Source organism: Bradyrhizobium ivorense (genome assembly GCF_900696085.1).
In the GTDB taxonomy this organism is placed as follows: domain Bacteria; phylum Pseudomonadota; class Alphaproteobacteria; order Rhizobiales; family Xanthobacteraceae; genus Bradyrhizobium; species Bradyrhizobium ivorense.
The window spans coordinates 55,686-155,667 of the sequence record NZ_CAADFC020000007.1 but is presented as its reverse complement, the minus strand read 5'-3'; the positions used below and the strand labels follow the sequence as shown (position 1 = coordinate 155,667).

The following is a 99,982-nucleotide window of genomic DNA, read 5'->3' as shown; positions in this document are numbered from 1 at the left end:
CCCGATGATCGCCAGCACGGTGTTGGCCAAAGTGCCCGATGCGAAGCTGTTCCGCTCCGGCCGGGACTTTGCCGCCTGGATCGGGCTCACCGGCAAAGATCACGGCACCGGGGGCAAGCATCGCCCAGGCCGCATCTCCAAGCAGGGCGATCGCGTGCTGCGCGCGCTCTTCATCAACGGCGCCAGCGCCCATCTGCGGCAGCAGAAGGCGCGCGGCGTCAGCGATCCATGGCTGCGTGATTTGCTGGCGCGGCGGCCCTACAAGGTCGCCATGGTGGCCTTCGCCGCCAAGACCGCGCGCATCATCTGGGCCATGCTGGTCAAAGGAGAACCTTACCGCGACCGCGCGAGCGCGCCGGCTGCTGCCTAGTCGAGGGGCGACAGCCGCCGCGCTCGCGCTCATTCCTATCGGAAGGGCAATCAAGGTGTGATGGCAAATGGTCAGGAAACCGGGATCGAAACACTCCGCCACGTCATCGCGCGTCACAGCGCGCCGCAATGATTGGAATTCGATCAGCGATCTCCATCAGGGCCCGCGGTCAATGGCCGCATCTCGAGGCCGTATACATGACCGCTCCCCGATCCGCTTGCCGAAACATCAAGAAAGCCCTTGCCGACAGGGGGCCGTCCATACATGACGGGGAGGGAGTCCCTCAGGCGTCGGCGGCCTGTGCCCCATTCAGCCACTGCAAGATCTCCGCGTTGATCTCGCGCGGGTAGCAGTGGCTGAGGTCGTCGATCTCGCGATAGGTGACGTTGGCGCCGGCGGCGGCGAGCAGGCCCTGGGTCTGCCGCGCGGTCTGCACCGGGAACATCCAATCGAGCCGGCCGTGGGTGATGAAAACAGGCAGGCCGCGCAGCCGCTCGGCGTCGGCGATCTCCGCCATCAGCGGATGGAACGTCGCGGAAACCGGCGCAAGATGGGTGAAGCGCGACGCACCGTCGAGCCCACTGACATAGCTGAAGGTGCCGCCGTCGCTCATGCCGGTCAGCAGCATCCGCGTCTCGTCGATGTTCCAGCGCGCGCGCACCTGGTCGAGGATGCGATTGAGGTTCGGCGTGTCGCTGTCGCCGCCCATCAGCGCCCAGGTTTGTCCGGTCGCGGTCGGTGCGACCAGAATGGCGCCGCGGCTGCGGGCATCGCGCAGCCAGCTCCACAGGAAGCCGCGGCCGTTACCGCTGCCGCCATGCAGTGCCGTCACCAGCGGCCAGGCGCGGTCCGGCGTGTAGTATTCCGGCACGTACATCGAGAAGCCGCCGCGGCTGCCCGGCTCGTTGCCCTCATGGAAGACGCCGGTGTTGTCGTTCGGCACGGCGGCGAGTTTTGCCTGCAGCTCGGCATCCTCGCGCAGTTCAGGCGCGATAAAGAAGCCGCTCACCGGCGGCAACTCGGTCAGCGGGTAGAGCGCCTCCAGCGCCCGCGGCAGATAGCGCAGCGCGCGGAACACGCTGACGAGGTCGCCTTCGCCGTTCATCACGGCGCGCAGCCCCGCATAGCCCGCCAGCGCCGCGTCGATCGCGGCCTGCAGCGGCGCCCTGATGTGCGAGAATTGCTCCGGCCAATCGGCTAGCCGCGGCTTCACCGCGAGCAGGGCCTCGTCCGGCTCGCCCGCGATCTGCATGACGTTGCCGAACTCCGCCGGGTTGAGGTTGCGCGCGACGAACGACAGCGATTCCAGCGTCTGCAGCAGCGGCGGCAGCACGGCCACGATGTTGTCGACCACGGCCTCGCTCATCGTTTCTATCCTTGTTGATCGCTAGAGAATCGCAGCCGCAGCGCGAGCTGCGCCCCCTCTCCCGCTTGCGGGGAAGGCACAGGCGGCCTTCGGCCGCCGTACTTGAATAGGACGCCGATGCGAAGCATCGGCTATAGGTGGGGGTGTCGCCGCTCGCGAAAGCCTTTGCGTGGAGAAAGCCCCCACCCGCATTGCATCTCCGATGCAATGCGACCTCCCCCGCAAGCGGGAGAGGTGAAGAGAGCGTGATCCGCCTGAGCTTCATCGCATCGCTAATGCAGCCGCGGCGCCTTCAACAGCCGCATGCGGTCGATCGAGGTCAGCGTGACGTCGAAGGTGACGCCTTCGTGGTAGACGGTCAGCGGCACGTCGACGCCGGCCGAGCCGAGCGACCACAGCTTCTTGTAGAAGCCGGCCTGGTCCGTCACATTGTCGCCGGCGACCGCGAGGATCACGTCGCCGTTCTTCAATTCGGCGCGCGCTGCCGGTCCCTTGCTGGCGATGCCGACCACGACGATGCGGTTGTCGATCTCGGTCGTGTACATGCCGAGCCACGGCCGCGCCGGCTTGTTGACGCGGCCGAACTTGCGCAGGTCGGTGATGACGGGGCCGAGCAGATCGATCGGCACGATCATGTTGACATGCTCGGCGTGGCCCGCGCGCTCACGCTCGAGCTGCAGCGAGCCGATGCCGATCAGTTCGCCGCTGTCCGAGATCAGCCCGCAGCCGCCCCAGTTCGGATGCGACGGATGGGTGAAGATCGCTTCATCGAGCAGATATTCCCAGTAGCCGGCGAATTCCTGCTTCGCCGCGATCTGGCTCGCGACCGAACGGGTGCGGCCGCCGGCGCCGCCGACCACGACATTGTCGCCGACCCGCGCGGCCGCCGACGAGCCGATCGGCAGCGGCGCGATGTTGGGACGGCCGAGCGCCTGCACCAGGCCGAAGCCGGATTCGGAATCAAAGCCCATGGCGTGGCCCTCGACCACGCGGCCGTCGCCGAGATGCAGCCACACCGCTTCGGCCTCGGTGATCAGATAGCCGATCGTCAGCACCAGCCCGTCGTCGATCAAGACGCCGTTGCCGACGCGCTCGGTGCCGAGCGTCTCGGCGCTGAAGGCGTCGGGTGGAATGATCGAATGCAGCCCGACCACACTCATCAGCGCGCGATCGAGATCGAAGCGGTAATCTTCGGGGCGGGGCTGAAAGGCCGCTGGCACTTTCCATTCGGTCATCGAGGTCATGGAGGGTCTCCGCAGGATCGCAAAACGCGCGTATGCACACTAACGCCGTGCGACCCGAAAAGATCACGGTCCGGAACAGCGGACGCTTCTGTCATATATAACAGTGAATTGACCCGATTTCGAGATGGCACATCGCATGCCAGCCGCGGCCGGCGCGATCACCGTCAAGTCAACCGCGCCATTCCCGAAAATCGCGCCGGACTTTTTCCTCGGCGATTTCGGCGGCCTGATCCAGCCAGTTGCGCTGCTTGCGTTGCCGCCGCTTGAGATCGTCCTTCAAGCGGTCGATCCGGGACACGCCGGCGGCATGGATCGACGCGACATCGAACGCCATCGCCTTGATCAGCCTGCGCTGCAGCTTGCGCCCGGCCTCCTCGCCGAGCTCGATCTTGCGCGCATCGGCGGCGATGCGGCGCAGGATGAAGTTTTGCCGCACCTGCAGGAACGGATCCGGCGCGCGGTGCCGCCCGGTCGCGAGCGTCATGAAGTTCGATGGCGCACGGCCACCCTTGCCATGCGCCCAGCTCCACGCCGAGGGCACCAGCGCCTTCGCCTCGCGGACGATCTGGCCGCCGCGCCAATAGGCGATCGCGGCATAGCGCGGCCGTCCCAGGCTGCCGCCGCCCTTGTGCAGGATGCGGGCGAAGCGGATGCTGCCCCGCGCGACGTCGCGCGGCAGGCTGGCGCGCAGCGCAGCGGTGATCTGCGGCGGCGGCTTCGCGGTTGGAAACTTCGCGACCTCATCCCAGAAGTTCTCCGGCTTGCCTTCGCCGGGCTCGGCATAGGGTCTGAGCCAGGTCTGCCCCTCGAACAGCAGCGCCGGTTGCGGATCGTCGAGGCCCTCGCGATAGCCGTCGAGCAGCACCTCGGCCGCCTCGCGCGCGCTGATCGCAGGTCGCGGCGCGAGCCGCATGCTGGTGGCAAGCCGCACCAGATCGAGCACATAGGGCATCATTGCGGCTTCGTCGAAATCGTTGACGCCCCACACCAGCCGCCCGTCGGCGTCGCGCCAGGTGCCGAAATTCTCCAGATGCAAATCGCCGATCGCGAGCAGGCGAGGGGCATCCATCAGCTCCGGGCACCAGTCGCCGATCTTGCGCGCCCAGCGGAAATAGGTCGCGCGCAGGAAGATGAACGGAGACTTCTTCATCCTGCGGTGCTTGTACTTGATCTCGGATTTGACGACCTTGCACTGCCGGCCGAGCCAGGCCTCGAACGCCGCGTTGTCACTGCGAAACGACATGGGATTCTCGCTCGGGTTGTTGCGTGGGACAAGGGCACCCTATTTGGGGACGCATCGCAACGAAAATCCCGAAAATCGGCAATTTATTCAGATGCGCGCTACCTGCGAAAAATTCCTCCAAAATGTGAAATCCGCCCTTCCTCTCAAAGTTGTGCCGTGAGTAGAGTAAACCTCATTGGCGATTGCCGGGTCGTTCCGGCGTGCATTTGAGAAGAGACGGTAAGCCGTCTGCAGACCGTGATCTGCCCCGTTGCGTCCGATGCCTGACCGCGAGAGAGGCACAGATGGACTATCAACCGGAAAGTCCAACACCGTCCCCGAGCGAGACGAGCAAAGCTGACCCGAGCGCCGCGAAGCCAGAGGCTGCAAACGCATCCGCGCTGCCGCGCCATGCGTTGTGGTTTGCGGCTTCATACCTGCTGGCGTTCGCCGGCTTCTGGGGTGTCATCGGCGGCTGGTATTTCGGGCTGCCGGTCGGCGGCGAGATTCGTCAGGATTTGTTCACGGAACGCGGGTGGGCGCTGCGCGATTTGTTCACGACGATCCCGCATCCGGACTTTGCCGACCTGCCGTTCGTTCCGCAGCAAGCCGGCGACGGCTTCGAGGTTCGCGAGAAGTTTCGCAGCGCGTTGGGATGGAGCGAAGGCACCCTCGAGGTCAGGGTGCCGCAAGGGCCGGCGCGCGCCGCCAGCGCGCAATCCTTCTCGAAGGACAACGCCGTCGCAAATACGAAGCAGGCGCAGGTCGCAAATCAGGCCGCGCGCCCCCCTGTGTTCGCGCCGCTCTTGATTCCGTATTTCGAGACCCGGATCGCATCGGCCCGTACGGTGCTGCAACTCCGAAATCCGGATCCGGCCAGCGGGACCTGCCTCACATTTGTCAGGCAAGGTCAGAATACCGGTCCTTGCCTCGCGCTTCCGCATGACACGCCTGCGAACTCGACCACGACCTTAGCGTTTCCGACCGTCCAAATCACGCCCCTGGATTTGCAGCTGATCGATGGTGGTGTCTTCCCGGACCAGCCCGATCCGCAGCTGTTCCTTGCAAACTATGCCAGCGCGCCGCGGGTCGATCCACTATCATGGGTCTACTCCGCGACATTGGGAGCCGAAGCCGGAACTCCGCCGTCCGGCGGAAAGCAGGCAATCTGGGTTGGTGGTGAGCTCGGTGACATCTTCCGGATGACCGCCGACGCCAACGGAACGCTCGGCGTCACGCGGCTCAATGTCCCCGGAGCCGGCGCCATCAAGTTCGTGGCCTTCGTCTCGTCCGATCGCGGCTGGGCCTGGAGCGCGCAGGGGAGCGAGCGCGGGATTTCGTCGGACGCGGCGTTTCAAACCTTCAACGGCGGCGCCGGCTGGCAGTTGTTATCGTACCGCTGGCTGCCGGCGCCGTGGGTGTTCGTGGCCTTTGCCCTCGGCGCGTTCGCATTCGAGCGCGGCACCAGGGCGCGGCTCAAGCAGTTGCCGGTGGTGCCCCAGAAGCATATCGCCGACCACGGCGTGTCCGACGATCCGATCGGATTGAACGACGAGGATGCACTCGGTCTGCGGCCGATCGCGCGTTCGATGGCGAGATTCCTGCGCAACACCGAAACCAAGCCGACGGTCGCCATCGCGGTGACCGGACCATGGGGATCCGGCAAGACGTCGCTGATGAATCTGGTGCGCGAGGAACTCGGCGCGCGTGATGTCCGAACCGTATGGTTCAACGCCTGGCACAATCAGAAGGAGGACAATCTGCTTGCGGCGCTGCTCGAGGCCGTGCGCAGCCAGGCGGTGCCGCCGCTCTGGACGGTGCCCGGATTCATCTATCGGTTGCGCGTCGCCTGGAAGCGGATCGGTGCCGATCCCAATGCGACGGTCGCGCTGCTGGTCTTTGTGGGCGTCGCCCTGTGGATCGTGGCCACGCATCTGGAAATGGCGGCCAGCGTTCTCGGTCAGCTCGCGGACCGGATCGGGGCATTGCTGATGCCGGAGCCGCCTGCCGCCCGGATGGCCCCTGCGGCGGGCACGCCGGGGACGGCGTCCGCCGTCACGTCGATCGGCCTGTCGACCGGCGGAATCTCGGCCTTGATCTATGCCGGCAAGAAATTGTGGGAGCTGTTCAAGCCGCTCAAATCGATCCCGGCGGAATTGCTGTCGACGCTGGGCGGACAACCCAGCACCAAGGACATGGAGCAGCAGCTCTCGTTCCGCTATCGCTTTGCCTCCGAATTCGCGGTCTTCTGCGACACGCTGCGGCGCCCGCCGCATCCCGGGCTCGTCATCTTCATCGACGATCTCGATCGCTGCGCGCCAAAACAGACTGTCGACATCCTCGAGGCCATCAATTTCGTGACCAGCGCCGGCCGCTGCTTTGTCGTGCTCGGGCTGGACGAGAACAAGGTCAAGGCAGCGATCGCGGACTCCTACAAGGATATGACGCTGCAGCTCGACGACAGCGAGCCGTCGGGTGCGGCCGAACCGTCGCCGTCCGAATTGCGGCGCCGGCGGCTGCTGGCCCTCAATGAGTTTGCTTCGCATTATCTTGAAAAGCTGATTCACCTCGTCGTGCCCGTTCCGCGCAGCCGCGAGGACACCGTCGAGCTTCTGCTCGGCCTCAAGCGCGCCGACGCAGGACCGCCGCAGGTCGAGACCTGGCGCACGGTCGCGCGCACGATATCCGGGATGCTGAGCACGGCCCTCGTCGTTGCTCTCCTGATCGCATCGGCATGGCTCGGCGTCACCCTGGTGACGCGGTCATTGCCGACGGTGGCCGCATCCACCGCGGCGTCGAGCACCGTGCCGAGCGCCACCGTCAACGGCAATCCGTCGTCGCCTCCCGCCGTGCCGGATGCACCTGCGGCCACGACGCTGCGATCCCCGTTGACCGGCGCGCCGGTGAGCAGCCCGGAGCTCGCCAATGCCGGGCTCGGTGCACGTGGTGTGCTCGGGACGGTGCCGCCGGCCGCCATGGTTGCCGCATTCGCGCTGTTCCTGATCATCATCAGCATCCAGTTCCTGCCGCGGCTGCAGATCGAGCCTGTGGTCAGCGATAGTGCGGATTTTCAGGAGGCGTTGCGGATCTGGATCGACGGCATCACCAGGACGCGCGAAACCCCGCGCGCGATCAAGCGGTTTGTCAATCGGCTGCGGTTCATGGCGATGCGGCTGCGCGACCTGAGCACCGAAGCGGATCGGGCCGGGAAGACGCCGCCATTCACCGAGGCGGCGCTGGTCGCGATGGCGGTGACCGGTGACGTCGACGAAGAGCTGCTCGGGGCCGAGCTGGACGATCTGAGCGTCCGGATCATGGGAGGCGGCGAGCAGGCAGAGGACGCCAAGCTGGTTCAGGCTGCGCTCAGTGAGTTCCGCAGCAAGTTCGGCGATCCCTATGCCAATGCGGTGGCGCTGCCGACGTTCCGCCTGCTGGCCGGCCTCGTCGCGGAACGCCGAACCGATGCACCTGCCGGACAGGATACGACTGCGGCGACGCCACCGCCGGCATGAGGAGCGGCCGTGCTACTCCGCCCGCGCGGCTCGCGCCGGCATGATGCGGAAATTGCGGTCCTGCTTGATCCAGGCCGCGCGCTCGTCGCGCAGCAGGGTGCGGCGGACCTTTCCGGAATCGTCGCGCGGCGCGGTGCCGACGCGCTCAAAGCTTTCCGGATGCTTGTAGCGGCTCAGCCTGTCTTTGAGGAAATCGCCCATGCCGTCGGCGATCGCCTGCGCGTCCGCGCCGTCGTCGAGCTCGAGGATCGCGTGCACGCGCTGGCCGAACTCCGGATCGGGCAGTCCGACCACGACGCAGGAGCGCACGTCGGGATGTTCGCTCACGGCAGCCTCCACCTCGGCCGGATAGATGTTGGCGCCGCCGCGCAGCACCATGTCGGCGAGGCGGTCGCCGAGATAGAGATAGCCGTCGGCATCGAGCCGTCCGATATCGCCGAGCGATTCCCAGCCGTCCGGACGCCGTTTCGGCACAGCCCCGAGATAGTGATAGGTCGAGCCGGCGCCGTCATTGGGCAAAAAATAGATCTCGCCGGTCTCGCCCGGCGCGACGTCGTTGCCGTCCTCGCCGATGATGCGCAGCTTTGCGGTCTCGCCGATCTTGCCGACCGAGCCTTTGTGCGCCAGCCATTCGACGCCATTGATCACGCAGGCGCCCTGCCGCTCGGTGCCGCCATAGAGCTCCCAGATCCGTTCCGGCCCGAGCCATTCGATCCACTTCTCCTTCAGCCAGGGCGGCATCGGCGCCGCCATGTGAAACACGATTTTCAGGCTGGAGACGTCGTAGCGGCTGCGCACCTCCTCGGGCAGCGCCCAGATCCGGTGCATCATGGTCGGCACGAAATTCACCCATTGCACGCGATCACGCGCGATCAGCCTCAAGGTCTCCTCGGCGTCGAACTTCACCATGCCGGTGACCCGTCCGCCGCCGAACAGCGCGTAGTGGGACAGGATGAACGGTGCGTTGTGATACAGCGGTCCCGGATTGAGCAGCGCTGTGTCGCGCGCAATGCCGAGCGTCGCCTCGGCGGCGGTGTCGATCACGGCGGGGCCGTGGTCGAGGATCACCTTCGGCCGCCCGGTCGAGCCGCCGCTGGTCATCGCCTTCCAGTAGCGTGCGACCGGCGGATCGAGCGGTGCATCGGAAAATCCGTCCGGCACGAAGTTCGCCGGCAGCGAATTCGGCGCGTTCCAGTCGGCCTCGCCGCCGACCACCAGCGCGGGCTTGAGGATATCGAGCACGGCCGCCGCCTCGCCGCGCGGCAGCCGCCACGACAGCGAGGTCGGTGTCGCGCCGCACTTCCACACCGCAAAGCTGGTCTCGAAGAACGCATTGCTGTTGGGCAGCCCGATCGCGACGAAGTCGCCGGGCTTGACGCCCTTGGCCATGAAGGCGCGCGCCCGTGCATTGGCGCGGCGCTCGAGCTGCTCCCAGGTCAGGGTGTCCGCGCCGTGACTGACGGCGATCGCATCAGTGGGCTTGCGTTCGGCATACCAGCGCGGCACGTCGGCGAGGGGGATCAGCATGGGGCGTTTCCGTTGGGCGAGGCGCGTTGCGGCGCTCTTTGATGCAAGGCGCGCGGCCGATGCCGCGCCTTGCCAGTTCACCAAGAGAGCCGCTTCCGAGTCAAGCGCCGGGACCTCCGCGCAGCCGGTATCCCGCTGATGGGCTTGCGGAATCCCCATTCCCTAAAAGCCGCGTCAAGATTCCGGTAAAGTTCAAGCGATCGCGCTAAGCCGGGCTTTACGCGACCTCGCCAATGTGCCGGTCGTGGTTGTGCGCCGAACGGCATGGCGCGTCCATCGACGCACCCGGCGCGCAACGCCCTCAGGATCGACGACGATGACGAGCAATGGTGCACGGATCAAGGTCAGTCGCGAGCCGCGGCGCCAGCTCAACAACCGCGCGGCCTGGATCACGGTCGATGACGGCGCCACCGAGAGCGAATGCGCCGTCGTCGACGTCTCGCCCGGCGGCGCCAAGATCACGACGGCGGTGGAGTTCGACGTCAAGGACCGCCTCGCGCTGACGCTGCTCGCCGATCATTCCAAGCGCTACCCCTGCGAGGTGGTCTGGCGTCGCGGCAACACCTACGGGCTGAAGTTCGTGACGGCGGATGTGGTGGCCGAGACAGCGCCGGAGGCCGCGGATCCGGTCGGCGTGATCTAGCGCATCCAAGCATTCCAGCTTCACGAAAATTTCGTAGCCCGGATGAAGCGAAGCGAAATCCGGGAATGCTCTCACACGTTGCGCGACTACCTCCGGATTGTGCGGAGCCTGTCATCGCGCGCGCTCTTCCGGGCTACGCGCTAACGTCTTGCTACGCCGTTGCCGGTGCTGGATGTGCCGCCGATGGCGCCGGGGTCGGGCGGCAGCGCGGTGCCGCCTGTGCCGGACACCCCGACCCGCTGTCCGCTCGACGCGGGAAGCGCACTGCCGCCCACCGCGCCGGTCGGAGCGGCCCGGTCGCCGGGTCTCGGCGGCAGCGGGGTGCCGCCCGCGTTCTGCGCAAACGACTGGACCGGCGCGAGCACGAGGCACGCGGCAACGATCATGGCGAGCCTTTTCCTGAACATTCGGTAATCTCCGCATTGAGACGCGACAAAAGTCTTCGCAGCATCAACGTGGCGTTGCAGGTCGCGTTCCCCAACCGCCCTCACGTCGTTGTGGGATGCGCCGCGCGCATGCTCGCCATCAGTTGAAGCGGCGATGCCTGTCCTCGTGCGCGGGTGATGACACCGTTATTTGGCAGGCGGCGCGCAGCAAACTCCGTGTCGTCCCGGCGAAGCCCGGGACGACGCCTGGGAGAGGTTTGGGGGCAAAATCTATCCCCGTCATCCTGAGGTGCGAGCCTTGCAGCGCAATTGCGCTGCTGGGCGGGCCTCGAAGGATGAATCGGCCCGGCTGGTGGCCGTCGATCCTTCGAGGCTCGCAAGGGCTCGCACCTCAGGATGACGGGACTAACGGTAGCGCCACATACTCAATGTCGTCCTGGCATTCGCCAGGACGACGGCACGGTGCGCATCGCGCCGCCCCTACGGCGTCCACGCCATCTTCAGCACCGGGCGTCCCGAGGTCGGGTTGACGTCCTCGCCGGCATGCGCAAAGCCGTTGCGCTCGTAGAAGCGGATGGCGCGGGCGTTGTCCTTGTTGACCAGCAGCGTGACGCCGGCGGGCGACAGCCGTTTGGCCTCGTCGACCAGCGCGCCGGCGAGCGGCGAGCCCCAATGCGCGGGATCGACCACGAGCTGGTCGAGATAGCCGGTCTGGTCGATGGTGACGAAGCCGGTCAGCGCGCCGCTCTGTTCGGCGACGACGATCGCCGCCTGCGGCACCAGCTCGCTGCGCCAGCGGTCGCGCCACCATGCGACGCGCGCGTTGAAATCGATCGACGGATAGGCCTGCTGCCAGGTCTGCCGCCACAGCTCGATCGCCGCGTCCTCGTCGGCAGCACGATAAGGGCGGAGCGTGAAATCGGCTGCCACTTAGCGTTCCGTCAGCTTCAGCTCGATGCGGCGGTTGCGCTTGTAGGCCTCTTCGGTCTGCGCGGTGTCGAGCGGCTGGAATTCGGCAAAGCCGGCGGCGACCAGGCGCTGTGCCGGCACGCCGAGCGACACCAGATACTGCACCACCGAGATCGCGCGCGCCGAGGATAGCTCCCAGTTCGACTTGAACAGCGGGCTGTTGATCGGCCGCACGTCGGTGTGGCCGTCGACCCGCAGCACCCAGGCGATCTCGGTCGGGATCTTCTTGTCGAGATCGATCAGCGCGTTCGCCACGGTATCGAGCTCGGTCTTGCCCTCCGGCAACAGCGTCGCCTGACCGGTCTCGAAGAACACTTCGGACTGGAACACGAAGCGGTCGCCGACGATGCGGATATCCGGGCGGTTGCCGAGGATGGCGCGCAGCCGGCCGAAGAATTCCGAGCGGTAGCGCGACAATTCCTGCACCCGCTGCGCCAGCGCGACGTTGAGGCGCTGGCCGAGATCGGCGATCCGGCCCTGCGATTCCTTGTCGCGCTTCTCTGAGGCATCGAGCGCCTCTTCCAGCGCGGCGAGCTGGCGGCGCAGCGCGCTGATCTGCTGGTTCAAGACCTCGATCTGCGCCAGCGCCCGCGAGGTGACGCCTTTCTCGGACTCCAGCGCCTTGTTGAGCTCGCTGGCGCGGCCCTGCGCGTCACTGCCGGAGCTGGCGAGCCCCTCATAGAGCCCCTTCATGCGGTCGCGCTCGCTCTCGGCGGAGGCGAGGCCGGCGCGCAGCTGCGTCAGCTGGTCGTCGAGATTAAGCTTGCCGAGCTTCTCCAGCGACAGCAGATCATTGAGCTGCGCGATCTTGGCGGTGAGTTGCTCCAGCGCCTTGTCCTTGCCGGAAACTTCCTGGGACAGGAAGAACTGCACCACCAGGAACACCGAGAGCAGGAATACGATCGACAGCACCAGCGTCGACAGCGCGTCGACGAAGCCGGGCCAGTAGTTGAAGGCGGATTCACCGCGGCGCGAACGGGCGAGGGCCATTCAGGTTCCCTTGGTTTCCTGCGGCGCGTGGCAAACGGCCTCGATGTTGTGGCCGTCGGGATCGAGGACGAAGGCGCCGTAATAGTTTGCATGGTAGTGCGGCCGAATTCCGGGCGGTCCGTTGTCCCTGCCGCCGGCCTTGATGGCGTCCGCGTAGAACCGGTCGACGGTGGCGCGATCATTGGCCGTAAAGGCGATGTGGGCTCCGGTTTGCGACGCGTCACGGACCCCGATCCAGAAGAACGCCTTCGGCCGGATGCCGTAGCCGGCGAACGCCGTGCCCTCCGCATAGAGACGGCTGATGCCGAGCGCGCGCAGCGCCTCGTCATAAAAGGCCTTCGACCTTTCGACATCGGTGACGCCGATGGTGACGTGATCGAGCACGCTGGCCTCCGTGGCTCAACTCTTCTCGGGCTGGCGGGCGAGGCGCTCGAGCAGCCGCTTGATTTCGCGATTCTGCTCGCCCTGGCCGTCGGCCCATTCGCGGATCATCTGCTGCTCGGTGCGCATATGCGCCACCAGGCCCTGGATCGCCTCGGCGAGATTGGCCATCGCCGCGGTGGTGTTGCGGGTGCCGCCGCCTTCCTCCATCGAGGTGCGCAGCCGCTCGATCGCGCCCTGCAGGTCGGCGCCGCCGGCCCCGGCGCCTTCGCCGGAAATGCCGCGCACCGTGGTGGCGAGCCAGTCCTCGAGATCGGTGTAGAAGCGATTCTGCGCCTGGCTCGACTGCAGATCGAGGAACCCGAGGATCAGCGAGCCGGCGAGGCCGAACAGCGAGGACGAGAACGAGATGCCCATGCCGCCGAGCGGGGCGGCGAGGCCCTCCTTCAGGGTGTCGAACAGCGCCCCGGCATCGCCGCCGACCTTCAGCCCGTCGATCACCTTGCCGACCGAGCCGACCGTCTCGATCAGGCCCCAGAAGGTGCCGAGCAGGCCGAGGAACACCAGCAGCCCGGTCATGTAGCGCGAGATGTCGCGGGCCTCGTCGAGCCGGGTTGCGATCGAATCGAGCAGATGCCGCATGGTCTGCTGCGAGATCGACATCCGCCCGGAACGCTCGCCGCCGAGGATCGCCGCCATCGGGGCAAGCAGCGTCGGGCGGCGCGCGATCGCCAGCCCGGGGTCGGCGATGCGGAAATTGTTGACCCAGGCCACCTCGGGGTAGAGCCGGATCACCTGCCGGAACGTCAGGATGATGCCGATGAAGAGCACCGCGCCGATCAGGGCATTCAGCCCGGGATTGGCAAAAAACGCCGTGATGATCTGCTTGTAGAGCACGACCCCGATCAGGCCGCAGAGCACCAGGAAGACCAGCATCCGCACCAGGAAGATGCGGGGCGAGGACAATTTGCTCAGTTCGATCTCCATGTCGGAGCGGGAAGGGGGCATTGCCGGATCATCCGTTCGCGAAGGCCGCATCTGACAGCAATATGGCACAGCGGCAGAGGGAGGAAAGTGAGGAAAGGCGAATCCACCGCCCGAAGGACGAACCTTTGGTTGAGCCTGTCTGGTCTGCACCCGTTCGGTGCAGTTATCCGGGATTAACGGGCATCCCGGCGCAATCGTCCCGCGATCGGCGATCCGGACACCAGCCAACGAGGATGCGGTGATCGTAGTTGCATCATCGCGGCGCGGCGCCCGCGATTCGGGCGGCCGCCTCACAATGTTGCGCGACCCGTCAGCGAGACGACGCAAATTGCGCTTTCTCGCTCACGCATTGCTTAATGCCTTCCCACAGCCTGCAATGGAACCCGCTCACAATCCGGTGAGTCGTGAAAAGATGCGAAAATTCAGTGCGATAGGTTTGTGTGACAATGAGCCGCCGCGAAACGCATTGCGTCGCAGCAACGGGGTTTTATTTTCATGGCATCAACGCAGCGGTGTTCGTCGTGGCACCGCCGTTTGTTTGTTCACACCAATCAGGGGCGACAATCTCGATGTCTGGACTTCGCGCGCAATCGGCATGCATTGCTCTGATGCTGGCCGCGATGGCGCCACTGCTTGCCGGCTGCGATGACGCGAATACCGCAGTCGCCGCCGTGCAAGCACCCGAGCCGGACGTCAGCGTCGTCACCGTGAGGCCGCAGGCGCGCGCAATGGTGCGCGAGCTGCCGGGCCGCATCGCGCCGACCCGTGTCTCCGAGGTGCGTCCGCGCGTCTCCGGTATCATCGTCAACCGGATGTTTTCGCAGGGCAGCGAGGTGAAGGTCGGCGATCCCTTGTACCAGATCGATCCGCGCCCGTTCGAAGTCGATCTGCAGTCGGCCGAGGCCGCGCTGTCGCGCGCCAAGGCGGTGCAGGAGCAGGCCTCGCTGCAGGCCCGCCGTATTGCAACGCTGACCAGCCAGCGCGCCGCGCCGGAATCCGAGAACGAGAAGGCGATCGCGACGCTGAAGCAGGCCGAAGCCGACGTGCAGGGCCGCGAGGCCGAGGTCGCGCGCGCAAAGCTCAATCTGGATTACGCCACCATCCGTGCGCCGATCGATGGAACCATCGGCGCGGCGCTGGTCTCGGAAGGCGCGCTGGTCGTGCAGAACGACGCGTCGAGCCTCGCGACCATCCAGCAACTCGATCCGATCTACGCCGATTTCCAGCAGTCGGTCACCGAGATGAACCAGCTGCGCCGCGCCTTCGAGAACGGCGACCTCGACCGCATCGCGCCCGATGCAATGAAGGTCCGTCTCGTGCTCGACGACGGCTCGATCTATTCGGTGCCGGGCAAGCTGTTGTTCTCCGACGCCAAGGTCGACGCCTATACCGGGCAGGTGACCCTGCGCGGCGAGTTCCCGAACCCGAACCGGATCCTGCTGCCGGGCATGTATGTCCGCGTGCAGATCGAGCAGGGCATCGACAGCGACGCGATCGCGGTGCCGCAGCAGGCGGTGCAGCGCAACGGCGGCGGCGGCAGCGAGGTGTTCGTCGTCAAGGCCGACAATCACGTCGCGGTGCAGCCGGTGCGCACCGGCTCGCTGCAGGGCGGCACCTGGTTCATCACCGAGGGCCTGAAGGCCGGCGACAAGGTCGTGGTCGAAGGTTTCCAGAAGTTCGCCGCCGGCGACAAGGTCCGGCCGCTGCCGTGGCGCGAAGTCGACGCGGCTGCAGCACCGGCGGATACTCAGCAAGCCGCGCACGCGGTGCGGTGATCCGAGATGCCCGCTTTCTTCATCGACAGGCCGATCTTCGCCTGGGTCGTCGCGCTATTCATCTGTCTGATCGGCGCGATCTCGATCCCGCTGCTTGCGGTTGCGCAATATCCGATCATCGCGCCGCCCTCGATCTCGATCTCGACCAGCTATCCCGGCGCGTCGCCTGAAAACCTCTACAACAGCGTCACCCGGCTGATCGAGGAGGAGCTGAACGGCGCCGCCAACATCCTCAACTTCGAATCGACCTCCGACTCGCTCGGCCAGGTCGAGATCATCGCCAACTTCAAGCCGGGCACCGACACCAGCCAGGCCTCGGTCGAGGTGCAGAACCGCCTCAAGCGCGTCGAGGCGCGGTTGCCGCGCGCGGTGATCCAGCAGGGCATCCTGGTCGAGGAAGCATCCAGCGCGGTGCTGCAGATCATCACGCTGAACTCGACCGACGGCAGCCTCGACGAGGTTGGTCTAGGCGACTTCATGATCCGCAACGTGCTGGGCGAGGTCCGCCGCATTCCCGGCGTCGGCCGCGCCACGCTGTATTCGACCGAGCGCTCGCTTCGCATCTGGATCGATCCCGCCAAGCTGGTCGGCTACGGCCTGTCGGCGGACGACGTCAACAAGGCGATCTCGGCGCAGAACGCCCAGGTCGCCTCGGGCAGCATCGGCGCCGAGCCGAGCACCGACACGCAAAAGATTTCCGCGCAGGTGCTGGTGAAGGGCCAGCTCGCCTCGCCCGACGAGTTCGGCGCCATCATTCTGCGCGCCAATGCCGACGGCTCGACGGTGCGGCTGCGCGACGTCGCGCGGATCGAGATCGGCGGCCTGTCCTATCAGTTCAACACCCGCCTCAACGGCAAGCCGACCGCCGGCCTCTCGGTGCTGCTGTCGCCGAAGGGCAACGCGCTGGCGACCGCGAGCGCGGTCGAGGCCAAGATGAAGGAGCTGTCGCGCTTCTTCCCGGCCAACATCACTTACGAGATCCCCTACAACATCACCCCGGTGGTGAAGGCCTCGATCGAGAAGGTCCTGATGACCCTGGTCGAAGCCGTGGTGCTGGTGTTCATCGTGATGTTCCTGTTCCTGCAGAACATCCGCTACACCATCATTCCGACCATCGTGGTGCCGGTGGCGCTGCTCGGGGCCTGCGCGACGCTGATGATCGCCGGCTTCTCGATCAACATGCTGACCATGTTCGGCATGGTGCTGGCGGTCGGCATCCTGGTCGACGACGCGATCGTCGTGGTCGAGAACGTCGAACGCATCATGGCCGAGGAAGGCCTGCCGCCGAAGGAGGCCACCAAGAAGGCGATGTCGCAGATCACCGGCGCCATCATCGGCATCACGCTGGTGCTGATGGCGGTGTTCGTACCGATGGCGTTCTTCCCCGGCTCGGTCGGCATCATCTACCGCCAGTTCTCGGTTACCATGGTGGCGGCGATCGCGTTCTCGGCGCTGCTCGCGCTGTCGCTGACGCCGGCGCTGTGCGCGACCTTGCTCAAGCCGGTGCAGCAGGGCCACGGCCATGCCCGCAGGGGCGTGTTCGGCTGGTTCAACCGCGTGCTCGATTCGAGCCGCGCCGGCTATACGCGCACGGTGCAGGCCGGGCTGAAGCGCACCGGCCGGCTGATGCTGATCTATGCCGTGCTGTTCGCCGCGGTTGGGTGGGGTTTTGTGCGGCTGCCCGGCGGCTTCCTGCCGGTCGACGACCAGGGTTTTATCACCACCGACGTGCAGACGCCGTCTGAGTCGTCCTATGCGCGCACCGAATCTGCGGTCGAGAAGGTCGAAAAATACCTAAAGGACCGCGCCGGCATCGAGAACGTGACGTTCCTCACCGGCTTCAGCTTCCTCGGCCAGGGCATGAACACCGCGCAGGCCTTCATCACCTTGAAGGACTGGTCGGAGCGCGGGCCGAAGGATTCCGCGGCCGCCATCGTCGCCGACATCAACCGCGACCTGTCGTCGATCCGCGACGCCAGGATCTCGGCGCTGCAACCGCCGCCGATCGACAACCTCGGCAACTCCTCGGGCTTCTCGTTCCGCCTGCAGGACCGCGGCCAGAAGGGCTACGCGGCGCTGATCGCGGCGTCCGATCGCCTGGTCACCGAAGCCAATGCCAGCCCGGTGTTGCAGAAGGTCTATGTCGAAGGCTTGCCGCCGGCGCCGCAGGTCAATCTGATGATCGACCGTGAGAAGGCGGGCGCCTTCGGCCTCACCTTCGAGGACATCAACAACACGATCTCGACCAATCTCGGCTCGAACTACATCAACGACTTCCCGAACCGCGGGCGCATGCAGCGCGTCATCGTGCAGGCCGACAAGACCAGCCGCATGAACGCGGACGACATCCTCAATTACAATGTGAAGAACAGCCGCGGCCAGCTGGTGCCGTTCTCGGCCTTCGCCACCATCGAGTGGACCAAGGGACCGACGCAGATCGGGGGCTTCAACTATTATCCGGCGGTGCGCATCTCCGGCGAGGCGCGGCCCGGCTTTACCTCGGGCGATGCGATCGCCGAGATGGAGCGGCTCGCCGACAAGCTGCCGCGCGGCTTCGGCTATGAATGGACCGGGCAATCCTTGCAGGAAAAACTGTCGGGCTCGCAGGCGCCGTTCCTGCTGGCGCTGTCGGTGCTGGTGGTGTTCCTGCTGCTCGCCGCGCTCTATGAGAGCTGGACCATTCCGCTCGCGGTGCTGCTGACGATTCCGCTCGGCATTTTGGGCGCCGTGGTCGCCGCGACGATGCGCGGGCTGTCCAACGACGTCTATTTCACCGTCGGCCTGATCACCATCATCGGCCTCGCTGCGAAGGACGCGATCCTGATCATCGAGTTCGCCAAGGACCTGCGCGCCCAGGGCAAGCCGCTGGTCGAGGCGACGGTGGAGGCGTGCAGTCTCAGATTCCGCCCGATCCTGATGACCGGCCTTGCCTTCGTCTGCGGCGTGCTGCCGATGGCGATCGCGACCGGCGCCGGCGGCGCCAGCCAGCAGGCGCTCGGCACCTCGGTGATGGGCGGCATGATCGCCGTCGTCATCCTCGCGCTGCTCTTGGTCCCGGTGTTCTTCGTCAGCGTCCAGCGCGTGCTCGCCGGCGACCGCGAGAAGGCGGCAGAGACGGGCGAAGTCTACGGCCCGCCCGCGCCGGCCAAGGGCGCGCATTGATGCTCGAGGTTGGCGCTGTTCAACCTTGGCGCCGCTCCCGGCTTGCTTTTGCGAGCTGACCAATCCAGATTGCATCTCTGGATTGAACGGGGAGCGTGTAGGCAACCCGGAGATTGAGAGCATGTGATGCGCCCGACCGATATTGCGATCTCGAATTATCGCTCCATTCGGCGGCTCGTCATGCCCATTCAACCGCTGTCGGTCTTCGTCGGCGAGAATGGTGTCGGCAAATCCAATCTCTACAAGTCGCTGTCGCTGCTGCGTGACGCCGCGACCGGCCAGATCACGCGCACCATCGCCGACGAAGGTGGATTGAACTCGGTCTGCTGGTCCGGCATCCGCAAGCGCGGCGAGGATGGACGGCTGCGTCTGGCGGCCAGATTCGACCACGTGAAATATGCCATCGAGCTCGGATATCCCGCCCCGGTCGAGGCGGCATTTTCCGGCGAGCCGATGATCAAGTCGGAAAGCATCGAGGCGACCCACGGCAAGCGAACAGTCACGCTGATGGAGCGGACCAATTCAGTGGTCCGTGTCCGTGGCGAGAGCGGCGCCTGGTGCGAGCACAGGGAGGCGGTGCTGCCGTCGGAAACCGCGCTCGCCGGTTTTCTCGATGGCAGGGAATGTCCCGAAGTCGAGCTGATCAGAAACGCGATGCAGAGCTGGCGCTTCTATCACGATTTTCGCAGCGACCCGGCGTCGCCGATCCGAAAACCCTGTCTCGCGATCACGACGCCTGCGCTGAGCGCCGATGGCAGCGATCTGGCTGCCGCCCTGGCGACACTGTCGCTCATCAGGGAAGACACGGCCGACCTGCAGAATGCGATCGAGGACGCGTTTCCGGGTGCCGAGCTCCGCGCCTGGGAAGACAACGGCCGGTGCGAATTCGATCTGCGACTGGCGGATATGCCGCGTCCGTTCAAGGCGCACGAACTGTCCGACGGCACGCTGAAATATATCTGCCTGCTCGCCGTGTTCATGGGCTATCGGCTGCCGCCATTCATCGCGCTGAACGAACCCGAGACCAGCCTGCATCCATCGCTGCTGGGCCCGCTGGCCCGCCTGATCGCCAAGGCGTCCCGCCGCGCCGACGTCTGGATCGTCACCCATTCGGAACCTCTGATGGAGGCGTTGCGCAGCGAGAGCTCGGTCCCGCTTCGCCGGGTGATCAAGGAAAAGGGCGCCACGACCATCGAAGGCTTGACCATCGCTGGTGAATTTCGCGACGAGGACGACGACGAGGATGACGATTAGATCGTGAACCCATAAGTTACGCGACCGGCTTAGCTCCGCGAGTATCCAGCCCAATCAGGAACGCTCAACTATGCTCACCGTCTATGGCGAAGGTCGTGGCTTCCGCGTTGTCTGGCTGCTCGAGGAATTGGGATTGGCCTATCGGCTGCGCCCGGTCGATGTACTGGCCGTCGAGAATGATCGCGATTTCCTCGCGATCAACCCCGGCGGCTTCATTCCCGCACTGCAGGACGGCGAGACGATCATGGTCGAATCGATCGCGATCCTCGAGTACCTGCTCGCCCGCCACGGCTCAGGTTCGCTTGCCGTCGCCCCCGACGATCCCGCGTTCGCGTCCTATCTGCAGTTTCTCCACATGGGCGAGGCCGGGCTCGCCGGGCCGATGAACGCCGTCCTTGTCGGCCGCCAACTGGCACCCGAAGCCGAGCGAGGTGCCCGGGTGACCTGCTGGGCATTCGAGACCTTCGAGAGCCGGCTGGGGCTCGTGATCCGCCGCCTCGCGGACCACCCCTATCTCGCCGGCGACCGCTTCACCGCTGCCGATATCTCGGTGAGCTACGCCCTGCTGCTCGGCCTGCGAACCGGCAACTACGTCCCCGGTCCGACCGAGCGGGACTATCTCGCCCGCACGACGGCACGCCCTGCCTACGCCCGAGCGATGGACAGCTGCCAGGCCACCAAGGCTTGGGCGGCGAGATCGCCGGGACTGTAGCGCTACTGCCCGAGCGGCTTCAAAATCTTGATCAGCTCGCCGTGCACGAACTCGTTGCCGCAGACGACGTGGCCGGTCTGCAGCGGGTCGTCATTGCCCTGGATGCCGGAGACGGTGCCGCCGGCCTCGCGCACCATGATCTGGCCGGCCGCGATGTCCCAGGGCTGCAAATTGCGCTCCCAGTAGCCGTCGAGCCGGCCGGCGGCGACGAAGGCGAGGTCGAGCGAGGCGGCGCCGAAGCGGCGGAAGCCCGCGACCTTGGTCTGCAGCGCGGCCATCTCCTGCAGCGCGACCTGATGGTTGCCGCGGCCGATATGCGGCAGGCCGCAGGCGATCACGCATTCGTTGAGCTGGCGGCGGCCGGCCACCCGCAGCCGCTGGTCGTTGAGGAACGCGCCCTTGCCGCGCTCGGCAGTGTAGAGCTCGTCATTGGCCGGATTGTAGATCACGCCCGCGATCACCGTGCCTTCCCGCGCCAGGGCGATCGAGATCGCGAATTGCGGGATGCCGTGCAGGAAGTTGGTGGTGCCGTCGAGCGGATCGACGATCCAGGTGTGGCTCTTGTCGGAGCCTTCGCGGTGCCCGCCTTCCTCGCCGTGAAAACCGTAGCCGGGCCGGGCCTTCTCGAGGTCGGCGTAGAGCATCTCCTCGGCGCGCTTGTCGGCCAGCGAGACGAAGTTCGCCGGGCCCTTCAGCGAGACCTGGAGATGCTCGATCTCGCCGAGGTCGCGCTTGAGGCTGCGGCCGGCGCGCCGCGCGGCCTTGACCATGACATTGATGAGGGCGGAGTAGAGCATGATGTGTACTGACTCGAGAATGTTGGATGTGTCGGCGCTGGCAGCGCAGGGAGTTCTCTCCCCGTCATCCTGAGGAGCGCGGAACGCGCGTCTCGAAGGATCGACGGCCACCAGCCGGGCCGTGCATCCTTCGAGGCTCGCTCCGCTCGCACCTCAGGATGACGGGGTGGGAGGGGAACTGCCTTGGATTTGCCGGACTGGGTGCCCTCTGGAAGTGGCGCCGTCAAGGCGTCATTTGACGTTGTTTCCGATCCATTTTCGCGCCGCGGCCTCCGCCTTGGCGCGGTCCGCGGGGGGCATGTCGGCGAGGATGTCGTCGAGGTCGGGATCGCCCTTGCCGGCGGTCTTGGCGACGGTGTGCCATTTCAGCGCCTCGACCTTGTCGACCGCCGCGCCGGCGCCGGTCGCCAGCACGCGGGCGAGGCGGTTCTGCGCGATCGGACTGTTCTGCCGGGCCGCCTTGCGCAGCAGCGCAATCGCCGCCGGCACGTTTCGCGGCGTGCCGCTGCCGTTGTACAGCGCGATGGCATATTCGACCTCGGCGTCGACATTGTCGGCCAGCGAGGCCGCCTGCAGCAGCCGCACCGCCTTTTCGAGGTCCTTCGGCACCCCGGTGCCTTCCTTGTAGAACGTCGCCAGCGCGTATTGCGCCTCGGGGTTGCCGGCATCCGCCGCCATCCGCAGCAGCTCGGCGGAGCGGCGGAGGTCCTGCGGCAGGGTCTGGCCGTCGAGATAGAGCAGCGCGAGGTTATAGGCCGCCTTGGGCTCGCCGAGCTTGGCCGACGACGCCAACAGCTTGACCGCGGCATCCTTGTCCACCGGGCCGCCGCGGCCGGCGATCTTCATCATCGCCAGCGCGAACATCGCCTCGCGGTCGCCGGCGTCGGCGGCGCGCTTGTACCAGTCGTCGGCCTTGACGTAGTCGCGCTTGACGCCGAGCCCGTTGGCATAGAGCTCACCCAGCATCGTCATCGCCTTGGGATCGTTGTTGCTCTGCGCCCGCGCGGTCGCGAGGTCGAACGCGGTCTTGTACATGCCGCGCTGATAGGCGCCGAACACGAGGTCGACATTGGGATCGTCAGCGGCGGCCTGGGTCGGCGTGGGCGAGGGCGTCGGGGTCGGCGTTGCGGTGGCGGCCGGTTTCGGCGCGGGCTTCTTGACGACCGGCGCATGGACCTTCGGCTTGGTCTCCTTCGGCGCCTCCTTCTTCGCGGGCGGCGTCTGGGCCGGAGGCGTGATCGAGAGCTGCGCCATCGCGCCGCTCGCCAGCATCGTGCAGCCGAGCGCAACACCTATCGGACGCAGGCACTTCATTCCGGCGTCATCCCTCAGCCTCTCCTTGGGCCTTGGCCTTTCCGAATGTCGTGGCGTGCGCCTGCGCGATCGCTTCGCCGATCTCGATCAAGGCCGTCTTCGGGCCGCGCGGATCGGCCCAGATGAAGTCGCCGACCAGCACGAAATCCGCACCGGCGGCCGCAAATTCCTCGGCCTCCGCGCGCGAGGTGGCAAAGCCGACGCAAGGCGGCTCGAACAATTCGTCCCACCATTGCAGCCGCTCGGCGATCGCCTCGCTCGACGGCCGCTGTCCTTTTGCGTCCGGCTCGCCGAACAGCACATAGTCGGCGCCGGCTTCGCCCGCCGCCATCGAATCGTGGCGGGTCGCAAGCCCGCCGACGCCGACGATGCGGTCCGGCTTCAGCGACGGCGTGGCGTCTTCCATGGCCGCAAGGCCGGTCAGATGCGCGCCATCGGCGCCGCCGCGCGCGACGATGTCGGGATGGCCATCGACCAGCAGCGCCGCGCCCGCGTTCTGGATCGCAGGCGCCAGCGCCTTGATGCGGGTGATCATGGTGCGCTGGTCGGTCTCGACCAGCCGTACCAGCACCGCGGCGACATCGGCCGCGGCCAGCAGCTCCGGCAGCGCGGCCACAAGCTCGGCCGGCTCCGCGACCTCTGGCGTCGCCAGATAGAGCCGCGGCGCCGGCCGCGGCGGAACGGGTTTTGTCGCCAACTATGCCGCCTGTTGTTCCAGGCCGGCGTCCCATTTGCCGGTGCTCGCAAGGCCGTTCATCCTGGCGCGATGCGAGAAGGCGCGCTGGCCCGCCGGCACGTTCTCGGCCTTGCCGGACCACGCCTTCTGCGGCGCGGCCTGCAGGGCGCGGCCGTAGGAGAAGGTGAGGCCCCAGGGCAGATTGCCGATCTTGTTCATGGCGTCGAGATGCGCGGTCGCCTCCTCGTCGCTCTGGCCGCCGGAGAGGAAGGCGATGCCGGGCACCGCCGCCGGCACGCAGCTCTTGAGCAGGCGCACCGTCTTCTCGGCGACTTCCTGCACCGAGGCCTGCTTCGGGCACTTCTTGCCCGATATGGCCATGTTCGGCTTCAGGATCATGCCTTCGAGGGCGACGCGCTGCACCCGCAATTCCTGGAAGGTGCGGTTCAGCACGCGCTGCGTCACCTCGTAACAGCGGTCGATGTCGTGATCGCCGTCCATCAGCACTTCCGGCTCGACGATCGGCACGATCTGCGCGGCCTGGCACAGCGCGGCATAGCGCGCCAGCGCATGCGCGTTGACGCGGATCGCGGTCATGGTGGGGATGCCCCGGCCGCCAGTGCCGCTGCCGCCGCCGCCCGAGCCGATGTCGATCACCGCGCGCCACTTCGCGAAGCGCGCGCCGCGCTCGTAATATTTCTTCAGTCGCTCGGCGAGCTTGTCGAGGCCGACGGTGACGAGCTCGCCGGGGCAGCCGGGCAGGGGCTGGGTGCCCTCGTCGACCTTGATGCCGGGAATGCTGCCGGCCTGTTCGATCAGCTTGACCAGCGGCGTGCCGTCCTTCGCGTTCTGCCAGATCGTCTCGTCATAGAGGATGACGCCGGAGATGTACTTGCTCATCGCGTCCTGGGAGCGGAACAGCATCTCGCGATAGTCGCGGCGGTTGTCCTCGGTCGATTCGACCTTGATGGCGTCGAACCGCTTCTTGATCGTGCCGGAAGATTCATCGGCAGCGAGGATGCCCTTGCCGGGGGCGACCATGGCAAGCGCAACTTTGTTGAGGTCAGCGAGGTTCATTTGGCGTCCTCCAGAGCGAATTGCCTTTGCAAACCAAAATAGGCGGTTCTCGGGCAATTGCCTAGAAAACGTTGGTCGCGGCCGGAATCGGAAGCGGATTCGGCTCGGTTCACCTCGCCCGCCTGCGGGGAGAGGTCGGATCGCAGCGCTAGATGCGATCCGGGTGAGGGGGGCCTTCCGCGAGTCCGTCTGACAGCGTGAATGCTGAGGCAGCCCCTCACCCCAACCCTCTCCCCGCAAGAGCGGGGCGAGGGAGGGGATAGGGCGTGCCGGTCACGCAATCTTCGGATTGAGCTCGCCGGCGGCGTAGCGCTTGGCCATCTCGGCGGTGGTCAGCACCTTCTTGATCTTGCTGGCCTGGCCCGCGGTGTTGAACTCCTGCAGGCGCTGCTTGCAGAGCTTGGTCATCGCTTCCATCGCCGGCTTCAAATACTTGCGCGGATCGAACTCTTCCGGGTTGTCCTTCAGAACTTTCCGGATCTGGCCGGTCATCGCCATCCGGTTGTCGGTGTCGATGTTGATCTTGCGCACGCCGTTCTTGATGCCGCGCTGGATCTCGGCGACCGGCACGCCCCAGGTCGGCTTCATCTTGCCGCCGTTGGCGTTGATGATGTCCTGCAGGTCCTGCGGCACCGACGAGGAGCCGTGCATCACCAGATGCATGTTGGGCAGCTTGCGGTGGATCTCCTCGATCACGTTCATGGCGAGGATGTCGCCGTCGGGCTTGCGGGTGAACTTGTAGGCGCCGTGCGAGGTGCCCATCGCGATTGCCAGCGCGTCGACCTTGGTCTCCTTGACGAACTTCACGGCCTCGTCGGGATTGGTCAGCAGCTGGTCGTGCGACAGCTTGCCCTCGGCGCCGTGGCCGTCCTCCTTGTCGCCCATGCCGGTCTCCAGCGAGCCGAGCACGCCGAGCTCGCCCTCCACCGAGATGCCGCCGAGATGCGCCATGGTGGTCACGGTCCTGGTGACGCCGACATTGTAGTCCCAGTCGCCGGGGGTCTTGCCGTCGGCCTTCAGCGAGCCGTCCATCATCACCGAGGTGAAGCCGGCCTGGATCGCGGTCATGCAGGTCGCGGGCTCGTTGCCGTGGTCGAGATGCACGCAGACCGGGATCTGCGGGTAGATCTCGGTGACCGCGTCCATCATGTGCTTGAGCATGACGTCGTTGGCGTAGGAGCGCGCGCCGCGCGAGGCCTGGATGATGACGGGGGCGTCGACCTCGGAGGCCGCCGCCATGATCGACAGCGCCTGCTCCATGTTGTTGATGTTGAAGGCAGGTACGCCGTACTCGTGCTCGGCCGCGTGATCGAGCAGTTGCCGCAACGTAATGCGAGCCATTCCAATTCTCCCTGTATTTGATGCACTTGCGCGGTTCTGATCCGGATCAGCCGTGTTTCAACACTTCGACGCCGGGCAGCGGCTTGCCTTCCATCCATTCAAGAAACGCGCCGCCCGCGGTCGAGACGTAGGTGAAATCGCCGCCGACGCCGGCCTGGTTCAGCGCCGCGACGGTATCGCCGCCGCCGGCGACCGAGATCAGCTTCTTCGATTTGGTGCGCTGGGCGGCGTGCTTGGCCGACACCACCGTGCCGCGGTCGAACGGCGTCAGCTCGAAGGCGCCGAGCGGCCCGTTCCACACCAGCGTCGCCGCGTCGTCGATCGCGGCATGGATGCGCGCGATCGATTGCGGGCCGACGTCGAGGATCATGCCGTCGGTGGGAATCGCGTCGAGGCCGTAGGCGTGCGACGGCGCGTTGGCGGCGAACTGGCTGGCGACGACCGCGTCGACCGGCAGGATGATCGCGCAATTGGCGGCATTGGCCTTGTCGAGGATGCGCAGCGCGGTCGCCGCTAGATCCTTCTCGGCCAGCGACTTGCCGACCGCGACGCCCTGCGCGTGCAGGAAGGTGTTGGCCATACCGCCGCCGATCACCAGCGCATCGACCTTGCTCACCAGGTTTTCCAAAAGCTCGATCTTGGTCGACACCTTGGCGCCGCCGACGATCGCGATCACGGGCTTGGTCGGCGCATCCAGCGCCTTGCCGAGCGCGTCGAGCTCGGCCTGCATGGTGCGGCCGGCATAGGCCGGCAGCTTGTGGCCGAGGCCCTCGGTGGTGGCGTGGGCGCGGTGCGCGGCGGAGAACGCGTCATTGACCCAGATGTCGCCGAGCTTTGCCAGCTCCGCGACGAAGCCGGCGTCGTTCTTTTCCTCTTCCTTGTGGAAGCGGGTGTTTTCCAGGCAGTGGATGTCGCCGTCCTTCATGGCGCCGACCGCCTTGGCGGCGACCTCGCCGATGCAGTCGTCGGCGAACCCGACCGGGCGCTTGATCACCTTGGCGAGCTCCGCGGCGACCGGCTTCAGCGAGTCCTTGGCGTCGCGGCCCTTGGGCCGGCCGAAATGGGCGAGCAAGATCACCTTGCCGCCCTTATCGGAGATTTCGGTGATGGTGGGCGCGACGCGCTCGAGCCGTGTGGCGTCGGTGACGCGGCCGCCTTCCATGGGGACGTTGAGGTCGACGCGCAGCAGCACGCGCTTGCCCTTCACGTCGACGTCATCGAGGGTACGGAATGATTTTGTCATGGGGTCAACTCGAACTCTGGACGGTCATTCCGGGGCGATGCGGAGCATTGAACCCGGAATCTCGAGATTCCGGGTCTGGTGCTGACGCACCATCCCGGAATGACGGAGGAGCAAGAACGAAATGCCCGGCACAAGGCCGGGCATGACGGAGCGTTCGACTTACAGCAGCTTGCCGATCGCGACGGCGGTGTCGGCCATGCGGTTCGAGAAGCCCCATTCATTGTCGTACCAGGCCATCACGCGCACCAGCGTGCCGTTCTGCACCTTGGTCTGATCCATGTGGAAGGTGGCCGAGTGCGGATCGTGATTGAAGTCGATCGAGACGTTCGGCGCGGTGGTGAAGCCCAAAATACCCTTGAGCTGCTGCTCGGAGGCGCGCTTCATCGCCTCGTTGATTTCCTTGGCGTCGGTGGCGCGCTTGGCGACGATCTTCAGATCGATCACCGAGACGTTCGGGGTCGGCACGCGGATCGAGACGCCGTCGAGCTTGCCCTTCAGCTCCGGCAGCACGAGGCCGATCGCCTTCGCCGCGCCGGTCGAGGTCGGGATCATCGACATCGCCGCCGCGCGGCCGCGATAGAGGTCCTTGTGCAGCGTGTCGAGCGTCGGCTGGTCGCCGGTATAGGCGTGGATCGTGGTCATGAAGCCGGTCTCGATGCCGACCGTTTCGTTCAACACCTTGGCAACCGGCGCGAGGCAGTTGGTGGTGCAGGAGCCGTTGGAGACCACCAGCTGGTCCTTGTTCAGCGTGTCGTGGTTGACGCCGTAGACGATGGTGGCGTCGGCGCCGTCGGCGGGGGCGGAGACCAGCACGCGCTTGGCGCCGGCGGCGAGATGGGCGGCCGCCTTCTCCTTGGCGGTGAAGATGCCGGTGCATTCCAGCGCGATGTCGACGCCGAGCGCCTTCCACGGCAGCTTGGAGGGATCGCGCTCGGCCGAAACCTTGATCTTGCCGGTGCCGAGGTCGATCGAGTCACCGTCGACGGTCACGGTGCCGGGGAAGCGGCCGTGCACGGAGTCGTAGCGCAACAGGTGCGCGTTGGTCTCGACCGGGCCGAGGTCGTTGATGCCGACCACTTCGACATCCTTGCGGCCGGACTCTGCGATGGCGCGCAGAATGTTGCGGCCGATGCGGCCAAACCCGTTGATCGCGACGCGGATTGCCATGCTCGTCTCTCCTTTAAAAGCTGCTGCCAACCCCGTGGGAAGTATCCCACGAGGGTTTTGCGGCGGAACGCCCGGTTCGGCCGGGCGCGGACGGAAAAGATGGAGCCTTGGTAATCCTTTTTTGCGACAAGCTCAACCTTCCGACGGGTGTCTGGCCAGCGTCAGACGCGCTTCAGCGCAGCGTTGACCACGGCCTCGGCAGTAATGCCGAAGTGCTTGAAAAGGTCCTTCACCGGGGCGCTGGCGCCAAAGCCATGCATGCCGATGAATTCGCCATCATGGCCGATCACGGCATCCCAGCCCCAGCGTACCGCGGCCTCGATCGCGATCTTGACCGGAGCATTGCCAATAATGGCGTTTTGCCGCTCGGCGGGCTGCGAAAGCAGCAATTCCAGCGCGGGCACCGACACCACGCGCGTCGCGATGCCGCGCTCGGCGAGCTGCTTCTGCGCCTCGACCGCGATCTGAACCTCGGAACCGGAGGCGAACAATGACACTTTTGCGTCGCCCTGCGCCGCGACCAGCTCATAGGCGCCGTGGCTGCAGGGGTTGTCGTTCGGCGCGGTGGTGCGGAGCTGCGGCAGGTTCTGGCGGGTGAGCGCCAGCACCGTCGGGCCGTCGATGCGGTTGAGCGCGAGTTCCCAGCACTCGGCGGTCTCGACCGCGTCGCAGGGCCGGAACACGCGCATGTTGGGCATCGCGCGCAGTGCGGAGAGATGCTCGACCGGCTGATGCGTCGGGCCGTCCTCGCCGAGGCCGATCGAGTCGTGGGTCATGACATAGACCACGCCTGTGCCCATCAGCGCCGACAGCCGGATCGCGCCGCGGGCATAGTCGGTGAAGACCAGGAAGGTCGCGCCGTTCGGTGCGAAGCCGCCGTGCAGGAAGATGCCGTTGAGGCACGCCGCCATGCCGTGCTCGCGGATGCCGTAATGGATGAAGCGGCCCTTCGGCGCCTTGGCGGCGAATGCCACCGCCGACTTCGCCTTGTTGTTGTTGGAGCCGGTGAGGTCGGCGGAGCCGGCGACGAACTCCATCGGCATCGCGGCTGCGATCACCTCGATCGCGGCTTCCGACGATTTGCGGGTCGCGACGTTGAGCGGATTTTCCAGCAGCGACTTCTTGTGCGCGCGCAGCGCCTTGGCCAGCGACTGCGGACGCTCGTGGCGAATGCGGCGCTCGAACTCGGCGCGCTTGCGGCTGCCGAGCTGGTTGAACTGCTCGTCCCATTCCTTGTGCGCGGCGGCGCCACGGGCCCCCGCCTCGCGCCATGCCTTCAGCACGTCGTCGGGCACCGAGAACGGCTCGAGCGAGATGCCGAGCTTTTCCTTCGCGGCTTTCAATTCCTCTTCGCCGAGCGCCTCGCCATGCGCCTTGGCGGTGCCGGCCTTATGCGGCGCGCCGTAGCCGATCGTGGTCTTGCAGGCGATCATGCTCGGCTTGTTGGATTTCTGCGCGCGGGTGATCGCGGCGGCGATCGCCTGTTGGTCCTGGCCGTCGATCAATTCGGCGGCCCAGCCCGCGGACTTGAAGCGCTTCACCTGGTCGACGGAATCGGAGAGCGAGGTCGGGCCGTCGATCGAGATGCCGTTGCTGTCGTACAGCACGATCATCTTGTTGAGCCGCCAGTGACCGGCGAGCGCGATCGCTTCCTGCGAGATGCCTTCCATCAGGTCGCCGTCGGAGGCGAGCACATAGGTGTGGTGGTTGACGATCTTCTTGCCGAATTCGGCGGCGAGCATCTTCTCGGCGAGCGCCATGCCGACCGCGGTCGCAATGCCCTGGCCGAGCGGGCCGGTGGTGGTCTCGATGCCTTTGGTGTGGAAATTCTCCGGATGTCCCGGCGTCAGCGATCCGAGCTGGCGGAAATGCTTGAGCTGGTCGAGCGTCATCTCCTTGTTGCCGGTCAAGTACAGCAGCGAATAGAGCAGCATCGAGCCGTGGCCGGCGGACAGCACGAAGCGGTCGCGGTCGGGCCAGGCCGGATCGGCGGCGTCGAATTTCAGAAATTGGGTGAACAGCACGGTCGCGATGTCGGCGGCGCCCATCGGCAGGCCGGGATGGCCGGATTTCGCCTTTTCGACGGCGTCCATGGCAAGGCCACGGATCGCATTGGCCATACGGGTGTGATCGACCTGCGTCATGATGAAGAGTCCGCCTGGAATGAGGAGCTGTTGCGGGACGCATCGGGGCGGGCAGCCGCGACGCGCGCGTGGATGGCCTTACGGGTTGGGGGGTGGATTAGCACCTCAATTCCGCAAGTCCAAGGCGATGAAACGCCCCAAAACGGGGAAAAGTTGCTCGAAATGGGCCTATTTCATTGTTCGGTGCATAGTTCTGCGCCGGCGTTGCGCATTGCTCGCTTGCCACGTAAATTTCGTGGCGTAAGCGCTTGCCGAAACGCCGGTTTTGCCGTGCGGCAGGCTTGATCCTTCAAGCAGGCTACCGGAAAGGGGTCCGCGCCGCGTGTCATGAGTGATCGTCTCGCCAACGGGTCTGGCAATACCGAGGCACCGCTTGCTGATATCGATGCCGCGACCAAGCGGCTCATGTCGGCGCTCGATGCGCTGGAAAGCTCGGTGGAGCGGCGCCGCGAGGCCGACCGTGACGAGAACGAGTTGGCAAGCCGGATTCAGGCACTCGGCGCCGACAGATCCCGGCTCGCCGACGAGCTCGACGGCTCGCTGGTGAAGACGCGCAAGCTCGAGCGCACCAATCGCGAGATCGCGGAAAAGCTCGACGCGGCGATCGGCACGATTCGCGCCGTGCTCGGCGGAGAGGCCAAATGAGCCACATCAACGTCACCATCAACGGCCGGCAGTACCGGATGGCCTGCGAGGAGGGCCAGGAGGTGCGGCTGCTCAAGCTCGCGGAAAACCTCGAGCAGCGCATCGAATCGCTGCGCGGAAAATTCGGCGAGATCGGCGATGCGCGGCTGACAGTGATGGCGGCGCTCACCGCCTGCGACGAAGTGGTCGATTCGGCTGCGCGCATCCGCAGCCTCGAGGAAGAGATCGAGCAGTTGCGCAACGCCCGCAGTGCCGCCGTCGACCGCGCCCGCGCCACCCAGGCCGCCGTCTCCAACGCGCTCAACGCCGCCGCGGAGCGGATCGAGCGCACCACCCAAGTGCTCAACCGCACCATCGGCGGCGGCATCGCGATCGGGTGATTCCTTCTTCACCCTCCCCTGGAGGGGGGAGGGTCGGCTCACAATGAGCGAAGCGAATGTGAGGCGGGGTGGGGTGATCTCTCAACACGGGCACCGTTCGAGTGGAGAGACTTTCACCCCGCCCCGTATCGCATCTTGCTTCGCGCGATGCGATGCGACCCTCCCCCCTGCAGGGGAGGGTGAAGAACATCACGTGGACTGCGTCTTCCTTGCCGCTGGCGGAACAACCGCTTCGTCGCTACATTAGGCCCAGCGAAGCTGCGTTGCGCGTCAGGAGCCATATATCCCCGGGGCCTTATCGATCCTTTAGGGAACTGTCCCTGGCCGGGTCCGTGGACCCGGACATATGGTGCCCACCTACTTTCGTAGGGAACTCCGGGATCGAGCGCTCCAACGGCCTCTGCGGCTTCGCACTCAAAAGCGCGATGGGTTCATCGCGCTTTTGGGTTGTTGATGAGCATGATCTTGCCGGGAAAGGCCGCTTTGCGTTTTCCGGATCAGGCCCTGAATTCGACTGTTGCCTTGTCGTCGCGCTGGGGCGTTCGATTGTGGTGCAGTGTCGCCCCGCGCATGCGGGGTCTCCAGTACGCCGCGGCTTGGCCGTTGGACTGCTAGCGTCTCTGGAATTTCTGCGTCCGCCGCGAGCGGACGATGACAGCGGAAGATGGTCATGCATGCATCTCCATCGAAAGCCGAGCTTCGCGCGCTGGCGCTGGCCAAGCGCGACGCGTTGAGCGATGCGCAGCGCGCGGCCGCCGCGGAGGCGCTGGCCAAGCGCGGCACGCCGTTCGAGATCACGCCGGGCATGATCGTCTCGGGCTACGCCCCGATCCGCAGCGAGCTCGATCCGAAGCCGCTGATGCTCAAGCTCGCCGAGAAGGGCGCGCGGCTGGCGCTGCCCTGCATCAACGCCCGCGGCCAGTCGCTGACCTTCCGCACCTGGGCGCCGCACGACCGCCTGATGCTCGGGCCGCTCGGCATCCCGGAGCCGTCGCCGGCCGCCGCCGAGGTGCATCCGGACGTCATGCTGGTGCCGCTGGCGGCGTTCGACCGGCTCGGTCACCGGATCGGCTACGGCGCCGGCTATTACGACTATACCTTCGCGCATTTGCGCAAGACCAAGCATGTGATCGGGGCCGGGCTGGCCTTCGCGGCCCAGGAAACCAAGGCGGTCCCTGCGCTATCGCACGACGTCGCGCTGGATTATGTGCTAACGGAGCGCAAGACGTTTGATTTCCGGAGTGCCTAGCATTGCGAATCCTCTTCGTTGGTGACGTCGTCGGCAAGACCGGCCGCACCGCCATCACCGACCACCTTCCCGGCATGATCAGGGACTGGTCACTCGATCTCGTCATCGTCAATGGCGAGAATTCCGCCGGCGGCTTCGGCATCACCGAGGCGATCTACCAGGAGCTGCTCGATGCCGGCGCCGACGCGATCACGCTCGGCAACCATGCCTGGAATCAGAAGGAGGCGCTGGTCTTCATCGAGCGCGCGCCGCGCCTGATCCGCCCGTTGAATTTCCCGCGCCATTCGCCCGGCCGCGGCTCGGCGCTGATCGACACCAAGAACGGCAAGCGCGCGCTGGTCATCAACGCGATCGGCCGCGTGTTCATGGAGCCGTCCTCCAACGATCCGTTCGCGGCGATCGAGCGCGAGCTCGAGGCCTGTCCGTTGCGCGAAGGCGCCGATGCCATCGTGCTCGATTTCCATGCCGAGGCCACCAGCGAGAAGCAGGGCATCGGCTTCTTCTGCGACGGCCGCGTCAGCCTCGTGGTCGGCACCCATACCCATGTGCCGACCGCCGATCACCAGGTGCTATCAGGCGGCACCGCCTATATGAGCGATGCCGGCATGACCGGCGACTATGATTCGGTGATCGGCATGCAGAAGGAGGAGCCGCTGCAGCGCTTCCTCACCGGCATTCCCTCCGGCCGTTTCGAGCCCGCCGCAGGCGTCGCGACCTTGAGCGGCATTGCCGTCGAGACCGACGACGCGACGGGACTTGCCGTGAAGATCGCCCCGGTCCGCGCCGGCGGCCGCCTCGAGCCCGCCGTGCCGGCGTTCTGGACGTAGACTTCACCTCCCCTTGAAAAGGGAGGTCGCTTTGCTCGCCAGAGCAAAGCGGGTGGGGATCTGCTCTCTCCATACGCGCCGGTGCCTGTGGCCGACCCCCATCCCGACCTTCCCCCTTGCAGGGGGAAGGAGAAGCAGGCGACGCGTAGCCCGGATGCAGCGAAGCGCAATCCGGGACCGGTCCCGCGGCTGGCAGGCCCCCGGATTGCGCTGCGCTGCATCCGGGCTACGGGCTACGGCTCCATCCCCCGTCATTGCGAGCGAAGCGAAGCAATCCATCGCAACGCATATGCGGAACGATGGATTGCTTCCGCCTTCGCCAAGGCTTCGGCGGACAAGTCGTCGCTGTCGCTCCTCGTAATGACGGGGCCGCGGATTTCATGACTGCCTGGGGCGAGCCGCTTCGGAATAGTAGAATAATACCGCTGAGTTGCCCGCATGGCTACTTTGCATGGGGTTGTTTTTCAGGTTTTGGCTGAACGGCTCACCGCACGCGGGCTACGGGTCTCCTACGACTGCCGAAAACCCATCCGGAACGCGCCCCAGTGGCGGCCGCGGACGACGATCGGCGACGAGACGTCCTTCATGAGGACAAAGTTGCCGCCGCCCATGTCGCGGCGATAGGTCTGCAGCAGGAACGGTTTTGTATTCGCCGCGACCTGCTTCACCGCGCGGTCGTTGAACAGGCGGCGGTTGCGGCAATTGGCGTTGTTCCAGACCGGGTCCGGTCCCTGCGGGTGGCGGTAGTTCGGATTGTGGGTCGGCAGGTAGCCGCCTTTGGCCCAGGCGACGCAGAACACGATGCGCGGATCGCTCCTCTGGATCGGGTCCTGGATCGCCGGCAGCACGCGATCGGTGAAGGCGACGTAATCGGTCAGATACTGCTTCGGATCGGTGCCCGCGATCTCGCGATAGTTCTCGTCCATCAGTTGCTCGATCGTGATCTCGCCGCGCGCGATCGCGGTCTCGAACACGTCCGAAATCTGTTTTGCGGTGTCGACCACGACGCGGATCAGCGGCGCGTCTGAGGTTTCGACGCCGCTGTCGGCGATCAGTGCGATCAGGTTCTCGGATGTCTCGAGCAGCTTCGCCACCCGCGCATCGGCGTTGCGGAGATCGCGCGAGGACAGATCGACGCCCTTGGCAAGCTCGTTGAGCTCGGCGATCACGGTGTCGCAATGGCCGAGATTGGAGGTGGCGGCGCGCGCGACGCTGCCGATCTCGGCGCCGACCGAGGAGAAGCCCTCCTGCACGCGCATGATGATGCCGGAGATCTGCTGCGCGCCTTCGCCGGCGCTTTTCGCGCGCAGCGACGCATCGCTGCTCTCGCCGATCAGGCTGCCGATCTGGCCGTCGAGATCGCGCACGGTGTCGGAGATCTGATGCGTGGCCTGGCGGGTCGCCTCCGCGAGGCTCTTCACCTCGCTCGCGACCACCGCAAAGCCGCGGCCGGCGGTGCCGGCGCGCGCGGCCTCGATGGTGGCGTTCAGCGCCAGCAGATTGGTCTGCTTGGCGATCGCCTCGATCGAGCCGGAGACTTTTGCGACCTGGCTCAGCGCCGAGCCGACCGCAGCGAGCCGCGCCTCGATCCGGCCGACCGCAGCGACGAGCTCGGCGATATGGCTGACCGCGGTCTCGACCGCGTGGCGCGACTCCGCGATTTGGCCGACCGCGGCCGATGCGGTCGACTGCACCGCCTGCGAGGCATTGGCGATGTCGTGATTGGCCGAGACCATGGTCTCGGCGGTCTCCTGCAGATGGTGGAACCGCTCCGACTGGCTGGCGACGCGGTTGGCGACCTCCTGGACGTTGCCGGCGATGTCGGCGAGCTCCACCCCAAGGCCGCCGATCCGGTCGGCGAGCTGGTCGACCAGCCGCTCGGCCAGCGTCCGGTTCGATGAAGTGTCCAGAACTGCGACCTGCACCACCGACATTTTTCCAGCTTCCTCCGTCAGCGCGGCCCATCGCCTCGCCGCTGCATTCCCATTCCTAAAGCGTGATTCGCGCGCGGTCTTGCCTGAGCGTGCACTGCGTAGCCCGGATGCAGCGCAGCGAAATCGGGGCTACGCGCTTTCAACCTCCCCTTGAAAAGGGGAGGTCGCTTTGCTCGTCAGAGCAAAGCGGGTGGGGATCCGCTCTCTCCACACGCGCCGGTGCGTGTGGCTGACCCCCATCCCGACCTCCCCCTTTCAGGGGGAAGGAGAAGAGCCGGTAAACTCGTTGGCTCCATCCGCGCTTTGGGACCGTCAAAGCTTGTAGGCGCTGCGGAACCCGCCCCAGTGCCGGCCGCGGACGCGGATCGGTACGTCGATCTCGCGCATCATCACGGTGTTGCCGCCGCCCATGTCGCGCGCGTAGGTCTGGACCAGATAGGCACGCTGGTTGCGCGCGGCGGCAAGGCCGGCGGGATCGTTGAAGATGCGGCGGTTGCGGCAGTTGGCGGTGTTGTAGGCGACGTCGCCCGGCCGCTGCGGCTGCGAGTAGATCTGGTTGTGGACCGGCAGATAGCCGTTCTGGTCGACGGTTGCGCAGAACGCCATCCGCTTGTCCTTGGCGAGGAACGCTTCCAGCAGCTCGGGCAGCGCGCGGTCCGCCCAGTCCAGCATCTTGGTGCGGTACTGCACCGGATTGGTGCCGGGGATTTCGACATAGTCGGTGTCGAACATGTCCGCGATGGTGATCGCGCCGCTCGAAAGCCCGTTCTCGAACAGCTTGGTCAGCGCGTGACCCGCCTCCATCGCGCGGGTGATCAGCTCGGCGTTCTCCTCGCGGATCGCCCAGATCTTGTCCTCGACCTTTTCGCGCAGCGCCGGTGTCGTAGCCTCGAAGCGCGCACGCGCGCCGGCCTTGGCGCGCTCGCCGATCCGGATGCTGCAGGCGCCGATGTCCTGCAGCGTTGCACTCAGGCTCTCATTGGCCGGAAGGTTTTCCGCGTTCGGCCCGCCGATCAAAATGCCGTCCATCGCGATCTCGTAGACCGGCGCTGTGATGACGCCGCGCGCGGTCTTGATCTCGATCGGAAGATTGCAGGGCAGGCGCTCGTTCTGGCGCGGATCGCCGCGCTCGTTCTGCCGGAGCAGCACCGCGCAGCGCGCTTTCAGCTTCTGGGCGAAGGCGGTGACCGCCTTGCCGGCCTTGGCGACGCTGTCGCCATGGGTCTCGGCCTCGCGCGTCGCGCTGTCGATCTCGCCGGCGCTGGTGCCGACCGAGACGATGAAGTGGGAGGCGGAGGCGGCGTTCTGCCCCATCGCGCCGGTGATCTGGTTCTGCTCGGCGACCGCACCGTTGACGTTCTCGAATACAGGGCGGATCGCCTCGATCGCCTGCGAGATGCGGTGCACGGCGTCCGCCGAGCCGGTGGCGTCCTTCTGCAGCGCCTCGATCTTCTTGGTGATCTCTTCAGTGGCGCTCTGGGTCTGCACCGCGAGCGCCTTGACCTCGGTCGCGACCACCGCAAAGCCCTTGCCGGCGGCGCCGGCGCGCGCCGCCTCGATGGTCGAGTTGAGCGCGAGCAGCGTGGTCTGCCGCGCGATCTGCGCAATCAGATTGACGACGTTGCCGATCGCAGCTGACGATTCGCGCAGGCGGTCGACATTGGCGGTGGCCTCGCGCGCCGCGGCCGCGGCCTCGTCGGCGAGGCGGGAGGCGCTGCGCACCTGCGCCCCGATGTCCTCGGCGGAATGGGTGAAGCGGTCGGCGGCCTCCGAGAAGGTGGTCGCCGTGCTCTGCGCGTCGCTGGTGCGGCCGGTCAGGGCGTCGGTGCGGGCGCGGATGGTCGCGAGCGTCGCCGCCGTCGCATCGGCGCCGTCGGCCACCGAGCCCGCCGCGCGCTCGAGCTGGCGGATCATCGCGCCGAGCTCGAGTTCCAGCAGTTCCAGGATTTCCCGGGCCGAATCGATTTCGGCAGAGGCAGGGGCGTCAGGCGCGGCCGCAGCCAGAACTTTGGCCTCGGTGGCCGGCGCGACCGGCTCCGGCACCTGCTTTCGAAACAAACCGAACGCCATGGGGGGCTCTTGGGGGTTGTTCTTGGGAGTTGGGCGGGACGCGCGATCCTCGCATCCGGGCATGAAGTCATGGTTAACAGGTGCCTCATATTCCGGCATGCGGTAGGATGGTCCGGACGGAAAGCGTCCCGCCGATGCTTTGATTTTGGCGGGTCACGGGCCTATAAGGCCGCGTTTTCCATCCCGTTCAGACCTACGATTCCAAGAGACGACGCATGGCCGGCCATTCCCAATTCAAGAACATCATGCACCGCAAGGGCCGGCAGGATGCCCAGAAGTCGAAGCTTTTCGGCAAGCTGGCCCGCGAAATCACCGTCGCGGCCAAGCTCGGCACTCCTGACCCGGCGATGAATCCGCGGCTGCGCGCCGCGGTGGTTGCGGCCCGCGCGGAAAACATGCCGAAGGACAATATCGATCGCGCCATCAAGAAGGCCGCGGGCAATGAGGGCGAGAACTATGACGAGATCCGCTACGAAGGCTACGGCCCCGGCGGCGTCGCCGTCATCATCGAGGCGCTGACCGACAACCGCAACCGCGCCGCCTCCGACATCCGCTCCTTCTTCACCAAATCGGGCGGCAATCTCGGCGAAACCGGCTCGGTCGCCTTCATGTTCGACCGCACCGGCATCATCGAATATGACAAGAGCGTTGCCTCCGACGACGCCATGCTGGACGCCGCGATCGAGGCCGGCGCCGACGACGTGGTCTCCAGCGAGGCCGGCCACGAGGTCTATGCCTCGCAGGACACCTTTCGCGAGGTGGCCAAGGCGCTGGAGGCGAAATTCGGCGAGCCGCGCAAGGCGGCGCTGACTTGGAAGCCGCAAAACACCGTCGCGGTCGACGACGAGACCGGCGAAAAGCTGCTGAAGCTGATGGACTTGCTCAACGAGCACGACGACGTGCAGAACGTGTTCGCCAATTTCGAGATCTCCGACGCGCTGGTCGCCAAGATGGGTGGCTAGGCGTCGCGTCCTCGCCCCACACTCCGCTGTCATCGCCCGGCGCGACCGGGCGATCCAGCATTCCAGAGACCGGCGTTTGATCGGTGAAGCCGCGGCGTACTGGATCCCCGCTTTCGCGGGGATGACGAGCAGGGCTGGATGACGAGCACCGATGACACGCGGGGCAGGGGATGACGCTCCGTTTGTGTTTCGTTCTCGCAGGCAGAGGCGGTATCACTACCCCATGACAGCCCAGCCGATTCGCTCCCCCGTCCGCATCATCGGTATCGACCCCGGCCTCCGCCGCACCGGCTGGGGCGTGATCGAGACCGAGGGCAATCGTCTGGTCTATGTCGCCTGCGGCTCGGTCGAGCCGCCGGACGACCTGCCGCTGGCGAGCCGCCTGCTGGCGATCCATGAAGGGCTCGCCGCCGTGCTCGGCGACTACCGGCCGGCGGAAGCCGCGGTAGAGCAGACTTTTGTCAACAAGGACGGCGTCGCCACCTTGAAGCTCGGGCAGGCCCGCGGCGTCGCCATGCTGGCGCCCGCAATGTTCGGCATCTCTGTCGCCGAATACGCGCCGAACCAGGTCAAGAAGACAGTGGTCGGCGCCGGCCATGCCGAGAAGAACCAGATCCAGGTGATGCTGAAGATTTTGCTGCCGAAAGCCGAGCCGCCCTCCGCCGACGCCGCCGACGCGCTCGCGGTCGCCATCACCCACGCCCATCACCGCCAAAGTACCGCGCTGCGGCTGAAGGTGGCGAGCTTATGATCGATAGCGTTGATTTAGCGCGTGAGGTGAGCACGCCAGTCAGGCTCCCTCCCCCCTTGCGGGGGAGGGTCGGGGAGAGGGGTAAGCCCCGGGCGCTGACCGCTGATCTGCCACGACGCATCAACGAAGGTCACGCGATTCGCGCAACACGTTCGGCAACCGAGCAAGCGGTACCCCTCTCCCTAACCCTCCCCCGCAAGGGGGGAGGGAACCCTTCCCCTGGTGGCTCCCTCACTGTTTGCAAAAAATTCGAACGCCGCGTCGGCGCTCAATGTGGAGTGGCCCGATGATCGGCAAGCTGAAGGGCCTGATCGATTCCTACGGCGAGGATTATGTGATCCTCGACGTCGGCGGCGTCGGCTATCAGGTGCATTGTGCCGGCCGCACGCTGCAGGCGCTGCCGTCGCCGGGCGAGGCGGCGGTGCTGTCGATCGAGACCTATGTCCGCGAGGACCAGATCAAACTGTTCGGCTTCCGCAGCGATCACGAGCGCGAATGGTTTCGCCTGCTGCAGACCGTGCAGGGCGTCGGCGCCAAGGTCGCGCTTGCGGTGCTCGGCACGCTGCCGCCGACCGACCTCGCCAATGCGATCGCGCTGCGCGACAAGGCGGCGGTGGCGCGCACGCCGGGCGTCGGTCCCAAGGTCGCCGAGCGCATCGTCAGCGAGTTGAAGGACAAGGCGCCGGGCTTTGCCAATGTCGATCCTGCGGTGGTGCATCTGTCCGGCGCGCTCGACAACAACCGCGCGCCGCGTCCGGTCACGGATGCGATCTCCGCGCTGGTCAATCTCGGCTACGGCCAGCCGCAGGCGGCCGCCGCGATCGCCGCCGCCGCGCGCAGCGCCGGTGAGAAGGCGGAGACCGCGCACCTGATCCGGCTGGGCCTGAAGGAATTGTCGAAGTGAATACGCCCTCCCGCATTGTCACGCCTGAACGCCGCACCGATGATGTCGGCGACACTGCGCTGCGGCCGCAGTCGCTGACGGAGTTCGTCGGCCAGGCGCAGGCGCGCAAGAATCTCTCGATCTTCATCGAGGCGGCGAAGAAGCGCGGCGAGGCGCTCGACCATGTGCTGTTCGTCGGTCCGCCCGGCCTCGGCAAGACCACGCTGGCGCAGATCGTGGCGCGCGAGCTTGGTGTCGGCTTTCGTGCGACGTCAGGTCCTGTCATCGCCAAGGCCGGCGATCTTGCGGCGCTGCTCACCAATCTCGAAGAGCGCGACGTGCTGTTCATCGACGAAATCCATCGCCTCAGTCCCGCGGTGGAAGAGGTGCTCTATCCCGCGATGGAGGATTTTCAGCTCGACCTCATCATCGGCGAGGGCCCGGCGGCGCGCTCGGTCAAGATCGAGCTGGCAAAGTTCACGCTGGTCGGCGCCACGACGCGCGCGGGCCTCTTGACCAATCCGCTGCGCGACCGTTTTGGCATTCCGATCCGGCTCAACTTCTACACCGAGGAGGAGCTGGAAAAGATCGTCACCCGCGGCGCCCGCGTGCTCAACATCGGCATGAGCCCTGACGGCGCCAACGAGATCGCGCGCCGCGCCCGCGGCACGCCGCGCATCGCCGGCCGCCTGCTGCGCCGGGTCAGAGACTTTGCCTCCGCGGCGGACGCCGACTCCGTCGATCGCGGCATCGCCGACCGCGCGCTCAGCGCGCTCGAGGTCGACAGCGCCGGCCTCGATGCGATGGACCGCCGCTATCTCACGACGATCGCCCTCAACTACGGCGGCGGCCCGGTCGGGGTCGAGACCATGGCCGCGGCGCTGTCGGAGCCGCGCGATGCGATCGAGGACATCATCGAGCCCTATCTGATCCAGTGCGGCTACCTGCAGCGCACCCCGCGCGGGCGGCTGCTGACCTCGCATGCCTTCCGCCATCTCGGCCTCGCCGAGCCGAACCGCGACCCCGCGCAGTTCGGTCTGTTCGGCGGCAATGGCGACGACGACTAAGCTCGCTCCCGAAGACGTGATCAGTCGTGTTGGTGCAGCGCGCCGCCGCTGCCGGTAACGTTGACCGCTAACCATTGCAAAATCCCTGCAGACGTTCTGCACAAACGCGGCCCAATTCCGCTCCAATCCCGGGGCCATGGTTGTTGAGGCATGATCCGGAAAAGTGCGAAGCGGTTTTCCGAAGAGATCATGCCTAAGAGAAAGTTGAAGCGCGTCGCGCTTCAGGCATCACCGATCGAACGTCCATGATTTCACGTCGGCATTTTTTTCGCTCCGTTGGCGGGTTGACCGCCGCCGCGGCCTCGACCGCGGCCTATGGCGTCAGCGAGCCGGTCGTCCGGCTGGCGCTGACGCGCTATGATCTGTCGCCGCGGCAATGGCCGGCGAACTTTCCGCTCAGGATCGCCGCGCTCGCCGACATCCATGCCTGCGATCCCTGGATGTCGCTCGATCGCATCGCCGAAATCGTCGACCGCACCAACGCGCTGAAGCCCGACATCATCGTGCTGCTCGGCGACTATGTCGCGGGGCTGCGCCACGTCACGCGCTTCATTCCGGCCTCGGAGTGGGCCGCGGTGCTGGCCGGGCTGAAGGCGCCGCTCGGCATCCATGCCGTGCTCGGCAATCACGACTATTGGGACGACAAGACCGTGCAGCGCCAGGGGCAGGGTGTGCCGGTCGCGCGCCGCGCGCTGGAGCGGGCCGGCATTCCGGTTTACGAGAACGATGCGGTGCGCCTCACGAAAGATGGCCGTCCGTTCTGGCTCGCCGGCCTCGGCGATCAGCTCGCCTATATGCCGGCGCGGCGTTATCGCCAGATCGCGCGGATCGGCGCCGATGATCTCGGCGCGACGCTCGACAAGGTCACCGACGACGCGCCGGTGATTTTGCTCGCGCATGAGCCCGACATCGCGCGCCGCGTGCCGTCGCGCGTCGCGCTGCAGCTCTCCGGCCATACCCATGGCGGTCAGGTTCGGCTGCTCGGCTGGTCGCCGGCGGTGCCGGTGAAGCACGGCATGCGGCTCGCCTATGGGCATCTCAAGCTGAAATGCGACGTCATCGTCTCCGGCGGCCTCGGCTGCAGCATCATGCCGTTCCGCCTCGGCGTGCCGCCCGAAATCGTGCAGGTAACGCTGGGCGGCAAGGGGCCCTTGGTGTCCTGACCGCGCTTGCGCCGGCGGCCGATTTTGCGCAATAGAGCATGATCCGGAAAAGTGCGAAGCGGTTTTCCGACAAGAATCATGCGCAAATAAGCAGCCAAAGCACGATGACCAATCATCGCGCTTTGGCGCGCAACTTCAGGCAACCGGGGGCGCACATGACCTCACCCATTCTCGACGGCGAGATCCGCGACGGCCGCCACCACATGCAGGTCCGCGTCTATTACGAGGACACGGATTTCTCCGGCATCGTCTATCACGCCAATTATCTGCGCTTCATGGAGCGCGGGCGCACCAACCATCTCCGCCTGATGGGCGCCGAGCAGCAGGCGCTGTTCGAGGAAGCCGAGGCCGAGACCGGCGGCTTCGCCTTTGTGGTGCGCTCGATGACGCTGGATTTCCTCAAGCCCGCGCGGATGGATGACGTGCTCGACGTCGTCACCTGGCCGCTCGCGGTGAAGGGCGCCTCGATCATGCTGGCGCAGGAGATCCGCCGCCGCGATGACGTGCTTGTGAAGGCCGAGGTCCGCGTCGCCTTCATCAGCGGCGGCCGTGCGCAGCCGATACCGAAGCCGATCCGTGCGCTGATGAAGGCCGATATCGGCTAGCTATCGGCCGATAGGCGCGAGCCCATCGACTCTGCGCGCCACGGCGCTAGATTTGCCTGAGCCCAACCGCCGCAAGGAGCCTTCCATGTCACGCCCGCCGCTGCCGCCGTTTACCCGCGAGACCGCCGCGCAGAAGGCGCGCATGGCGGAGGATGCCTGGAATTCGCGCGATCCGGCGCGGGTCGCGCTCGCCTATACCGAGGACAGCCGCTGGCGCAACCGCTCCGAGGTGTTTGCCGGCCGCGCGGCCATTGTCGCCTTCCTCACCCGCAAATGGGAAAAGGAGCAGGACTATCGCCTGATCAAGGATCTCTGGGCGTTCGACGACAACCGCATCGCGGTGCGCTTCCAGTACGAATGGCACGATGCTGACGGCAACTGGTTTCGCTCCTACGGCAACGAGCAGTGGGAGTTCGACGAGCACGGCCTGATGCGCCGCCGCGAAGCCTCGATCAACGACATCGCGATCACGGAGAAGGACCGCCGCTTCCACTGGCCCGCCCCGGGCCCGCGTCCCGCCGACGTGCCGGGACTTGGCACGGAGCCGTTCTGATCTAAGTAGCCCGGATGGAGCGAAGCGCAATCCGGGATCGGTTTTTCCGCGGATGAAGCGGCCCCGGATTGCGCTACGCTTCATCCGGGCTACGGAATCGTTTGTGCGGACGCATCGAAAAACGTTTGCCAGTCTCGACGAAGATCGGTTTATTCTGGTCCGCGTTGCAACCTCACCGCGTCGCCGGACCCTTTCCATGCCAACGAAACGTTCTACGGCCGTTGCGGTCGCAGGCTTCCTCCTCGCGACTGCCAGCATAGCCGTTCCTATCCAGCCAAGCGCGGCGAAAGGCAAAATGCGCGGACCCGATACCTGGGGGCCGATGTTCACATCCCAAGTCGAGCGGTGCTGGCACAAGCCTGCCGCCGTCGGCGCCGAGACTGGGAAAATGAAGGTTGTTCTCGAGATCAGCCTGACTCGAGAGGGCAGACTCGTGGAGCAACCGTCCGTGTCGCCGGAGAGCAGTGCGACTGCGTCAGACTACGCGCAGGCCTATCAAAAGAGCGCCCTAAGAGCACTAACGGAATGCCAGCCGTACACCTTGCCGGCGGAATATTACGAGCAATGGAAGCACTTCATGCCGATCTTTGTCGAGTTGCCGGCCCCTCCAAAAGAGAAGGGGAAGCCAGGGACTGGTTTGTTCGATACGCGTACTCCTTCAATTTGCCGTGGCTGCTGACCGAAATGATTTGCGGGTGTAGCCCGGATGCAGCGAAGCGTAATCCGGGGCGGTCTCTCCTGCGGTGAAAGCGGCCCCGGATTGCGCTGCGCTCCATCCGGGCTACGCACTTCACCTCGCCCCGCTTGCGGGGAGAGGTCGGATCGCATGCAGCGAAGCGCAATGCGATCCGGGTGAGGGGGAGTCTCCGCGAATCCATCTTTCAGCGACTTCGCGGAGACTCCCCCTCATCCCGACCTTCTCCCCGCACGCGGGGAGAAGGAGAAGGCTACGCCGCCGCCTTGTGCCTTGCGAGCTCGGCCTTGTAGAGCTCGAATTCTTCCGCGATCGCCTTCGCAACCGACGGCCGTGTCCGCAGCCGCTCGTAATAGGCCTTCAGCGCCGGCCATTTTGCGAGCTCGATCGGCGGCGTCGCCATGGTCCAGTTGATGACGGTGACGAGATAGGCGTCGGCGACGCTGAAATGGTCGAGCAGATAGTCGCGGCCCTTCAGGTGGTTTTCCAGATAGTCGAGCCGCGAGGTGTATTTCTCGAGCGCATAGGCCTTCGCCTCCGGCGGCGCCTTCTTGTCGAGCAGCGGCAGGAACAGGCCCTTGTGCAGCTCGGTGCCGATGAAGCACAGCCATTGATGCAGCCGCGAGCGTTCGGCATTCGACGTGGTGCCGAGGCCGGCGCGCGGGAACTGGTCGGCGACATATTGCAGGATAGCGGCGTTCTCGGTCAGCACCACGCCGTCGTCGGTGCGCAAGGTCGGCACCAGGCCGAGCGGGTTGATCGAGTTGAAGTCGGACCCGTCGGTCCGCACCTGTTTTGTCTTCGGATCGACCTCGAGGAAGTTGGCCGGCTGGCCGGCCTCGTACAGCGCGACGCGGGTCGCCATCGAGCAGGCGAGCGGCGAGAAATACAGATCCATGGGTGCCTCCTTGGGGTGTTCGGCGCGGGTGTCCCGGCCACGGTTGATTTTTGTACTGTCTTGCATAATATGGAATGCGTCAAGGAATTTAATGCGAAATGGTACAAAAAAATAAGCAGCCGCCATCTGCTGCCAAACCACAAGCTGCCAAAGCCGCAGCGCCCGCAGAGCCGAAGCGGCGCGGGCGGCCGCGCGCCTATGAGCCCGATGTCGCGCTCGGCCGGGCGCTCGAACTGTTCAGGCGCGACGGTTTTGCCGCCACTTCGCTCGATGATCTCTCCGCCGCGACAGGGATGAACCGACCGAGCCTCTACGGCGCGTTCGGCGACAAGCGCGCCCTGTATATCAAGAGCTACCAGCGCTACCGCGACGAGGCGCGCGCCGCGATGATCGAGATCTTTCGTGCCGAGGCGCCGCTGCGCGACCGGCTGGCGCGCATCTATGCGATCGCGCTCGACATCTATCTGTCCGGCGCGTCAGGTCCACGCGGCTGTTTCACGGTGATGACGGCGGCCTCCGAAGCGGTGTCCGATCCCGACATCCGCGCAATGGTGTTGGAAGGCCTGACCGAGATGGACAAGGCGTTTTCGACCTGCTTCCGCCTCGCCAAGGAGCGCGGCGAACTGCCTGAAGGCGCCGACCCGATTGCGCTGGCGCAACTCGCCTCCGCCACCATCCACACCATCGCGATCCGCGCCCGCGCCCATGTTCCGCGCAAGGAGCTCGAGGCGATCGTGCAGGGCGCCATCGACGTGATGTGCGGGCCGAAATAGCAGCGGAATTTCCCGAACCGCAAATGTCGGCGTCTGACTTTCCCGCCCGTCTTCCTAGAGTGGCCACAAACGGAAGCGGAACACGATGGGAAAAGTCAGGACTTCAGCATTCACGGTCTCGATCGACGGCTTTGGCGCCGCTCCAAATCAGAGCCTGGAAAATCCATTCGGCGAGGGCGGCATGATTCTGCCCACCTGGTACCTCGGGACGCGAACGTTTCGCGCCATGTTCGGCCAGGATGGCGGTGGTACCGGGCTCGACGACGATTTCGCCCGCAAGTCGATGGAGAATGTCGGCGCCTGGATTCTCGGGCGAAACATGTTCGGCCCGGTTCGCGGCCCATGGCCGGATCATTCCTGGAAAGGCTGGTGGGGTGACACGCCGCCGTACCACACGCCGGTGTTCGTGCTGACCCATCACGCGCGGCCGGACCTCGAGATGCAGGGCGGCACCACCTTCCACTTCGTGACCGACGGCATCGAAGCCGCGTTGCGCCGGGCGCGCGAGGTCGCGCACGGCAAGGACATCCGGGTCGGCGGCGGCGTGTCGGTGGTGCGGCAATTCCTGCAGGCGGGTTTGCTCGACGAATTGCATGTGGCGCAGTCGCCGGTGCTGCTCGGCGCCGGCGAGAACCTGTTCGCCGGGCTGGATCTGCCGCGCCTCGGCTATCAGGTCGTCACGCATGTCGCGAGCCCGAACGCCACGCACCTCACCTTCGCGCGCAGATCGTAGGCTCCTCTTCACCTCGCGCCGCTTGCGGGGAGAGGTCGCATCGCATCGGAGATGCGATGCGGGTGAGGGGGAGTCTCCGCGAGTGTGTCTCTCACCGTATGCGCGGAAGCAGCCCCTCACCCCAGCCCTCTCCCCGTAAGAACGGGGAGAGGGAGCTTTGCGGCCGTCGCCGCCGAAAATCCGTCATTGACGCGCGCGCGATTTGGTCGTAGTTAACCGATAGGTTATTTAACCGATACGGAAAATACGGATGCAGCCGGACCCCCTGAGCTCGACCTTTGCGGCGCTGGCCGATCCGACCCGGCGCGCGATCCTGGCGCGGCTCGCGCTCGGCGAGACCTCGGTGATGGAGCTGGCAAAGCCGTTCGACATGAGCCTGCCGGCGATCTCGAAGCATCTGAAGGTGCTCGAGCATGCCGGGCTGATCTCGCGCGGGCGCGAAGCGCAGTGGCGGCCGTGCCGGATCGCGCCGGTCGCGTTCAGGGAGGTCGACGGCTGGCTCGGAAATTTCCGCCGCTTCTGGGACGAAAGCTTCAACCGGCTCGACGGCCTGCTCGAGGAGATGAAGGCGGAGGAGGCGGCCAAGGTAACGGCCAAGGCCTCGCCGCGGAAGAAATCCAAAGTCAGAGTAACCAAGGAGAAGCAACGTGGACGCACGCGTGGATAGGAAGCTGAAGGTCACCACCCCGTCGGACCTGGAAATCGCGATGACCCGCGAGTTCGACGCGCCCCGGCATCTGGTGTTCGATGCAATGACAAAACCGGAATTCGTGGTCCGCTGGCTCGGCTGCGGCGCGATGACGATGCCGGTCTGCGAGATCGATTTGCGCGTCGGCGGCGCCTATCGCTACGTATTCCGCTCGTCCGACGGTATCGAGCACGTGTTGAGAGGAACCTACCGCGAAGTGGTGCGTCCGGAGTACGTTGTGTTCGGCGAAACCTTCTGCATGCCCGGCTTCACCAGCGAGGAATACCAGGTGACGTCGATCTTCACCGAGATGGGCGGCAAGACCAAGCTGACGACGATCATCGAGCACCCCACCAAGGAGGCGCGCGACGGTCACCTCAATTCCGGCATCGAAAAGGGCGTCGAGCCCGCCTACGACCGCCTCGCCGACGTGGTTGCCGCGATGGCGTGAGCTGCGCGGTAACCGGACGCCGGGACAAAAAATTGCAGCACAATGTCGGATGCGGGCAGCCGCATCCGTCATCGTGCCGTGGCGGCTGCGTACCGCGGTCGCTGTTGTCAGGAAAGGCCCTCAACATGTCCCAGCCCGCGCAGGTCGTGATCCCGCATCTGGTGGTCAATGACGGCAATGCCGCCGTCGATTTCTATAAAAAGGCGCTCGGCGCCACCGAAGTCCTGCGCATGCCGGCGCAGGACGGCAAGCGGCTGATGCACGCCGAGATCAACGCCTATGGTGCCCGGATCATGCTGATGGATGATTTCCCCGAGCACCGCGGCACCCATGTCGATGCCGTGTTCCCGCCGGACCAGCTCAAGGGCACCTCGGTGACCATGCATCTCGAGGTCGAGAATTGCGATGCCGCGGTGAAACGCGCCGCCGACGCCGGCGCCACCGTGACCATGGAACCGTGGGATGCCTTCTGGGGCGCCCGCTACGGCCGCGTCATCGATCCGTTCGGCCATTCCTGGAGCTTTGCCCACGCGCTGCCGGCGAAGGGGTAGCACGCCGATCCCTCCAGCAGTCATTGCGAGCGAAGCGAAGCAATCCATGCTTCCGCGTGGGGAGCGATGGATTGCTTCGTCGCTTCGCTCCTCGCAATGACGCAAGGCTGTAGCCCGGATGGAGCGAAGCGCAATCCGGGATCAGTCTGTCCGCTGCAAAGACCCCGGATTTCGCTGCGCTGAATCCGGGCTACGGGTTGCCGTCAATACCCCCGCGTCCGATCCACCAAATTCTCCAGCGCGCCGCCGGCCTCGAAGCGGGCGATCTGCTGCGCGACGTATTTCGAGATCTCGTCGGCGTCGGTGTCGGCGGCGTTGTGCGGCGTCAGCACCACTTTCGGATGGCTCCAGAACGGGCTCGCCGCGGGCAGCGGCTCGGTCTCGTAGACGTCGAGCGAGGCGGCGCCCAGCGTGCCGTCGTCGAGCGCGCGCAGGATGTCGGGCTCGTTCTGCAGGCCACCGCGGCCGGCATTGATCAGCACCGGCGCGCCGAGCGGGCTGTCGCGGTTCAGTCTGATAAAGACGTCGCGGTTGAGAACATGCCGCGTGTCCGGCGTCAGCGGCAGCAGGCAAACCAGAATGTTGCTCTGGCGCAGGAATTGATCGAGCCCGTCAGCGCCATGGAAGCAGGCGATGCCGTCGATCGCTTTTGCGCTGCGGCTCCAGCCGACAACGCGGAAGCCGAGCGCCCGCAGCGCGCGCGCCGAGGCGGCGCCCAGGGTGCCGAGCCCCATGATGCCGACGGTGATCGCGCCCGCCGCCCACTGATATTTCGGCGCCCAGCGCTTCTCCCGCTGCGACTCCCGCAGATAGAGCTCCTGGCGGTGATGCATCAGCACATGCAGCACGACATATTCGGTCATGCGGTCGGTGAGATCGCCGACCGCGACCCGCACCAAGGGCACGTCGGGCAGCGAGCGGTCGGCCATCAGCGCGTCGACGCCGGCGCCGAGATTGAAGATGACCCGCAGATTTTTGAACGCGGCGAGTTCGCCCGGCTTTGGTTTCCACACCGCCGCATAGTGGACTTCGTCCGGATCAAGCGCTTCGTCCGGCAGCAGCACCACGGAGCGGTCGGGACAGACCGTGTCGAACCGCTTTTTCCAGCGCGACGACGACCAGTTTTCGGTGCCGCCGTTGACCAGCAGCGCCAGCGCGCCCTTACCCATCCAGATACCTCCGAGGTTTGTGTGACTGATGTCACAGAGCGGCTATCGACGGCCCCGTAAAACTCCTGCCATCAACAGGGGAGAACTTCCATGCGCAAACTGGTCCTGATGTCGGCTTTCGTCCTCGCCTCTGTCGTCACCGCCGAGGCCGGCCAGAGCCGCAGCCTCGTGCTCGCGGCCCATGACACGCCCGCGCCGGCGGCCGAGACCGCGCCGGCTGCCAATCCACAAGCGGTTCAGGCGCAGCAGGTCGAAGCGCCGCAGGTCCAAGCGCCACAAGTCCAGCCGCAGGCCGCATCGGCCGAGCAGCCGAAGCAGCAGGCCGCAAAGCCCGCGAAGAGGAGCTACGCGCGCCGCCGGGAGAGCGACGAGGCCAAGGCGCGCCGCATCGCCGCCCGCTACGGCGTCTATTGGTGACCACGACCGCAAGCTGCGGCCGGCACCGCTGCAACGCGGCGTCGCATGAAGGTTTGTGGATCGCGCTGACGTTCGTTTATCACGCGGAACGGTGCCGGTTCGCCGTCCCCAAATTTCTTTGGACCCCTGTCGGTGGCGGGCATAATCGTTCGTTCTTGGAAATGAACGGAGATGCCTTCTCGATGCTGTACGCCATCCTCTGCTATCATGACGAAGACATGGTCGGTTCCTGGAGCAAGGAACACGACACTGAAGTCATGCAGAAATTGTCCGTGGTGCAGGAAAAGCTCGCCAAGCAGGGCCGGCTCGGCCCGGTGGCGCGGCTGTTGCCGACCACGGCGGCGACCACGCTGCGCAAGGACGACCCGCCGCTGGTGCTGGACGGCCCGTTTGCGGAGACCAAGGAACAGCTGCTCGGCTTCTACGTCGTCGACTGCAAGAACCTCGACGAGGCGCTCGACGTCGCGCGTGACCTCGGCAAGGCCAACCCCGGCGGCACCTATGAGATCCGCCCGGTCGGCGTGTTCCGGCCCGGGAGTGTAGAACAATGACCGACACCGCCTGGATCGATGCCGCGTTGACCTCCGCGCGTCCCCAGGCGGTCGGTGCGCTGCTGCGCTATTTCCGCAACCTCGACACCGCAGAGGAGGCCTTTCAGAACGCCTGCCTGCGGGCGCTGAAGAGCTGGCCGCAGAACGGGCCGCCGCGCGATCCCGCGGCGTGGCTGATCATGGTCGGCCGCAACGTCGCGATCGACGACATCAGGCGCACCAAAAAGCAGGAACCGTTGCCCGACGACGACCAGGCAATCTCCGACATCGACGACGCCGAGGATGAGATCGCCGAGCGGCTCGACGGCTCGCACTACCGCGACGACATCCTGCGGCTGCTGTTTATATGCTGCCACAAGGACCTGCCGGCGACGCAGCAGATCGCGCTCGCGCTGCGCATCGTCTCCGGCCTCTCGGTGAAGCAGATCGCGCGCGCCTTCCTGGTCTCGGAGGCCGCGATGGAGCAGCGCATCACGCGGGCCAAGACGCGCGTCGCCGATGCCAAGGTGCCGTTCGAGACCCCGGGCGCGGTCGAGCGCAGCGAGCGGTTGGTCTCGGTCGCCGCGATGATCTACCTGATCTTCAACGAGGGCTATTCGGCGAGCGGCGACACCGCGGAAATCCGCAGCCCGCTGTGCGAGGAGGCGATCCGCCTCGCGCGCCTGCTGCTGCGGCTGTTCCAGAGCGAGCCGGAGATCATGGGGCTGACCGCGCTGCTGTTGCTGCAGCACGCCCGCGCCGCCGCGCGCTTCGACGCCGACGGCCAGGTGATCCTGCTCGAGGATCAGGACCGCAGCCTGTGGAATCAGAAGCTGATCGCCGAGGGGCTGGCGCTGATCGACAAGGCGATGCGTCACCGCAGGAGCGGGCCCTACCAGGTGCAGTCCGCGATCGCGGCCCTGCACGCCCGCGCCGAGAAGCCCGAGGATACCGACTGGGCGCAGATCGATCTGCTCTATGGCGCGCTCGAGATCATGCAGCCGTCGCCGGTGGTGACGCTCAACCGCGCGGTCGCGGTCTCCAAGGTGCGGGGCGCCGAAGCCGCGCTCGAGATGATCGAGCCGTTGGCGCCGCGGCTCTCCAACTACTTCCATTACTTCGGCGTGCGCGGCGCCTTCCTGATGCAGCTCGGCCGCAACGAGGAAGCCCGCGTCGCCTTCGACCGTGCGATTGCGCTCGCCAACACCACCGCCGAAGCCGCCCACATCCGCATGCATATCGACCGCCTGATGCGCGACAGCCAGCCGAGTAAGGCGAAGGCGAAGTAGCAGCGCGGCGCCGTTGCTGTTCGGGTGCAGGTCGAGAAACTTCCCGTGTGATACCCCTCTCCCCAACCCTCCCCCGCAAGGGGGGAGGGAGCCCTGCCGCCGGTGGCTCTCTCACACGAGGGCGGGAATATCGCGCGCCTATCACAGATCAATCCAGTGGGGTGTCGTGCGAACTTCCCTTAGATCCGATCAAGTGAGGTGAGCACGCTGGTCAGGCTCCCTCCCCCCTTGCGGGGGAGGGTTGGGGAGAGGGGTACGCCCCGGGCGCGTTGACCGACGCATGCGTCGCTCTCGCAATCCTGCCGCCACCGCCGGTCTCATCGCGCTCCCGAAAAATCTTCGTCGTCATTGTCGGTCCCGTACTCGCCCGTTCGTCATGGTGGCAGAACATCCTCAACCCTTGCGGAGCCTGTCATGTCGCTGATCATCGAGCCCGAACTTCCCAAGCCTGCCCGCATCACCGGCCGCGTCATGAGCGGCCTCGTCATCCTGTTTCTGCTGTTCGACGGCGCGATGAAGCTGATCCCGTTGCCAATCGTCACCGAGACCATGGACAAGATGGGCTACGGCGCGAGCGACACCCTGGCGCGCAGCCTCGGCATCATCACCATCGTCTGCACGCTGCTGTATTCGGTGCCGCCGACCTCGATCCTCGGCGCGATCCTGCTCACCGGCTATCTCGGCGGCGCGATCGCATCCCATGTGCGGATCGACAGCCCGCTGTTCACGCACACGCTGTTCGGGCTCTATCTCGGCCTGCTGCTGTGGGGCGGGCTTTACCTGCGCGACGGCAATCTGCGCGCGCTGATTCCGTTTCGCCGCTGAACACCTCTTCAACCATTGCTTAAGGAAACAGTCATGCTTGAGATCATTGGCATCATCGCCGTCATCCTCGCGATCGCGATTGCGGTCGTTCTCATCCTCGCCGCGACCAAGCCGAGCACGTTCCGGGTCACGCGCGCCGCCAGCATCAAGGCGCCGGCCGATCGGATCTTTCCGCTGATCAACGACTTCCATCAGTGGGTGGCGTGGTCGCCTTACGAGAACCGGGATCCCGCGCTGAAGCGGACCTATCAGGGCCCGCAAAGCGGGCAGGGCGCGGTCTATGCCTGGGACGGCAACAAGAACGTCGGCGCCGGCCGGATGGAGATCCTGCAGGCCGAGACGCCGTCGAAGATCGTGATCAAGCTCGATTTCTTCAAGCCGTTCGAGGGCCACAACACCGCCGAGTTCACAATGCTGCCGCAGGGCGATGCGACCAACGTCACATGGACCATGTATGGTCCGGCCGTCTTCATGTCGAAAGTGATGCAGGTGTTCATGAACCTGGATCACATGATCGGCAGGGATTTTGAAGTCGGCCTTGCCAACCTGAAGAAGCTGACTGAAAAGTAGGGCGTTTTCGCGCGAAGCGGACACCGGTTCGCATCAGGAAGACGCGTCAAACAAAAGTCTGGTACCCAAGGAGCACGCGATGCAGGTCAACCCCTATCTCTCCTTCGACGGCAATTGCGACGCCGCGCTGAAGTTCTATCAAAAGGTGCTCGGCGCGAAGATCGAACTGACCTTCCCCTACGGCGAGGGCAATGCCGAGATGCAGACCCCGCCCGGCTGGCAAAACAAGATCATGCACGCCAAGATCACGATCGACGGCGAGATCATCATGGCCTCCGACGCCCCTCCCGGCCACTTCCAGAAGCCGCAAGGTTTCTCCGTGGCGCTGCAGGTCGAGGATCCCGCTGATGCCGAGCGCCGCTTCAAGGCGCTGTCCGAAGGCGGCACCGTCACCCTGCCGTTCGGCAAGACCTTCTTCTCCAAGGGCTTTGGCATGTGCGTCGATCAGTTCGGCATCCCCTGGATGGTGAACTGTCCGCAGGAGATGTAGGGCCCGGTACCCTTGTCGGACCGTCATCCCCGCGTAACGGCCGTGCCGTTGTCGCTGGAGGTGGCCGCTTCTTCAACGGCCCTCGAAGGATCGACGGCCCGGCAGGTGGCCGATTCATAACCGCTTCGTAGCCCGGATGAAGCGAAGCGCAATCCGGGTCACCGATCCGCGCGGGAAATTCCCGGATTGCGCTGCGCTCCATCCGGGCTACGACACTGTCAAGCGGGCCTCACCTGCATCTTGGATAGATCGCCGCGAGCTCGCGGCCGCGCAGCAGCAGCAGGCGCGAGGTCAGGCCGCCGCGGCGGACGATCCAGCCGCGCACCGGTGCCGGATAGGCTTGCAGCACGGCCACCGAGGCTTCCGGCTCGGCGTAGATGCGGCCACGCCGGTCGATCGAGCGCGCGGCGTGGAAGCCGAGTACCGCGCGGCGCGTCACGCAGATGCGATCGTTCGGCACCATCGAGAGCACCAGCGTGCAGGCCGACAGGCACGGGCCGTCGATCACCACGCGCTCGCCGGACTCGCGCACCTTCTCGAACAGGTCGATGAACGGGCCGACCTGTCCGCCCGGGCTTGCGAGGATGCGCACCTCGGCGTGCGCGGCGGGAATCACAGCGCCGAGCGCAGCCGCCACCAAGATCGTCCTGATTGCCACCATGCGCATCGGCAGTCCCCCCTCGGTTGACGACGTCCGGCCAAGTTACGCTAGCCCATGCGGCGACAATTTGTCAGCCCGCGCCCGACACCCCGGCCTCGGCAAAGGTCGCCATCCCGCCATGGCAGGCGAGCGCCGCGCGCAGCAACAGGATCGCGACACCCGCGCCGGAGGCTTCGCCGAGCCGCATGTCGAGATCGAGCAGCGGCACAAGCGCGAGCTCGCGCAGCAATTCGCGGTGGCCGAGCTCGGCCGAGACATGTCCGGCGCGGCAATGCGCGAGGCTGCCGGGCGCAAGCTTGGCCAGCGGCAGCACCGCTGATGTCGCCACAAAGCCGTCGAGCAGCACCGGAATGCACCGCGCCCGCGCCGCCAGCACCGCACCCGCGATTGCCGCGAGCTCGCGCCCGCCGAGCGCCATCGCCACCGCGAGCGGATCGTGGAGCCGGTCGCGATGGAATTTCAGCGCCGCATCGATCGTCAAACGCTTGCGCAACAGCCCGGCATCGTCGACGCCGGTGCCGCGGCCGGCCCAGCGCGCGCCGCGGCCGCCCATCAGGGCCGCGCACAGCGTCGCGGCCACCGTGGTGTTGGCGATGCCCATCTCGCCGACCACCAGCAGGTCGCATTGCTCCGGCACCGTGCGCCAGCCGGCGTCGAGCGCGAGCAGGAAATCCGCCGTGTCCATCGCCGGCGCCATGGTGAAATCGCGGGTCGGCCGCGCCAGCTCGAGCGGCTCGACCCGCAGCTCGGCGCCGGCCAGTTTCGCGATCTGGTTGATCGCAGCGCCGCCGGCGGCGAAGTTCGCCACCATCTGCGCCGTGACCTCGGACGGGTAGGCGGAGACGCCGCGTTCCGCGATGCCGTGATTGCCGGCGAACACCGCGATGGTGATCTGGTCGAGCCGCGGCTGCTCGCGTCCCTGCCAGCGCGCCAGCCAGATCGCAAGCTCCTCCAGCCGGCCGAGGCTGCCCGGCGGTTTGGTCAAATTCCGCTGGCGCAGCGCAGCGGCCTCCGCGGCGGCGTCGTCACCTCCGGGCAGCTCGCGACAAAAGCCGCTGATATCGTCTAGGGTACTGAACTGCATGCGATTCCCTCGTCGAGCGGGGCGCAAGCTAAAGCATGATCCGGAACGCTGTGAAGCGGTTTTCCGACAGGATCATGCCCAACAAGAAGCTCCTCGAAGGCTGTAATCATGCGTGAATGGCTCGACGATCTCAGGACCGCCACCGCCTTCCTGACCCGGCTGCCGATGCCGCATCGGGACGGCGCGCGGCCGGAGAATTTTGCCCGGGCGCAGCGGCTGTTTCCCGTTGTCGGGGCGCTGATCGGGGCCGCGATCGGGCTGTTTTGTATGCTGCTGCGCGCGGCCGGTGTGCCGGACCTCGCCGCCGCGGCGCTCGCGCTCGGCGGCGGCGCGCTGTTGACCGGCGCGCTGCATGAGGACGGGCTTGCCGACGTCGCCGACGGTTTTGGCGGCGGCCGCGATGTCGCGGCCAAGCTCGAGATCATGCGCGACAGCCGGCTCGGCACCTATGGCGCGCTGGCGCTGCTGGTCGGCTTTGCCGCCAAGCTTGCGGCGCTGGCGGCGATCCCGAATGGCGTGGTCGTGCAGAGCCTGATCGCCGCGCATGCGCTGGGCCGCGGCGTGCTGCCGTGGTTGTCGATCAGCCTGTCCAATGCGCGCAGCGACGGGCTTGCTGCCAATGCCGGCCGGCCCGACGGCGCGATCGCTGCGATCGGTGTGGGCATCGCGCTTGTGATTGCGTTTCTGATGCTTCCGTTCGCGAGCGCGCTGCTCGCCGCGATCGCGGCCGGCGCCGCGGCGCTGATCATGGCGCTGCTGGCCAAGCGGCAGATCGGCGGCCTGACCGGCGACGTGCTCGGCGGCGCCGAGCAGGTCGCGGAGACCGCGATCCTGCTGCTGCTCGCAGCCCGGCTGGGGTGAGCGTGATGAATAGCGAAACCCGGCTCTGGCTGATCCGACACGCCCCGGTCGACGGGCCGCGCGGCGTGATCCACGCACCCGATGCGCCGGCCGATCTCGGCGATGCCGCGGCCTTCGCGGCGCTGCGCGTGCGGCTGCCGGAGCGCGGCTTCGCCGTCTGCAGCCCGGCGCGGCGCACAAGCGAGACCGCGGCGCGGCTCGGCCTCGCGGCGATCGAGGACGATGCCTTCCGCGAGCAGGATTTTGGCGACTGGACCGGCCGCCGCCACAGCGAGCTCGAGGCCGAGCTCGGCGCCGCCTATGGGGCGTTCTGGCACGCACCCGCGACCAACCGGCCGCCCGGCGGCGAAAGCTTTGCCGATCAGATCGAGCGAGCGCGGGCCGGGCTCGCGCGGTTGCCGGCTGATGATGTCGTGCTGGTGGTGCATTCCGGCACCATTCGCGCGCTGCTCGCGATCGCGCTCGAGCTTGCGCCGGAACTGGCGTTGCGCTTCGTCATCGACCCGCTGTCGCTGACCCGGATCGACCGGCTGCAGGGTGCCTGGCGCGTGGTCGCGGTGAACCAGCGGTGATATAGCCAGTGCAGGAGGGCAGGGTGCAGGAGGCCACACATGAAATTACTCGGAGCATTGCTGCTCGCGCTCGGCGTTCTCTGGATGACAAGGCCGGCGGCGGCGCAAACCTATGATGCGCGCTACCCGATCTGCATGCGGGTTTACGGCGAGCTGATCGGCGAGCGGATGGACTGTCTGTTCACATCGATGGATCAGTGCCAGGGCGCCGCGGCGGGGCTGCCGGCGACCTGCCTGGTCAACCCCTATTACGCTGCCAGGCAGCCGCGCCCGCGCGGGTTTTGAACGGTGATCGTCGGCTCGCGTTCGCAAACCGCGGCCGTTGAGGGATTGCGCTACCCGTTGCGCCGCTGGCCGCGCAGCGTCGGCAGGCCGATGCCGGCGGCGTCAAAGCCGCCGTCGACGGCGAGGATCTGGCCGGTGATGTAGCTGGCGCTGTCCGAGCAGAGGAAGAAGATGGCGTCCGCCAGCTCCTCTTCCAGCCCGTAGCGATTCAGCGGGATCGCGTCGTGGTAATCGGCGCGGATCTCCGCCGTGTGCACGGCTTTCGCCATCGCGGTCTCGACCGGGCCGGGCGCGACGGCATTGACGCGGATGCCGAGCGAAGCGAGCTCGACCGCGAGCTGTTTTGTCAAATGCGCAAGCCCAGCCTTGCTGGTGCCGTAGGCCGAGCGCAGCGTCGAGGCGCGCACCGCCGAGATCGAGGTGATATTGACGATCGCGCCGCCGCCGTGCTCGCGCATCACAGGCGCGGCGGCCTTGGTGCACAGGAACGGGCCGGTGAGGTTGACCGCGATGATCCGGCTCCAGTCGGCATCCGACGTCTCCAGCACCGGCGCGAACACCGCGACGCCGGCGTTGTTGACCAGCGCATCGAGCCGGCCGAAGCGCTGGTTGACCGCCGCGATCGCCGCCGCTACCGCTTCTGCGTCAGAAACGTCGCAGGTCAGCGCCAGCGTGTCGTCGGGCCGCTCCAGCGCCGCCACCGCGCGCGCCTGCAACTCGCCCTCGATATCGAGCAGCGCGACGCGCCAGCCCTCGGCGAGAAAGCGTTTTGCGGTCGCGAGCCCGATGCCGCGCGCGGCGCCGGTCACCAGTGCGACTTTCTGTGCGGGAGAATTCATCAGGCGTCCGTCGTTCGAGGCTCGACCCGTCTGCGATCTTTGCCCGGTGATGTCAACCGCGCGGCCCAAATATCGCCGAGCTAAGATGTCGGCGCGGAGCGCTCCGGTTCGTCCTGTGCCCGTGGACCAGATTAATGGAGTTCCGGATGTCACTTACACTGCATTACCACCCGCTGTCGTCGTTCTGCTGGAAGGCGCTGATCGCGCTCCACGAGAACGGTACGGCGTTTACGCCGAACCTGGTCAATCTCGGCGATCCGGCGCAGCGCGCCGCGCTGCTCGCGCTCTGGCCGATCGGCCGCTTTCCCGTGCTTGAGGACGCGGCCCGCGGCGAGACGGTGCCGGAATCGAGCATCGTCATCGAATATCTCGACCGCCATTATCCGGGCGCCAAGAGGCTGATCCCCGAGGATCCCGCGCTCGCGCTGCAGACCCGGCAGCGCGATCGTGTCATCGACCTCTACATCCATCTGCCGATGCAGAAGGTCGTGCTCGACCGGCTCCGCCCGGCGGACCGGCGCGATCCCCTCGGCGTCGCGGAGGCGCGCGCCCAGATCCGCACCACCTACGCGCTGCTCGAACGTGAGATCGCGGACGGCGGCTGGATGATGGGCGAGCGCTTCACGCTGGCCGACTGCTCGGCGGCGCCGGCGCTGTTCTACGGTGACATGAACGAGCCGTTCGGCGACGGCCATCCGCGGCTTGCCGCCTATCTGGAACGGCTGAAGGCGCGGCCGTCCTTCGCGCGCGTGCTCGAGGCGGCCGAGCCCTATTTCGGCATGCTGCCGAAGGACGGCTGAGCGCGGTTCCGCCTCAAAAGAAAATCCCGGCCCGCTTGTCGCATTCGGGCCGCCCCGTTCGTCTTCCATCCGAGGCCCGGGTTCCGGAGCGATTGCCGCTTCGGATGCCCGGGCAACGCATGTGGAGATGACATGGCTGCAGCTGGCAACAAGGCGGAGACCATCCGCGCGATCTTCGCCGCCTATCTCGCCAACGACCGTGCCACGGTCGAGAACGCGTTTGCGGACGAGTTCCGCTTCACCTCGCCCTACGACGATGCCATCGACAAGCCGACCTATTTCGAAAGGTGCTGGCGCGACAGCAACTGGATCGGCCGCCACGCGATCGAGCGCATCATGGTCGACGGCAGTGACGCCTTCGTCACCTATCAATGCGTCGCCAAGGACGGCACGCGCTTTCGCAACACCGAATTCTTCGTGTTCGACGGCGACAAGGTGCAGCGCATCGACGTCTATTTCGGCCCGGAATACCGGGACGGCGCGCTGGTCAGGCGAGAACGCTGAAGCATGATCCGGAAAACTGCGCGACATCGCGCCGCAATGACCTGGCAAATAATTTCATCGGGCGTGTCGGCGCGGCAAGGTCCGCATCGTCTTTCAGGCGAGCAGCGGCCAAACCGGCCTTGAGGACAACGGAGCAGGACGATGAAGTTCATGGTGATCGTGAAGGCGAACAAGGACACCGAGGCCGGCGTGATGCCGAGCACCGAACTGCTCGCCGCAATGGGCAAGTTCAACGAGGAGATGGTCAAGGCCGGTGTGATGCAGGCCGGCGAGGGGCTGCATCCGACCAACAAGGGCGCGCGCGTGAAATATGCGGGCGGGCAGGGCACCGTGACCCGCGGGCCGTTCAGCCTCACCGGCGATCTCGTCTGCGGCTTCTGGCTGATCGAGACCAAATCGCTCGACGAGGCCATCGACTGGATGAAGCGCGCGCCGTTCGACGGCGGCTCCGAGATCGAAATCCGCCAGGTTTTCGCGGCCGAGGATTTCGGCGAGGCGTTGACCCCCGAATTGCGCGACCAGGAAGAGCGCCTGCGCGCCCAGACCACGAAGAAGTGACGAAGCGTTATTCCGCGGCGGCTCGCAGGGCTGAACCCGGAATCCAGAAGTTGTTGCATGAGATTCCGGGCAGGCCTCGGAATGACATCGGAAAAAGGAACCAACAATGCGTTTCATGATGCTGATGATCCCGCACGGCTACGAGACCGCGCCGGCCAAGCTCGACCTCGACCCCGAGCGCGTCGCCGCGATGATGAAGTACAATCAGGCGCTGAAGGATGCCGGCGTGCTGATCACGCTGGAGGGCCTGCATCCGCCGGCGACCGGCGCCCGAGTCAGCTTCGCGACCGGCGAGCCTGTCGTCACCGACGGTCCGTTCACCGAGGCCAAGGAGGTGATCGGCGGCTTCTGGATGATCGACGTCGCCTCGCGCGCGGAGGCGATCGCATGGGCGAAGAAGTGCCCGGCCACCGCCAACGAGGTCATCGAGATCCGCCAGGTCCAGGAGATGGGCGACTTCTCCGAGGAGGTGCAGCAGGCGGCGGCCACCTTCGAGCATCCGCAGGGTGGCTGGGGCAAGGCGCTGCGCTGATCCACCAACTATGCAACCCAACCAACCACAACGGAGCACACGATGAGCGCCACCAAAACATTCCTCGCGGTCTATCTCGGCAGCGGCAGCACTGGCAGCGGCATGGCCGCCTGGAACGCGATGCCCGAAGCCGAGCGGCGCGCCAAGGAGCAGCAGGGCATGGCAGCCTGGGGCGCCTGGGTCGAAAAGCACAAGGACGTGCTGGTCGAGATGGGCGGGCCGCTCGGCAAGACCAAGCGGGTCGGCCCCGGCGGGATCGCCGACATCTCCAACCTGATGACCGGCTTCACCGTGGTGCGCGCCGAGTCGCACGAGGCCGCCGCAAAACTGTTCGAGAACCACCCGCACTTCACGATCTTCCCGGGCGAAGCGGTGGAGATCATGCCGGTGCTGCCGATCCCGGGTCGGTAAGGTCTTCGTAGCCCGGATGCAGCGAAGCGAAATCCGGGGGCGGTCTCTTCGTCGCGAGGTCACCCCGGATTGCGCTGCGCTCCATCCGGGCAACGGACTGAGCGAGCCGCCGCCGCGATATCTCCCCGTCATCCTGAGGTGCGAGCTCTTGCGAGCCTCGAAGGATGAATCGGCCCGGCTGGTCGCCGTCGACCCTTCGAGGGCCGCTGAAGAAGCGGCCACCTCAGGGTGACGGGGCGAGAAAGCGTTTGCGGTGACGCGGTCCGTTAATCTTGGTCGGGGCCGCATCCCGCCGCTAGTGACCTTTACCGCGACCTCATGTAAAAGCCGTTCACATGAGCTGGCGGAAGGACCAAGGCCGCAGCGAGCGCGGCTATCATCACGGCAATCTCAAAGAGGCGTTGCTGCAGGCCGCCCTCGACCTGATTTCGAAGAAGGGGCCGGCCGGCTTCACCTTCGCCGATGCCGCGCGCATGGCCGGCGTCAGCCCGGCGGCGCCGTACCGGCATTTCCGCGACCGCGACGAATTGATCGCCAGCATCGCGCAGCGCGGCTTCGAGCAGTTTGAGCAGCAGCTGACGCAGGCCTGGGACGACGGCCGCCCCGACACCGTCACGGCGTTCGAGCGGGTCGGCAAGGCCTATCTCGCCTTCGCGCGCCAGGAGCCCGCATTCTACTCGGCGATGTTCGAATCCGGGCTGCCGCCCGATGCAAATCCGGCGCTCATGGCCGCCGGCGAGCGCGCCTTTGCGATCATCCGTGCCGCTGCCGAGCGGCTTGCCGCGCTGGCGCCGCCCGGCACGCCGCGCCCGCCGGCGATGATGATGGCGCTGCACATCTGGTCGATGTCGCATGGCGTGGCCTCGTTGTTCGGCCGCGGCGATGCCGCGCGCAGAAAACTGCCGATGTCGGCGGAGGACCTGCTCGAGGCCGAGGTGCTGATCTATCTGCGCGGCCTCGGCTTCCCCACCGATCGCCGGCCGGGTGCCACGCCGCCGCCGCTGAACGACAAGCCGACCGGCGACAAGGCCGGCGAAAAGGCTGGTCCTTGGGGCAAGGCGAAATAAAGTTTCAAAAATAGACCCGAAAATAATTAGCTGGGTGCGTCATCCGCTCCGCTTGACTTCGCCAAGGGATCGGCTATCTATGTAAATGTTATTTACATTCACAACGGCGTGATGCCGTGATGGAGAAGGGAAATGGCCTACACCGCTGATGTCAATCGCTGGCGCGGCCCCGTCGAAGAGCAGTACCCGCCGCACATGCACTGGGCGCCGTGGCACCCCCTCAAGATCGCGCTGATCATCCTCGGCTTCATGATCTGGTGGCCGATCGGTCTCGCCATTCTCTTTTTCACACTCGGGAGCAGAAAGATGGCCTGTTGGAGTCACCACGACATGGATCGCTGGCAGAACAAGATGGAGCGGATGCAGTACAAGATGGACCGGATGCGTGACCGCATGGAGCGCCGCGGTTTTGGCTTCGGCTTCGGCCCGCCCTCGAGCGGCAACCGCGCCTTCGACGAATATCGCACCGAGACGCTGCGCCGTCTTGAGGAGGAGCAGAAGGAGTTCAAGGATTTCCTGAACCGCCTGCGTCACGCCAAGGACAAGGAAGAGTTCGACGCCTTCATGGCCCAGCAGCGGACCCGTCCGACCCCGCCGAACGAGCCGCCGCCGCAGAGCTAAGCCGCGCGGCACCAAGCTAAGCCTTCAGGCGATGTGCCCCCATAGCACCTGATGGCCACGAGCCGCCCGCTTGCGCAACGCAAGCGGGCGGTTTCGCTTTTGGACGAGTGCGTCGAACCGCACCAGAAGTTGGAAGCACTGTGAGGGGGGCACAGCGTTCAGGCTCCCTCTCCCCTTGCGGGAGAGGGTTGGGGAGAGGGGTGGCCCCGGGCGCTGACGTCGGTCGTTGTACGAAATCACATCAACCTGCATCTCGACCCTCGAACACAGCTCTTCGTGTCCAACCAAGATCGGAGCATGCGGCACCCCTCTCCCTAACCCTCTCCCGCAAGGGGAGAGGGAACCCTCGCAGCATTGCGTCCCTCACTCGGTGCTGCTTGCGTTTCGGCGTTCTCGTGCTCAATTCTGGAGTCCGACGACGAGAGCGCCTCATGAACACGGCAAAATTCCTGTCGACCCGCGAACTCTGGCAGCAGCTCCGCCGCGAGGCGGATGCCGCCATGGCTGCCGATTCCATGCTCAGCGCAGCAGCCGCCACCATCCTCGATCACCCCGATCTCAGCAGCGCGCTGGCGTCCTTGATCGGCCAGCGCATCGGTAGCGCCGGAGCCGATCGCGCGCAGTTCACCCGCACAGCGCGCGAGGCGTTCGCCGCCGAGCCGGCGCTGGTCGAAGCGGCGAGCCGCGATCTGCAAGCCATCGTTCGCCGCGATCCCGCGATCACCGGCCTGCTGCCACCGCTCTTGAACTTCAAGGGTTTTGTGGCGCTGCAGGCCTGGCGGGTCTCGAACTGGCTGTGGCGCGGCGGCCGCGCCGATCTCGCGCGGCTGATGCAAAGCGCGGCCTCGGACCAGCTCCAGGTCAGCATTCATCCGTCGGCCGCGATCGGCACGCAGGTGTTTCTGGACCACGGCACTGGCCTGATCATCGGCGCGCTGGTTGCGATCGGCGACGAGGCGACGATCCTGCAGAACGTCACGATCTCGCGCGATCAGGCTGATCCGCGCCGCGCCCCGAGGATCGGCCGCGGCGTCCTGCTCAGCGCCGGTGCCACCGTGATCGGCGACATCAGCATCGGCGACTTCGCCAAAATCGGCGCCGGCGCGCTGGTGACCTCGGACGTGCCGCCCGGCTGCACCGCCGTCGGCGTCCCCGCGCGGCTGACCAACTGCGCGGAAGCGGCGATGCCGTGAGCGGCGCGCCGGCGAGATGGGCGCCGCCTTCGATTTCCGTAATACCGATGGATTCGTATTTTCGGAATTTTCTCTTGACGCGCCCCCCAACTCAGATGTCTAATGCCGCCGTCTCACCCGATCGAGGGGCGCTTCGCGAGTCGTCACAAGTGTTGCGGTGAGATGCGGTGGACGCCGGGTGTGTGGCTGACGAGAGCACGCCAGGCGGACGGTGAAGTCGTGCAGGCCTGACGCCCTAGTGGCAGGTGTCCTCCGGCAAGGCGCGCAAGCGCCTTTGCCGTAGCGGTGACAAAAAAGCCCAGTCTCGCCGGGGTAAGCACGTATAAGCCGTAACCCATCGCGCAGGGAAAGCCGGAGTATCCGGTTTCACCTGTGGTCCTACCCCGGTGCTTTTTGTTGCACCGGGCCCATGGGTGCGATCGGCACCCGGCTTTCCCTGCGCCCTCTGCCAACGGAGAGGGCGGAACGAAGAGCAAAACTCGGGCAGGTCATGCCGCGGGAACGCGAGACTATGCTTTGACCGCGCACTTGCTGTTTTCCCGTCATCCCCGCGCAAAGGCTTCGCCTTTGTCGCTGGAGGTGCGAGCCTTGCGGCGCACTTGCGCCGCAAGGCTCGCACCTCAGGATGACGGTGTTGGTTTGCTCAGCTTGCTCGGTGTCATCACCCGGCTTGACCGGGTGATCCAGTATTCCAGAGACGCCGGTGATAGAAGCGAGAGGCCGCGGCGTACTGGATCGCCCGGTCCATGTGCGCAATTGCGCACAGGCCGGGCGATGACAGCGGTGGGTGAGGACAAAGCTTCGCACCCTCTCAGGATGACGGTCCAGCGGTTGCGCCGCGACTTCCGTTCCCGGCACCCACCCTTGCAACCCTGCTCGGCAAACCGCGAAGCCCGCGCCGATGGACTCGCGTTATGTTATAATATAACATTGTTCCCATGGCCCATACGCACTCCCACCCCCACGAACATTCCCACGCCCATCACGGCCACAGCCACGGCCCGGCAGCGCCGCATCCGGCCCAGATCGCGCCCTGGTCGATCCTGCGCATGACGGTTCCGGCGCGCCTGGCGGCGGCGCTGGCGGTCAGCGCCGGGCTGTGGGGCGTCGTCTGGCTGGCGATGAGGTAGGGCCGTGGGCGCGCTGGTCACCTTCCGGGATGTCACGCTCGGCTATGACCGCCACCCGGCGGTGCACCACCTCAACGGCGTGGTCGAGGCGGGGGCGCTGCTTGCCGTGATCGGCCCCAACGGCGCCGGCAAGTCGACCTTGCTGCGCGGCATCGCCGGCGTGCTCAAGCCGCTGGCGGGCGTGATCGATCTCGACGGGCTCGACCACCGCGACATCGCCTATCTGCCGCAGTCGGCCGACATCGACCGAACCTTCCCGATCGCGGTGTTCGACTTCGTCGGCACCGGGCTGTGGCGCGCCACCGGATTCTTTGGCGGCATCGCCAAGGCCGCGCGGGACAAGATTTTGGCGGCGATCGCCGCGGTCGGGCTCAACGGCTTCGAGAACCGGCCGATCGGCACGCTGTCCGGCGGCCAGATGCAGCGCATGCTGTTCGCCCGCGTGCTGCTGCAGGACGCCCGCCTGATCGTGCTCGACGAACCCTTCAACGCCATCGACGCCAAGACCACCGCCGACCTGCTGGCGCTGGTGAAGCGCTGGAACACCGAGGGGCGCACCGTGCTGGCGGCGCTGCACGACCTCGACATGGTGCGCAACAATTTCCCGGAGACGCTGCTGCTGGCGCGCGGCCCGGTGGAATGGGGCCCGACCGCAGAGGCGCTGACACCAGACAATCTGATGGTCGCGATGCGGATGTGCGAGGCCTTCGACGACTCGGCTGCCGCCTGCGCCGTCGATCCGCGCTCGAGGGCCGCCTGACGCCGATGCTTTCCGACGCGCTGATCACGCCCTTTACCGAATTCGAGTTCATGCGCCGGGCGCTCGCGGCGGTGATCGCGCTGTCGCTCGGCGGCGCGCCGATCGGCGTTTTTTTGATGCTGCGGCGGATGAGCCTGGTCGGCGATGCCATGGCGCATGCGATCCTGCCCGGCGCGGCGATCGGCTTCCTGATCTCCGGGCTCAGCCTGTTCGCGATGACCACCGGCGGCCTGATCGCAGGCTTTACGGTGGCGCTACTGGCGGGCCTGGTCGCGCGCAATACCGAATTGAAGGAGGACGCCTCGCTTGCGACCTTCTATTTGGTCTCGCTCGCGCTCGGCGTCACCATCGTCTCGATCAAGGGCACCAACATCGACCTCTTGCACGTACTGTTCGGCAACATCCTCGCGATGGACGACCAGACGCTGCTGGTGATCGCGTTCAACGCCACCCTCACGCTGCTGGTGCTGGCGGTGATCTACCGCCCGCTGGTGATCGAATGCGTCGATCCGGTGTTTCTGCGCACCGTGAGCCGGGCCGGCGCGCCGGCGCATCTCGCCTTCCTCGCGCTGGTCGTGATCAACCTGGTCAACGGCTTTCATGCGCTCGGCACTTTGCTCGGTGTCGGGCTGATGATCCTGCCCGCCGGCATCGCCCGGTTCTGGTCGCGCGACATCACCACCATGATCTGCATCGCGGTGGCGAGCGCGATGCTGTCGGGCTATGCCGGGCTGGTGCTGTCGTACCAGACGCGAATCCCGTCCGGCCCTGCGATCATCCTGGTTGCGGCGGGCCTCTACGTGGTGTCGCTGCTGTTCGGCAATGTCAGCGGGCTGGTGCGGCAACTGTTCCCCGGCCGGCATCTCGAGGCGTGACGATGCGGCGGCTGTTCGCGTTGATCTCTCTGGCGCTTTCGATGGCGAGCGGTCCGGCGCCGGCCGCCGAGCGGGTCAACGTCGTCGCGAGCTTCTCGATCCTCGCCGACATGGTGCGCAATGTCGGCGGTGACAGCGTCGATGTGGTCGCGCTGGTCGGCCCCGATGGTGACGCGCATGTCTATGCGCCGACGCCTGCGGATGCGAAGAAGGTCGCCGACGCCCGGCTGATCGTCATCAATGGCTTCGGCTTCGAGGGCTGGCTGCCGCGGCTGTTGCAAGCCTCCGGCAGCAAGGCGCCGGTCGCGGTGGCGACCAAAGGCATCATGCCGCGGAAGATGGGCGGCCATGAGGATCCGCATGCCTGGCAATCGGTGGCGAATGCGAAGATCTACGTCGTCAATATCCGCGATGGGCTGATCGCCGCGGCCCCCGACCAGGCCGGCGTCTTCAAGGCCAATGCCGACGACTATCTGGCCAAGCTCGAGGTGCTCGACCGCGAGGTCCACGACGCGGTGGCGAGAGTACCGGAGGCGCGGCGCAAGGTGATCTCGACCCACGGCGCCTTCGGCTATTTTGCTGACACCTACGGAGTCACGTTCTTTTCGCCGCTCAGCGTCTCCACCGATGCCGAGCCCAGCGCACGGGATATCGCCGCCATCATCGCCCAGATCAGGGCCGCAAAAATTCCAGCAGTTTTTCTCGAAAACATCAGCGATCCGCGCCTGATCGAGCGGATCGCGGCCGAGACCGGCGCCCGGATCGGCGGCACCCTGTATTCGGACAGTTTGACGGGCGAAAAGGGCCCCGCACCCACTTACATTGACATGGTCAGGCACAATATAAAGGCCCTGACCAGCGCGCTCGCCAACTAGGGGCAGGGGCCTCCCTGCCGGGGTCGAGCGCCCTTCCAAATGTTCCTTTGGAGTTGTTATGGCTGAAGCTTCACAAAAGATTCCTGTGACCGTGCTGACGGGCTATCTCGGCGCCGGCAAGACCACGCTCTTGAACCGCATCCTGTCGGAAAACCACGGCAAGAAGTACGCCGTCATCGTCAACGAATTCGGCGAGATCGGTATCGACAATGACCTCATCATCGGCGCCGATGAGGAAGTGTTCGAGATGAACAATGGCTGCGTTTGCTGCACCGTGCGCGGCGACCTCGTCCGCATCATGGACGGCTTGATGAAGCGCAAGGGCAAGTTCGACGCCATCATCGTCGAGACCACCGGGCTTGCCGATCCGGCCCCGGTGGCGCAGACCTTCTTCGTCGACGAGGACGTGCAGAAGAACGCCAGGCTCGACGCCGTGGTGACGGTGGCCGACGCCAAATGGCTGAGCGACCGCCTCAAGGATGCGCCGGAAGCCAAGAACCAGATCGCGTTCGCCGACGTCATCGTGCTGAACAAGACCGACCTCGTCTCCAAGCCCGAGCTTGCCGAGGTCGAGGCCCGCATCCGCGGCATCAACCCCTACGCAAAGCTGCACCGCACCGAGCGCTGTCAGGTCGGGCTGACCGACGTGCTGGAGCGCGGCGCGTTCGATCTCGACCGCATCCTGGAGATCGAGCCCGACTTCCTCGAGGCCGGCGACGATCATGACCACGACCACGATCATCACCATCACGGCCATGATCATGATCACCACCACCATGATCACGGCCACGGGCTGAAGCACTATCACGACGAGGACATGCAGTCGCTGTCGCTGCGCTCGGACAAGCCGCTCGACCCGACCAAGTTCATGCCGTGGCTGCAGCAGCTGGTCGCCACCGAGGGCCAGAAGATCCTGCGCTCGAAGGGCATCCTCGCCTTCACCGGCGACGACGACCGCTACGTGTTCCAGGGCGTCCACATGATGCTGGAGGGCGACCATCAGCGGCAATGGAAGGACGGCGAGAAGCGCGAGAGCCGGGTCGTGTTCATCGGGCGCGATCTGCCGGAACAGGCGATCCGCGACGGCTTCGAGCAGTGCATCACGTCGTGATTGATAACTTCGACGCCCCCGACGGGCCTTCCATCGTTTCGATCACCGACCGCGTCAAGCTGACCCCGCTTGGCTCAGGCGTCGGCTCGGTGCATTTCCTCGGCGACCGCGCCTTCTTCGTCGGCGCCGAGGAGACCATCGCGATCGTGACCGCCGATGGCGAGATCACGCGAACCGAGACGCATTTCGGCGCCATCCTGTGCGCGGCCTCCGACGGCAAGCGGATCGTTACCGGCGGTGACGACGGCAAGCTGATCGCGATCGACGCCAAGGGCGAGACCTCGACGATCGCCACCGACGCCAAGCGGCGCTGGATCGACAATGTGGCGCTGCACGGCGACGGCACCGTGGCGTGGTCGGCCGGCAAGACCGCCTTCGTCCGCAATCCCAAAGGCGAGGAGAAGACGTTCGAAGTGCCCTCGACCGTCGGCGGGCTGGCGTTCGCGCCAAAAGGCCTGCGGCTTGCGATCGCGCATTATGGCGGCGTGACGCTGTGGTTTCCCAACATGGCCGCCAATCCGGAATTTCTGGAATGGGCCGGCTCGCACCTCGCCGTCATGTTCAGCCCGGACAACAAGTTTCTGGTCACCGCGATGCACGAGCCGGCGATGCATGGCTGGCGGCTCGCCGACAACCGGCACATGCGGATGAGCGGCTATCCCGGCCGCGTCCGCTCGATGTCATGGAGCGCGGGCGGCAAGGGGCTTGCGACCTCCGGCGCCGACAGCGTGATCGTCTGGCCGTTCACCAGCAAGGACGGGCCGATGGGCAAGGAGCCGGCGATGCTGGCGCCGATGCCGGCGCGGGTCGCCGTGGTGGCCTGCCATCCCAAGAACGACATCATGGCGGTCGGCTACAGCGACGGCACGGTGCTGATGGTCCGCCTCGAGGACGGCGCCGAGATTTTGGTGCGCCGGACCGGCGGCGCTCCGGTCTCCGGGCTGGCGTGGAATGCCAAGGGCACGCTGCTCGCCTTCGGTTCGGAAGATGGTGACGCGGGCATTCTGGAAATGTAAGGGATCGCGGCGTGCAAAGCGTTTTCGAGCGAAGTGGGTACCGGTTCGCGTGAAGAAAACGCATCAAAAAAAGAATCTAGAGTTTCGGTTCTGATTCTCGGGACCGAGCTCTGGGGGCCGCCATGCGATTCATCACGACATTCCAGCTTGCCGATTTCATCGACACGCTGGTCAGCCTGTTTTCTGCCTTCGTGCTGGGAACGCTGATCGGCGCCGAGCGCCAGTACCGGCAGCGCACCGCGGGCCTGCGCACCAACGTGCTGGTCGCGGTCGGCGCGGCCGCCTTCGTCGACCTGGCGATGCATCTCGATGGCGCCGGCGGCGCGGTGCGGGTAATCTCCTATGTGGTGTCGGGCATCGGCTTCCTCGGCGCCGGCGTCATCATGAAGCAGGGCATGGATGTCCGCGGTCTGAATACCGCCGCGACGCTGTGGGCCTCGGCCGCGGTCGGCTCGTGCGCCGGCGCCGATATGGTGGCGCAGGCGGCGGCGCTGACCGTGTTCGTGATCGCAGGCAACACGCTGCTGCGTCCGGTGGTCAATGCCATCAACCGCATCCCGCTGAACGAGAAGGCCTCGGAGGCGACCTATTACGTGAAGCTCGCGGTCTCGACCGAAGCGCTGCCCGTCCTGCGCGACCAGCTGGTGGAAAAGCTCGAGGCCGCGAATTATCCGGTCGCCGACGTCGCCGTGGTCGAGACCGGCGACGAATTCCTGGAGATCGTCGCGACTCTGGTCTCGACGGCGGTCGATCCCAACGAACTGAATGCGGTGGTCGTCGACTTGCAGCATCAGGCGGGCGTGCGCCACGCGACCTGGGAGAGCAACACCGCGGACTGAGTTCCGCCGGCTCTCGTCGTTCGGAACCATGCCGTTGCCGGATCGTTGGTCCTCGCGAACACGACGCGGGTGAACGAGATGGCTGCGGACCAGACCAGGTTGCGGAACAACATACTGATCGCCGCCGTAATGGTGGTGGCCGGCGTCGCGATAGCCTCGGTTTCGCTGCGCGAGATCGCCTCGTCCCCGCCGCAGGAGGTGGCACAGGCCACCCAGCCGCTGCAGCAGTCGCCGGAGCCGCAGAAAACGCCCCCGCCGGCCGAGTCAAAGCCCGGCGGCGACCGTCCGACCACGCCGGCGCCGGAGCCGGCCCGTCCCGATGCCGACGCGCAGAAGGGCGGCGCCAAGCCAGTGCTGCCGCCGGCGCCCGCCGAGAAGACCGCGCCGCCGATCAAGGAGAAATAGCCCGCCCGCCATTGTGACGCGCATTTGACGGCAGCTGCCGATTATACGCTCTCGCCTCCGTCGCCTCGCCGCTCCATAATCGACCCGTCACGCCAACGGCAGATGGGGCCATCATGAAGATCGAGGACGTCCGGCGCACCGCCTATTCGATGCCGCTCACCAACCCGTCGTTTCCGCCCGGACCCTACAGGTTCTACGATCGCGAATATTTCATCATCACCTACAAGACTGACCCCGAAGCGCTCGCCGCTATAGTGCCCGAGCCGCTCGAGGTCGCCGAGCCCGTGGTGAAGTACGAATTCATCCGCATGCCCGACTCGACCGGCTTCGGCGACTACACCGAGACCGGGCAGGTGATCCCGGTCCGCTTCAGGGGCGAGGAGGGTGCCTATACCCACGCGATGTACCTCGACGACGAGGCACCGATCGCCGGCGGCCGCGAGCTGTGGGGATTTCCGAAGAAGCTGGCGCGGCCCAAGATCGCGATCGAGAGCGACGTCCTGGTCGGCTCGCTGCATTACGGCTCGGTGCTCTGCGCTTCCGCCACGATGGGCTACAAGCACCGCAAGGTCGACCACGACAGCCTGCTCAGCGCGATGAAGGCGCCGAACTTCATTCTCAAGATCATCCCGCATGTCGACGGCAGCGCGCGGGTCTGCGAGCTGGTGCGCTTCCATCTCGAGGACATCACACTGAAGGAAGCCTGGACCGGCCCCGCCGCGCTCGGCCTGTTCCCACATGCGCTGTGCGACGTCGCCCGCCTGCCGGTGCGTGAGGTGGTCTCGGCGCTGCACTACAAGGCCGACCTGACGCTCGGCCTCGGCTCGGTGGCGTTCGACTATTTGGCGAAGTGACGGACGTCGAAAAAGAAAATGCCCGGCGCGGGGCCGGGCATTTCGATGGCAAAGTTCGGTGCGCTTTTCAGCGCACCAGAATGTTCTTGAACTGCCACGGATCGGACGTGTCGATGTCCTCCGGGAACAGGCCCGGGCGATCCGTCAGCGGGGTCCAGTCGGTGTAGTAGCCCTTGACCGGGCCGAGATAGGGCAGCTGGATTTCCAGCAGCCGTTCGAAGTCCATCTCGTCGGCCTCGACGATGCCTTCGTTCGGGTTCTCCAGTGCCCACACCATGCCGCCGAGCACGGCCGAGGTCACCTGCAGGCCGGTGGCGTTCTGGTAGGGCGCGAGGTCGCGGGTCTCTTCGATCGAGAGCTGCGAGCCGTACCAGTAGGCATTGTTGTCATGGCCGAACAGCAGCACGCCGAGCTCGTCGATGCCGTCGACGATCTCGTTCTCGTCGAGGATGTGGTGCTTTTCCTGCATCTTCGCGGCGCGGCCGAACATCTCATGCAGCGACAGCACGGCATCGTCACAGGGATGATAGGCATAGTGGCAGGTCGGCCGGTAGATCGCCGTGCCGGATGCGTCGCGCACCGTGAAGTAATCGGAGATCGAGATCGACTCGTTGTGGGTGACGAGGAAGCCATATTGCGCGCCGCGGGTCGGGCACCAGGTGCGCACGCGCGTGTTGGCGCCGGGCTGCATCAGATAGATGGCAGCACCGCAGCCGGCTTCGTGAGTCCGCGCATTCTCCGGCATCCATTTTTCATGGGTACCCCAGCCGAGCTCGGAGGGCTGCACGCCTTCCGACAGAAAACCTTCCACCGACCAGGTGTTGACGAAGACGTCCGGCTCCTTCGGCGACTTGGCGCGCTGGGTGTCGCGTTCGGCGATGTGGATGCCCTTGACGCCGGCCTGCCGCATCAGGTCGGCCCATTCGGCGCGGGTCTTGGGCTTGGGGGCGTTGAGCTTCAGATCGGCGGCGACGTTGAGCAGCGCCTGCTTGACGAAGAACGAGACCATGCCGGGATTGGCGCCGCAGCAGGAGACGGCCGTGGTCGAGCCCGCGGGGCGCGCCTTCTTGGCGGCCAGCGTCACTTCGCGCAGGGCGTAGTTGGAGCGCGCTTCCGGACCCTTCGACGCGTCGAAATAGAAGCCGAGCCAGGGCTCGTTGACGGTGTCGATATAAAGCGCGCCGACCTCGTTGCAGAGCTCCATGATGTCGGTGGAGCCGGTATCGACCGAGAGATTGACGCAAAAGCCCTGGCCGCCGCCTTCGGTAAGCAGCGGGGTCAGCAACTCGCGATAATTGTCCTTGGTCACCGCCTTCTGGATGAATTTGACATTGTGCTTCTCGCAATGCGCCTTGCGGCCCTCGTCCTTCGGGTCGATCACGGTGACGCGCGACTTGTCGTAATCGAGGTGCCGCTCGATCAGCGGCAACGTACCTTTGCCGATGGAGCCGAAGCCGACCATGACGATCGGGCCGGTGATCTTCGCGTAGATCTGCGAGGAGGGACTCATCATTTTCTCCAGGAGAGTGCCTAGCGGCGGCTAGAGTGGATCAGGGGTTACGTCGCTTTGCGGTGACTTCGATCTCGACCTTCATCTCCGCCTTGTAGAGCCCGGCGACGATCAGCAGCGTGGCAGCCGGGCGGATGTCGCCGAGAACCTCGCCGCAGACCGCGAAATGCGCTTCCGCGTCACTGACGTCAGTGAGGTAGTAGGTCGCGCGGACGATGTCGGCCATCGCAAAGCCTCCCTCTTTCAGGGCAGCCTCGATGGTCTTGAAGCAGTTCCGTGACTGGCTCGTGACATCGCCGGGCATGGTCATCGTGGTGTAGTCGTAGCCGGTGGTTCCGGCGACGAAGGCGAAGTCGCCGTCGATCACGGCGCGGCTGTAGCCGGCGGTCTTCTCGAATGGCGAACCTGTGGAAATCAGGCGACGGGACATGTCTTGACCTCGACTGAAAATGGGCTTGGCGCGGGGTTTACGGGCATTTTCAACACCCGTGCAACCCCCCGAATACTAACCTGACGGCAGGCTCAGCGGGACTGCTGCGTGGTGTCCGGCGGCGTCGGCGGCGAGCCGGCCCAGCGCCGGATCAGGATATCCCTGACGATCATCACCGAGATCAGCACCAGCATGACCGTGGTGACGAGGCCGCGCCAACGCGGACGCGCGGCATCGCTGGCGGAAAGGTTCTCCGACATGGCGGCCGCCCTAAGCCGCGTGCGGCACGGCGAGCGGTGCCTTCCGGGACCGGGCACGCGAGGCCCTGGTCTTCAGCGGGGCGCCGGTCGGCACGATCATGCCCCAGGCGCTGTCCAGCGCGCCCTCGACCAGCTCGAGGCCGAGCAGCCGCTCGCGCTCGAACGCGCCGGGCAGCAACAACTCGCCGGTCTTGGTGGCGGAGAAGCCGTAACGGGCATAGTAGGGCGCGTCGCCGAGCAGGATCACCGCGCCGTGGCCGCGCGTCTTGGCGACCGTCAGCGCGCGCGCCATGAGCGCGGCGCCGACGCCGAGGCCGCGGCAGTCGCCGTCGACTGCCAGCGGCCCCAGCATCAGCGCGCTGCGGCCCCCCGCGCTGACGTGCCACAACCGCACGGTTCCAACCAGCCGGCCGTCCTGGCGCACGGCCGCAAGGCTCAGGCCTTCGGCGGGCGCGCGTCCGTCGCGCAGGCGCTGGCAGGTGCGCGTATGGCGGTTGTCGCCAAAGCAGGCATCCAGCAGCGCTTCGCGTGCGACGACGTCCGAGGCACGCTCCGCACGGATCGCGAACGGAGCGGTTTCTCGGATGAGGGCAACGGCGGTGTTCCGTTTAGCAGTCATGGCACGTCAGTCCTCGCTCGCAACGGCATGGCGTACGCCGCGGCAAGCGTCGTTGGAAAAACTCGAAAATGGATCGGAGAGGAGCCGGCGGGGCCGGCTCCCGGTTCAGGCCTCGACTATGAGGCAGGTCAGATGTGGTAGGTCCGCAGCGGCGGAATGCCGTTGAAGGCCACTGACGAGTAGGTCGACGTATAGGCGCCGGTGCCTTCGATCAGCAGCTTGTCGCCGATCTCGAGCGTCACCGGGAGCGGATACGGCAGCTTCTCGTACAGCACGTCGGCGCTGTCGCAGGTGGGCCCAGCGAGCACGCACGGCGTCATGTCCGCCCCGTCATGCGGGGTGCGGATGGCGTAGCGGATCGACTCGTCCATCGTCTCGGCGAGACCGCCGAACTTGCCGATGTCCAGGTACACCCAGCGCACCTCGTCCTCGTCGCTCTTCTTCGAGATCAGAACGACTTCGGTCTCGATGATGCCGGCATTGCCGACCATGCCGCGGCCCGGCTCGATGATCGTCTCCGGGATCTGGTTGCCGAAATGCTTGCGCAGGGCACGGAAGATCGACCGGCCGTACTGCAGCACGGGCGGCACGTCCTTCAGGTACTTGGTCGGGAAGCCGCCACCCATGTTGACCATGGTCAGGTTGATGCCGCGCTCGGCGCAGTCGCGGAATACGGTCGAGGCCATGGCGAGCGCGCGGTCCCACGCCTTCACCTTGCGCTGCTGCGAGCCGACATGGAACGAGATGCCGCACGGCTCGAGCCCAAGGCGCTTGGCGAGGTCGAGCACCTCGACCGCCATCTCCGGGTCGCAGCCGAACTTGCGCGACAGCGGCCACTCGGCGCCGGCGCAATCATAGAGGATGCGGCAGAACACCTTGGCGCCGGGGGCGGCGCGGGCGATCTTCTCGACCTCGGCGGCGCAGTCGACCGCGAACAGGCGAATGCCGAGCGCGAAGGCACGCGCGATATCGCGCTCCTTCTTGATCGTGTTGCCGAAGGAAATGCGGTCCGGCGTCGCGCCGGCGGCCAGCGCCATCTCGATTTCCGCAACAGTCGCGGTGTCGAAGCAGGAGCCGAGCGAGGCGAGCAGCGACAGCACTTCGGGCGCCGGGTTGGCCTTGACCGCGTAGAACACGCGGCTGTCCGGCAGCGCCTTGGCGAAGGTCTGGTAGTTGTCGCGCACGACCTCGAGGTCGACGACGAGGCACGGCTCGGTGTCGAGACCTTCGCTGCGGCGGTGACGCAGGAATTCCTGGATACGTTCGGTCATGGCACTCTCCAACGGCCCCAGCGACGGGACCGCATCAACGTGACGTCGGATAAGAGCGCTCTGGCCACATCGCGCGATGGAGGCGCGCTGAGGCCAAGGGACTCAAACCAGACTGTGCTGCCGTGGATTGGTTGGGAGAGTTTCCCACCCACTCACCTGGCAATGAAGGACAAGCCTTTTCAGTAGCCCGCGCCGGCGTTGGACCGCCGGTAGAGACCAAAAAAGCCCGATCCGTCGTTGCTTTAAGTCGCGTCCCCCGTTGAGAGCGGGGTGCGCCGGTTCGCCTCCGGCTGCCAGTCACGGTTGCAAGAAGTGGCGAGACCTTCAACGGCATCCCTGGAGAGAGATGCTGGCCGCCTTGTCCGTCTTAACTGACGGGAGCGACCCTCGGTTCTTCCACCCCTTGGCGGCTGTCCGGCCTCTTGTCCGGATACCTACCGACTGACACACGACCACAGGCACGTGCGAAATTGGGCAAGGCAGGAAATAAGTCTTTTGAATTGGCTTCGCAAGAATTTTTTTGCGATCGCGACAAATTTCCCTAACGCGTGCTTGCGATCTCGCGCTGAGCACGCGTCTCGCGACGCTGAAGATGAACGGCTGTTAAGATTGCCTAACGAAGCGTGTGCGTTTTAGCCCTGTGCCGCAGGGCTTTCTTGAATCGTGCGGCTCAGGCGCGACGCGTGAACGGCTCGACGCGCTGCGCGGCGCGGATGAAGGCGATCATGATCAGGACGCCGACGCCGAACAGCACGGCCTGCAGGATGTGCGCGCCGAGATCGTCGAGCCCGAGCAGGATCGCGAGCGCCCAGCCGCCGGCGAACGCCGCGCCGAACACCTCGGCGCCGATCAGGATCGCCGCGGAGATCACGGTGATGACGCTCGGCCAGGCGATGGTGCGGGTGGCGGAAGTGGTGGGCTGCGTGCTCATGGAATAGGTCCTGTTCAGGGGGCGCAATCTCTCCGAAAAGTGCCCTTCTATCAAGCGCAAAAGGCGCAAAAATGCCGCATCGCGTGATATAGATTGGCCTGATTTTCAAGGCGAAAAACGGGACATTCGATGTCAGAAACCAGCGCACCGGCCGAGGCCAATCCGCTCCTGAAGGCGTGGCACACGCCGTTCGAGACGCCGCCCTTCGCCGAGATCCTGCCGGAGCATTTCCTGCCCGCCTTCGAGCAGGCCTTTGCCGATCACTCGGCGGAAGTCGCCGCGATCACCCATGATCCGACGCAGCCCGACTTCGACAACACCATCACCGCGATGGAGCGCTCCGGCCGACTGCTGTCGAAGGTCGCCGCGGTGTTCTACGACCTGGTCTCGGCGCACTCCAACCCGCAGATCCTGGAGATCGACAAGGAAGTGTCGCTCAGAATGGCGCGGCACTGGAATCCGATCATGATGAACGCCGTGCTGTTTGGCCGCATCGCCATGCTGCACGAGAAGCGCGCCAAGCTCGGCCTGACCGGCGAGCAGTTGCGGCTGCTGGAACGCACCTACACACGCTTCCACCGCGCCGGCGCCGGGCTCGACGAGGCCGCAAAGGTCAGGATGGCCGAGATCAACGAGCGCCTCGCCCACCTCGGCACCTCGTTCAGCCACCATTTGCTCGGCGACGAGCAGGACTGGTTCATGGAGCTCGGCGAAGCCGACCGCGCCGGCCTCTCCGACACATTTGTGGCGGCCGCCAAGGCTGCGGCGGAAGAGCGCGGCATGGCCGGCAAGGCGATCGTGACGCTGTCGCGCTCCTCGGTCGAGCCGTTCCTGCAAAGCTCGGAGAGCCGCGACCTGCGCGAGAAGGTCTACAAGGCCTTCACCGCCCGCGGCGACAACGGCAATTCCAACGACAACAACGAGACCATCGTCGAGATCCTCAAGCTGCGCGAGGAGCGCGCGGGGATTTTGGGCTATCCGACCTACGCCGCCTACCGGCTCGAGGATTCCATGGCCAAGACCCCGGAGGCCGTGCGCGGCCTGCTGGAGCGGGTCTGGAAGCCGGCCCGGGCGCGGGCGCTCGCCGACCGCGACGCGCTGCAGGCGCTGATCGCCGAGGAGGGCGGCAATTTCTCCCTGGCGCCCTGGGACTGGCGCCACTACGCCGAAAAGCTCCGCCAGCGCCGCGCCAATTTCGACGATTCCGCGATCAAGCCCTATCTGGTGCTCGACCACATGATCGAGGCCGCCTTCGACTGCGCCACCCGCCTGTTCGGCATCACTTTCGAGGAGCGCAAGGACATTCCGGTCTGGCACCCCGACGTCCGGGTCTGGGAGGTCAAGGATCGCGCCGGCCAGCACAAGGCGCTGTTCTATGGCGACTACTTCGCCCGGCCCTCGAAGCGGTCCGGCGCCTGGATGACCTCGCTGCGCGACCAGGAGCGGCTTGACGCCGAGGTCGCGCCGCTGGTCATCAATGTCTGCAACTTCGCCAAGGGCGCCGACGGCGCGCCGTCGCTGCTGTCGCCCGACGACGCGCGGACCCTGTTCCACGAGTTCGGCCACGGCCTGCACGGCATGCTCTCGGACGTGACCTATCCGTCGCTGTCGGGCACCTCCGTCTTCACCGACTTCGTCGAGCTGCCCTCGCAGCTCTACGAGCACTGGCAGGAGCGACCCGAGGTGCTGCAGCGTTTCGCCCGCCACTACCAGACCGGCGAGCCGCTGCCGGACGATTTGCTGAAGCGCTTCCTGGCCGCGCGCAAGTTCAACCAGGGCTTTGCCACAGTGGAGTTCGTCTCGTCGGCGCTGGTCGACCTCGAATTCCACACCCAGCCGGCGGCCGCCTGCGGCGACGTCCGCGCCTTCGAGCGCAGGGAGCTGGAGAAGATCGGCATGCCCGCCGAGATCTCGCTGCGGCACCGGCCGACCCAGTTCGGCCACATCTTCTCCGGCGACCACTACGCGTCAGGCTATTACAGCTACATGTGGTCGGAGGTGATGGACGCCGATGCCTTCGGCGCCTTCGAGGAGGCCGGCGACATCTTCGATCCGGCGACCGCCAAGCGGCTGCATGACGACATCTATTCGTCGGGCGGCTCGCGCGATCCGGAGGAGGCCTACATCGCGTTCCGCGGCCGCGAGCCCGAGCCGGACGCGCTGCTGCGGCGCCGCGGCCTGCTCGAGACCCCCGAGGTGGCCTGAAGGTGCGGCCCGCCTGCAACCGCCTGATCGGCTGGCTCGTGCTGGCTGCCGCCGCAGTCCTCGGCGCGGCGGCCGCGCAGGCCCACCCCCATGTCTGGATCACGGCGAAGAGCGAACTGATCTACGCGCCCGACGGCACCATCACCGGGGTCCGCCACGCCTGGACCTTCGACGACATGTTCTCGACCTATGCGCTGCAGGGCCTCGAGACCAAGGTCAAGGGCGCCTACAGCCGCGAGGAGCTGGCGCCGCTGGCGCAGACCAATGTCGAGTCGCTGAAGGAATACGCCTACTTCACCTTCGCCAAGGCCGACGGCAAGAAGCAGAAGTTTTCGGAGCCGGTCGACTATTTCCTCGAATACAAGGATACGGCGCTGACGCTGCACTTCACCCTGCCGGCGAAGACGCCGTTCAAGGCGAAGGAGCTCTCGCTGGAGGTGTTCGACCCGACCTACTTCATCGACTTCCAGTACGTGCAGCAGGACCCGGTCAAGCTGGTCGGCGCGGCCGCCGACTGCAAGATCCAGTTCCAGCGGCCGAATGACGGCACCGCGGCCGCGCAGAAGCTTGGCGAGCAGAACTTTCTCGACGGCGGCAATGCCAATTTCGGCATGATGTTCGCCAACAAGATCACGGTGGAATGCCCATGACGCCGATCGTCTCCCGCGCGGTGCGCGGCCTCGCGCTCTCCGCTGTGGTGCTGACCGCGTTCGCGTTGCTCGACGCGTCCGCGCACGCGCTGCTGGCGCAAAATCCGTTCGGCGCGCCGCGCACCGCGCCGGAGCCGCAGGGCGGCCTGGTCGGCTGGCTGCTGGCAAAGCAGTCGGAGTTCTACCGCGAGATCTCGGCGGCGATCCGCGCGGCGAAATCCGACGGCTCGGCGGTCGGGACACTGCTTGGGATCTCGTTTGCCTACGGCATCTTCCATGCCGCCGGCCCCGGCCACGGCAAGGCGGTGATCTCCTCCTACATGGTTGCCAACCGCGAGACCGCGCGGCGCGGCATCGTGCTGTCGTTCGCCTCGGCGTTGATGCAGTCGCTGGTCGCCGTGCTGATCGTCGGGATCGGCGCCTGGCTGCTCAACGCGACCGCGAAGACGATGTGCGGGGCGGAGCGGGCGGTCGAGATCGCAAGCTACGTGCTGATCGCGCTGTTCGGCGCCCGCCTGGTCTGGGTCAAGGGCGGCGGCTTCATCCGCGCGCTGCAGGTGCCGCGCCCGGCGCTGGCCGGCGCGCATCAGCACGATCACGGCGACCACGGCCATGATCACCACCATCGTCACGCGCATCACGATCACGGCCATGATCATCACCACGACCACGGTCACAGCCATGATCATGATCACGGTCACGTCCATGACGAGCATTGCGGCCACTCGCACGGCCCGACGCCGGCCGAACTGGCCGGCCCCGGCGGCTGGCGGCGCGGCCTCAGCGCGATCCTCACCGTCGGGATCCGGCCGTGCTCGGGCGCGATCCTGGTGCTGGTGTTTGCGCTGGCGCAGGGCCTGTTCTGGGCCGGCATCGCCGCGACCTTCGTCATGGGCCTCGGCACCGCGATCACGGTCGCGGCGATCGCGCTGGTCGCGGTCTCGGCGCGCGGCATGGCCGAGCGGCTCAGCGCCGCGCGCGACGGCGGCGGCATGCTGATCATGCGCGGCCTGGAATTCGCCGCCGCCGGGCTCGTGCTGCTGTTCGGGATCGGGCTGCTGTTCGGCTACGTCGCGGCCGAGCGGGTGACGTGCTTCTAGAACTTAGACCCACGAAGCCAGTCACCGATCCGTCATCCTGAGGTGCGAGCCCTTGCGAGCCTCGAAGGATGAATCGGCCACCAGCGGGGCCGTGCATCCTTCGAGGCTCGCCGAAGAGGCGAGCGCCTCAGGATGACGGATCACTTGGCCTACCCCGTCACATAGCCCCTCAGCGCCGGCAGCAGGAAGATCGCGATGTTGATCGCAAAGCCGATGCTCCAGAGGATCGAGCGCAGCGTCGGGCGGTTGCCGACATAGGTCAGGACGTAGGCGATGCGCACGATCAAGAACAGCACCGCCAGTTCGTCGATCAGCCGCAGCGGGCCGACGCGGAATTCGGCGAGCAGCACCGCGAAGGCAAAGAACGGGAAGGCCTCGAGGCCGTTCTGGTGGGCGCCGAGCGCCCGCGAGCGGAACGGATCGTCGTAGAACTCGGGATCGCGCGGCCGCGAATTGTCGAAACCGCGAGCGCTGGACCATTTCGCCGACAGGATCGTCAGGAGCGAGAGCATCAGCGTCCCGAAGACGCACCATTCGGCGACCGTCATGGTTCCTCCCATTTTCGGGGTGGAAACTAGCCAAGGAGCACTCGGCTTGACAAGGTTGGAGCAACGCGCGAAGCCCAAACCTGTCCTGAGCACGCCTGTCATGAGAACACCATCATGAGCACGGTCATTCCCTTCGAGAGCGCGAAGCCCGCCGCGGCGGCGAAGCCTGCGCGCGTCGGCGTGCTGCTGGTCAATCTCGGCACGCCGGATACCGCGGACGCCGCGGGCGTGCGGGTTTATCTGAAGGAATTTCTGTCCGATCCGCGGGTGATCGAGGACCAGGGCCTGGTCTGGAAGCTGATCCTCAACGGCATCATTTTGCGCGTCCGCCCGGCCCGCAAGGCGCGCGACTATCTGAAGATCTGGAACACCGAGAAGGACGAGTCGCCGCTCAAGACCATCACGCGCTCGCAGGCCGCAAAGCTTGCGGATGCGATCGCCGATCACGACCATGTCGTGGTCGATTGGGCGATGCGCTACGGCAACCCGTCGATCCAGGCGCGGATCGAGGCGCTGGCGGCGCAGGGCTGCAGCCGCCTGCTGGTGGTGCCGCTCTATCCGCAATATTCCGCCGCGACCTCGGCCACCGTCTGCGACGAGGCTTTCCGCGTGCTCGCCGGCATGCGCGCGCAGCCGATCCTGCGGGTGACGCCGCCGTATTACGACGATTCCGACTACATCGAGGCGCTGGCCTCGTCGATCAATGCGCATGTGGCGACGCTGCCGTTCCAGCCCGAGATCATCGTCGCCTCGTTCCACGGCATGCCGAAGGAATATGTCGACAAGGGCGATCCCTACCAGGCGCAATGCGTGGCGACGACCGACGCCCTGCGCAAGCGGCTCGGACTCGAAGCCTCGAAACTGATCCTCACCTTCCAGTCGCGCTTCGGCAACGCCGAGTGGCTGCAGCCCTATACCGACAAGACCGTCGAGCGGCTGGCCAAGGAGGGCGTGCGCCGGATCGCCGTGGTCACGCCGGGCTTCTCCGCGGACTGCCTGGAGACGCTGGAGGAGATAGCGCAGGAGAACGCCGAGATCTTTCGGCACAATGGCGGCGAGCAGTTTGCCGCGATCCCCTGCCTCAACGACAGCGACGGCGGCATGGACGTGATCCGCCACCTGGTGCTGCGCGAGCTGCAGGGCTGGATTTGAGAAGTCTGGATTTGAGAAGTCTGGATCTGATCGTTAACGATCCGTGACGCCGGACATATCCCTGTCGCCGTTCACCCTTCATACATCTGGCGGCCCGCACAACCACCACCTACGTCATGGTCAAACAACAGCCGGCTGAACCGGCGCAGCGGTCCTGCCGACCAATGCACGACCGCATCCGGCGCCGATCGTGCCGGCCTTGGAGGACTTTATGACTGGTTTCGATATTTTCGCGATCGCGTTTGTTCTTCTCGTCATCGTCACGCTGTTCGCCGGCGTCAAGACCGTCCCGCAGGGGTTTGACTGGACCATCGAGCGGTTCGGCAAATACACTCGCACGCTGTCGCCCGGCCTCAATCTGATCGTGCCGTATTTCGATCGCATCGGGCGCAAGATCAACATGATGGAGCAGGTGATCGACATCCCCGAGCAGGAGGTGATCACCAAGGACAACGCCACCGTGACGGTCGACGGCGTCGCCTTCTACCAGGTGTTCGACGCCGCCAAGGCGAGCTACGAGGTCGCCAATCTCAATCAGGCGATCACCGTCTTGACCATGACCAACATCCGTTCGGTGATGGGCTCGATGGACCTCGACCAGGTGCTGTCGCATCGCGACGAGATCAACGAGCGGCTGCTGCGCGTGGTCGACGCCGCGGTGTCGCCCTGGGGCGTCAAGGTCAACCGCATCGAGATCAAGGACATCGTGCCGCCGGCCGACCTCGTCGAGGCGATGGGCCGGCAGATGAAGGCCGAGCGCGTCAAGCGCGCCGACATTTTGCAGGCGGAAGGCCAGCGGCAATCGGAAATCCTGCGCGCCGAGGGCGCCAAGCAGGGCCAGATCCTGCAGGCCGAAGGCCGCCGCGAAGCCGCCTTCCGCGACGCCGAGGCGCGCGAGCGGCTCGCCGAGGCCGAGGCCAAGGCGACCCAGATGGTCTCGGAATCGATCGCCAAGGGCGACGTCGCCGCGCTGAACTATTTTATTGCCGACAAATACATCAAGGCGTTCGGCCAGCTCGCGGAGTCGCCGAACCAGAAGGTCTTGATGCTGCCGATCGAGACCTCGAGCGTGCTCGGCTCGCTCGCCGGCATCGGCGAGATCGCCCGCGCCACGTTTGGCGAGAGCGCGGTCTCCGCCACCGCCGCCGCGCGGCGCGGCTCGGTGCCTCCGGCGGGGCCAACGCCGCCGGCACCACCGCCGGTGCCGCAGCGCTGAGGAGCGTGACGGCACCGTGCCTGCAATGATAGAGGTCGTGTCATGGCCGAGATGTTTTCGACATTGGGCACCTGGAACTGGCTGATCTTCGGCTTCATCCTGATGGCGCTGGAGCTATTGGCGCCCGGCGTGTTCCTGTTCTGGCTCGGGCTCGCGGCGCTCCTGGTCGGCCTCCTGTCGTTCGTGTTCACGCCGTCCTGGCAGACGCAGCTTTTGATGTTCGCGGTGTTTGCGGTGGCCGCCGTGCCGGCGTGGCGGCATTTTGCCCGGAGCACGCGGGAGGCGAGCAAGAGCAATCCGTTCCTCAACCGCCGCAACGAGGCCCTGATCGGCCGCGAGTTCACGCTGGAGAAGCCGATCATCGACGGGACAGGCACGGTGCGGATCGACGACACCATCTGGCGCGTCGCCGGCCCCGACATGCCGGCCGGCAGCCGGGTCAAGGTGGTCGGCGCCGATGGCGCCAGCCTGACGGTCGCGATGGCATAGACGCTTCCTTCACCGCTCCCCGCCTGCGGGGAGAGGTCGCCGCGCCCTTGCGCGGCGGGTGAGGGGGTACAGGTCTTAACGCTCGGCTCGCTGGCGGAGATCGCCCCTCACCCCGACCCTCTCAGAGCGAGCTCCGCTCGTCTCGGCCCCGCGAAGGGCGGGAGAGGGAGCAGATCAGCCCACCTGCTTGCTCCATCGCTCTGCAAAACGATTGAGCGGCGTAAAGGTCTGAAACAGCTCCCGGCCCAGCCCGGTGAGCCGATAGCCATCGTCCGTCAGCTCGACAAAACCCGCCTCGCGCAATTCGCTCAGCCGCGTCTGCAGGATCGTCGGCGAGGCCTCGTCGCAGGCCGTGCGCAGCGCGCGCGACGTCAGCGTGCTCTCGCGCAGCTCCCAGACGATCCGCAAGGTCCAGCGCCGCCCGAGCAGGTCGAGCAGCGCCATGATCGGGCGGCCGCTGCGCGAGCCGCGGACGCTGCGCGGTGCGGATGGAACCTGCTTCGCCATGCCGAATCCCTCTTGCGCAGTGCTACAGATATTGTAGCGTATCGCTACAGTATTTGTAGCAAGGAGCTTTGGCCATGTCACGCATTGCGCCGCTCGAACCACCGTACCCGGCCGAGGTCCAACAACATTTCGACCGCATCATGCGCGGCGCGCCGCCGCTGGTGCTGTTCCGCGTCATGGCCGGCCATCCGCGCGCCTGGGACAAGTTTCGCGGCGGCAGCCTCTTGGATCGCGGGCCGCTGTCGCTCAGGGCGCGCGAGATCGTGATCGATCGCACCTGTGCGAAAAATGCCTGCGAGTATGAATGGGGCGTGCATGTCGCCGCCTTCGGCGCGGCCGCTGGGCTGTCGGAGCAGCAGGTCCGCGCCACCGTGCATGACAAGGCCGATGCCGATTGCTGGTCGCCGGCCGAACAGGCGATGCTGGCGGCGGTCGACGCGCTGCATGCTCGGGCGACGCTCGATGATGCCGAGTTCGCGGCGCTCGCCGCGCATTATGATGAGGATCAGATCCTGGAGATCATTTTGCTGTGCGGCTTCTACCGCACGGTGTCGTATCTCGCGAATTCGCTGGCCCTGCCGCTCGAGGCGACCGCGGCGCGGTTTCCGCAATGAGAATGCAGGTTGGGTTAGCGAAGCGTAACCCACCGTGTCTCGCGCCGAAGGTGGTGGGTTACGCCTTCGGCTAACCCACCCTACGGACCGCGAGTGCTACGCCACGCCCGCCCGCAGCAGATCGTGCAGATGGATGATGCCGACCGGCTTCTTCGCATCGGTCACGATCAGCGTCGTGATCTTCGAGGCGTTGAGCAGCTCCAGCGCCTCGCCGGCCAGGGTGTCGCGGCCGATCGTCTTCGGCGTCTTGGTCATGACCTCGTCGACCGACAGGGTCAGCAGGTCGGGGCGCATCTGCCGGCGCAAATCGCCGTCGGTGACGATGCCGACGAGATGGCCGTGGCGGTCGACGATGCCGACGCAGCCAAAGCCCTTCGAGGTCATCTCGACCAGCGCGTCCGACATCTTGGTGCCGAGCGGCTTCAGCGGCACCGTGTCGCCGGTATGCATCAGGTCGCGGGCGTATTTCAGCAGCGCGCCGAGCTTGCCGCCCGGATGCAGCACGCTGAAATCGGTCGAGGTGAAGCCGCGGCCCTCCAGCAGCGCGATCGCCAGCGCATCGCCGAGCGCCAGCATCATCAGCGAGGACGTGGTCGGTGCGAGGTTGTGCGGGCAGGCCTCGCGCGCCTTCGGCAGCGTCAGCTGCACGTCGGCGGCCTTGCTCAGCGTCGAATCCTTGTCGGCGGTCATCGCGATCAAGGGGATGCCGAAGCGCGCCGCATAGGCGATCAGGTTGCGCATCTCCGGCTGCTCGCCGGACCACGACAGCGCCAGGATGACGTCGTCGGCGGTGATCATGCCGAGGTCGCCATGGCTGGCTTCCGCGGCATGCACGAAGAACGCCGGCGTGCCGGTCGAGGCGAAGGTCGCGGCGACCTTGCGGCCGATATGACCGGACTTGCCGAGCCCGGTGACGATCACGCGGCCCTTGGCGTTGCGGATCAGGTCGGACGCCGCCGTGAAGGACGGGCCGAGGTCGGATTTCAGCGCCGCGGTCAGCGCGGCGACGCCGCCGGCTTCGGCATCGAGGGTGCGGAGCGCTGATTGAACGGCGCCGTCATCGCGGCCGGATGATTTGGTCATCAGCGGTTTCGGTTTGGCCATACTGGATTCCAGGGGAGGGGCTTTGCGCCCCGGGCGTCTCCCTTAGCACGCTCTTTTCCGCGATGCGACGCGCACCCGCCAATCCTCAACGGCCCATTAACCATAATTGTTTTAACTCCATTAAGGACGTTTTCCGCCGCCGGGTGGGATGCGTACGTCAAGTGCATGAATTCGTTGGAGTATTTTCCATCGTGGTGCGGAGGCCTGCAAGCGGCCGGGATCGGCGCGGACGTGTTGTTCGCGTGGCCTTGTTATGCCTCGTGCTGACCGCGCCAGGCGGGCTCGCCCGGGCCCAGACCGTGACGCCCGACCTGTTCAGCCCGAACCGGCAGAGCCAGGTCGTCGACCCGAATTCCCCGCTGCGCCGGACCACGGCGGATGTGCTCGATCCCCTCAACGGCCTGAGGCTGCCTGACCCGGACCGCGATCGCGAGCGCGAGCGGCGTTCGTCGAGGTCGTCATCGACTTCGACGACGACACGCGGCGGCCAGCTCCCGGCCACGGGGCTCTCCACCGCCGCGACCGGCGCCGCGACGTCAGGCTACGACTCGCTCAACCGCAAGCGGCTGAAGCCGAAATACTATCCGGGCCAGGTGAAGCCGAAGCCGTCGCCGGGACCCGGCTCGCCGGTGCCGACGGCGCCGCCGCTGAACGCGTCAGGGCAGTTGCGGCTGTCGATCCCGCCGTCGGAGACCGCCAGCAAGCCGCCGCTGCCGCCGGCGATGGCCGGCACCGTGGTCGGCCAGCCGCCGCGCAAACGGCTGAAGATCGACGACGATCCGTTCGGCGCGATCGGCGATTACGCCGGCTCGTTCCTGATCAAGACCGCGGTCGAGGTGATGGGCGGCTACGACACCAATCCTGGTCGGCTGAACTCTCCGCAGGGCAAGGGCTTCTATGTCATCGCGCCGGAATTCCTCGCGGTGTCCGACTGGGAGCGCCACGCCGTCGTCGCCGATCTGCGCGGCTCCTTCACCGGCTACGGCTCCGGGCTGACGCCGAATGCCGACGGCACTCCGCTGTCGGCGCCGCTCGACGTCGACCGGCCGAACTTCACCGGCCATATCGACGGCCGCATCGACGTCACCAGGGACACCCGCCTGCTGGGACAGGCGCGGCTGTTCGTCTCGACCGACAATCCCGGCAGCCCGAACGTGCAGGCCGGCCTCGCCCGATATCCGGTCTACTCCACGGTCGGCGGCACCTTCGGCATCGATCAGAATTTCAACCGCCTGCAGGTCTCCGCCGGCGCCACCATCGACCGCACCGACTATCAATGGTCGAAGCTCACCGACGGCACCTCTTCGTCGAACGACGACCGCAACTTCACCCAGTATGGCGGCGTCGGCCGCGTCAGCTACGAGCTCAACCCCGCGGTCAAGCCGTTCGTCGAAGTGCAGGGCGACAGCCGGGTGCATGATCTCTTTCTCGACCGCAACGGCTACGCGCGCGATTCGTCGGGTGGCTACGCCAAGGCCGGCACTTCCTTCGAATTCTCGCGGCTGTTGTTCGGCGAGATCTCGATCGGCTACGGGATGCGCAATTATGTCGACACGAGGCTCAACCGGCTCGAGGGCCTGCTCACCACCGCGTCGCTGACCTGGACAGTGACGCCGCTGACCACGGCAAAGTTCTTCTCCGACACCCAGCTCGGCGAGACCACACTGCCCGGCAGCTCCGGCGTGCTGTCGCGCACGTACACCGTCGAGGTCGACCACGACTTCCGCCGCTGGCTGACCGCCATCGGCAAGTTCACCTACGGCACGCTCGAGTACAAGGGCGGCGAGAACCGCGACGACACCATCTACTCGGTGTCCGCCGATTTGATCTACAAGATGACCCGCAGCCTCTGGATCAAGGGCACCCTGCGCCGCGACTGGCTGGATTCGAACATCGCGGGCAATAGCTCGGCCTCGACGGTGGTGATGCTGGGCGTGCGGGTGCAGAATTAGCGTGTGTCCTGACCGCAGACCGCCGCGCGCGCGACTCAAGGTACCAGAACCGGGTGATCCAAGTAGCTCGCTGTATGCTATCATTCCGCTGTTAGAGAAGGGCCGTCACATGCCTACGTCTTTGCTAGAACGTCGGACTGAATTTCCGTCATCGCGTTTTTTCATTGCGATCGGCGTTGGACGCGTCGTTATGGTTGGCCTTATTGCTTCGCATGCACCTGTCATCGTTTGGGTGAGGGATGTAGGGCAGCCCAAATTCGTTGAAGTAAATCCGGCCAACCGCCACTGACCATCTTAATCGACTTTGCGGCAATGCGGGAATGCGTGACGAGCCGTCTGCTGTAGACTCGCGGTGTCATGCTCCGCGAAAGCGGGGCATCCAGTACGCCGCGGCTTCTCGGCTCAAGCGCTGGCGTCTCTGGAATACTGGATCGCCCGCTTTCGCGGGCGATGACAGTTGCGTGTGTGGATGTGGCTCGGCCGACCGCCGCGTTACCGCGGCAGGTCCGTCTTCCCCATCAGGAAGCTGTCGATCGAGCGAGCGCAGAGGCGGCCTTCGCGGATCGCCCAGACCACCAGCGACTGGCCGCGGCGCATGTCGCCGGCGGAGAAGATTTTTGGCTGCGAGGTCTGGTAGTCGTGCAGGTTGGCGCGGACGTTGCCGCGCTGGTCGAGATCGACGCCCAGCGTCCTGAGCAGGCCCTCGTGCACCGGATGCACAAAGCCCATCGCCAGCAGCACGAGCTCGGCGTCGAGCGTGAACTCGGTGCCGGGCAGCGGCTTGAACTTGTCGTCGACCTTGATGCAGTGAAGCTTTGCGACCTTGCCGTCGACACCTTCGAACTTCTGGGTCAGCACGGCGAACTCGCGCGCCGCGCCCTCGGCCTGGCTCGACGAGGTCCGCATCTTCAGCGGCCAGTTCGGCCAGGTCACGCCCTTGTTCTCGCGCTCGGGCGGCGCCGGCATGATCTCGAGCTGGGTCACCGACTTGGCGCCTTGGCGGAACGAGGTACCGATGCAGTCCGAGCCGGTGTCGCCGCCGCCGATCACGACGACATGCTTGCCGCCAGCGAGGATGTCGGTCACGCCGTTCAGCGGCTCGCCGGAGACGCGGCGGTTCTGCTGCGGCAGGAAATCCATCGCGAAGTGGATCCCCTGGAGGTCGCGGCCGGGGATCGGCAGGTCGCGCGGCGCCTCGGCGCCGCCGGTCAGCGCCACCGCGTCGTATTGCTTGGCCAGCTCATTCGGGTCGATCGCGCCGGGGGCGGAGCCGCCGACCGGCTTGCCGTAATGGAAGGTGACGCCCTCGGCCTCCATCTGCGCGACGCGGCGGTCGATGATACCCTTCTCCATCTTGAAGTCGGGGATGCCGTAGCGCAGCAGGCCGCCCGCCTTGGCGTACTTCTCGTAGACGTGCACGTCGTGGCCGGCGCGCGCGAGCTGCTGCGCGCAGGCCATGCCGGCCGGGCCGGAGCCGATCACCGCGACCTTCTTGCCGGTCTTCTGCTGGGCGATCTCCGGCTTCAGCCAGCCCTCGTCCCAGGCGCGGTCGACGATCGCGCATTCGATGGTCTTGATGGTGACCGGGTTGTCGTCGATGTTGAGCGTGCAGGACGCCTCGCACGGCGCCGGGCAGATCCGCCCGGTGAACTCCGGAAAATTGTTGGTCGAGTGCAGATTGCGCGACGCCTCTTCCCAGTTGTCCTGATAGACGAGGTCGTTGAAGTCGGGGATCTGGTTGTTGACCGGACAGCCCGGCGTGCCCGGCTCGGCCGAGCCGGTGCCGTGGCAATAGGGGATGCCGCAATTCATGCAGCGCGCCGCCTGGTCGCGCGTGTCCTTGTCGCTCAGCGGAATCACGAACTCGTCAAAGTTCTTCAGCCGCTCGGCGACCGGCTCGTACTTGCGCTCGTTGCGGTCGATCTCGAGGAAACCTGTGATCTTGCCCATCTAAACCCGATGCCCCTGCATCATGTGTTCGTCGTTGTCCGTCGTTCCGGGATGCGCCTTGAGGCGCAGACCCGAAACCTCGAAATTGCCTTGCGAGATTCCGGGTTCGCGCTTTCGCGCGCCCCGGAATGACGCGTGGTGGTGTTACGCGCCGATCGCGATCTTCGGCTCGGCGTCGGCGTTCGCCTTCATTTCCTTCAGCGCGCGGCGGTACTCCACCGGCATCACCTTGCGGAATTTCGGCAGCCACGTCTTCCAGTTTGCGAGGATCTCGGCGGCCTTCTTCGAGCCGGTCAGCTTGGCGTGACGCGTGATCAGCACGTGCAGCCGTTCGACGTCGGAGTCGAGCAGGTTCTGGAACACGTCGACCCGGCCATGAGCCTCGAGATCGCTGGAGTGGTGGTAGGTGTCGGCGTTGATCATCTCCTCCGACAGCACCGGCTCGAGATCGACCATCGACAGGTTGCACAGCTTGTCGAAGTCGCCTGCCTCGTCCAGCACGTAGGCGATGCCGCCGGACATGCCGGCCGCGAAGTTGCGCCCGGTCTTGCCGAGCACCACCACGATGCCGCCGGTCATGTATTCGCAGCAATGATCGCCGGCGCCTTCGACCACCGCGACCGCGCCCGAATTGCGCACCGCGAAGCGCTCGCCGGCGATGCCGCGGAAGTAGCACTCGCCCTCGATCGCGCCGTACATCACGGTGTTGCCGACGATGATCGACTCCTCCGGCACGATGCCGGAGACCTTCGGCGGCTTGACGATGATGCGTCCGCCGGAGAGGCCCTTGCCGACATAGTCGTTGCCTTCGCCCTCGAGCTCGAAGGTGACGCCCTTGGCGAGCCAGGCGCCGAACGCCTGTCCGGCGGTGCCCTTCAGGCTGACATGGATGCTGTCGAGCGGCAGGCCCTCATGGCCGTAGATCTTGGCCACCGCGCCCGACAGCATCGCGCCGGCGGAACGGTCGGTGTTGTTGATCTCCTCCTCGATCTTGACCGGCGCGCCGCGGTCGAGCGCGGCCTGCGCCTTCTCGATCAGCCGGCGGTCGAGCACGGCCTCCAGATGATGGTTCTGGGTCTCGGAGTGATAGATCTTCTGGCCCTTCTCCTCCGGCTGCCGCACGAACAGCTTCGAGAAATCCAGCCCCTTGGCCTTCCAGTGCGAGACCAGCGCGGTTTGGTCCAGCATCTGGACCTGGCCGATCATCTCGTCGAAGGTCTTGTAGCCGAGCTGCGCCATGATCTCGCGGACTTCCTCGGCGACGAAGAAGAAGTAGTTGATGACGTGCTCGGGCTGGCCGGTGAAGCGCTTGCGCAGCACCGGATCCTGGGTGGCGACGCCGACCGGGCAGGTGTTGAGGTGGCACTTGCGCATCATGATGCAGCCCGCCGCGATCAAGGGCGCGGTGGCGAAGCCGAACTCGTCGGCGCCGAGCAGCGCGCCGATCACGACGTCGCGGCCGGTGCGGAAGCCGCCGTCGACCTGCACCGCGATGCGGCTGCGCAGCCGCTGGCGCACCAGCGTCTGGTGGGTTTCGGCAAGCCCGATCTCCCACGGCGAGCCGGCATGCTTGATCGAGGTCAGCGGCGAAGCACCGGTGCCGCCCTCGAAGCCCGCGATGGTGACATGGTCGGCGCGCGCCTTGGCGACGCCCGCCGCAACCGTGCCGACGCCCACTTCAGACACCAGCTTGACCGAGACCTGGCCGTCGGGATTGACGTTCTTGAGGTCGTAGATCAACTGCGCGAGGTCTTCGATCGAGTAGATGTCGTGATGCGGCGGCGGCGAGATCAGGCCGACACCCGGCGTCGAATGCCGCACGCGCGCGATCGTCGCGTCGACCTTGTGGCCGGGCAGCTGGCCGCCTTCGCCGGGCTTGGCGCCCTGCGCCATCTTGATCTGCATCATGTCGGAGTTGACGAGATACTCCGTGGTCACGCCGAAGCGGCCCGAGGCGACCTGCTTGATCGCCGAGCGCATGCTGTCGCCGTTCGGCATCGGCTTGAAGCGGTCGGATTCCTCGCCGCCTTCGCCGGTGTTGGACTTGCCGCCGATCCGGTTCATCGCGATCGCCAGCGTGGTGTGGGCCTCGCGCGAGATCGAGCCGAACGACATTGCGCCGGTGGCGAAGCGCTTGACGATCTCCTTGGCCGGCTCGACCTGCTCGAGCTTGACCGGCTTGCGCTTGTCGTCCTCGGCGCTCTTGATCCGGAACAGGCCGCGCAGCGTCAGCAGCCGCTCCGACTGCTCGTTGAGAATCTTTGCAAACGCGCGATAGCGCTCCAGCGAGTTGCCGCGCACGGCATGCTGCAGCGTCGAGACCGATTCCGCGGTCCAGGCATGGTCCTCGCCGCGGGTGCGGAAGGCGTATTCGCCGCCGACGTCGAGCGCGCTCTTGTAGACGTGGCCGTCACCGAACGCGTCGCTGTGGCGCCGCACCGTCTCCTCGGCGATCTCGGCGAGGCCGACGCCTTCGATGCGGGTGTGAGTGCCGGCAAAATACTTGGCGACGAAGTCGGCCTTGAGGCCGACCGCGTCGAAGATCTGCGCGCCGCAATAGGACTGGTAGGTCGAGATGCCCATCTTGGACATCACCTTGAGCAGGCCCTTGCCGATCGACTTGATGTAGCGCTTGACGATCTCGTAGTCGTCGAGCGCGCCGGGCAGCCGGTCCTTCATCGCGAGGATGGTCTCGAACGCGAGATAGGGGTTGATCGCCTCGGCGCCGTAGCCGGCGAGGCAGGCGAAATGATGCACCTCGCGCGGCTCGCCGGATTCCACGACGAGGCCGACCGAGGTGCGCAGGCCGGTGCGGATCAGATGATGATGCACGGCCGCGCAGGCCAGCAGTGACGGGATCGGGATCCGGTCGGTGCCGGTCATCCGGTCGGACAGGATGATGATGTTGATGCCCTCGCGCACCGCGCCCTCGGCGCGCGCGCAGAGCTCGTCGAGCACCTGCTCCATGCCCGCCGCGCCGAATCCGGCGTGGAAGGTGGTGTCGAGGGTGCGCGACTTGAAGTGGGTCTCGGCGACGTCGGAGATCGAGCGGATCTTCTCCAGATCCGCGTCGGTCAGGATCGGCTGCCGAACTTCGAGGCGCTTGGTCGAGGCGAGGCCCTGCAGGTCGAACAGGTTCGGCCGCGGCCCGATGATCGAGACGAGGCTCATCACCAGCTCCTCGCGGATCGGATCGATCGGCGGGTTGGTGACCTGGGCGAAGTTCTGCTTGAAGTAGGTGAACAGCTGCTTGGGCTTGTCCGACAGCGCCGAAATCGGCGTGTCGTTGCCCATCGACCCGGCGGCTTCCTCGCCGGTCGCCGCCATCGGCGTCATCAGGATGGTGATGTCTTCCTGGCTGTAGCCGAACGCCTGCTGGCGATCGAGCAGCGGCAGGTTGGAGCGCACGCCCTTGGCCGGCGCATCCGGCAGCTCCTCGAGCTGGGTCTGGGTGCGATGCAGCCAGTCGCTGTAGGGATGGCTCTTGGCGAGGTCGGCCTTGATCTCGTCGTCGGGAATGAGGCGGCCCTGCTCGAGATCGACGAGCAGCATCTTGCCGGGCTGCAGCCGCCACTTGGTGACGATCTGCTCCTCCGGAATCTTCAGCACGCCCATTTCGGACGCCATCACGATGCGGTCGTCGCTGGTGACGAGATAGCGTGCCGGGCGCAGGCCGTTGCGGTCCAGCGTGGCGCCGATCTTGCGGCCGTCGGTGAAGGCGATCGCGGCCGGGCCGTCCCACGGCTCCATCAGCGCGGCGTGATACTCGTAGAAGGCGCGGCGCTGCTCATCCATCAGCGGATTGCCGGCCCACGCTTCCGGAATCATCATCATGACGGCGTGCGGCAGCGAGTAGCCGCCCTGCACCAGGAACTCGAGCGCGTTGTCGAAGCAGGCGGTGTCGCTCTGGCCCTCGTAGGAGATCGGCCACAGCCGGCTGATGTCCTTGCCGTAGAGCTCGGAATGCACCGAGGCCTGCCGCGCCGCCATCCAGTTGACGTTGCCGCGCAGCGTGTTGATCTCGCCGTTGTGGGCGATCATCCGGTAGGGATGCGCCAGCGACCAGGTCGGGAAGGTGTTGGTCGAGAAGCGCTGATGCACCAGCGCCAGCGCGCTCTCGAAGTCCGCCTCGTGCAGGTCGGGATAGTACTTACCGAGCTGGTCGGCGAGGAACATGCCCTTGTAGATCACGGTGCGGCACGACAGCGAGCACGGATAGTAGCCCGCCATGCCGCGGTCGCGGCGCTGGTAGATCGCCTGCGAGATCGACTTGCGCAGGATGTAGAGCCGGCGCTCGAAATCGTCCTCGGTCTTGGCGGCGCCGTTGCGGCCGATGAAGACCTGCATGTGGTAGGGCTCGGTCGGCTTCACCGTGACGCCGAGCGAGGAATTGTCTGATGGCACGTCGCGCCAGCCGAGCAGCTTGAAGCCCTCGTTCTTGATCTCGTCGGCGATGATGCTCTTGATCACGTTGCGCCAGGCGGCATCGCGCGGCATGAACAGCGCGCCGATGGCGTATTCGCCGGGCTTCGGCAGCTTGAAGCCGAGCTCGCCTGCCTTGCGTGCGAAGAAGGTGTGCGGGATCTGCACCAGAATGCCGGCGCCGTCGCCGGCGCGCGGGTCGGCGCCGACCGCGCCGCGATGCTCGAGGTTGCACAGAATGCTCAGCGCGTCGGCGACGATCTGATGCGACTTCTTGCCCTTGATGTTGGCGATGAAGCCGACGCCGCAGGAATCCTTTTCCAGGCTGAGGTCGTACAGGCCCTCGGCGTTCGGGCGCCAGGTGTGTAGCTCGGGAGTAGGCGCGGTCTCGGCTTTCGAGTCCGCGGTCGCCGGCAGCGTTCCTGCCACGATGATTTCGCGCTCGAATTCCGACCCGCTCATGTGTCCTCTCCCTTGCGTAAGGGGCCTCACCGTGTTTGGCGCACCTTGGACGTTGCGGCACCCACCGGGGCCACCGCTCGTCCGCCGCGAGCCGCATTTTCCTTAATTCAGACGACGGGCGTTCAACGTCCCAGTGGAACGGCCGTGCCTGCAGCATTCTCGGAGCTCGGGGCGCCGAGATCTCGTTGCAATCCCTATGCCGGGATGGCCTCGAAATTGAGACAGTCTTGCTGTCCTAACTCCGACCTTGCCAAATTTTTGTCTATCACACAAGCGCGTGAAAGTCCTCGTCCGCATGTCTGGACCGAGCGGCTTCGGGGCCCCTCGCGCCCCTGATTTGAAGCAAACGCGCCCCGATCTGGCCCAAGCACTGACCAAGGACTGCCGGATTTCAAAATGAAATTTCGCTGAACGCAAGCCGGCAAGAGGGCGGAAACGCTCCCCGGGGCGAGGGGCAGACAGGAGTTTCGGTGATGAAGTTGTTCACAGGATCGGTCGCCGCCGCCGCCCTCGCGCTCAGCGTGGCCGCCGCGCAGGCCCAGCTGCTGACCCCGGGCCGGATCGGCAGCTCCCCCTACATCGCGGTGTCGGACATGGACGGGCCCTACGCCGCCATGCCGGAGGTTCCGCCGCCGCCGCGCTATGGCCGGCTGCCGAGCCTGCTGCCGCCGGTCGAGGTCTACACCGTGCTGCGGGAGAACGGTTATCTGCCGCTCGGTGCCCCGCGGCAGCGCGGCTTCACCTATACGATCGCCGTGATCGACCAGGGCGGCGCGGACGGCCGCCTGGTGATCGACGCCCGCGACGGGCGCATCATCCGCTTCATTCCGGCCGACCGGATGGGCAGCAATTTCGACGACGATTTTGCCCCGGCCTACGGGCAGGCCGAGCCGGGCCAACCGATGCCGCCACCGATCCAGGCCCGGGTGCCGCGCCCGCCGATGCCGATCCCGCATGTCGCGAGGCGCGCGGTGCCGGTGCCGAAGCGCAGCCCGCTGGCAGTCGCCAAGTCTGCAGGGGCCCCGGCGAACGCCCAGGCCGCGATGCCGGAGCCGGCACCCACCCAAGCGGCGGCCCCGCCGCCGCCCGCTCAGCAGCCGGCAGCCCCCGCGCCGAAGCCGGCCGAGGCCCAGGCCGCAGCAGCCGCCCCGCCGGCTGAGGCGGCGCCGACCGTCGGCAAGGTCGCCCCGCCGTCCCCCGCCGCGACCGCGATCCTGCCGACCCAGGAGATGCCGAAGGTGCAGGGGCTGGAGTGAGGGGTCCGCAGCCCGGATGAGCGAAGCGATATCCGGGACGATCTTGACGCGGAGAGTGTTCACCGGATTGCGCTGCGCTCCATCCGGGCTACGGCAGCCCCAAACAAAACGCCCCGGTTTCCCGGGGCGTTTCGCGTGCAGCCAATATCTGCTGACGCTGGACTTGCTCAGGCCGCGACCTTGGCCGAGCCGTCGACGACCTGCGGGGCCTTCTCGCCGCCGCTGATCGGAATGCTGCGTGGCTTCTTGGCCTCGGGGATCTCGCGGACGAGATCGACATGGAGCAGGCCGTTCTCGAGCGAGGCGTTCTTCACCTGCACGAAGTCGGCAAGCTGGAAGACGCGCTCGAAGGCGCGCGAGGCGATGCCGCGATAGAGCACCTCGGACTGATTGCCCGAATTCTCGTTGGCGGTTTTCTCGCCCTTGATCGTCAGCGTGTTTTCCTTCGCGACGATGGAGAGCTCGGCCTGCGAGAAGCCGGAGACCGCAACGCTGATCCGGTAAGCATTCTCGCCGGTGCGCTCGATGTTGTAGGGGGGATAGCCGGGGCTGCCGTCCGAGGTCACCTGGTCGAGCAGGTTGAAGAGGCGGTCAAAGCCGACGGTGGAACGGTAGAAGGGCGTGAGATCGTAGCTACGCATAGAATAGTCCTCCAGTGAGCGACTGTTTCAGTTACCCGCCCGCCATCGGGCCGGGCTTAGACGTGTGCAGCCTGATGTTTCGAGCCCGAAACACTGGTAGCGGCCTGCACTGAGGTGATATGGGAGGAGCTACGTCGCGTTCAAGAGGCGGACACCGCGCAGCTTTTCGCGCCGGCGCCCTTGATCTCCGCTCTGCTCCATCCAGTCGGTCTCCTGCATGACGCTCGTCTCGATTCCCGCCAATCCGGTCCCGGACGAATTTGTCAGCGGCACGATCAAGACCCCCGACGGGGCCGAGCTGCGCTTCGCACGCTGGGCGCCGCCGCCCGGCCGCAAGGGCACGGTGTGCGTGTTCGGCGGTCGCGGCGAGATGATCGAGAAGTATTTCGAGACGGTGCGCGACCTGCGCGACCGCGGCTTTGCGGTGGCGACGATCGACTGGCGCGGCCAGGGTCACTCGTCGCGGCGGCTGCGCGATCCGCGCAAGGGCTATGTGCGCGACTTTTCCGACTACGAGGTCGACGTCGAGACCTTCGTGCAGCAGGTGGTGCTGCCGGATTGCCCGCCGCCGTATTTCGCGCTGGCGCATTCGATGGGCGGCGCGGTGATGCTGCGCATCGCGCATGCCGGCAAGCGCTGGTTCGACCGCATGGTGCTGTCGGCGCCGATGATCGATCTGCCGCGGCGCCGGGTGTCGCTGCTGCCGAGCACGCTGCTGCGGATCCTGCGCCTCGCCGGGCAGGGCGGCCGCTACGTTCCGGGCGGCAACGACGTGCTGGTCGGCACCGCGCCCTTCATCGGCAATCCCGTGACCAGCGATCCGGTGCGCCATGCCCGCAACGCCGCGATCCTGGAGGAGGACCCGACGCTCGGCATCGCCGCGCCGACCATTGCCTGGGCTGACACCGCGTTCACCGCGATGCGCACTTTCCGCGGCACGTCCTACCCGTCCGACATCCGCCAGCCGATCCTGATGCTGGCGGCGAGCAATGACGAGGTGGTGTCGACGGCGGCGATCGAGGAGTTCGCCTATCATTTGCGCGCCGGCTCACACCTCGTGATCGCCGGCGCCAAGCACGAGATCCTGCAGGAGCAGGACCGCTACCGCGGCCAGTTCTGGGCGGCGTTCGACGCCTTCGTGCCGGGCACGCCGCTCTTCAAATAACCCGCGCCCCGAAACGCGTCAGCTGTTCAGCAGTGCGATGATCCGGTCCGGAAAGCGCCGCTCCACGAACAGGGTCCTGACCTCGTCGACGCTGAGATAGCGATCCTTGCCTTCGCCCTTGCCCATGATGTCGAGCAGCACCGGCCATTCGCCGAGCATCAGCACGCGGTAGTAGTAATGCAGGATCGTCCAGGAGGAGGAGTGCTCGCTGGCGTCGCGCTGAAAATTCTCCGCCATGAAGGTCTTGATCTGCGACGCCGACAGCCCGCGCTCGACACCGCCGTCGGGGCGCGCGTGGTCGCTACCGTAGCTCGCCAGACGCTCGATCTCGCTCTCATGGACCGCGGCATGCTGATCGAGAATGCGCGAGCCGGCGCCGTGCTTGTCGAGCGGACCGTTGCGCAGCTCGTCGAGGATGGCGCCGCGGAACAGGCTGCGCAGCTGGCTGACCGGGCCAAAGCCGTTCGCCCCCTGTGCGACCACGAAGATCTTGGCGCGGGCGACGAAGCCCGACCATCCGGTCTTGCCGGTGGCGCGGCCGATCGTCTCGGTCAATTCCGGTAGCGGCACGATGTGGCCGCCGACATAGTTGCCGGCGACCAGCGCACGCAGGAACGGGCAGGGATTGTTGGGCGAAACCTGCGGGGCAGGGGTTTCGCTGCGAGCCGTCTCGGTCATGAAACCAGGTCCTGAAAAGTCGTCAGCCAAAATGACCTGGCGATGCGATCGCTCAGGAGTCGACGGCGAACTTTGATGCCGATGCAACCAAGGCGAGTTTGCCGAAGGGGACGCCGGCTTTCAAGAGGCCCTCGCGGTAGTGGGCGATGTCGGCGGGGTTCTTCCAGTGGAAATTGCGCAGATGCCGTTCGACCGTCAGCCCCGGATAGTTGGTCAGCAGCGCCTCGGCGGCCTCTTTGGCTTCATCCGCGCGCCCGAGCTGGGCGAGTGCGGCGGCACGCACCGCCAGGCACTGCAGATGGTTCGGGTTGAGGTAGAGCTGCTCGCGCGACCATGACAGCGACGCGTCATATTGCCCCAGCAGATAGTGGCTGAAGGTGTTCAGCGCCGCGAACTGGTAGCGCGGATCGCTGTTGCCGCGCTGCGCTGCCGTCGAGAACAGCTCGACCGCCTTGCGATGATCGCCGATCACCATGTGGCAGATGCCGAGCACGCCGCGCGCGCCCATGTCGTAGGGGTTGAGCTCGATCGCCCGCTTGATGGCGTCCATCGCAGCTTCGTAATGGCCCTGCATCGCGTGCAGATAGGCCAGCAGCTGGAATGCGAACGAGGAGCGCGGGTCGAGCCGGACGCTACTCTCGGCGAGGCTGACCGACGACGCCCACAGCTCGCGGGTGCTCTGGATCCAGCCGAACTGGACGCCCTGGATCTGGATCAGCGCGAGATAGGCGCGCGCGATCGACAGCGCGGGATCAAGCTCGATCGCCTCCTTGAACAGCGCGATCGCGGTTTCGAAATCGTCCTTGGTCTGGTGGTAATAATGCGACAGCCCCTTCAGGAAGCGGTCCCAGGCGGTCAATTCGGAGTTCGGCGTGCGTGCCGGCGCCGAGGCCTCCGCGCGGTAGATCTCCTGGGCGACCGCGGCGGAGAGATTGGCGGTGATCTCGTCCTGCATCGCGAACAGGTCGCCCATGTCGCGGTCGTAGCGGCCGGTCCACAGCTGCTCGCCCTTTTCCGGCGCGATCAGCTCGGCGGTGACGCGGATCTTGTTGCCGGCGCGGCGCACCGAGCCCTGGATCAGATAGGTGGCGTCGATCTCGCGCGCGATCAGGCGGGTCGAAACGTTCTTGCCCTTGTAGGCGAAGGTCGAGTTGCGGCTGAGCACGCGATAGAAGGATTGCAGCGACAGCGCGTGGATCAGGTCCTCGGTCAGGCCGTCGGAGAAGTACTCGTCGGCGCTGCCCGAGAGGTTGTCGAACGGCAGCACGCCGACGATCGCGGTGCGGTACTGCGCCGGCAGATGCGGGCCGTCCTGCGGGGCCTTTTCGTCCTGGATGTCGGATCCGGCCGGCGCCCAAGTCCAGACATTGATCGGCTCGGCGATGTTCTTGAAGCGGTGCGGGCCGGCATCGACCAGGATGACGGCAAGCCGCCGCCCGGCCTCGGTGCGGGCCTTGTCCGAGACCGCGATGCCGCCGGGGGCCGCGACCGTCTCGAGCCGGACGGCGATGTTGACGTCGTCGCCGAACACCTCGTCCTCGTCGGCCATGACGTCGCCCATATGGACCCCC

The 99,982-nt window shown here is 66.2% G+C and carries 98 protein-coding genes and 1 other RNA gene (1 of these 99 running past the window's edge); 61 read left to right on the top strand and 38 right to left on the bottom strand.

Annotation, left to right across the window (positions count from 1 at the left end):
• Positions 1 to 370 (top strand): transposase (locus CI41S_RS11085; RefSeq protein WP_139858986.1); only part of this gene is annotated, 370 nt, incomplete at its 5' end.
• A gap of 283 nt (positions 371 to 653) precedes the next feature.
• Here the strand turns inward: CI41S_RS11085 and CI41S_RS11080 are convergent.
• The 3 genes from CI41S_RS11080 to CI41S_RS11070 form a co-directional block, all read right to left on the bottom strand.
• Positions 654 to 1,736, bottom strand: a complete 1,083-nt coding sequence (locus CI41S_RS11080; RefSeq protein ID WP_139858985.1) for a carboxylesterase family protein — start codon at positions 1,734 to 1,736, stop codon at positions 654 to 656.
• Between the two features lie 272 nt (positions 1,737 to 2,008).
• Complete coding sequence (locus tag CI41S_RS11075; RefSeq protein WP_139480550.1) at positions 2,009 to 2,980, bottom strand: S1C family serine protease; 972 nt, start codon at positions 2,978 to 2,980, stop codon at positions 2,009 to 2,011.
• 169 nt (positions 2,981 to 3,149) lie between these two features.
• A complete protein-coding gene (locus CI41S_RS11070) occupies positions 3,150 to 4,223 on the bottom strand; it encodes a DUF2252 family protein (RefSeq protein ID WP_139858984.1) in 1,074 nt (357 codons plus the stop codon).
• Positions 4,224 to 4,507: 284 nt separating this feature from the next.
• Here CI41S_RS11070 and CI41S_RS11065 point away from each other — a divergent pair, with 284 nt between their 5' ends.
• The gene (locus CI41S_RS11065) at positions 4,508 to 7,714 is read left to right on the top strand and encodes a KAP family P-loop NTPase fold protein (protein WP_139858983.1); all 3,207 of its coding nucleotides are present in this window, start codon (positions 4,508 to 4,510) and stop codon (positions 7,712 to 7,714) included.
• Positions 7,715 to 7,726: 12 nt separating this feature from the next.
• On the opposite strand, the gene CI41S_RS11060 is transcribed toward CI41S_RS11065, so the two are convergent.
• Complete coding sequence (locus CI41S_RS11060) at positions 7,727 to 9,241, bottom strand: AMP-binding protein (RefSeq protein WP_139858982.1); 1,515 nt, start codon at positions 9,239 to 9,241, stop codon at positions 7,727 to 7,729.
• A 316-nt stretch (positions 9,242 to 9,557) separates the two neighbouring features.
• Here CI41S_RS11060 and CI41S_RS11055 point away from each other — a divergent pair, with 316 nt between their 5' ends.
• Positions 9,558 to 9,884, top strand: coding sequence for a PilZ domain-containing protein (locus CI41S_RS11055; RefSeq protein ID WP_139480554.1), 327 nt, complete (start codon positions 9,558 to 9,560; stop codon positions 9,882 to 9,884).
• 140 nt (positions 9,885 to 10,024) lie between these two features.
• Here the strand turns inward: CI41S_RS11055 and CI41S_RS11050 are convergent, their stop codons facing one another.
• The 5 genes from CI41S_RS11050 to CI41S_RS11030 form a co-directional block, all read right to left on the bottom strand.
• Positions 10,025 to 10,291 carry a hypothetical protein gene (locus CI41S_RS11050; RefSeq protein ID WP_139480555.1) on the bottom strand — a complete coding sequence of 89 codons (267 nt, stop codon included), beginning with the start codon at positions 10,289 to 10,291 and terminating at the stop codon, positions 10,025 to 10,027.
• Positions 10,292 to 10,750: 459 nt separating this feature from the next.
• The gene (locus CI41S_RS11045; RefSeq protein ID WP_139858981.1) at positions 10,751 to 11,200 is read right to left on the bottom strand and encodes a GNAT family N-acetyltransferase; all 450 of its coding nucleotides are present in this window, start codon (positions 11,198 to 11,200) and stop codon (positions 10,751 to 10,753) included.
• Entirely contained in the window at positions 11,201 to 12,229 is a 1,029-nt protein-coding gene (locus CI41S_RS11040; RefSeq protein WP_139480557.1) for a peptidoglycan -binding protein, read from the bottom strand. It lies immediately after the preceding gene.
• Positions 12,230 to 12,613, bottom strand: coding sequence for a VOC family protein (locus tag CI41S_RS11035; RefSeq protein WP_139858980.1), 384 nt, complete (start codon positions 12,611 to 12,613; stop codon positions 12,230 to 12,232).
• A gap of 15 nt (positions 12,614 to 12,628) precedes the next feature.
• On the bottom strand, positions 12,629 to 13,618 hold the full coding sequence (locus CI41S_RS11030) for a flagellar motor protein MotA (RefSeq protein WP_139858979.1): 990 nt from the start codon (positions 13,616 to 13,618) through the stop codon (positions 12,629 to 12,631).
• A gap of 548 nt (positions 13,619 to 14,166) precedes the next feature.
• Here CI41S_RS11030 and CI41S_RS11025 point away from each other — a divergent pair.
• From CI41S_RS11025 to CI41S_RS11010, 4 genes are all read left to right on the top strand, one after another.
• Entirely contained in the window at positions 14,167 to 15,372 is a 1,206-nt protein-coding gene (locus tag CI41S_RS11025; RefSeq protein ID WP_139858978.1) for an efflux RND transporter periplasmic adaptor subunit, read from the top strand.
• A 6-nt stretch (positions 15,373 to 15,378) separates the two neighbouring features.
• A complete protein-coding gene (locus CI41S_RS11020; protein ID WP_139858977.1) occupies positions 15,379 to 18,534 on the top strand; it encodes a multidrug efflux RND transporter permease subunit in 3,156 nt (1,051 codons plus the stop codon).
• 126 nt (positions 18,535 to 18,660) lie between these two features.
• Entirely contained in the window at positions 18,661 to 19,788 is a 1,128-nt protein-coding gene (locus tag CI41S_RS11015; RefSeq protein ID WP_139858976.1) for an AAA family ATPase, read from the top strand.
• A 70-nt stretch (positions 19,789 to 19,858) separates the two neighbouring features.
• Positions 19,859 to 20,500: a glutathione S-transferase family protein gene (locus tag CI41S_RS11010; protein ID WP_139858975.1), complete on the top strand. Its 642-nt coding sequence runs from the start codon at positions 19,859 to 19,861 to the stop codon at positions 20,498 to 20,500.
• 2 nt (positions 20,501 to 20,502) lie between these two features.
• Here CI41S_RS11010 and CI41S_RS11005 read toward each other — a convergent pair whose 3' ends face one another.
• From CI41S_RS11005 to tkt, 8 genes are all read right to left on the bottom strand, one after another.
• Positions 20,503 to 21,297 (bottom strand): inositol monophosphatase family protein, encoded by a 795-nt coding sequence (locus tag CI41S_RS11005; protein WP_139858974.1) that lies wholly within the window; start codon positions 21,295 to 21,297, stop codon positions 20,503 to 20,505.
• Between the two features lie 231 nt (positions 21,298 to 21,528).
• A complete protein-coding gene (locus CI41S_RS11000) occupies positions 21,529 to 22,611 on the bottom strand; it encodes a tetratricopeptide repeat protein (RefSeq protein WP_172627986.1) in 1,083 nt (360 codons plus the stop codon).
• Between the two features lie 7 nt (positions 22,612 to 22,618).
• Entirely contained in the window at positions 22,619 to 23,308 is a 690-nt protein-coding gene (locus CI41S_RS10995) for a thiamine phosphate synthase (RefSeq protein WP_139858973.1), read from the bottom strand.
• Complete coding sequence (locus CI41S_RS10990) at positions 23,309 to 24,364, bottom strand: class I fructose-bisphosphate aldolase (protein ID WP_139858972.1); 1,056 nt, start codon at positions 24,362 to 24,364, stop codon at positions 23,309 to 23,311. It lies immediately after the preceding gene.
• A gap of 273 nt (positions 24,365 to 24,637) precedes the next feature.
• Positions 24,638 to 25,705 carry a class II fructose-bisphosphate aldolase gene (fba, locus tag CI41S_RS10985; protein ID WP_139858971.1) on the bottom strand — a complete coding sequence of 356 codons (1,068 nt, stop codon included), beginning with the start codon at positions 25,703 to 25,705 and terminating at the stop codon, positions 24,638 to 24,640.
• Between the two features lie 46 nt (positions 25,706 to 25,751).
• Complete coding sequence (locus CI41S_RS10980; protein ID WP_139858970.1) at positions 25,752 to 26,948, bottom strand: phosphoglycerate kinase; 1,197 nt, start codon at positions 26,946 to 26,948, stop codon at positions 25,752 to 25,754.
• Positions 26,949 to 27,107: 159 nt separating this feature from the next.
• Entirely contained in the window at positions 27,108 to 28,115 is a 1,008-nt protein-coding gene (gene gap / locus CI41S_RS10975) for a type I glyceraldehyde-3-phosphate dehydrogenase (protein WP_139480568.1), read from the bottom strand.
• 161 nt (positions 28,116 to 28,276) lie between these two features.
• On the bottom strand, positions 28,277 to 30,259 hold the full coding sequence (gene tkt / locus CI41S_RS10970; protein WP_139858969.1) for a transketolase: 1,983 nt from the start codon (positions 30,257 to 30,259) through the stop codon (positions 28,277 to 28,279).
• A gap of 327 nt (positions 30,260 to 30,586) precedes the next feature.
• Here tkt and CI41S_RS10965 point away from each other — a divergent pair, with 327 nt between their 5' ends.
• From CI41S_RS10965 to CI41S_RS10945, 5 genes are all read left to right on the top strand, one after another.
• Complete coding sequence (locus tag CI41S_RS10965; protein WP_139480570.1) at positions 30,587 to 30,904, top strand: DUF4164 domain-containing protein; 318 nt, start codon at positions 30,587 to 30,589, stop codon at positions 30,902 to 30,904.
• Complete coding sequence (locus CI41S_RS10960; protein WP_139480571.1) at positions 30,901 to 31,284, top strand: cell division protein ZapA; 384 nt, start codon at positions 30,901 to 30,903, stop codon at positions 31,282 to 31,284. The genes CI41S_RS10965 and CI41S_RS10960 overlap by 4 nt, the downstream gene beginning before the upstream one ends.
• Before the next feature lie 252 nt (positions 31,285 to 31,536).
• A non-coding RNA gene (gene ssrS, locus CI41S_RS10955) (6S RNA) lies at positions 31,537 to 31,697 on the top strand.
• Between the two features lie 257 nt (positions 31,698 to 31,954).
• The gene (locus tag CI41S_RS10950) at positions 31,955 to 32,533 is read left to right on the top strand and encodes a 5-formyltetrahydrofolate cyclo-ligase (protein ID WP_139480572.1); all 579 of its coding nucleotides are present in this window, start codon (positions 31,955 to 31,957) and stop codon (positions 32,531 to 32,533) included.
• A 2-nt stretch (positions 32,534 to 32,535) separates the two neighbouring features.
• A complete protein-coding gene (locus CI41S_RS10945; RefSeq protein ID WP_139858968.1) occupies positions 32,536 to 33,360 on the top strand; it encodes a TIGR00282 family metallophosphoesterase in 825 nt (274 codons plus the stop codon).
• 509 nt (positions 33,361 to 33,869) lie between these two features.
• On the opposite strand, the gene CI41S_RS10940 is transcribed toward CI41S_RS10945, so the two are convergent.
• Both CI41S_RS10940 and CI41S_RS10935 read right to left on the bottom strand, forming a co-directional pair.
• A complete protein-coding gene (locus tag CI41S_RS10940; protein WP_139858967.1) occupies positions 33,870 to 35,294 on the bottom strand; it encodes a methyl-accepting chemotaxis protein in 1,425 nt (474 codons plus the stop codon).
• A 312-nt stretch (positions 35,295 to 35,606) separates the two neighbouring features.
• Positions 35,607 to 37,364, bottom strand: coding sequence for a methyl-accepting chemotaxis protein (locus CI41S_RS10935; RefSeq protein WP_139858966.1), 1,758 nt, complete (start codon positions 37,362 to 37,364; stop codon positions 35,607 to 35,609).
• Positions 37,365 to 37,579: 215 nt separating this feature from the next.
• Here CI41S_RS10935 and CI41S_RS10930 point away from each other — a divergent pair, with 215 nt between their 5' ends.
• The 8 genes from CI41S_RS10930 (at position 37,580) to CI41S_RS45480 (ending at position 44,027) form a co-directional block, all read left to right on the top strand.
• The gene (locus tag CI41S_RS10930; RefSeq protein ID WP_139858965.1) at positions 37,580 to 38,326 is read left to right on the top strand and encodes a YebC/PmpR family DNA-binding transcriptional regulator; all 747 of its coding nucleotides are present in this window, start codon (positions 37,580 to 37,582) and stop codon (positions 38,324 to 38,326) included.
• 223 nt (positions 38,327 to 38,549) lie between these two features.
• The gene (ruvC, locus tag CI41S_RS10925) at positions 38,550 to 39,077 is read left to right on the top strand and encodes a crossover junction endodeoxyribonuclease RuvC (RefSeq protein WP_139858964.1); all 528 of its coding nucleotides are present in this window, start codon (positions 38,550 to 38,552) and stop codon (positions 39,075 to 39,077) included.
• A 286-nt stretch (positions 39,078 to 39,363) separates the two neighbouring features.
• Positions 39,364 to 39,981 carry a Holliday junction branch migration protein RuvA gene (ruvA, locus tag CI41S_RS10915; protein ID WP_139858962.1) on the top strand — a complete coding sequence of 206 codons (618 nt, stop codon included), beginning with the start codon at positions 39,364 to 39,366 and terminating at the stop codon, positions 39,979 to 39,981.
• Positions 39,978 to 41,027: a Holliday junction branch migration DNA helicase RuvB gene (ruvB, locus tag CI41S_RS10910; RefSeq protein WP_139480579.1), complete on the top strand. Its 1,050-nt coding sequence runs from the start codon at positions 39,978 to 39,980 to the stop codon at positions 41,025 to 41,027. The genes ruvA and ruvB overlap by 4 nt, the downstream gene beginning before the upstream one ends.
• A gap of 245 nt (positions 41,028 to 41,272) precedes the next feature.
• Positions 41,273 to 42,190, top strand: coding sequence for a metallophosphoesterase (locus tag CI41S_RS10905; protein ID WP_139858961.1), 918 nt, complete (start codon positions 41,273 to 41,275; stop codon positions 42,188 to 42,190).
• A 155-nt stretch (positions 42,191 to 42,345) separates the two neighbouring features.
• Positions 42,346 to 42,795 (top strand): tol-pal system-associated acyl-CoA thioesterase, encoded by a 450-nt coding sequence (gene ybgC, locus CI41S_RS10900; RefSeq protein ID WP_139480581.1) that lies wholly within the window; start codon positions 42,346 to 42,348, stop codon positions 42,793 to 42,795.
• Positions 42,796 to 42,880: 85 nt separating this feature from the next.
• Complete coding sequence (locus tag CI41S_RS10895; protein WP_139858960.1) at positions 42,881 to 43,348, top strand: nuclear transport factor 2 family protein; 468 nt, start codon at positions 42,881 to 42,883, stop codon at positions 43,346 to 43,348.
• 52 nt (positions 43,349 to 43,400) lie between these two features.
• Positions 43,401 to 44,027 carry a hypothetical protein gene (locus tag CI41S_RS45480; RefSeq protein ID WP_488230466.1) on the top strand — a complete coding sequence of 209 codons (627 nt, stop codon included), beginning with the start codon at positions 43,401 to 43,403 and terminating at the stop codon, positions 44,025 to 44,027.
• Between the two features lie 268 nt (positions 44,028 to 44,295).
• Here CI41S_RS45480 and CI41S_RS10890 read toward each other — a convergent pair whose 3' ends face one another.
• Positions 44,296 to 44,940 carry a glutathione binding-like protein gene (locus tag CI41S_RS10890; RefSeq protein ID WP_139858959.1) on the bottom strand — a complete coding sequence of 215 codons (645 nt, stop codon included), beginning with the start codon at positions 44,938 to 44,940 and terminating at the stop codon, positions 44,296 to 44,298.
• Between the two features lie 98 nt (positions 44,941 to 45,038).
• Between CI41S_RS10890 and CI41S_RS10885 the strand changes: the two genes are divergently transcribed.
• The 5 genes from CI41S_RS10885 to CI41S_RS10865 all read left to right on the top strand — a co-directional run bounded on the left by CI41S_RS10885 (position 45,039) and on the right by CI41S_RS10865 (position 48,136).
• Positions 45,039 to 45,713, top strand: coding sequence for a TetR/AcrR family transcriptional regulator (locus CI41S_RS10885; protein ID WP_139858958.1), 675 nt, complete (start codon positions 45,039 to 45,041; stop codon positions 45,711 to 45,713).
• An 85-nt stretch (positions 45,714 to 45,798) separates the two neighbouring features.
• Positions 45,799 to 46,446 carry a dihydrofolate reductase family protein gene (locus CI41S_RS10880; protein WP_139858957.1) on the top strand — a complete coding sequence of 216 codons (648 nt, stop codon included), beginning with the start codon at positions 45,799 to 45,801 and terminating at the stop codon, positions 46,444 to 46,446.
• Between the two features lie 250 nt (positions 46,447 to 46,696).
• Positions 46,697 to 47,113, top strand: a complete 417-nt coding sequence (locus CI41S_RS10875) for an ArsR/SmtB family transcription factor (RefSeq protein WP_139858956.1) — start codon at positions 46,697 to 46,699, stop codon at positions 47,111 to 47,113.
• Positions 47,094 to 47,585 (top strand): SRPBCC family protein, encoded by a 492-nt coding sequence (locus tag CI41S_RS10870; RefSeq protein WP_210241723.1) that lies wholly within the window; start codon positions 47,094 to 47,096, stop codon positions 47,583 to 47,585. Before CI41S_RS10875 ends, CI41S_RS10870 begins: the two co-directional genes overlap by 20 nt.
• Before the next feature lie 125 nt (positions 47,586 to 47,710).
• Complete coding sequence (locus CI41S_RS10865; protein ID WP_139858955.1) at positions 47,711 to 48,136, top strand: VOC family protein; 426 nt, start codon at positions 47,711 to 47,713, stop codon at positions 48,134 to 48,136.
• A 203-nt stretch (positions 48,137 to 48,339) separates the two neighbouring features.
• Here CI41S_RS10865 and CI41S_RS10860 read toward each other — a convergent pair whose 3' ends face one another.
• The gene (locus CI41S_RS10860; protein ID WP_139480589.1) at positions 48,340 to 49,305 is read right to left on the bottom strand and encodes a 2-hydroxyacid dehydrogenase; all 966 of its coding nucleotides are present in this window, start codon (positions 49,303 to 49,305) and stop codon (positions 48,340 to 48,342) included.
• Positions 49,306 to 49,395: 90 nt separating this feature from the next.
• On the opposite strand from CI41S_RS10860, the gene CI41S_RS10855 reads away from it, so the two are divergent.
• The 6 genes from CI41S_RS10855 (at position 49,396) to CI41S_RS10830 (ending at position 53,426) form a co-directional block, all read left to right on the top strand.
• Entirely contained in the window at positions 49,396 to 49,722 is a 327-nt protein-coding gene (locus CI41S_RS10855) for a hypothetical protein (RefSeq protein ID WP_139858954.1), read from the top strand.
• 182 nt (positions 49,723 to 49,904) lie between these two features.
• Entirely contained in the window at positions 49,905 to 50,273 is a 369-nt protein-coding gene (locus CI41S_RS10850) for a YciI family protein (protein ID WP_139858953.1), read from the top strand.
• A complete protein-coding gene (locus CI41S_RS10845) occupies positions 50,270 to 51,541 on the top strand; it encodes an RNA polymerase sigma factor (protein WP_139480592.1) in 1,272 nt (423 codons plus the stop codon). The genes CI41S_RS10850 and CI41S_RS10845 overlap by 4 nt, the downstream gene beginning before the upstream one ends.
• Before the next feature lie 414 nt (positions 51,542 to 51,955).
• The gene (locus CI41S_RS10840; protein ID WP_139480593.1) at positions 51,956 to 52,366 is read left to right on the top strand and encodes a DoxX family protein; all 411 of its coding nucleotides are present in this window, start codon (positions 51,956 to 51,958) and stop codon (positions 52,364 to 52,366) included.
• Positions 52,367 to 52,399: 33 nt separating this feature from the next.
• Complete coding sequence (locus CI41S_RS10835; protein WP_139480594.1) at positions 52,400 to 52,936, top strand: SRPBCC family protein; 537 nt, start codon at positions 52,400 to 52,402, stop codon at positions 52,934 to 52,936.
• 79 nt (positions 52,937 to 53,015) lie between these two features.
• The gene (locus CI41S_RS10830; protein ID WP_139858952.1) at positions 53,016 to 53,426 is read left to right on the top strand and encodes a VOC family protein; all 411 of its coding nucleotides are present in this window, start codon (positions 53,016 to 53,018) and stop codon (positions 53,424 to 53,426) included.
• Positions 53,427 to 53,655: 229 nt separating this feature from the next.
• On the opposite strand, the gene CI41S_RS10825 is transcribed toward CI41S_RS10830, so the two are convergent.
• Positions 53,656 to 54,093: a hypothetical protein gene (locus tag CI41S_RS10825; protein ID WP_139858951.1), complete on the bottom strand. Its 438-nt coding sequence runs from the start codon at positions 54,091 to 54,093 to the stop codon at positions 53,656 to 53,658.
• Positions 54,094 to 54,157: 64 nt separating this feature from the next.
• Entirely contained in the window at positions 54,158 to 55,171 is a 1,014-nt protein-coding gene (cobT, locus tag CI41S_RS10820) for a nicotinate-nucleotide--dimethylbenzimidazole phosphoribosyltransferase (RefSeq protein WP_139858950.1), read from the bottom strand.
• Positions 55,172 to 55,279: 108 nt separating this feature from the next.
• On the opposite strand from cobT, the gene cobS reads away from it, so the two are divergent.
• The 3 genes from cobS to CI41S_RS10805 are packed head-to-tail and all read left to right on the top strand — an operon-like array spanning position 55,280 to position 56,889.
• Complete coding sequence (cobS, locus tag CI41S_RS10815) at positions 55,280 to 56,032, top strand: adenosylcobinamide-GDP ribazoletransferase (RefSeq protein WP_139858949.1); 753 nt, start codon at positions 55,280 to 55,282, stop codon at positions 56,030 to 56,032.
• Positions 56,033 to 56,037: 5 nt separating this feature from the next.
• Entirely contained in the window at positions 56,038 to 56,604 is a 567-nt protein-coding gene (locus tag CI41S_RS10810; RefSeq protein WP_139858948.1) for a histidine phosphatase family protein, read from the top strand.
• A gap of 39 nt (positions 56,605 to 56,643) precedes the next feature.
• On the top strand, positions 56,644 to 56,889 hold the full coding sequence (locus tag CI41S_RS10805) for a DUF3551 domain-containing protein (RefSeq protein ID WP_139480600.1): 246 nt from the start codon (positions 56,644 to 56,646) through the stop codon (positions 56,887 to 56,889).
• Positions 56,890 to 56,939: 50 nt separating this feature from the next.
• Here CI41S_RS10805 and CI41S_RS10800 read toward each other — a convergent pair whose 3' ends face one another.
• Positions 56,940 to 57,728 (bottom strand): SDR family NAD(P)-dependent oxidoreductase, encoded by a 789-nt coding sequence (locus tag CI41S_RS10800; RefSeq protein ID WP_139858947.1) that lies wholly within the window; start codon positions 57,726 to 57,728, stop codon positions 56,940 to 56,942.
• Positions 57,729 to 57,874: 146 nt separating this feature from the next.
• Here CI41S_RS10800 and CI41S_RS10795 point away from each other — a divergent pair, with 146 nt between their 5' ends.
• The 17 genes from CI41S_RS10795 to CI41S_RS10715 all read left to right on the top strand — a co-directional run bounded on the left by CI41S_RS10795 (position 57,875) and on the right by CI41S_RS10715 (position 71,279).
• Positions 57,875 to 58,528 (top strand): glutathione S-transferase family protein, encoded by a 654-nt coding sequence (locus CI41S_RS10795; protein WP_139858946.1) that lies wholly within the window; start codon positions 57,875 to 57,877, stop codon positions 58,526 to 58,528.
• Between the two features lie 132 nt (positions 58,529 to 58,660).
• Positions 58,661 to 59,032, top strand: coding sequence for a nuclear transport factor 2 family protein (locus CI41S_RS10790; protein ID WP_139858945.1), 372 nt, complete (start codon positions 58,661 to 58,663; stop codon positions 59,030 to 59,032).
• A 141-nt stretch (positions 59,033 to 59,173) separates the two neighbouring features.
• Positions 59,174 to 59,590: a YciI family protein gene (locus tag CI41S_RS10785; RefSeq protein WP_139858944.1), complete on the top strand. Its 417-nt coding sequence runs from the start codon at positions 59,174 to 59,176 to the stop codon at positions 59,588 to 59,590.
• 106 nt (positions 59,591 to 59,696) lie between these two features.
• A complete protein-coding gene (locus CI41S_RS10780; protein ID WP_139858943.1) occupies positions 59,697 to 60,122 on the top strand; it encodes a YciI family protein in 426 nt (141 codons plus the stop codon).
• Positions 60,123 to 60,164: 42 nt separating this feature from the next.
• On the top strand, positions 60,165 to 60,533 hold the full coding sequence (locus CI41S_RS10775) for a YciI family protein (protein WP_139858942.1): 369 nt from the start codon (positions 60,165 to 60,167) through the stop codon (positions 60,531 to 60,533).
• Between the two features lie 335 nt (positions 60,534 to 60,868).
• The gene (locus tag CI41S_RS10770) at positions 60,869 to 61,600 is read left to right on the top strand and encodes a TetR/AcrR family transcriptional regulator (RefSeq protein WP_139480607.1); all 732 of its coding nucleotides are present in this window, start codon (positions 60,869 to 60,871) and stop codon (positions 61,598 to 61,600) included.
• Positions 61,601 to 61,732: 132 nt separating this feature from the next.
• Entirely contained in the window at positions 61,733 to 62,221 is a 489-nt protein-coding gene (locus CI41S_RS10765) for a DUF2852 domain-containing protein (RefSeq protein WP_139480608.1), read from the top strand.
• A gap of 431 nt (positions 62,222 to 62,652) precedes the next feature.
• On the top strand, positions 62,653 to 63,414 hold the full coding sequence (locus CI41S_RS10760) for a serine acetyltransferase domain-containing protein (RefSeq protein WP_139858941.1): 762 nt from the start codon (positions 62,653 to 62,655) through the stop codon (positions 63,412 to 63,414).
• 938 nt (positions 63,415 to 64,352) lie between these two features.
• The gene (locus tag CI41S_RS10755) at positions 64,353 to 64,544 is read left to right on the top strand and encodes a hypothetical protein (protein WP_139858940.1); all 192 of its coding nucleotides are present in this window, start codon (positions 64,353 to 64,355) and stop codon (positions 64,542 to 64,544) included.
• 4 nt (positions 64,545 to 64,548) lie between these two features.
• Entirely contained in the window at positions 64,549 to 65,304 is a 756-nt protein-coding gene (locus tag CI41S_RS10750) for a metal ABC transporter ATP-binding protein (protein ID WP_139858939.1), read from the top strand.
• Positions 65,305 to 65,309: 5 nt separating this feature from the next.
• Positions 65,310 to 66,179, top strand: a complete 870-nt coding sequence (locus CI41S_RS10745) for a metal ABC transporter permease (protein ID WP_139858938.1) — start codon at positions 65,310 to 65,312, stop codon at positions 66,177 to 66,179.
• Positions 66,180 to 66,181: 2 nt separating this feature from the next.
• Entirely contained in the window at positions 66,182 to 67,054 is an 873-nt protein-coding gene (locus CI41S_RS10740) for a metal ABC transporter solute-binding protein, Zn/Mn family (protein WP_139858937.1), read from the top strand.
• 58 nt (positions 67,055 to 67,112) lie between these two features.
• Positions 67,113 to 68,165, top strand: a complete 1,053-nt coding sequence (locus tag CI41S_RS10735; protein WP_139480613.1) for a CobW family GTP-binding protein — start codon at positions 67,113 to 67,115, stop codon at positions 68,163 to 68,165.
• On the top strand, positions 68,165 to 69,181 hold the full coding sequence (locus tag CI41S_RS10730) for a WD40 repeat domain-containing protein (protein WP_139858993.1): 1,017 nt from the start codon (positions 68,165 to 68,167) through the stop codon (positions 69,179 to 69,181). The genes CI41S_RS10735 and CI41S_RS10730 overlap by 1 nt, the downstream gene beginning before the upstream one ends.
• A gap of 122 nt (positions 69,182 to 69,303) precedes the next feature.
• A complete protein-coding gene (locus CI41S_RS10725) occupies positions 69,304 to 70,020 on the top strand; it encodes an MgtC/SapB family protein (RefSeq protein ID WP_139858936.1) in 717 nt (238 codons plus the stop codon).
• A gap of 78 nt (positions 70,021 to 70,098) precedes the next feature.
• On the top strand, positions 70,099 to 70,425 hold the full coding sequence (locus CI41S_RS10720) for a hypothetical protein (protein ID WP_139858935.1): 327 nt from the start codon (positions 70,099 to 70,101) through the stop codon (positions 70,423 to 70,425).
• A gap of 113 nt (positions 70,426 to 70,538) precedes the next feature.
• Positions 70,539 to 71,279: an acetoacetate decarboxylase gene (locus tag CI41S_RS10715; RefSeq protein WP_139858934.1), complete on the top strand. Its 741-nt coding sequence runs from the start codon at positions 70,539 to 70,541 to the stop codon at positions 71,277 to 71,279.
• Between the two features lie 67 nt (positions 71,280 to 71,346).
• Here the strand turns inward: CI41S_RS10715 and CI41S_RS10710 are convergent, their stop codons facing one another.
• The 6 genes from CI41S_RS10710 to CI41S_RS10685 all read right to left on the bottom strand — a co-directional run bounded on the left by CI41S_RS10710 (position 71,347) and on the right by CI41S_RS10685 (position 76,300).
• A complete protein-coding gene (locus CI41S_RS10710) occupies positions 71,347 to 72,789 on the bottom strand; it encodes a homospermidine synthase (protein ID WP_139858933.1) in 1,443 nt (480 codons plus the stop codon).
• A gap of 40 nt (positions 72,790 to 72,829) precedes the next feature.
• The gene (locus tag CI41S_RS10705) at positions 72,830 to 73,219 is read right to left on the bottom strand and encodes a RidA family protein (protein ID WP_139858932.1); all 390 of its coding nucleotides are present in this window, start codon (positions 73,217 to 73,219) and stop codon (positions 72,830 to 72,832) included.
• Between the two features lie 92 nt (positions 73,220 to 73,311).
• Positions 73,312 to 73,479 carry a hypothetical protein gene (locus CI41S_RS43355; RefSeq protein ID WP_172627985.1) on the bottom strand — a complete coding sequence of 56 codons (168 nt, stop codon included), beginning with the start codon at positions 73,477 to 73,479 and terminating at the stop codon, positions 73,312 to 73,314.
• A gap of 10 nt (positions 73,480 to 73,489) precedes the next feature.
• Positions 73,490 to 74,098 carry a GNAT family N-acetyltransferase gene (locus CI41S_RS10700; protein WP_139858931.1) on the bottom strand — a complete coding sequence of 203 codons (609 nt, stop codon included), beginning with the start codon at positions 74,096 to 74,098 and terminating at the stop codon, positions 73,490 to 73,492.
• 128 nt (positions 74,099 to 74,226) lie between these two features.
• Positions 74,227 to 75,369, bottom strand: coding sequence for a type III PLP-dependent enzyme (locus CI41S_RS10695; RefSeq protein ID WP_139480621.1), 1,143 nt, complete (start codon positions 75,367 to 75,369; stop codon positions 74,227 to 74,229).
• A 670-nt stretch (positions 75,370 to 76,039) separates the two neighbouring features.
• A complete protein-coding gene (locus CI41S_RS10685; RefSeq protein WP_139858930.1) occupies positions 76,040 to 76,300 on the bottom strand; it encodes a hypothetical protein in 261 nt (86 codons plus the stop codon).
• A 129-nt stretch (positions 76,301 to 76,429) separates the two neighbouring features.
• Between CI41S_RS10685 and CI41S_RS10680 the strand changes: the two genes are divergently transcribed.
• The 3 genes from CI41S_RS10680 to CI41S_RS10670 are packed head-to-tail and all read left to right on the top strand — an operon-like array spanning position 76,430 to position 80,255.
• The gene (locus tag CI41S_RS10680; RefSeq protein ID WP_139858929.1) at positions 76,430 to 78,505 is read left to right on the top strand and encodes a M3 family metallopeptidase; all 2,076 of its coding nucleotides are present in this window, start codon (positions 76,430 to 76,432) and stop codon (positions 78,503 to 78,505) included.
• A 2-nt stretch (positions 78,506 to 78,507) separates the two neighbouring features.
• Positions 78,508 to 79,155 (top strand): DUF1007 family protein, encoded by a 648-nt coding sequence (locus tag CI41S_RS10675; protein WP_244626470.1) that lies wholly within the window; start codon positions 78,508 to 78,510, stop codon positions 79,153 to 79,155.
• Entirely contained in the window at positions 79,146 to 80,255 is a 1,110-nt protein-coding gene (locus CI41S_RS10670; RefSeq protein WP_139858928.1) for a nickel/cobalt transporter, read from the top strand. Before CI41S_RS10675 ends, CI41S_RS10670 begins: the two co-directional genes overlap by 10 nt.
• A 149-nt stretch (positions 80,256 to 80,404) precedes the next feature.
• On the opposite strand, the gene CI41S_RS10665 is transcribed toward CI41S_RS10670, so the two are convergent.
• Complete coding sequence (locus CI41S_RS10665) at positions 80,405 to 80,803, bottom strand: MAPEG family protein (protein ID WP_139858927.1); 399 nt, start codon at positions 80,801 to 80,803, stop codon at positions 80,405 to 80,407.
• A 114-nt stretch (positions 80,804 to 80,917) separates the two neighbouring features.
• Here CI41S_RS10665 and hemH point away from each other — a divergent pair, with 114 nt between their 5' ends.
• The 3 genes from hemH to CI41S_RS10650 all read left to right on the top strand — a co-directional run bounded on the left by hemH (position 80,918) and on the right by CI41S_RS10650 (position 83,660).
• Positions 80,918 to 81,955, top strand: coding sequence for a ferrochelatase (gene hemH / locus CI41S_RS10660; RefSeq protein ID WP_139858926.1), 1,038 nt, complete (start codon positions 80,918 to 80,920; stop codon positions 81,953 to 81,955).
• 211 nt (positions 81,956 to 82,166) lie between these two features.
• Positions 82,167 to 83,171 (top strand): SPFH domain-containing protein, encoded by a 1,005-nt coding sequence (locus tag CI41S_RS10655; RefSeq protein WP_139480627.1) that lies wholly within the window; start codon positions 82,167 to 82,169, stop codon positions 83,169 to 83,171.
• 42 nt (positions 83,172 to 83,213) lie between these two features.
• A complete protein-coding gene (locus tag CI41S_RS10650; RefSeq protein ID WP_139858925.1) occupies positions 83,214 to 83,660 on the top strand; it encodes an NfeD family protein in 447 nt (148 codons plus the stop codon).
• A gap of 174 nt (positions 83,661 to 83,834) precedes the next feature.
• Here the strand turns inward: CI41S_RS10650 and CI41S_RS10645 are convergent, their stop codons facing one another.
• A complete protein-coding gene (locus CI41S_RS10645) occupies positions 83,835 to 84,167 on the bottom strand; it encodes a winged helix-turn-helix transcriptional regulator (RefSeq protein WP_139858924.1) in 333 nt (110 codons plus the stop codon).
• A 74-nt stretch (positions 84,168 to 84,241) separates the two neighbouring features.
• Here CI41S_RS10645 and CI41S_RS10640 point away from each other — a divergent pair, with 74 nt between their 5' ends.
• Positions 84,242 to 84,781, top strand: a complete 540-nt coding sequence (locus tag CI41S_RS10640; RefSeq protein ID WP_139858923.1) for a carboxymuconolactone decarboxylase family protein — start codon at positions 84,242 to 84,244, stop codon at positions 84,779 to 84,781.
• A 96-nt stretch (positions 84,782 to 84,877) separates the two neighbouring features.
• Here the strand turns inward: CI41S_RS10640 and CI41S_RS10635 are convergent, their stop codons facing one another.
• Positions 84,878 to 85,885 (bottom strand): KpsF/GutQ family sugar-phosphate isomerase, encoded by a 1,008-nt coding sequence (locus tag CI41S_RS10635; protein ID WP_139858922.1) that lies wholly within the window; start codon positions 85,883 to 85,885, stop codon positions 84,878 to 84,880.
• Between the two features lie 248 nt (positions 85,886 to 86,133).
• On the opposite strand from CI41S_RS10635, the gene CI41S_RS10630 reads away from it, so the two are divergent.
• The gene (locus CI41S_RS10630; RefSeq protein ID WP_430650014.1) at positions 86,134 to 87,837 is read left to right on the top strand and encodes an outer membrane beta-barrel protein; all 1,704 of its coding nucleotides are present in this window, start codon (positions 86,134 to 86,136) and stop codon (positions 87,835 to 87,837) included.
• Between the two features lie 492 nt (positions 87,838 to 88,329).
• Here the strand turns inward: CI41S_RS10630 and CI41S_RS10625 are convergent, their stop codons facing one another.
• Both CI41S_RS10625 and gltB read right to left on the bottom strand, forming a co-directional pair.
• Entirely contained in the window at positions 88,330 to 89,787 is a 1,458-nt protein-coding gene (locus tag CI41S_RS10625) for a glutamate synthase subunit beta (protein WP_139858921.1), read from the bottom strand.
• 144 nt (positions 89,788 to 89,931) lie between these two features.
• Positions 89,932 to 94,671, bottom strand: coding sequence for a glutamate synthase large subunit (gltB, locus tag CI41S_RS10620; RefSeq protein WP_139858920.1), 4,740 nt, complete (start codon positions 94,669 to 94,671; stop codon positions 89,932 to 89,934).
• A gap of 473 nt (positions 94,672 to 95,144) precedes the next feature.
• Between gltB and CI41S_RS10615 the strand changes: the two genes are divergently transcribed.
• Entirely contained in the window at positions 95,145 to 95,927 is a 783-nt protein-coding gene (locus tag CI41S_RS10615) for a hypothetical protein (protein WP_139858919.1), read from the top strand.
• 167 nt (positions 95,928 to 96,094) lie between these two features.
• Here the strand turns inward: CI41S_RS10615 and CI41S_RS10610 are convergent, their stop codons facing one another.
• Positions 96,095 to 96,568: an Hsp20 family protein gene (locus CI41S_RS10610; protein ID WP_172627984.1), complete on the bottom strand. Its 474-nt coding sequence runs from the start codon at positions 96,566 to 96,568 to the stop codon at positions 96,095 to 96,097.
• A 217-nt stretch (positions 96,569 to 96,785) separates the two neighbouring features.
• Here CI41S_RS10610 and CI41S_RS10605 point away from each other — a divergent pair, with 217 nt between their 5' ends.
• Positions 96,786 to 97,733: an alpha/beta fold hydrolase gene (locus CI41S_RS10605; protein ID WP_139858917.1), complete on the top strand. Its 948-nt coding sequence runs from the start codon at positions 96,786 to 96,788 to the stop codon at positions 97,731 to 97,733.
• An 18-nt stretch (positions 97,734 to 97,751) separates the two neighbouring features.
• On the opposite strand, the gene CI41S_RS10600 is transcribed toward CI41S_RS10605, so the two are convergent.
• On the bottom strand, positions 97,752 to 98,411 hold the full coding sequence (locus CI41S_RS10600; protein ID WP_139858916.1) for a hypothetical protein: 660 nt from the start codon (positions 98,409 to 98,411) through the stop codon (positions 97,752 to 97,754).
• A gap of 52 nt (positions 98,412 to 98,463) precedes the next feature.
• On the bottom strand, positions 98,464 to 99,982 hold the 3' portion of the coding sequence (locus CI41S_RS10595; protein ID WP_139858915.1) for an adenylate/guanylate cyclase domain-containing protein. Its footprint extends 284 nt past the window's final position; the window shows 1,519 of its 1,803 coding nt (coding positions 285-1,803); its start codon lies off the right edge, out of view; it ends in the stop codon at positions 98,464 to 98,466.

Excerpts from the sequence above, each read along its gene's own strand:
- CI41S_RS11080 (WP_139858985.1), bottom strand. The coding sequence starts at position 1,736 with ATGAGCGAGGCCGTGGTCGACAACATCGTGGCCGTGCTGCCGCCGCTG.
- CI41S_RS11075 (WP_139480550.1), bottom strand. The coding sequence starts at position 2,980 with ATGACCTCGATGACCGAATGGAAAGTGCCAGCGGCCTTTCAGCCCCGC.
- CI41S_RS11070 (WP_139858984.1), bottom strand. The coding sequence starts at position 4,223 with ATGTCGTTTCGCAGTGACAACGCGGCGTTCGAGGCCTGGCTCGGCCGG.
- CI41S_RS11065 (WP_139858983.1), top strand. The coding sequence starts at position 4,508 with ATGGACTATCAACCGGAAAGTCCAACACCGTCCCCGAGCGAGACGAGC.
- CI41S_RS11060 (WP_139858982.1), bottom strand. The coding sequence starts at position 9,241 with ATGCTGATCCCCCTCGCCGACGTGCCGCGCTGGTATGCCGAACGCAAG.
- CI41S_RS11055 (WP_139480554.1), top strand. The coding sequence starts at position 9,558 with ATGACGAGCAATGGTGCACGGATCAAGGTCAGTCGCGAGCCGCGGCGC.
- CI41S_RS11050 (WP_139480555.1), bottom strand. The coding sequence starts at position 10,291 with ATGTTCAGGAAAAGGCTCGCCATGATCGTTGCCGCGTGCCTCGTGCTC.
- CI41S_RS11040 (WP_139480557.1), bottom strand. The coding sequence starts at position 12,229 with ATGGCCCTCGCCCGTTCGCGCCGCGGTGAATCCGCCTTCAACTACTGG.
- CI41S_RS11030 (WP_139858979.1), bottom strand. The coding sequence starts at position 13,618 with ATGCCCCCTTCCCGCTCCGACATGGAGATCGAACTGAGCAAATTGTCC.
- CI41S_RS11025 (WP_139858978.1), top strand. The coding sequence starts at position 14,167 with ATGTCTGGACTTCGCGCGCAATCGGCATGCATTGCTCTGATGCTGGCC.
- CI41S_RS11020 (WP_139858977.1), top strand. The coding sequence starts at position 15,379 with ATGCCCGCTTTCTTCATCGACAGGCCGATCTTCGCCTGGGTCGTCGCG.
- CI41S_RS11015 (WP_139858976.1), top strand. The coding sequence starts at position 18,661 with ATGCGCCCGACCGATATTGCGATCTCGAATTATCGCTCCATTCGGCGG.
- CI41S_RS11010 (WP_139858975.1), top strand. The coding sequence starts at position 19,859 with ATGCTCACCGTCTATGGCGAAGGTCGTGGCTTCCGCGTTGTCTGGCTG.
- CI41S_RS11005 (WP_139858974.1), bottom strand. The coding sequence starts at position 21,297 with ATGCTCTACTCCGCCCTCATCAATGTCATGGTCAAGGCCGCGCGGCGC.
- CI41S_RS11000 (WP_172627986.1), bottom strand. The coding sequence starts at position 22,611 with ATGAAGTGCCTGCGTCCGATAGGTGTTGCGCTCGGCTGCACGATGCTG.
- CI41S_RS10990 (WP_139858972.1), bottom strand. The coding sequence starts at position 24,364 with ATGAACCTCGCTGACCTCAACAAAGTTGCGCTTGCCATGGTCGCCCCC.
- fba (WP_139858971.1), bottom strand. The coding sequence starts at position 25,705 with ATGGCTCGCATTACGTTGCGGCAACTGCTCGATCACGCGGCCGAGCAC.
- CI41S_RS10980 (WP_139858970.1), bottom strand. The coding sequence starts at position 26,948 with ATGACAAAATCATTCCGTACCCTCGATGACGTCGACGTGAAGGGCAAG.
- gap (WP_139480568.1), bottom strand. The coding sequence starts at position 28,115 with ATGGCAATCCGCGTCGCGATCAACGGGTTTGGCCGCATCGGCCGCAAC.
- tkt (WP_139858969.1), bottom strand. The coding sequence starts at position 30,259 with ATGACGCAGGTCGATCACACCCGTATGGCCAATGCGATCCGTGGCCTT.
- CI41S_RS10965 (WP_139480570.1), top strand. The coding sequence starts at position 30,587 with ATGAGTGATCGTCTCGCCAACGGGTCTGGCAATACCGAGGCACCGCTT.
- CI41S_RS10960 (WP_139480571.1), top strand. The coding sequence starts at position 30,901 with ATGAGCCACATCAACGTCACCATCAACGGCCGGCAGTACCGGATGGCC.
- CI41S_RS10950 (WP_139480572.1), top strand. The coding sequence starts at position 31,955 with ATGCATGCATCTCCATCGAAAGCCGAGCTTCGCGCGCTGGCGCTGGCC.
- CI41S_RS10940 (WP_139858967.1), bottom strand. The coding sequence starts at position 35,294 with ATGTCGGTGGTGCAGGTCGCAGTTCTGGACACTTCATCGAACCGGACG.
- CI41S_RS10935 (WP_139858966.1), bottom strand. The coding sequence starts at position 37,364 with ATGGCGTTCGGTTTGTTTCGAAAGCAGGTGCCGGAGCCGGTCGCGCCG.
- CI41S_RS10930 (WP_139858965.1), top strand. The coding sequence starts at position 37,580 with ATGGCCGGCCATTCCCAATTCAAGAACATCATGCACCGCAAGGGCCGG.
- ruvC (WP_139858964.1), top strand. The coding sequence starts at position 38,550 with ATGACAGCCCAGCCGATTCGCTCCCCCGTCCGCATCATCGGTATCGAC.
- ruvA (WP_139858962.1), top strand. The coding sequence starts at position 39,364 with ATGATCGGCAAGCTGAAGGGCCTGATCGATTCCTACGGCGAGGATTAT.
- CI41S_RS10905 (WP_139858961.1), top strand. The coding sequence starts at position 41,273 with ATGATTTCACGTCGGCATTTTTTTCGCTCCGTTGGCGGGTTGACCGCC.
- ybgC (WP_139480581.1), top strand. The coding sequence starts at position 42,346 with ATGACCTCACCCATTCTCGACGGCGAGATCCGCGACGGCCGCCACCAC.
- CI41S_RS10895 (WP_139858960.1), top strand. The coding sequence starts at position 42,881 with ATGTCACGCCCGCCGCTGCCGCCGTTTACCCGCGAGACCGCCGCGCAG.
- CI41S_RS45480 (WP_488230466.1), top strand. The coding sequence starts at position 43,401 with ATGAAGCGGCCCCGGATTGCGCTACGCTTCATCCGGGCTACGGAATCG.
- CI41S_RS10890 (WP_139858959.1), bottom strand. The coding sequence starts at position 44,940 with ATGGATCTGTATTTCTCGCCGCTCGCCTGCTCGATGGCGACCCGCGTC.
- CI41S_RS10885 (WP_139858958.1), top strand. The coding sequence starts at position 45,039 with ATGGTACAAAAAAATAAGCAGCCGCCATCTGCTGCCAAACCACAAGCT.
- CI41S_RS10880 (WP_139858957.1), top strand. The coding sequence starts at position 45,799 with ATGGGAAAAGTCAGGACTTCAGCATTCACGGTCTCGATCGACGGCTTT.
- CI41S_RS10875 (WP_139858956.1), top strand. The coding sequence starts at position 46,697 with ATGCAGCCGGACCCCCTGAGCTCGACCTTTGCGGCGCTGGCCGATCCG.
- CI41S_RS10865 (WP_139858955.1), top strand. The coding sequence starts at position 47,711 with ATGTCCCAGCCCGCGCAGGTCGTGATCCCGCATCTGGTGGTCAATGAC.
- CI41S_RS10860 (WP_139480589.1), bottom strand. The coding sequence starts at position 49,305 with ATGGGTAAGGGCGCGCTGGCGCTGCTGGTCAACGGCGGCACCGAAAAC.
- CI41S_RS10855 (WP_139858954.1), top strand. The coding sequence starts at position 49,396 with ATGCGCAAACTGGTCCTGATGTCGGCTTTCGTCCTCGCCTCTGTCGTC.
- CI41S_RS10850 (WP_139858953.1), top strand. The coding sequence starts at position 49,905 with ATGCTGTACGCCATCCTCTGCTATCATGACGAAGACATGGTCGGTTCC.
- CI41S_RS10845 (WP_139480592.1), top strand. The coding sequence starts at position 50,270 with ATGACCGACACCGCCTGGATCGATGCCGCGTTGACCTCCGCGCGTCCC.
- CI41S_RS10840 (WP_139480593.1), top strand. The coding sequence starts at position 51,956 with ATGTCGCTGATCATCGAGCCCGAACTTCCCAAGCCTGCCCGCATCACC.
- CI41S_RS10835 (WP_139480594.1), top strand. The coding sequence starts at position 52,400 with ATGCTTGAGATCATTGGCATCATCGCCGTCATCCTCGCGATCGCGATT.
- CI41S_RS10830 (WP_139858952.1), top strand. The coding sequence starts at position 53,016 with ATGCAGGTCAACCCCTATCTCTCCTTCGACGGCAATTGCGACGCCGCG.
- CI41S_RS10825 (WP_139858951.1), bottom strand. The coding sequence starts at position 54,093 with ATGCGCATGGTGGCAATCAGGACGATCTTGGTGGCGGCTGCGCTCGGC.
- cobT (WP_139858950.1), bottom strand. The coding sequence starts at position 55,171 with ATGCAGTTCAGTACCCTAGACGATATCAGCGGCTTTTGTCGCGAGCTG.
- cobS (WP_139858949.1), top strand. The coding sequence starts at position 55,280 with ATGCGTGAATGGCTCGACGATCTCAGGACCGCCACCGCCTTCCTGACC.
- CI41S_RS10810 (WP_139858948.1), top strand. The coding sequence starts at position 56,038 with ATGAATAGCGAAACCCGGCTCTGGCTGATCCGACACGCCCCGGTCGAC.
- CI41S_RS10805 (WP_139480600.1), top strand. The coding sequence starts at position 56,644 with ATGAAATTACTCGGAGCATTGCTGCTCGCGCTCGGCGTTCTCTGGATG.
- CI41S_RS10800 (WP_139858947.1), bottom strand. The coding sequence starts at position 57,728 with ATGAATTCTCCCGCACAGAAAGTCGCACTGGTGACCGGCGCCGCGCGC.
- CI41S_RS10795 (WP_139858946.1), top strand. The coding sequence starts at position 57,875 with ATGTCACTTACACTGCATTACCACCCGCTGTCGTCGTTCTGCTGGAAG.
- CI41S_RS10790 (WP_139858945.1), top strand. The coding sequence starts at position 58,661 with ATGGCTGCAGCTGGCAACAAGGCGGAGACCATCCGCGCGATCTTCGCC.
- CI41S_RS10785 (WP_139858944.1), top strand. The coding sequence starts at position 59,174 with ATGAAGTTCATGGTGATCGTGAAGGCGAACAAGGACACCGAGGCCGGC.
- CI41S_RS10780 (WP_139858943.1), top strand. The coding sequence starts at position 59,697 with ATGCGTTTCATGATGCTGATGATCCCGCACGGCTACGAGACCGCGCCG.
- CI41S_RS10775 (WP_139858942.1), top strand. The coding sequence starts at position 60,165 with ATGAGCGCCACCAAAACATTCCTCGCGGTCTATCTCGGCAGCGGCAGC.
- CI41S_RS10770 (WP_139480607.1), top strand. The coding sequence starts at position 60,869 with ATGAGCTGGCGGAAGGACCAAGGCCGCAGCGAGCGCGGCTATCATCAC.
- CI41S_RS10765 (WP_139480608.1), top strand. The coding sequence starts at position 61,733 with ATGGCCTACACCGCTGATGTCAATCGCTGGCGCGGCCCCGTCGAAGAG.
- CI41S_RS10760 (WP_139858941.1), top strand. The coding sequence starts at position 62,653 with ATGAACACGGCAAAATTCCTGTCGACCCGCGAACTCTGGCAGCAGCTC.
- CI41S_RS10755 (WP_139858940.1), top strand. The coding sequence starts at position 64,353 with ATGGCCCATACGCACTCCCACCCCCACGAACATTCCCACGCCCATCAC.
- CI41S_RS10745 (WP_139858938.1), top strand. The coding sequence starts at position 65,310 with ATGCTTTCCGACGCGCTGATCACGCCCTTTACCGAATTCGAGTTCATG.
- CI41S_RS10740 (WP_139858937.1), top strand. The coding sequence starts at position 66,182 with ATGCGGCGGCTGTTCGCGTTGATCTCTCTGGCGCTTTCGATGGCGAGC.
- CI41S_RS10735 (WP_139480613.1), top strand. The coding sequence starts at position 67,113 with ATGGCTGAAGCTTCACAAAAGATTCCTGTGACCGTGCTGACGGGCTAT.
- CI41S_RS10725 (WP_139858936.1), top strand. The coding sequence starts at position 69,304 with ATGCGATTCATCACGACATTCCAGCTTGCCGATTTCATCGACACGCTG.
- CI41S_RS10720 (WP_139858935.1), top strand. The coding sequence starts at position 70,099 with ATGGCTGCGGACCAGACCAGGTTGCGGAACAACATACTGATCGCCGCC.
- CI41S_RS10715 (WP_139858934.1), top strand. The coding sequence starts at position 70,539 with ATGAAGATCGAGGACGTCCGGCGCACCGCCTATTCGATGCCGCTCACC.
- CI41S_RS10710 (WP_139858933.1), bottom strand. The coding sequence starts at position 72,789 with ATGAGTCCCTCCTCGCAGATCTACGCGAAGATCACCGGCCCGATCGTC.
- CI41S_RS10705 (WP_139858932.1), bottom strand. The coding sequence starts at position 73,219 with ATGTCCCGTCGCCTGATTTCCACAGGTTCGCCATTCGAGAAGACCGCC.
- CI41S_RS43355 (WP_172627985.1), bottom strand. The coding sequence starts at position 73,479 with ATGTCGGAGAACCTTTCCGCCAGCGATGCCGCGCGTCCGCGTTGGCGC.
- CI41S_RS10700 (WP_139858931.1), bottom strand. The coding sequence starts at position 74,098 with ATGACTGCTAAACGGAACACCGCCGTTGCCCTCATCCGAGAAACCGCT.
- CI41S_RS10695 (WP_139480621.1), bottom strand. The coding sequence starts at position 75,369 with ATGACCGAACGTATCCAGGAATTCCTGCGTCACCGCCGCAGCGAAGGT.
- CI41S_RS10685 (WP_139858930.1), bottom strand. The coding sequence starts at position 76,300 with ATGAGCACGCAGCCCACCACTTCCGCCACCCGCACCATCGCCTGGCCG.
- CI41S_RS10680 (WP_139858929.1), top strand. The coding sequence starts at position 76,430 with ATGTCAGAAACCAGCGCACCGGCCGAGGCCAATCCGCTCCTGAAGGCG.
- CI41S_RS10670 (WP_139858928.1), top strand. The coding sequence starts at position 79,146 with ATGCCCATGACGCCGATCGTCTCCCGCGCGGTGCGCGGCCTCGCGCTC.
- CI41S_RS10665 (WP_139858927.1), bottom strand. The coding sequence starts at position 80,803 with ATGACGGTCGCCGAATGGTGCGTCTTCGGGACGCTGATGCTCTCGCTC.
- hemH (WP_139858926.1), top strand. The coding sequence starts at position 80,918 with ATGAGCACGGTCATTCCCTTCGAGAGCGCGAAGCCCGCCGCGGCGGCG.
- CI41S_RS10655 (WP_139480627.1), top strand. The coding sequence starts at position 82,167 with ATGACTGGTTTCGATATTTTCGCGATCGCGTTTGTTCTTCTCGTCATC.
- CI41S_RS10650 (WP_139858925.1), top strand. The coding sequence starts at position 83,214 with ATGGCCGAGATGTTTTCGACATTGGGCACCTGGAACTGGCTGATCTTC.
- CI41S_RS10645 (WP_139858924.1), bottom strand. The coding sequence starts at position 84,167 with ATGGCGAAGCAGGTTCCATCCGCACCGCGCAGCGTCCGCGGCTCGCGC.
- CI41S_RS10640 (WP_139858923.1), top strand. The coding sequence starts at position 84,242 with ATGTCACGCATTGCGCCGCTCGAACCACCGTACCCGGCCGAGGTCCAA.
- CI41S_RS10635 (WP_139858922.1), bottom strand. The coding sequence starts at position 85,885 with ATGGCCAAACCGAAACCGCTGATGACCAAATCATCCGGCCGCGATGAC.
- CI41S_RS10625 (WP_139858921.1), bottom strand. The coding sequence starts at position 89,787 with ATGGGCAAGATCACAGGTTTCCTCGAGATCGACCGCAACGAGCGCAAG.
- gltB (WP_139858920.1), bottom strand. The coding sequence starts at position 94,671 with ATGAGCGGGTCGGAATTCGAGCGCGAAATCATCGTGGCAGGAACGCTG.
- CI41S_RS10615 (WP_139858919.1), top strand. The coding sequence starts at position 95,145 with ATGAAGTTGTTCACAGGATCGGTCGCCGCCGCCGCCCTCGCGCTCAGC.
- CI41S_RS10610 (WP_172627984.1), bottom strand. The coding sequence starts at position 96,568 with ATGCGTAGCTACGATCTCACGCCCTTCTACCGTTCCACCGTCGGCTTT.
- CI41S_RS10605 (WP_139858917.1), top strand. The coding sequence starts at position 96,786 with ATGACGCTCGTCTCGATTCCCGCCAATCCGGTCCCGGACGAATTTGTC.
- CI41S_RS10600 (WP_139858916.1), bottom strand. The coding sequence starts at position 98,411 with ATGACCGAGACGGCTCGCAGCGAAACCCCTGCCCCGCAGGTTTCGCCC.